Genomic DNA, 115,343 nt, shown 5'->3' on the forward strand with positions numbered 1-115,343 from the left:
GCCTGCTTGGATACAATCTTAGCAAACAGTCCTTTGACGGGGTACCGGCAGTCAGCGGTTTAACACCGCAAAACAGACCAAGATTTGGATACTGGGGAATTCAACGAGCAGAGACCGTGTTTAAGCAGCTAAATGCTCCAGTCGGAACATTTGGACTAGATACGCTGAAACTGTCGACGGACGCTTCCGTGAATGCCACCAACTCCACTGGAAAGCAACTCAACCAAGAGATTCAAAACCTCACAAACGTGCGTAATCGAGCTGCTTCCAAACTACAGGCGGACATCCTCTCCGCGTTCCAAGGACGCCCAGTGTCGTACCGGCAATTGGCTGCTGACACAGAGGCTGCGCAAAAGATTTTGAAGACGGTAGCGAAAGATACCCAGAGTCAATAGGCCGTCAAGTAACAACTGACCGCAAAACAGCCAAGCGGCAGCCATGTAACACATGGCTGCCGCTTCTCTTGGCTTCACATTCACGGTAGTCCACCGCTTCTACGAATGGAGCAGTTGATACGAAGCTCTCTTACTCTGTTCGTACGCCTTAATCGCTTCGTCATACTGAAGTGTGAGTCCGATGTCGTCCAAGCCTTTGAGCATCATACTGCGACGATGAGGATCAACCGTAAAAGACGAAACAAGCCCATCCTTATCTGTAATCTGCTCCTTCTCCAAATCCACCGTAAGCCCATATTTACCCTGAGCACTTTTTGCAAACAGAGAATTAACAATCTCCGCCGGCAACTGAATCGGTAAGATCCCATTCTTAAAACAGTTATTGTAAAAAATGTCCGCAAACGACGGCGCAATCACCACATGGAAACCGTAGTCCTGTATGGCCCAAGCTGCATGCTCCCGTGAAGATCCGCAACCGAAATTGTCTTTCGCCAGCAGAATCGTAGCCCCTTTGAATTGAGGCTGATTCAGTTCAAATTCCGGATTCTCGTTTCCTTTTTCGTCATAGCGCCAATCGTAAAACAGAAACTGACCAAATCCAGTGCGCTCAATGCGTTTTAGGAACTGCTTCGGAATAATCTGGTCTGTATCGACATTCACACGGTCAAATGCTGCGACCGTACCCTTATGCTGTGTGAACGGCTCCACGCGCGTCGCCTCCCTCAACTTCATTCAACCATGTACGTACATCTACAAAGTGACCAGCTACAGCCGCTGCTGCAGCCATTGCAGGGCTGACAAGATGTGTCCGCGAACCGCGACCTTGCCGGCCTTCAAAGTTCCGGTTGCTTGTGGAGGCACAGCGCTCACCCGCGGGAATCATATCTGGGTTCATGGCCAGACACATGCTGCAACCAGGTTCGCGCCACTCAAATCCTGCTTCCGTGAAAATTTTATCGAGGCCTTCCGCTTCCGCCTGTTCTTTGACCCGCTTCGATCCCGGTACAACCAAAGCCCGCACAGACGCTTTCACCTTGTGACCCGGCAGTACCTTTGCGGCCGCGCGCAGGTCCTCAATGCGGCCGTTTGTACACGACCCGATAAAGACATGCTGAATATCAATGTCCTCCATCTTCATACCGGGCTCAATGCCCATGTACGCATAAGCCTGCTGACCCGCCTTTTTGTCGGTTTCTGAAGCCAGACTTTCCAATGTCGGCACAGTACCCTTTACACCCGTACACATCCCAGGATTGGTTCCCCATGTAACTTGGGGTTCCAGCTCTGAAACATCGACTACAATGGTCTTGTCGTAGACTGCGTCCTCATCTGCGGCCAGAGCCCTCCAAGCCGCCACGCATTCCTCAAAGGCTTCTCCCTTTGGTGCATAGCGGCGGTCCCGAACGTATTCAAAAGTCGTCTCATCCGGCTGAACCAGTCCTGCTCTCGCTCCGCCTTCGATGGCCATGTTGCACATCGTCATACGTTGTTCCATCGTCATCTGCGCCACAGCTTCACCGGAGAACTCAACAGCGTAACCCGTGCCGAAGCCCACACCGTATGTACCAATTACGTGCAGAATTGCGTCTTTCGAACTCACCCCAAAAGGCAGACTCCCTCTAAACTCAACTTTCATGGTCTTTGGACGTTTCTGCCAAAGGCATTGTGTAGCCAGTACGTGCTCTACTTCGCTGGTCCCGATGCCAAATGCAATCGCACCGAACGCCCCATGTGTTGACGTGTGACTATCCCCGCAGACAATGGTTTTCCCGGGCAAAGTCAAGCCCAGTTCTGGACCAATGACGTGTACAATGCCCTGGTCTTCGCTGTCCAAATCCGCTAAGCGAATCCCGAATTCCTCACAGTTTTGCACCAGGGTTTCAATCTGCTTTTTAGCAATGGGATCGCGGACGTTTTTCGGATCCAATGTAGGCACATTGTGGTCCATTGTGGCAAAAGTCTGTTCCGGCTGCCTGACCGTGCGATGGGACAATCGAAGGCCCTCAAAGGCCTGCGGTGACGTGACTTCGTGTACCATTTGTAGGTCTATATAGATGAGTGATTGACCGTTTTGTTCAGCAACCACATGCTGTTCCCAAATCTTATCGAACAGTGTTTTTGCTCCCAATGGGCTCCCTCCTCTTCACATTGTTCTTGATTTGCTCGCTAATTTCTCGTGTGGACAGATAGCTTTCCCCAGGACCTGCCAAATCAGCCGTTCGCATGCCCTCTGTGATGACATCCGATACAGCCTGTTCTACTGCGTCAGCCGCTTCATCCATGCCAAAGGAATGCCGAAGCATCATAGCAGTGGACAAAAAAGTAGCCATTGGATTGGCCAGCCCCTTACCTGCAATGTCCGGCGCCGTTCCGTGCACGGGTTCATAGAGGCCTACTCCATTCGCTCCCAGGCTAGCCGACGGAAGCATCCCCAACGATCCCGTAACAACAGCCGACTCATCACTCAAAATGTCGCCAAACAGGTTTTCGGTCACCACTACGTCAAATTGCCCCGGTGACTTGACTATCTGCATGGCACAGTTGTCAACCAACAAGTGAGATAATTCAACATCGGCATACTCAGAGGACAGGCGCTGTGCAATCTCACGCCACATGCGGCTGCTTTCAAGGACGTTGGCCTTGTCAACGGACGTTAATCGTCCTCCCCGCTTCTGCGCTAACTCAAAACCGACCCGAAGAATCCGCTCAATCTCTTTCTCCGAATAACGCAGTGTGTCCACTACTTCAGGTCCATCGGGCCCGTTGCGGCGCTCTTTGGGTTCACCAAAGTACAGGCCGCCGGTCAATTCGCGGACAATGACGAAGTCTACGCCGTCAACAACTTCCGGCTTCAGCGGTGATGCTGCCGACAGCTCAGGAAAAACTTTGATGGGACGCAGATTGGCAAACACTTGAAGCGCTTTTCGAATTCCGAGCAATCCAGTTTCAGGACGGCGTTCCCTGGGCTCGTTGTCCCATTTGGGGCCGCCTACAGCCCCTAATAGCACCGCATCGCTGGCACGGCACAGTTCAACAGTTGCGTCCGGAAGGGGCGTTCCGTGTACGTCCACTGCGTTGCCGCCAATATCCCCGTAGTTGAACTCAAATTCGGCACCAAACTGTTTCCCAACTGTTTCAAGCAATTCCACTGCTTCAATTGTGATTTCCGCACCAATTCCGTCACCTGGCAGTACGGCAACCCTTTTATTCATGCAATTCCACTCCTATATTTCTATTTGAGGACAACTGGTCAATTTAGACTTCCTTATCTGCTTGACTTCCTAGACTTCCTTAACTGCTTGTTTGACGCCTCCCATAGGTTTCTTAATGAATGGCATCTTTTCACGCAACTGTCTTCCTACCACTTCAATTGAATGCTCATCGTGACGACGTTTGATAGCGTTAAACATCGGTCTGTCGACCTGATTTTCGAGCACCCAACCCTTAGCAAAACTGCCGTCTTGAATTTCGCTGAGAATCTTCTTCATTTCCTGCTTCGTTTCATCAGTGACAATCCTAGAACTGGCCATGTAACTGCCCCATTCTGCAGTGTCAGAAATGGAGTAACGCATGTTCTCCAAGCCACCTTCGTAAATCAAGTCGACGATGAGTTTCATTTCGTGCAAACATTCGAAATAGGCCACTTCAGGTTGGTACCCTGCAGCAGTCAGCGTTTCAAAACCTGCTTGAATCAGCCCGCTTAATCCGCCGCACAGCACGGCTTGCTCGCCAAACAAATCCGTCTCCGTTTCTTCCTGGAATGTCGTTTCCATCACAGCAGCCCGCGCCGCCCCAATCCCTTTCGCGTAAGCCATAGCGATTTCTCTGGCTTGACCGCTCGCATCCTGTTCTACGGCAAACAAGGAAGGCACTCCCCCGCCTTCCAGATACACCCGCCGTACCAAGTGTCCTGGACCTTTCGGGGCAACCATAAATACATCAATGCCTGCCGGCGCCTTGACTTGGCTGAAATGTACGTTGAACCCGTGACCAAATCCAATCGCTTTCCCCGGTGCCAAATTGGGCTCAATCTCATTGCGATAAACAGAAGGTTGCCGTTCGTCGGGCAGGAGAATCATAATGACGTCTGCAAGTGCAGTGGCTTCAGACACAGAGTAAACAGTGAATCCGTCTTCCTCTGCCTGGTTCCAGGAACGACCTTTCCGAAGACCAACCACAACCTTTATGCCTTCCTCGCGCAGATTCTGCGCATGCGCATGGCCCTGAGACCCGTATCCTATGACGGCCACCGTTTTCTCTTGCAATACATTCAAGGAAATATCGTTGTCATAATACATTTGCACCATCTAATATCCAACTCCTTTTAAGTCTGCCTAATTATGAAAAAGACGGGGAATGTTACTGCAGAGCCAGCCTTTAGGACAACGAAACATTAGTCTCCAGTCCTCGGCCATTCGCCTAAATAACAAGGGTTGAGTTTTTGGATACTCTTAGTCCCTCGCTGACGGAACTCTGGTCCCGTGTGAAAGCTGTAAGTCCCGTTCGTGCCAATTCCTGAATTCCGTATGGGCGCAGCAAAGCGATGAGTGCCTCAATCTTTTCCGATTTTCCGGTAGCTTCCACTGTAATGGACTCTCTCCCCACATCGATGATGGAGGCTCTAAAAGGATGAATTAAGTTATTCACCTCTGCCCTCTGGGCCGGCGGAACAAAAACCTTTATCAACACAAGCTCTCTTGCCACAATGGGCTGATCCGTAATGTCGTTCACCTTAATGACATCAATCTGCTTATGCAGTTGTTTTGTGACTTGTTCCATAACTCGAGAATCATCGGTTCCGATGACGAATGTCATACGCGACAGACCGTCAACCTCCGTCGTCCCGACGGTAATACTCTGGATGTTGAAGTTTTTTCGAAGAAACATACCGGTAATGCGATTTAAAACACCAGGATGATTGTTCACAATCGCACTGACAATGCGGCTCATGGTTTCACCCCCACCATCTCGTGCAGGCCTTTACCAGGCGCAATCATGGGGTACACATTCTCCATCGGTGCGATGCGACAGTCAATTAACACGGGGCCACCAATTTTCATGCTCTGCTGTAAAGCAGCTGCAGCATCCTCTTCAGAGTCCACTACAAACGCCGGAATGCCATAGGCCTCGGCCAGCTTAGAAAAGTCAGGCTGCTTGGGAATCAAGGAGTGCGAGTAGCGCTCTTTGTAAAACAGTTGCTGCCACTGACGGACCATTCCCAGTGCTGCATTGTTTAAAATGACAACCTTGACAGGCAGGTTGTGATCAACCAGTACCGACAGTTCCTGCATGGTCATCTGAAAGCCGCCGTCCCCTAATAGGGCAAACACAGGCTCATTCGGCAAACCAATTTGTGCACCCACGGCTGCCGGCAGTCCAAAGCCCATGGTTCCCAGACCGCCCGACGTGACCCATTTATGAGGATCCCGAAAAGGATGAAACTGTGCAGCCCACATCTGATGCTGTCCCACGTCCGTGACAACAACACCGTTCCCATTGGAAATGTCGTGAACCAGTTCGACAACGCGCTGGGGTTTCAGACCTGTGCCATCCTCCACATACCAGAAGGGGTAAGCTTCCTGCAAATTTTGCAGTTTTGTCCGCCAAACCGATATGTCGCCGATTTGTACCGATTCTTCCATGAGCATACTCAGGGATTCCTTGGCATCGCCGACAATTGGAATTTGCGTCGGAACATTCTTTCCAATCTCCGACGGATCAATATCGACGTGCGCAACCGTGGCTTGAGGTGCGAAGTGTTCTAGATTTCCAGTAAGTCTGTCATCAAACCTTGCACCGATATTGATGAGCAAATCAGCTTCGTACAACGCCGTATTGGCCGCATATGTGCCGTGCATTCCGCCCATGCCAAGCCACAGCGAGTGTCCTCCTGGAAACGCCCCGAGCCCAAGTAATGTGTTCACTACGGGGATGCCGTAAAACTCCGCAAACTGTAACAACTCTTCACTGGCTTTCGCATGAAGAACGCCAGCTCCAGCCAGTATCACAGGGCGCTGCGCTTGTCTGATAGCATTGCTCAATTTCCGGATTTGCAAGCGATGAGGAACGGTCGTAGGTTGGTACCCTCTTAGCTGCACAGGCTTATCGTAGTCAAACTTGCCCTCTGCAGCGGAAATGTCTTTTGGCAGGTCAATCAAGACTGGGCCAGGACGGCCGTGTGTGGCAATGTGAAATGCTTCCTTAATTGTTCGAGGGAGTTGTTCAACATCCCGGACTTGATAATTGTGTTTCGTAATCGGCATTGTGATTCCGACTACCGAAGCCTCCTGAAAAGCATCGGAGCCAATCACGGTAGTAGCCACCTGCGCAGTGAACACGACGAGGGGAAGGGAATCCATCATTGCATCCGCAAGTCCCGTCACCAGGTTAGTGGCCCCTGGTCCCGAGGTAGCAAGTACAACCCCTGGCTTCCCTGTGACTCTTGCATATCCCTCAGCTGCATGAATGGAGCCTTGTTCATGGCGGCTTAAAATGTGAGAAATTCCTCCATCGTACAGCGCATCATAAACATTTAACATTGCTCCTCCAGGATATCCAAAAACCACTTCGACACTTTCTCTTCGCAGTGATTCCAGCAGCATGTGAGAGCCGTCCAAAGTGGTCCTCTCGGACTTCTTCTCGCTGGTCCTCTCAGGCTGCTGAAGGCTTGTATTCATAAGAGATTCCCTCCTTCTCCTGATAGATTGATACGTCCTTTACGGTGACTGTTACACGCCGGCCTCTACCTCTCGCGACTCTGGATAAATCTCTGCACCGTCACGTTTTGCTGCCAGTCTGAACGCCTGTAACAGGCGGTGTGTATGGTACCCAGGAGTGCCATCACCGATAACGCGTCCATCGACCTTCACAACCGGAACGATTTCAGCAGCGGTCCCCGTGAGAAACACCTCATCTGCCGTGTACACATCGTGACGAGTAAACGGCTCCTGCCGAACTGTGTAACCAAAAGACTGTGCAATGTCGATAACTGCAGCTCTCGTAATGCCCTCAAGGGCGCCGATGTAACTCGGAGGGGTCAGAAGGTTCCCGTTCTTTACCAAGAAGACATTTTCACCCGATCCTTCTGCAACATAGCCCTCTGTGTTCAGGGTCAAAGCCTCGCTGACACCTGCGTTGTGAGCTTCTATTTTAATTAAAATATTGTTCAAGTAATTCAGAGATTTCACGGTAGGGCTGAGAATGTCCGGCCTGTTTCTCCTTGTAGCCACGGATACAATGTCAATTCCGCGCTCGTACAGTTCCTTTGGAAACATCGCAAGTTGTTCTGCCAGAACAATAACCTGGGGCGTTTGGCACGTAAACGGATTGAGACCCAAATCTCCTTTTCCGCGTGTTACGACCAGGCGAATATAGCTGGTTTCGAGTTCATTTTTGCGAAGGATTGTAAGAATAATCTCTTGCAATTCTTCCAGAGAGTATGGAATATCAATTAAGATTGCCTTGGCTGAATCGTATAGACGAACTAAGTGCTCACGCAGCTTAAAGACCACTCCGTCGTATGCGCGAATGCCTTCAAAAATCCCGTCTCCATACAATAGTCCGTGATCGTACACTGAAACCGTTGCGTTCTCTTTGGGCATGTACTCACCGTTGATAAAAGCCCATTGCGTCATGATAATCACTCTCCTGGAAAAATCAACTTAGTCCTCGTGTATTGCTAGGTGAAGACAGTCTTTCGGTTCTTAATTTTTCAGAATTTTACGACTAATATTTGTGTGGGAACACACATAAGACTTCTGCAAATCCTGTCAATCCCTGTGGTTACGGGACGTTGTAGGTTTGTCGGTCATTGTATTATCCGGTTTCGGCACTGTCAATAGGACGTTCGCAAAGAAGAGCAGAGGAAAACGCTTACCAACACAGGAAGTAAACGCTTACTATATTGCTATGACTGCAGATTTAGAATTTACAAAATTTTTTGTTTGAAACTAGGCGGGTACCCGGGAGGCAGGGGATGCTGCCACATATTTTTAATGAAACTGTCACACATTAAGAACCAAGTCAGATGGAGAAACCCTTTTGTGGGCGTTTGGGTTTTCTAAATTGATAATGCTGATGAGTACCAGTGACCGCTGGCTGACTCTCTGCAGAATCTTAAATTGGAGGCGCCGTTGATGGACGATAGGGTAGAAGACAACGAAGTAACGGAAAGCGATGTAGACACAACTGAGCAAAGTGCCTTTGATGAAGAAGTGGACCATCAAATCAGTCGAATGATGGGGGAAGGCGGCGTCGCGCCACCGGTGCAACCAAGACCCTGGAAAACCTGGAAGCAGGACAAGAAGCAACTGAAAGCTGATGATGACGAAGCACGTTTTCAGTAGAGTTTTGTAACGCACACATGCACTTGCCCCATCTGGCAAGTGCATGTTTTGCTAGCGTCAAATCCGTTTTCACAGGCGGGATCTGTACCACACAGCCGGCCTATTTCTCTGAAGGCAGTTTTGCCGTAAGACTGTGCCATGTGTTGGGCCCGACAATTCCATCGACGCCAATGTGCACGTTGCGCTGAAACCGTTTGACCGCGGCACCTGTTAAAGGACCGAAAATTCCATCGATAGCTCCCGGTTGGGTACCATAATAGCTCAGCAGGTACTGAAGGTCGGTGACTTGCTGGCCGCGGGACCCGTGCTGGAGCAGAGGACGACCTACAGCAGTCTGAGACAGCAAATGAGTCCAGGTAACCGGACCCACAATTCCGTCCATAGAGATTTTTTGCTGATGTTGAAAATCTCTAACAGCTTGAAGTGTATCCGGGCCGAAGATTCCGTCAATCCACCCCGGATGCAATCCCGCGCGGTACAACAGGATTTGAACATCCTTCACATGAATGCCGGTGTCACCGTACAGCAGCATCGGGTGTGATGCACTCGGGGAAGAGGAAGACTGTCCAGAGCCGCCGCTATGCCCGGGCTTTGCGGAATTACCGGGACCCCACACTTCCCGGAGTGCCGACACTGTGCCTTTGTAGACATCGAGATCGACCGGGCCCTTGATTCCGGCAACACTGCCTTTGTTGGAGTATTGCCAGAAAGTCCAGTCGCTCCACTGTTTTACATCTGCCGGACTTGAAACCTCCCAGTTTGCAATCCACAGGGGCGTTGACACTAACTTGTCCGGAAGATAGGTATTTGCAAAATAGGGCGAAACATAAATGAGCGGTGTGCGGTGAATCTGTGCCTCAAGTTCCTCGACCCAGGCGTCGACCCATGCCCCCAAGTCCTCTGGAGACAAACCGCCGTTATCTTCCAAATCAAGGACAGGCGGAAGGTCACCAGAGTCTGTCTGTTTCAAGAGGACAGACACAAAGTGGCTGACTTGCGCTTTGGCGTCAGATGCGCTTGGACGCGCAAAATGATATGCTCCTCGCAAGACACCTTCTGCTTTTGACTGCTCAAAGTTTACGGTAATATCCACATCGGTGTAATTTGTTGACTCTGTAGCTTTGATAAACGCAAAGACAATTCCAGACTTTTTCACCTGTCCCCAGTCGATGCTTCCCTGCCAATGAGAGACATCCATTCCTTTCGCACTGTCATTGTTCTTACCCTGCATTTTGGCACCCTCCTATCGCTGTACTTATATGACGGTGTAAACTTGACTGCAACGGACAAGCGCAGAGCATGGCGCGTATCCTCACATTTTCTTCACACCGCCAAAGAAACAAATGCTTCGACACGCATTTGAAGGGGACCCGTTTTTGCTATGGACTCCGTTTCTAGTATCTGCAAATTTCCAATTGGAAGTGTATGATAGAGGCAGATTGTTCACTTGTATGGGGGAAGGTCGAATGAAATACACCATCTCTGCACTGTTAACTACGGCTCTGTGCTCAACCTTAATGACAGGCTGCAACGCAACACAGCCTGTACCATCCACTGCTAATACAGCGACGAACACCACAGCAAATATTATGGCAAAAACAAACCTCCAGCCAACGGCTGTAGAAAAACGCACAGCCCCGGTTCGGCCTGCGCATCCCCCAAAACCTCCGTTGCCAAGCACAGTGTCAGGTCCTTTGCCTGACCCGTACTGGATTGCCGATCCGAAGAACTACGAAGTTGATGCGCATAAAACAGTCAACGAACACGTACCCGTACCGATTCTGGAATACCACGAAGTCAACTATTGGCCGGGGGACGCAGCCACTTTAAAACCAGGACAATTCAAACAGGAAATCAAGTGGTTACATCAAGAGGGATTTCACACGATTAACCTAGGACAGCTTTACGGAGCGATGTACTTCGGATACAAATTGCCAAAACGCCCGGTTGTTTTGAATTTTGACGACGGCTATGAAAGCACATATCTGAAGGCATTCCCGATTTTAAAAAATTACGGGTACCAGGGCACGGTCTTTATGGTCAGCGGATTCGTGTTGAACAAGCCCAACCGTGCTGTTAGATTCCCCAAATTAACGGCCAGTGAATTGCGAATCATGCAGCAAAGCGGCTTGATAGATATCGAATCGCACACAGTCCACCACACAAACTTGGACACCGTTTCGCTAACACGAGCCAAGGCAGAACTGACACAAAGCAGCCGTTCTCTGCAACGAGTCGTCCATCACCCGATGAAGTTCTTCTGCTATCCCTACGGTGGCTATACAAAAAGCGAATTGACAACAGTAAAACAGGCTGGTTACATCTTAGCGGTTACGGAACATGAGGGATATGCGAATGCGCGCCAAGGTGCAGTTACGCTCGACCGTATACCAGTGCTGGACTATACAACCATGCAACAGTTCAAAGCCAAACTTCAGCCCTCACTGAGGTGATATGATGTATAAGCGACAGACCATTTTGATTATGACAGTTGCAGGCGCCGCAGCGGGCCTGGTCGGTTTTCGAATGATTTCAAGGACTCATTTTAGGGAACAAAACAATACTCAGCAATCGAATCCAAGCTCTGAATCAAACGGGGTGTCACCTAGCAGGCTTCCCGGCAATTTAGCAGCCATGTTGTCACCGCTGCCAAAACAACCGCAGTCTGACACAGGCAATACTACAGAGAGAAATACTCAGGAACTTCAAAAGATACTTCATCAACGTGTGCGCATTCAATGGTCCCTCAACCAACAGTATCTCCTCGGAAAGAGTCTGTTTTTCCAGCACAAGTACGACTCTGCCATCAAAGCTGAGAACAAGGTCATTGAGCAGAGTCCGGAGTTTTACAAAGCCTACAACGTCAAGGGTATTGCACTGTGTTACAGCGGGAAGTATCAGGAAGGTATGAGCAGTATTGAGAAGGCCATTTCAATTGCTCCCAACTATGATTATGCCAGGTTCAACAAAGGACTGGCCCTCGAACTCTATGGACACTATGACCAAGCCCTAAAGGTTTACCATCAAACCATCCCGATTGCTTCGCACAATTGGAAGATGTGGAGCTATTACGGCATTGCAGCAATTTACGGTCGTCGGGGAGACGTAGCTGACACAGTAAAATACCTCCGTCAAGCAATTGCAATGGACCCAAAACACGTACGGTCAGTTGCTCGAACAGAAAGTGATTTTAACAAGGTGCGAAACAGCACGCAGTTTCAACAACTTGTGAAGCAGAGATGAAGGAACCGCCGGGACGACAAGCCGTGTCTCCTGCAACTGTTCCAAGTTTGCCGCTTTCACCATTCCCAAGCCTCCGCAACAGCATCAGGCTTCGCGAACAGATGTCTCTCTGCTGACGAAGCCTGATGTGTTTCAGCCTGTCACGGTTCTAAGCAAACTGTTCTTGTTCTGTCGATCCCGTTAGCGCTGTGGTAGACGACATCCCCCCCGCAATTGTCTGCGCCACATCGTCAAAGTACCCTGTGCCGACCTCTCTTTGGTGCTTCGTCGCAGTGTATCCATACTGTTCGCTGGCAAACTCCCGTTGCTGCAGTTCAGAATAGGCAGCCATCCCCTTGTCCTTGTAACTTCGGGCTAAGTCAAACATACTGTGATTTAGAGCATGGAATCCTGCCAAGGTTACAAATTGGAACTTGTACCCCATTTCGCCTAATTCATCCTGGAATGTGGCGATTTCAGCTTCACTCAATTTCTTCCTCCAATTAAAAGAAGGTGAGCAGTTATACGCCAAAGGTTTGCCGGGGAACTTCTCATGAATCGCTTCAGCAAACTTTCGCGCTTCGGCGATATTCGGTTCAGCTGTTTCACACCAAACTAAATCCGCGTAGGGGGCGTACGCGAGACCTCGGGCAATAGCTGCATCAATCCCCCCCCTAATCCGGTAAAACCCTTCTGTCGTGCGTTCTCCCGTCATGAACTCGTGGTCTGCCGGGTCAATGTTACTTGTTAAAAGAAAGGCGCCATTGGCATCCGTTCTGGCAACAATTACAGTGGGAACGTCCATGACGTCCGCAGCCAACCGCGCGGCAACCAAGTTTTTCACCGCTGTCGTTGTCGGCACCAGCACTTTGCCGCCCAGGTGTCCGCATTTTTTCTCAGAGGACAGTTGGTCCTCAAAATGCACCCCTGCAGCACCGGCTTCAATCATCTGTTTTGTCAGTTCAAACACGTTTAAGTGACCTCCGAAACCCGCTTCAGCATCAGCAACGATAGGAGCGTACCAGTAGGTGTCATGATTTCCTTCTATGGTCTGAATCTGATCGGCCCGCTGCAACGCCTGGTTGATACGCTTGACAACACTCGGAACGCTGTTGGAGGGATATAAACTCTGGTCAGGATACATGTTTCCTGACAAGTTGGCATCTGCAGCGACCTGCCACCCGCTCAGGTAAATCGCCTGCAACCCGGCTTTTACTTGTTGGACTGCCTGATTTCCCGTCAATGCGCCCAATGCCTTGATATGTGGCTCCGTATTGATGAGTTTCCACAGTCGCTTTGCGCCCATTCGTGCCAAAGTGTATTCAATTGTAATGCTGCCGCGGAGTCTCACGACGTCGTCGATGCTGTATGGACGAGTAATTCCGTCCCAGCGCGGATTTGTCTCCCAATCTTCTTTCAGTTCTATCTGTGCTAATTTGTTCATCTACGATTCCTCCTTGGTTTATTCATTGGCTAAAGCACAACTGCCCGCCTCGCTGTACACCATTTGCCGTGGCAGGTCCAAAATTCACGTAAGAAGTTCGTATCCCTTAAGCGTCAAAAACTCCTCCAGTTCATCGCTTTTTACTAGATTCCACAGCAGCATTGCCGCTTCTTCATAGCGACTCTCCTGGTATTTCTCGCCCATGCTTGCGGCTAACTTGGCTAACTCCGTGTCAATGACGGAGCGTACAAGCCCGAGCGTGACACTTTCACCGTCTGTCATTGTGACACCAGGAAAATGCGTCCACTGCCACAATTGGGCTCTTGATATTTCCGCAGTAGCTGCATCCTCCATGAGGTTATTGATGGGGACTGCTCCGAACCCCCGCAGCCATGCCTCTGTATATTCCAAGCCAACTCGCACATTCGTCTGTACACCTGACTCTGTAATTTCACCTTTTGGCGCAGTCAGCAAATCTGCTGCGGAAATGGACAGATTCTCTAATCCCTTGTTCAGTTGATTCGCTCCGGGCATCTGTTCATCAAATACTTCCATGGCCACAGGTACCAGCCCAGGGTGTGCTACCCATGTGCCGTCATGCCCATCCCGCGCCTCACGCTCCTTATCAGCACGCACTTTATCCAGCGCTTCCTGGTTCAAAACAGGATTCGACTTAATTGGAATTTGTGCAGCCATCCCGCCAATTGCGTGAGCGTTCCTGCGGTGGCAGGTCTTGATGGCCAGCAAAGAATAGTTGTGCATCATGTCCGTCGTCATGGTGACAAGACCTCTATCAGGCAAAAGGGATTCCGTTTTTCTTCTCTGCTTCTTGATATAACTGAAAATGTAATCCCATCTTCCGCAATTAAGCCCGGCAGCATGGGAACGCAGTTCATATAGAATCTCATCCATTTCAAACGCCGCTGGTATAGTCTCAATCAGGACAGTCGCACGAATGCTTCCGAACGGGATACCCAGGTTTGCTTCCGCATATGTGAAGACATCGTTCCAAAGACGTGCTTCCACATGGCTCTCCAGCTTAGGAAGGTAAAAGTATGGGCCTGACTGCCTGCGTAAAAGTTCTTTCGCATTGTGGTACAAATACAGACCAAAATCGAACAGACTGCCTGAAACAGGTTCTCCGTCCACTGTCACGTTTCGCTCGAGAAGATGCCATCCGCGTGGTCGCACAATCAACACTGCTGGGTCTTGTATGAGTACGTACTCTCTCCCGCTTTCGTTTACATACCGAATTGTCCGACGAACGGCGTCTCTAAGGTTTGTTTGCCCTTGCACTGAATTGTTCCATGTTGGCGAGTTTGCGTCTTCAAAGTCGGCCATGAATACGCGTGCGCCAGAATTCAGTGCGTTGATAACCATTTTCCTGTCGCTGGCCGGACCTGTAATCTCAACCCGCCGGTCACGAAGGTCCGCTGGCACCGTTGGAATCGTCCAGTCACTTTGACGAATGGCCTCCGTTTCGGTGAGAAAATCCAGTTGCTCCCCAGCATCCAGTCCATCTTGCCGCTCCTTCCTCTGCTGCAAGATGCTGTTCCTGCGCGCTTCAAAAGTCCGATGCAGTCTGGAAACAAAGGCCAGTGCATCCTGCGTAAGAATCTCCTCGAACTCAGGTGTCATCCTCCCATGAATCTCAATGTTCGCTAGTTCCGACGTCATCTCGGTACTCTGCAACTCTCTCCCTCCAAGCCGTCTACGATGGATTTGTGTTGTTTCGTGTCAGCAACTCGTGTTGTAATACACATGATTATATATGTATTCTGTTATATTACAATATGTCAAAAAGAAAATTTTTATTTTTCAGAAAAACACTTCACATTCCTTCTCCAACTGTTATATAATATATAAACAATATAAACATCTGTTATATAATAAAAATGAGGTGATGACGTGGAACGGACTGTCACAATGAATTTTGAAGAGAAGAATTTGACACGAGTCCAGCGGCTGATGCATCGCTGGCAAACATCTGAAAGACGACATGGAAGTCGGCAGCGAAGAATCAGAATGCAGTACCAGCAAGCACTGACGGACTGTACCTGTGTAGAATGCGGTTCAGAGTTCTCCGTTCAACGAGAAGGTGCCCAATACGTTTGTGACCGCTGTGCATCGGATAACGTGTAGGAGCATCGACCAAGACTCACCTCATTGATGTGATTGACCGAAATTTGTTTCACTCACCCTAATTTCCAGTCCAAGTGTGCAGCGAAAGGGCTGCACACTTGGATTCTTTGAGGACTAGTTCCCTCCATATGCACATTTACCCTGCGCAGATGTAATCACATAGAACAGGCGGCCCAAGCCAGTGTTGCAGAAATTGGGCAGCCTGTTTTTTTAAGTGTATTGTGGTTGCAAAATCACATCTATTCCCGTATTTTCTTGGTCCTGTTATGATACAGAAAATGTGTTTTGGAAATGGGGAAGAGTATGCAGCAGATTGTAAATCTTCACAACATATCGTGGAAAAAGGAAGGAAAGCAGATTCTTCAAGACGTCTCATGGACCGTCCAAAACGGCGAACACTGGGTCATCGTTGGTAATAATGGATCCGGTAAAACCAGTCTATTGAATTTACTCCATGGCTACGTCTGGCCTTCAACAGGAAGAGCAACAGTCCTGGGACATCACTTTGGACAAAGCAATATGCAAAATTTGCGGGAATCCTTAAGCTTAGTGAGCACATCCGTGTCTGAACGACAAAAATCAGGTCACCCAGAAGACAGCGCCTTGGAAGTGGTCATCAGCGGTTTATTTTCGTCGATTGGTGTTTACCGCGAAGTCGACCCGGAAGATATTGAAAAAGGCTATTCTGCCCTCGCTTTGTTCGGTGTACGACAGTTCTCGGACAGACTCTTTCAATCCTTGTCTCAAGGGGAGCAGCAGCGTGTTTTACTTGCCAGAGCGTGGATAAGACAGCCGCAATTGATGATTTTGGACGAGCCCTGCACGGGCCTCGACATAAAGACACGAGAAGACCTGCTCAGTGCCGTAGAGCAGTTGGGACGCCAGCAAAACGGCCCCAGTCTTCTCTATGTAACCCATCACATTGAAGAAATTATGCCAGCCTTTACGCACGTATTAGCCTTAAAAGACGGAAAAGTCATCGCATCGGGTGACAAGCACAGTGTGTTAAACGATGAGACTCTAAGTTCCCTGTTTGACCTTCCTGTTGCAGTCTCCTGGTCAGGGGATAGACCCTGGATTCAAGTAAAGTCCTGATGCTTCATCAGCATGGATAGTTAAGAACACCAATGCTAACAAGTTTTTCCGCCTTGCCTTTTGAACTATTTTTGATAGTCCGTTTGTGCTATCATAATTCTGTCGGGGATATCTTTCACATCCAAGGGTATTCCTTGCTTCAATTTGATTGTTCCTTGGAGGAGAGGCAACTTGATTAGAGATACGTTGGCTAGGTTAGAAAAGGCAATTGGTGAACTTGCAGAAATCAATTCTGCACTCGATGTAGCATCCATCGTAGCCATAACTGACGTCAGAGGAAATATAACATTTGCCAACTCCAAATTCTGTGAGATCTCTAAATACAGCATAGATGAACTGCTGGGACAAAACCATCGAATTATTAATTCCGGGTATCACTCCGAAGCATTTTTTAAAGATATGTGGAAAACCATTGCACATGGTGAGATATGGCGCGGAGAGATTAAAAATAAAGCTAAAGACGGTACCTTCTACTGGATGGACACGACTATCGTTCCACTATTAAAAGAAGACGGAAAACCATACCAGTACGTCTCTTTTCGAATAGATATTACCGAACGAAAGCAAACCGAAGAAACACTGGATACGCTCATTTCCACCATGCCGGACGTAGTCGTCTTTAAGGATGCAGAGGGACGATGGCTCAAAGCAAATCGGGCAGCCCTCGAATTATTGAACTTGGGTGAAGAGACTTACCAAGGGAAAACAGCTCTGGAACTGGCGGAACTGAGCACCGATTACAAAGGGACATTGCTGGAGCTTGAGGAAGCCGACAGTCCAGCGTGGCAGGCTGCGGAAACGATGGATTCGGAGCAGGAAATTGTTCACTCCAACGGTCGCGTTCAAATTTTCTCCATAACGCGAGTGCCGGTCTTTCAAAGTGACGGCAAACGCGGCGGTATGATTGTCATTGGCAAAGATGTCACAGAACAAAAGCAGACAGAGGAATTCTTGAGGCGCTCGGACAAGGTAGCTCTCGTCGGGCAGTTGGCCGCGGGTATTGCTCACGAAATTAGAAACCCTCTAGCAGCCATCAAATGGTCCATTCAGTTGTTACAAATGGACGGAACAGAAACCGAAGCCCAGAGTCACGAACAGTACGACATGATTATGTCTGAACTCGATCGGGTCGATGGAATTGTGGGTGAACTGCTCTTACTGGCGAAGCCACACGAAGTTCATTACGAGAATATGAAAGTGCATCAAATTACGAAAATGGTTGTCACCCTGATGCAGTCACAAGCACGCCGGAATCACGTCGAGTTGGAAATGCGTTTGGCAGAGAATCTGCCGGAGATTCGTTGTGAGCCAAACCAGTTAAAGCAGGTTTTGGTGAATTTGATTAAGAACGCGATTGAGGCTATGCCCACAGGCGGAAAGGTAGAAGTCACAGGTGATTTGCTGACCGATGACAGAATTCGCCTCAGAGTAAAAGATGAAGGCTGCGGGATTCCACAAGAAGAAGCCAATCGCCTTGGGGAACCCTTCTTCAGCACGAAAGACAAAGGAACCGGGCTGGGACTGATGGTTAGTCACCGTATTATTGAAGACCACCAAGGACGGCTCGATATCACCAGTGAAGTTGGAAAAGGGACCATCGTAGATGTCATTCTACCCACAGCTACGGCCTTCGAAACTGCGATTTGAATCGCTTTACCAAAAGAGCACACTCGGAACTGATAACTTGAGCTACCGGCAACTGCTCTGTCCGCGCCACATTGGTTAGCGCTTCATTGGGTGTCAAGCCTAGTATAAGTGTTCGAGAATTGAATAAAGTGCAACTTTCGCGGAAAGCTCGTGACGCAGTACTTCCATCCATCTCATGGCATCGGCATTTGATTCTGTGTCCGAGAAGGGTACCCAGTCACGGGCTTTCAAAGCGTCTGAATACAGATGATTCGGCGGCTCAATAAAAGGCGAAACAAACACGATGTCATTCTCGTCTAACGGTGCTCGCTTTAGCAGTTCTGTCGTCTCCAGGTGATGCGCACGGCTGCGCTGATCTCCTATACCTGCCATGACAATCGGACTGACACGCAAACCGGCCTCTTTTAAATAGGAAATGGCCGCCAATGCCTCCTCTGCCGTACCTGGTTTGTTTAGGAATTTTCTCATCTCGTCTTGCCCGCTCTCCAAGCCGACATAGACCATATCGAGACCCGCATCTCGCAGCGCAACCAGCTCTGCTTTTGATTTGCGTTGGATGTTAAAAGTGTCCATGAAGGTAGCAAACCGAACGGCCACAGACCCCAATTCGCGGTGTATCTGCTCAAACGCTCTCAACAGTCGTGCAAACGGCACCACCAAAGCATTGCCGTCCCCGAGAAACACTCCGCTTCTGTCCTGCAGACTCTCTGCAAAAAACGACCGGATTTTAGACAGGTGTTGCTGCAATTCACTCTCGTTCTTGATATGAAAAGGCCGATCGCGGTAAAAATCGCAAAACACGCACCGATTATATGAACAGCCCTCGGTGAGTTGCACAACAACAGACTGGTACTCTCCAGGAGGCAGGATGCTCACCGGCAAGTAGATGCTCCGAAATTGGGCTTGGTCTTGAGCAAGTCTCTCCGGATTCCAATTTTGTACCCGTTTCAGCCACTGAGCGGTCGTTGCGTCAAGACCAATCGATGACGACGGGTGCACTATCCGATACATGTCTTCCAAGAAACCTGTCTTTGTCCGCATGTCTAGTTCCTTATATGTCCGACTGTGGCTGTCTTCTCCACTGTCAGTAACTTCAACCATACGATGGTCAAGGCCGCGGCGAACCGTCCTGTGACGGCTGGACAGCATTTTAAACCGTCCCGTTCTATCAAAGTTCACGACTTGACCATTTGTGTAAACTTGAAGCGTTCTCTCGCGGACCTTGTATTGAACAGTGTGTGTATCCACCGCTGCACCCCCATGTTTCCACCTGACACAGACCTATTTTACTCGAATTACAGTTCTCCCGCGCACGGTTCCGTCCAGAATGGACGGCCCAACAGTAAGAACTTCAGTCAGAGAAATTTCCGATGTCAGCCGTTCCAGCACGGTTTGGGGCATTTCGTCATGTAGTCGTTTCCATGCTTCTTTACGTGTTTCAATTGGACACATGACGGAATCAATCCCCTGCAATCCAACGCCCCGAAGAATAAAAGGAAACACACTGGTTGGCAATGTGATGCCGCCGGCAAGTCCACAGGCAGCAACCGTTCCCCCGTATGTTGTACCTGCCAACAGTGCGGCCAAGGTGTCCCCTCCAACTGTATCAACCGCTCCGGCCCATCGCTCAGATTCCAGCGGACGCGTTGGGGCATCAAAGCGACCAATGACCTCGGCTGCGCCTAAAGCCTTTAGAAAATCTGACTCTTCCTGCCTTCCCGTAGACGCATATACCTCGTATCCATTGGCTGCCAGCAGAGCAACAGCGACACTGCCAACTCCGCCGGACGCACCTGTTACAACGACGGGCAACTCTTTTGCAATCCGCCTCTGTTCCAAAGCCATGACGGAAAGCATGGCTGTCAGCCCCGCCGTGCCATAAGCCATGGCATCACGGTGCGTCATGCCCCCTGGCAGCGGCACAAGCCACTGACTGCTGACGCGTGCCAGTTCACTGTAACCACCCCAGTGACGCTCTCCTACCCCCCATCCGGTCAAAATGACTTCATCGCCAGGATACCAGTTTGGAGACTGAGATTCTTCTACGGTGCCGGCAAAGTCTATTCCCGGAATCATCGGATACTTCCTTACCACCTTGTTCTTGCCCGTTAACGCCAAGCCATCTTTGTAATTTAAATCTGAATAGGCTATTGAGACGAGCACATCTCCTTTCGGCAAGTCCTCCGATGGAATCCGTTTCACATCGGCCGTCACCCGGCCGTTTTCTGACTGCGTCAAGAGCACAGCGCTGAAATCCGGTTGCATAGCCTTTCCTCCTTCTTCCGGTCATTTGGGTCCGTTCCACTTACCACATCTGTCTGGTAGATTCACCCTGACCGTCTTCAGTTTCTGAGGAGCCCTCAGAGCCGCCTTTCTCCTCTACTCTTTGGCTGCCGTTTGCCTTGATTTCGACATTTGCTCCCATCGCACTCTCTATCTTCGCCTTCCAAAATCTTTCGAAGCGGCGAATGTGTAGTTTATGCGCCATGCGAATCATTGGTCCGATGGCCATTTGCGCGCTGCCGAATACAAACAACCATGTTCCCAAGTAAGTCCAGTGTTTGTAAAAGAACATGACACTGCCAACCAAGAACCAGAGGGCCAAAAGCAAATCATTTAGTATGTGCAGGTTCTCATATCGGTCGTGAATAATGACCCTTTTCGCCTTGAAGTCAATTTGAATCGTTTCATCCCCGTTGTCAATCTCCATGTCTTGCTGCACAGAACGTCCCTCCTTTGCCATGGCAACCATATCTCTTCCAGCACAGTCTTAGGTGTATCCGTTAACGTTCATAGTAGCATTGCATACCTCATTCATTCCAGCTATTTCACCGTTTCTAAGTCTTCCAACCGAAAATGCAGTCCTATTCTCATAATAGTCAGAACGGACTAGTACATTCTCGCCTTATGAAAGACACCTGTTGGCCTTACCATAAAATCAAAAGATATATCATCAAAATAAGTATCTCAGCTAGGCAGTATTTGACCGAACCCACTGAACGAGAGGAGGCTGTACGATGGATGCTGATGCAGGAGTCCTGGAAACGGTATCTACAACGTGCAGTTTTTGCGGCACAGGATGCGGCTTGGAAGTCACTCATCAAGATAATGCCATCGTAACCGTTCGCGGCGATAAAAGTTCACCTGTGAACCATGGTGAAACGTGTGTAAAAGGATTGCAAGCCTGGAAATACGCTCAATCACCTAACCGTTTAAGATACCCTCTGGTACGAAAAGAGGGCGTACTTACGAGAGCAACATGGTCTGAAGCCATATCAACAATCGCAGCTTCCATTAAAAGAAATCTCAGCAGACACACAGCTGATGCGTTTGGTTGTCTCAGCTCGTCCAGAGCCACCAATGAGATGAACTACGTGGCCCAAAAGTTCATGAGACAAGTCATTGGCACCAACAATATCGACAGTTGTAATCGAACTTGACACGCTCCAAGTGTCGTCAGTTTGACGACTGTATTCGGTACTGGCGCAGACACCAGCTCTTATGTCGATTTCGAAAACACTGACCTCATTATTGCCTGGGGCAGTAATACCCAGGAAGCACATCCTATTATTTATAACTGGATGCGCAGAGGACTTAAAAACGGTGCTCAGTTAGTTTTGGTGGACCCTCGTAAAGTTACAATGGCCAGTCAGGCAACTCACTGGCTACCAGTGAAGCCTGGCACCGATATTGCGCTTGCAAATGCGATGGCTCATGTCATCATCGAAGAGAACCTGTACAACAGGGACTTCGTTAAAAAATCGACCAGAGACTTTGACGCGTACCGGCAACATGTTGCTGAGTATACACCGGAATCTGTCTCAGACCTAACTGGTGTTACAGCTGATGAGATTCGCACCGTGGCACGCCTCTACGCAAAGGCACCCCGTGCCGTCATTGCCTGGACGCTGGGCATTACAGAACATCATAATGGTTCTGATAACGTCTACTCGCTCATTAGTTTAGCTCTGTTGACTGGACACATCGGACGTCCGGGCACTGGTTTGATGCCCTTGAGAGGACAAAACAATGTTCAAGGGGGCGCCGACATGGGAGCTCTCCCTGACAAACTCCCAGGATACGGAAACGTAGAGGACCCTAAGGCGCGCCAGCGCTGTGAAGCAGAGTGGAATGTAACCTTACCAGGTAAAAAAGGACAGAACCTCTCTCAGATGTTTGAGTCTGTTCATTCAGGTGACATTAAATTTATGTACATTGTAGGTGAAAATCCAGTTCAATCTGATGCCAATTCGGCTGCTATTGAAGCAGCTTTAAAGAGTCTGGATACGCTGGTTGTCCAAGAAATGTTCCTGACGAAAACGGCTGAGTTGGCAGACGTCGTGTTGCCTGCAGCAGGTTGGTCAGAAGTAGACGGTACCTATACTAACAGCCAGCGCGGGGTGCAACGAGTCCGAAAAGTCGTCTCGCCCCCCGGAGAAGCAAAGGATGATATCGAAATTTTTCAGATGCTGGCTCAAGAACTGGGGTATAACTGGAATTATAGGTCTGCTGAAGATGTATGGAATGAACTGCGACGCGTGTCTCCGATGCATTACGGAATTACCTATAATAAATTGGAACGAAGACGGCAGGTACAGTGGCCGTGTCCGGATGTCGACGGAAAGGATACAAAACGTCTGCATACCGACTTGCACGACGCGTCAAGCGGGCGGCGGGTACCCTTTGTTCCCGTATCCTACGAACCGCCTGCTGAGCCGGTAGATATCAACTTCCCGTTTGTCTTAATTACTGGACGAAGGCTGGCTTTTTATAACACTGGTGTCACGACCAGTGATTACGGACCAACGGTCAAAGGTCAGGAGGAGTATCTGGAGATGAATTCAGACGATTTGGCGTCATTGAATCTGCAGAGCGGAGATACCGTGCACATCTCATCCAAGCGAGCTACATTAGCTGTACCTGTCCGGCCATCGAAGAAAATGCAGCCTGGTCATGTGTTCATGTCGTTTCACTTTCCCGACCAAGTGAACACAAACCTCTTGACCAACGATTTCACAGATAAGAATTCAGGTGTTGCTCCTTACAAGTACACGGCGGTTCGAATTGAGCCGATTGCTAAGTGATGTTACACATTGGCTAGTCTCCTCCTGGAGGCACGAAACGACTAGGACATTGTGAACGAACTCGGGCTCGCCCCTGGCAGCCCGAGTTTTCCTTTCATTTCATTAACGATCCCGTACGCTGAGCTGACAGCGACAACAAGTACGTGACCCGATAAACAGATGTTCTACGAACCTCGGCTTGTTTGCATTTCTTGAGACAGAAATCACTAGTCTTATGTTACTACCACAATCGGTAACAATAGAGGTTTTCGCTCCACTGACTCCAGTGTATCATCGACGTTAGTAAAGTCCATGAACAAAGATAAGCAGCCAAAATCCGGATGCCAGCAACTGGTGACGAGATAGGTTGAGAGGAGGGAAATACCGTGAACCCGAGCAAAAAGAAACCAAGCCTGTTCTCGATGACAATGATAACCGTTACTGTGTTGTTTGTTTCCGGGTATGTTGCCGGAGTCCATATTCCAGTCTCGCACGCCCAACCGCAAACATCCAAAGCCAGTGCGCACAGCGTAACCGTGACGTCTAAATCAACAGCTCCTCGTGTTAAAGAGAGTGTGTCTTTCCCTGCAATCATCGATAAGGCTCTACAAGAGGTTCACGCAAAAGGCGTTGCGACTGCCGACGCGCCAACAGTTCTTCCGACTTCTGTTTTGAGGAAAGGTCATCTGTTAACGAGGGTAACAGTCCAGACAAAAGCTCTAGATACTGCATACAATGTTCTCTTCACGACTGACAACCACCGCGTAGCGGATTTTTCCGAAAACAAATACAAAACCTCTATGGCAGCAAGAACAGGCACATTTCTTTCAAGTGGCAGTTTGCCAAAGGGAACCAAGAAAAGTTCGGTGAAAATAGGCTCCATAGAGGCAACGAGTATTACATATCAGCCGACAGGCAACCATAGTATCAATCAAGGCAGTCCCTTTGCCCTAGTACAGTGGACGCAAAACCGCTGGAGCATCACTGTTCGGGACGCAGGTACAAGTACGATTCCATTGCCGGAAGCGCAAAAGGTTGCTCACTTCGTCGTTACTCATGGACTGCCCGCGCCGAACACACAGGCGTCGCTCCTAGTCACGGTACAAACACCGACTTCTGGCATACCGGCGAATCTCGACGGTCGCAGTGTCAGTGCATATGCGGTGTGGCAGGATGGCAAACGAGTCTACGAAACAGATGCATATACAGCCTGTGAAGAGCCTGTTGAAACAGTATTCTCAATGGCTCGTTCCATGGAATCCTACCCCTAAGTGCTGCAAAGCAGTTGCTGCCAATGTTAAGCTGTAAACAACGGAGAAGAACGCTGATTGTGCATCTAGCGTCCATTGGTGGTCGCAGGACCTGCCACTTTGATGCAAATTCGAGCTTTTCTTGCTATAAATTGGGGAGCTCCGTCCGGAAGGCAGTTGATGACCTGTGCAGCGCTGGCAACTACTTGCAAACAAATCCCTCTGGGTTAAATTAACCGTTATTGTGGTATTTTGTTCGCTCCTTTCACTTATTTACCTCAATTCTAATCACCACGTCATTCAGGCATTGCAGGGCTTCGGTTGGGGCGGTATTGTCATCAGCATCTTCCTCATGACGATGCTTTGCTTAACTCCAATTCCGTCAGAAAGTCTTTTGTTCGTTCTGATGCGCGTATATGGAATCGCTTGGGGCGTATTTTACGGGTGGATCGGACTGGTCTTGAGCAGCATTATCATTTTCATTGTGATGAGAAAACTCGGATCGGAGTTTGTACAGTCCAAAACCTATCCTAAGTGGTTTCAAATGATTGATAGTGCCATCTCAACAACCGGTATTCGCGGACTCCTTATTTCTCGACTTTTGCCTATTCCAGCGTTTTTCTCAAGCCTCATTATTGCCATCATGCCGTCCGTAAGATTTCGGGACTATTTGTGGACAAGTGCCGTTTCTGTAATCCCCTATTACCTTGGCATCATGCTTATCTATAAAGGACTGACAGGGTCTGTGGCAGTCTGGCTGCCTCTGGGGGTCTTGGTACTTTTAGGGCTCTCACTGTTGAGTTCCCGCATCAAGAAACGCCAGAACTTTTGGTGAGAGCCCTAAAATCAATCGCATTATTCAAGCGGTACATGCTAGAACAAATGGAATATGGTTGTTACCGTCAACTTTACTCTGTCTCTGCACTATCCGCTAGTTCTTCAGCTTGATACCCCGAATACGATACCCGCTTGTCACGATTCTTAACGAATACCCAGATTGCGACGCCAATCCCAATCACCACTGAGACCAAAGCTGTGTACTGTGCTGCATCCCAGCCCAGAGCAAAACGCGGCGAATCTCCTCGCAGCATCTCCATAAAGAACCTCATCGCATTGTACGTAATGAGATAATAGGAAAAAGCTGTACCGGAAGGCCATTTCTTCTTGCGTTGGAACAAAATCAAAAGAACAGCAAACAGAATGATGTCTGCTTGAGCCTCCCATACCACTGACGGCCAGAGGGGCTGTCCAGGATACTGTTGTGCTGCCAATGTGCTCTTCGGAAACAGGACTCCAAAATTGTGGTGCGTAGGAGCTCCGTATGCACTGCCATTCATGAAGTCGGCATCACGTCCGATGCTCTGACCAATCAGGATGCCGGGTGCGGCTAAATCGGCAAAGTGAAAGAGGCTACGTTTCTTCCTCCACAGATACCAAACGCCGGCTGCAAAACCACCCACAATTCCCCCCTGAATGGACAGACCTCCGTTCCACACGGCAATAATCTGGCCTAAGTGATGCGCATAAAAAGACCAGTCAAAGAAAAACACCTGCCAAAATCTGGCGCCGATAATTCCGCCCAGCAGGCAGAGGGGACCCATGTTCCACCAGTGTTCGCTGTCGCCTGGTTCGCCGTACACTTTCGTGAAATAAAGTGTGACAGCAAGTCCAAGCAAAAAAGCCAGCGCAAAAATGGTGCTGTAGGAGCGAACTGGAAAGGAACCAATGTGAAACCAATACGAATGCATCTCTTGCACCTCAATCTTTGTCCAAAGTATTTATCAGGTACGTGTCTGTCCAAATTGAACTTCTTTATTGTAACGTACTCGTCCTGATTAGGCACACTCAATTAGAAAAACTCTGAATGCAGTCTGGTTTTAGCTATTTTCCCTAAGGACTGTAATTCCTTTAGGTGCATATCGAAGGTCTGCATTCCATAAGATTTGCCCGTCTGCATTGTAGAACGAATTTGATGAATCTTTTCAGTTCGAATTAAGTTCGCTACTGCAGCCGTGTTGATGAGTATCTCCATCACAGCCACCCGGCTTTTGCCGTCTGACGAGACCACTAGCTTTTGTGCCACCACACCCTGCAGAACCCCGGCCAATTGAACACGTATTTGCGCCTGTTGACCAGGCGGATAGACGTCAACAATTCGGTCTATTGTCTGCACCGCATCTCCCGTATGCATCGTAGCAAAGACCAGGTGTCCAGTTTCGGCCGCAGTAATAGCCGTGCTGATGGTCTCTAAATCGCGCATTTCTCCCACCAAAATGACATCGGGATCTTGGCGCAAAGACGCTCTCAAGGCAGGAGCAAACCCTTTCGTATCCAGGCCCACCTCACGTTGGTCAATGATGGACAAATCATGTTTGTGCAAGTATTCAATGGGATCTTCCAGCGTAATGATGTGTTTTCTGCTGTGGTGATTCAAATAGTCGATAAGGGCAGCGAGAGTGGTGGATTTGCCACTTCCAGTCGGACCTGTGACCAGCACAAGGCCGTGGGTCTTCTCTGTCAATTGCGTCAGACTGGCGGGCAGTGCCAGCTCCTCAACGGAAGGCACATGATTAGGGACCACCCGTACGGCAATACTTACACACCCGCGCTGTCTGTAGACATTCACTCGAAACCGTGACAGGCCCTGCACACTGTATGAAAAATCCAACTCGCCATTTTCACTGAAACGTATCCATTCGTCTTTTGACATCATATCCTTGGCCAAGCTTTCCGTATCATCTGGAGTTAAGGCGATGCCCTCGGTTATCAGCTCTCCATTAATCCGATAAGTTGGCGGCACATTCACCGAAATATGTAAATCCGACGCATGTTTCTCGACCGCTTGTTGTAGTATCTCCAGCAATGCTCTCTCTCCTCACAAGAACTTGCACACATTGTAGCGCAGGGCTCCTGTCAAAATTCTCCGGCGGCCCTTGAAAGTCAGAACGACCGGCAGCGCCCATACAGCCCCTGAGACTTCGGCATCCATATACAGGTATCCTGTCAAAAAAGCTGTATTTTCTAGTTTTCTTGGGAAAACCTACAGTACAGAATTAACCTGTGTCATGCAGAAAGTCAATCTTATTGCTGGAGTGATGTCAATGAAAATGCTAACGAGAGCAGCGGCCCTTGCGACCGTTGCGACGCTATCCTTATCAACAGTGTTTCCCACCACATCTTTTGCTCGCTCAACAGTCGGCCAAGGGCAATATGAGACACTCGATTTTCACGTCATAAACGCCAATCAGCAGAATATCTCAGGAGCCCGTGTCATCTGCATCGACCCAGATGGAAAAGTCCTCCGCTCTGGCATTACCAACAAAAAAGGTGACTGGACTTGCAGGATTCCGCTTCAACCAGACCCCAGATTCGATGAAGCCAGAGAAATGGGGATTATTACAGCAATGGCTGTGGCCAAAGGATACAACGAATCCGTCGTATTCGAAGTGCCTGTTGTGAACCAAGCACAGCAGCCCATTACAATGGAGCCGATTCGGCCAAATCGACGAAACGAGCCGACGTATGCACTGGGTAACTTGCATCGCCATGACATCCTAAAAATGGTAGATGATTATGCGAAGCAACTCAAGTTAAAAAAACAGCCTCCAGTAGCTGGCGAACAAGGCTATTCAGCGTGGGGACCTGATATTCAAAAATAATTGTAAAGAGAGGTGACACGCATGCCGGCGACAAGATTTGCTGTCGCGTTAACTGCGTGTGTCTTGAGTCTAAGTGTCTTGACTCCCCTTGAAGTCAATGCACAGCCCCTGCAGACGGTCTATAACACTAGACTGCCAAGGGTGATTCGGGTTGCGATACGCGCAAATAACAATCCGAGCGGAAAGATTCTATACGTACAAACCATCGGGTTCCAGGAGTACTGCGACGATGTCTTGCCGAATGAATGGCTTCCAACGTGGAATCTCGATGCGCTTAAAGCCGGCGCTGTGGCCATTAAGATGTTTGCTTGGTACCACACCTTACATCCGGTGACGCAAGGCGGCCTCACATACGATGTAGATAATACAACCAACTTTCAGCAGTTCAAGTATAAGACGGGTACACCGCTCACCAATAAGGCGGTCAGAGACACGTGGAAAATTGCCTATGTTCCGCAGAATGCCGAAGTAAAAGAACTCAATTACCGCGCAGGGATGCCTAACAATCCCAATTGGCCGTATGTTGGTTCCAATACAATGTCACAATGGGGATCAGAGTACTGGTGTTCAATTGGCAAGCTAAACTACCGAACCGTCTTAAACCTGTTTTACCCCAATCATCAAGTACGCTGGATATAACCCACCATTCATCTTGACCCACTTATTGACGCAGGGTCGACCTCATGGTGCACACAGAATCATATGACGAACCCATAAAAAAGGACCGAAGCAATTGTCCCCTTCGGTCCTACCGCAAAGTCAATTCACAATTCAACACTTGTCAGTTTCAGAAAACGTTGCATTTGTTCGCTGATATCTCTTGCGACTCTAGCACCCAGAGAGGCAATCGCGTTGTCATCCTGAGCCAGACAATGCCAGGCAAATGTCTTCCCGATGCTCTGCCATGTCTCATCTTTAGACTCTGTTCGCGCAGCATCAGTATAAGCATCCAAGCGCTTTTGCACCACATCCATGTTTAGTCCGGATTGATTCATTAGAGACCAAAAAGCTTCCATGACTGCGGTACGCTTGAAGTTGTCCTGGTAAATCAAGTATGTGTTCAGTTCGATTAGAAACATCGAAAGATACACTAATTCATTTTCCATGCGCTCCTGTTTTTGCGACGGTACGTCTTTGGACGGTGTAAGCTCCGTTTGAATCTGAGCCACCAAACCTGAGGCAATCTCACCGGGAGTCATAAATTCACCAACATTTCAGGTAATGTATTGACGCCGACCTTACATGACAATCGGCGTGTACCCGTCTTTCACGAAGGCAGCAATACTCGGATGGCCATTAATCTCATTTAAGCGGGGCAGTCCTGTTTGCAAAACTGGTTCCTCCACACCCATCATAGTGGAACAGAATTCACAAACACCTGCAACCAATCCCAAGTCTTTAACCTTAAGATAAAGCTGATGAGACGGCTTCTCTGTATTCGCAGCCAATGCTGCAAGGGATTTGACACCGGCACCGTCAAACACGATTTTTACTTCAATGCCTGCGTCGTGCAACTCGATGGCATACAATAACGCATGAGCAGCCTTTGCACCCTCATCTTCATTAGCATGAACAAATATCACAAACTTGGAATCCATGTATAATCTACCTCCATTTAAAAAATATGTTACTTCCCAAATACCCTGATGGGTACCTAATTATCATATCAGGCACTGTCAATAATATCTCCAGCAAGAGGCTTAAAAATCCCTTAACGGCAAGAATTACGGGCATTTTTCAAAGAAACTTCAAAGCAAACTTGTGGGGGAATTTCCAATTACGACCGAAAAAAGTAGAATAATTATCTATGAAAAGTGATATGATAGAAGTCAATTCGGAGTGTGCATATCACCTCACAACATTGGATTTCAGTGGTCAATTAATGCTAGAATCTGAAGAGCTTTAGTGAAAGGATTTGACCCAGGATAAAGTCACAGTGCATCAACCATCTGTACTGATCCATGAAAGGTGATTTCTCAATGCGATATCTGTATAGAGTGTTAATACTTCTGCTGACAACTGCCACAATGGGTACAATCTACATCTTCCAGGGTGGTCAGTTTCGTCAACACGGCCTGTCTGGCACAGTCACCTACCCCATGTTTCCGAATGACATTACACTGATTTGGGTAATGACGCTGCCTGTCGCCTTTTGCCTGTGGCTAGGATGGGTTTTCTTTCTTCAACACGTCCCTTGGCGCAACGCCAAGATTCCTTCTGAGATGGAAGGTAAGATCGTTATTCGTTATGTCACGCGCGGCATCAATAAGGAGGCTGTGTCGCTTTCCGTCACTACAGCCTACGAGGTGTTTGAAGCAGCCGGATTTAGTAACAGGCTGTCTATACAAGTTATCAGTGACAGGGATATTCCGCTTCCCTCTTACGCGGAAATCGTTCTGGTTCCGAGTGACTTCAAAACACCTGAGAATTCCTTGTATAAGGCACGTGCCTTGTACTACTGTCAACAAAAGAAGCCTCTGTCTTCTGACGAATGGGTATTGTACCTGGACGAAGAATCAAGATTGACGAAGTCGTCGGTCGAGGGGATTGTCACCTTTGTCAATCAACACCATCAAAAAGCAAAACCGCCTATTGGCCAAGGGCCCATTGTCTACACGGGCGGACGTTGGTTTTGGCGCGGAGCGGACGCCCTGCGGCTTGCCGATGACTTAGGCAGGTTTCAACTGCAATATACACTTGGTGTACCCGTATTTGGTGCACATGGGTCGTATTTACTGTTAAGAGGCGATGTTGATAAGGTCTTACCGTTTGACGTGGGTGAGCCCAATTCGTTGACCGAGGATACCGCGTGGGCTCTTACTGCATGGCAAAACGGGTACCGATTCGGTTGGGTTAACGGATTTATCCTTGAACAGCCTCCAGGCACTGTCAAAGACTTTCTCAAACAGAGGCAGCGTTGGCTGTCAGGTATGAAGTTGGTTGTGAAATGCCCCAAGATTCAGTGGCGGTATAAGATACCGATTGCAATCTACACATACCTGTGGCAAGTCTCGTTTCTCTCCATCATGCTGACGGTTCTTATTTTTGTCTGGGGTTTACATCCGCCGTTGGCAGTGCAGTTAATTACAGATTTTTCTACATCAGTGTATGTCGTTGCTTACTTGATTGGAAATATTGTTACAAGCTACATCACGAAGCGACCACTGATGATTTTAACCACCATGCTGTATCCAATTTACGGTGTGCTGGAGTCGACAGCATCCTTGCTTGCATTACGCAAGTTGAAGCATTTTTACGTAGTAAAAAAACCGCGGACAGAAAATCCGCTGTCTCCGGTGCCAGACTCCAATCACTAAACGCGCTTTCCCTGGTGTCCCGTAAAATGAGTGAGTAAAATCCCGATTTTAGACCCGCCTTCTAAACTGAAGGTGGGTTTTTCTCTGCTAACAGCCACCTTGACGGAACGAGCGCGCAACTCCGCCAACTTGCCCTGACCCCCCTCCACACTGGTACAGCGTTTTACATGCATAAAAATGTAAATCCAGATGCAAACTTTAGACACCCGACTAACATATGGAACATCAACTTTAACAGAATTCCCTGAAGAAATGTGCTGGTAGGGTTTTGTCTATTGTTCAGTACAGGAGGATTTTGCGGACATGAGCAACCTTTTTTTTGCTCGAACACAATTTGGCGTAACAACTGTATATCATTTCCTATACGTCCCCATGACCATTGGGCTGGCTTTTTTGTTGGCATTGATGGAGACGGTGTATTTTCGAACCGGGAACGAAACCTACAAGAAAATGACGCAGTTTTGGGGCAAACTGTTTCTTATTAACTTTGCTGTTGGAGTGGTAACGGGCATTATGCAGGAGTTCCAGTTTGGAATGAACTGGTCCGACTATTCTCGCTTTGTCGGCGATGTTTTCGGTGCCCCTCTCGCTGTTGAGGCACTTGCCGCATTTTTCTTGGAATCCACGTTTTTGGGTATATGGCTATTCGGGTGGGACAAGGTCTCAAAGGGTGTTCATCTTCTTTCCATCTGGCTCGTATTCATAGGAACGACACTGTCAGCATTTTGGATTCTCACCGCCAACTCCTTCATGCAGGAACCAACCGGTTACGCCATGCGCGGCGGCCACGCTGAAATGGCCAGTTTCGGTGCTCTGGTTACAAACATGCAGCAGTGGTTCGAGTTCCCACATGTACTTTTTGCCGCTCTTACCACCGGCGCTTTCTTTATCACAGGAGTCAGCGCTTATCAACTCATCAAGAAGCGGGCAGTCAACATTTTTCGCACCTCCTTTCAAGTCGCTGCCATAGTAGGGGTAGTCGCGAGCATCCTCACTGCTGTTCTAGGGCACGACCAGGCACAACACATTGTTCGGGCCCAACCGATGAAAATGGCTGCTTCGGAAGCACTTTGGAACACGAGTCCAGAACATGCACCATGGACATTATTTACCGTCATTGACACCAACAAGAAGCACAATACCGCGGCGATTAAAATCCCTTACGGGCTAAGCATTCTGGCATATAACCAGCCAACCGGTAAGGTTCAAGGTATGAATCAACTTCAAGCCCAGTATGAGAAGAAATATGGTCCTGGCAACTATATCCCTCCGGTCAAGACCACATTCTGGAGTTTTCGCATTATGGTCCTTGCCGGCGTCTTAATGATTCTCTTTTCGTTATATGGCCTGTACCTCTCCATTAAAGGAAAGCTGAAAGAACACCCATTCTTTCTTAAAATCATGATACTTTCCATCTCTCTCCCGTTTATCGCAAATACCACAGGTTGGCTGATGACAGAGATAGGGCGGCAGCCTTGGGCTGTTTTCGGACTTCTCAAAACGGCGAGCGGCGTCTCGCCAACTGTCACAGCCGGCATGGTATTAACGACACTGCTCGGCTTTGCACTGGTATATCTGCTCCTCATCATGACGGATATTTTCCTCTTCGTCAAAGTAATTAAGGACGGTCCAGATAAGGAAAATCCGGATTCCGATGCAGCAGATACAACCGTACCATCCCTTTAATTCACGGCTCACCTGGAGGTGGCAAGATGACTTTAAATGCTCTTTGGTTCATCATTATAGGACTGTTATTTACGGGGTTTTTCTTCCTGGAAGGTTTCGACTTCGGTGTCGGAATTCTCGTACCGCTGCTTGGCCGCAACGACACCGAGCGCAGGGTGCTTATCAACAGCATTGGACCGTTTTGGGATGCCAATGAAGTTTGGCTGATTGCCGCTGGAGCGTCCATGTTTGCGGCCTTTCCGAATTGGTATGCTACCCTCTTCAGCGGTTTCTACATTGCGTTATTTCTCATGTTATTAGCACTGATTGGCCGCGGTGTCGCTTTTGAATACCGCAGTAAAATTGAGCAGCCAAAGTGGCGCAAGTTTTGGGATTGGGTTATCTTCGCCGGAAGTCTCATTCCACCGTTGCTGTGGGGCGTTGCCTTGGCGGACCTGATGAAAGGTGTTCCAATTGACGGACATATGAATTACGTTGGTACATTCTTTGATCTTCTTAGTTGGTACTCGGTTCTCGGCGGCCTCAGTGTTGTCTTGCTGTTTGTGTTGCATGGCGCGCTGTTTATTACGCTGCGTACAGCGGAAGATATCCGGGACCGTGCACGAAATGTGGCCATGAAAACAGGTGGCCTTACCACGTTCATTCTGTTTGCCTTCGTTGTGGCTACATATATTGAGACGGACATTTTTACAAAGATTGGGGTCGATCCCGGTTCTATTCCAATTGTCGCCGGCCTCGCTCTGGTTTCTGTCCGCTTTTTGGTCCAAGCAAAGCACTATGCGTGGGCCTTCGCAATGACAGGTATCACAATTATTTTGTCCACGATGACCGTCTTTGTGGGACTCTATCCGCGGGTGATGATTAGTTCGTTAAACGCAAATTGGAGTTTGACGGTATTTAACGCTTCTTCCAACACCTATTCACTTCAAGTGATGACTGTCGTGGCACTGACAATAGTCCCGTTCGTAGTCGCATATCAAATCTGGAGTTATTGGGTGTTTCGCAAACGAGTGAAACTCGATCACCTCGATTATTGAAGAACATATGTAAGCGTTGTCTGCCAACTAAAACGGGTGAAATCGCAAACTGCCCGGCCACAAGCCTGAGTTTAGATAGAACGAGACTTGTCCATGCTAGTGTAGGAAGAAAAAATCCATCTGCATAAACCAGATGGATGTCATATTGACCAGTATACTATTTTGTAAAAGAAGGTGTAGTAGCAATGGTAACCCTTATTATTTTATCTCTCACGGTCACAGTTGTACTTGTCAACTGGAAATTGAAAGTCATGACAAAACGGCTCGAAGCCAAAATGCAAAGTCATCCTCACGGCAGGTCAATGACCATAAAATAACAGCCGCGTTCAGTCCGGAGGCTCAGTTGGGGTCTGCACAATGCGAGCACAGTCGCGTCTCACCAGGACATGCTCCCACATTGTCAGACCCCTTCAATGAGAAACAAGCAAATTCGAATGAATTTAATCAACACAACTGATTGGAAACAGAAGTATTGCATTCATTAAATCCATTTTCTTTTTCTAAATACGACCAACATCCAGACACTCAAGCCAAGCATCACTCCGGCAATTACGACGGTTACAATCCACGAATGTTGGTAAGGCAGCGGAACATTCATACCAAAAATCCCTGTGATGAAGGTCATTGTGGCAGTTAAAGTTGTAATAATCGTCAAAACGCGCATCGTTTCATTGGTCTTCGCCGTTCCCATTGAAGAGTAAGTATCTAGGGCACCTTGAACGAGATCGCGAAAGACATCCACTGAATCAGCAATTCTCTCGAGATGGTCTGAGAGGTCCATGTAATACGGCTTGTTCTCTGGGTGCATGGCGAACGTATAGGTTCCGGTATTCAGACTTGAGAAAATTTTTCGTTGCGGTTCAATCGCTTTACGAATAGTGACCAGCGTTCTCTTTAGAGCCAGAAACTCTTCGCTGATAGCCAAAGCCGGGTGTTCGTACATTTCATCCTCGAGATCGTCAATACGCCCGGAAAGTTCGTCGATAATCGGAAAATAGGTATCTGTGAGGCCGTCCACAATGGCATAGAACAAATAATCGGAGCCTCGCTCCAAATATGCGTTGTCGTGACGAGACCTGGCTGCAATTCTGCCGATAGACTGAATTGCACGCCGGTGCACCGTGACAATAAAATTGGCGCCCAGAAAAATATTCAGTTCTTCGATGGAGATTTCAGGCTCTGTATCTTCATCGTACTTAAGCGAATGGAGTTCGAAAAAGTCATATCCTTCATATCTGTCCACCTTTGTACGCGGTGATTCATAGACGCAGTCCTCCACAGCCAAAGGATGGAACCCAAAAATATCTGCAATTGCCTTAATTTCATACGGGTCTTCAGGAACCCAGTTGAAAATGTCAATCCAGAGCATGAGATTATCATTTTTTAACAAGTGTTTGAGTTCATGAAGATCGATGTCATGCATTAATTCCTCTTGCTCTCGGTCGTAAAGGTACGTTTTAATCATAAGCTTTTCTCCTTTCTGAAAAGCTAAAAATCCATGACCTAAGCGGGGCTGCCCGAAACTGCAGCCTTGGTCATTCACATTGTCATCCAGCCACAATATCATCCCATCTTGGTCAGTCTTTGTCCACCATGCTCCTTGCCTCGCCTGCTTCAAATCATCCGCACAACGGAGGCATCATCGTAAGCATGTCACCAACAAAACCGCTCCGTCGAGTGACCTTCGCCCCTTCGTTTCGCTTTATTAGGTGGCGTTAATTGTTGAGAATTATAACACCGAACATGAAAACCGACACACTTTTTTCAATTATGATGCTGATTTGCTACAATTGTGAAGGTGATTTGCTACAATGCAAGATATCCAATGATATCTGTCCGTTTGTCTGCCTAATTCCTATTTTGTACAAGCAGACAGGCACAGTAAACGTAATTTAGGCTGGGAGAGGAGTTTTACTATGAACGTTATCTGTATGGTTGGGAGTTTGAGAAAAGACTCATACAATATGCAGTTCGCCAAGACCCTGCAAGAGAGGTATACGGACAAGTTCCATCTCGATATTTTAGATATCGGGCAGCTGCCGTATTATAACGAAGACATTGAACAAAATCCTGGAGAAGTAGTGCAATCCTTCAAGCAACAGGTTGCTGCTGCAGATGCAGTGATTTTTGTCACCCCAGAGTACAACTGGTCCATTCCCGGTGTACTGAAGAATGCATTAGACTGGCTTTCAAGAGTAGACAAAGTCATGAATGGAAAACCCGTTTTGACGGCCGGCGTCTCAGCTGGATTTTTAGCAACCATTCGCGCACAACTGCATCTTCGTGAAATCCTGGCAAGCGCAGGCCTTAATGTAAAAATGTTTCCGCCTGGAGGAAATGAGATTTTGGTCGGAGCTGCGAAAGACAAGTTCGAGAACGGGCGCCTCTCGGACGCAGGAACACTGACCTTCATTGACAGTGTCATGGAGAAGTTTGTGCAATTCGTTTTATCAGCCAAGTAGGTTGTCTATCCACTAAAGACAAACGATTTGCACTAAGGCAGCCGGTTACTACAGCAAGAGAAGGATTGAGCCAATCACTGGAACGGTGACCATTGCGACCTTGAGAAACAAAGGCGAAGCAATCTTGGTCAACTTCGCGCCAAAAAAAGCTCCAAGTGTCGTTCCGAGTACGACTTCTGCAAGAAGCGTAAAGTTCAGATCACCAATGCTGTAGTACCCGGTACCGCCGGCAAGAGCTATGGGCAGAATCACAAGCATGGTTGTGCCGACTGCTTGGCGCAGCGTCAATCCAATCAGCGTTAAAAGACCAATTTGTATGAAAGGCGTGGACCCAATCCCGAACGTGCCTGAGAGCAGCCCCGTAACCAGACCAATCAGGACAGAAGAAGCCCAAAACTGAGGCCCCGACAAAAGTACAGGTCTGCTATGCTCTTCCCTCGCTGGGACTTTAGCATCTGAGTTATCGGCATTCTGCGGGGTGTGCTGCGGCTTTATGATAAACAAACGGACGCCGAGCAGCACTGCTGACAGAAACAAGGCAACTGAAGTCAGCCACTTTAAATCACTTACAGGCAACACATCTGCAATGCGTGTCCCTGCAAAGGCCCCGGCAGCCCCAACCAACCCAACGACAATACCGGCTTTCAGTACAATGTTGTCGTCTCGAAAATGACTGTACGCCCCTGATAAGGTCGTAAATACCATAGCCGCCAGTGAGGTGCCGAAAGCTGTCTGAATTGGTATCCCAAAAACCAACGTTAAGATGGAGATAATAAAACCGGAGCCTCCGGCTCCGATAAATCCCAGTAGCAGTCCTATGAAAATCATGAAGAGAAACACAAGCATGCTGTCCAATGACCCCTTTAGTCCCCGGCGCAGTCTGACCCGCGCACTCATTCTAATCCACAGTGTCAGACTTTATTATAGAACTTCATTGAAACGGGGTACAGAGACAGGAGAGCTGCTCAGCCGTCGACGCTGTCTAAAACAGCCCCTGTCACACTGACATTTGCATCATTGTTGGCAGCTGCGGCGGTGCTGCCGTTTGCCGCGTTTGTGCTGCCTTGTGATGTTTTATGGCCTCGTTGGTGGATTGTGTGATGCTTGTGAACATTGTACATTGCACCACCCGGTGTGTACTGCTGAGAATGTGGGTGCGGCACCCTGAATGCCGCCAGGCTCGAGATCACAAAGATGAAAGTCAGTGACGCACTCATCAGATGAAACAACAACAGGAAATACCTCATGCGTTTTCTTTGTGCATCGTAGCGAAAGAAAAAGTAGATCCCTGAAACAAACGTCACCACAAGAACCATGTAGCTGATGAGAACAAATACCTGTACCCCCGTTTGCGTGGATGTCAGGCGATGTACAAGCAGTATCGTAAAGAGGATAAACGTTGTAGACGCCGATGCCACGTGGGTGGCAACGAGAATCAGCGGGTACCTAATACTGATACGCAGTGTAAACCCTGAAAACAATACGAGTCCCACAATAGCTGTAAGAAACAAAAATGCAAAAGTCCAGTGCCAAAGTGTCATGAAGAGCGCCACCAATCCCCTGTTAAAATGAAACATAGTTACTAATGAACTATAGTTACTAATGAAATGTGGTTGCTATAGTGACACGTAAACTATATGACATTTTTGTGACTAAAGTCAAAGACAGCCAAATTAGCACTTGGAATCCAATTTAATGCCTGCAGCTTAACTAAGAGTCATTTAATATTGAAACGTTAACCCTGTATAATGGTTTTGAACAAAGATGAAATGGCGAGGTTAGAGACCATGGACACACGATTTTCCGCGTTCATCATGGATATTTCTGGATCGCGCGAGCTGTCGAAGGCCAATCGGTTAAAAATCAAACAGACATTAGAAGCCCTCGAAGAGACGATTCACGACTGGACGCATGGTGTAATTCCTTGTAAAACAGATTTAAGGATGGGCGATGAACTCCTGGTTGTTGCCGAACACTACCATGCAGCGTACATACTGGCCTACCACATTTATAGTATCTGGCGAGGCATTGCACACCCCCCTTATTTCGGAATCGCAGTTGGCAACACCGAGGAAACCTGGGGAGAAATTGGTGATATTCGCCTGTGGACACACCCTGTCATCGCTCAGGCGCGGGAAGCATCAGAAATTCTAAAATCCAGACGCCGGCACAAACCGGAGATGTATTTATACCACTCTGTAGACGATGTTTCGTATGAATTGAATTATCTGCTGGAAGTACAACATACCCTCATGAGTCAACAGTCTCAACAGCAAAGATGGGCCAGTCTGCTTTATACATACTTGCGAAGTCAACAAGAAGTCTCAGAAAGCCTTGACATTTCTGTCCCCGCTGTCAGCGGATTAATCAGCCGAGGAAACTACGATGTCACGGAAAAGACTTATGATATGATTGTGCGAAGGCTCGAGAAACTGGAGTGCTCGGACTCAGGAGATAAGTGCAACTTTGAAGCACAGCAATTGCAAAGGACGCGACTGGTAGACAACATCCAGACACACCGACGGCGCAAGATCCAAGGTGCGGAGGAATTTGTTGTGGAGACGTTATTAGATTTGCTGTAAGAACTTGGTCTGCAGAGAACCTCGTATAAGGAACCCAGTTCAAGAAGTCTCGCGTGTCCTCTTGACTCCCTCTCGTCGCATTTATTTATATTGGGAGGAGGTAAATAAAATTGGTCGTCCTTTTACTTATTTTCGCACACCTGTTATCTGATTTTGTCTTCCAGACATCGACGATGGCCGCTAAGAAGGGGTTGTTCAAGAGACACTTCTGGTTGCATATCGGTATTCATTTTGTTACCTACGAAGCGGCCCTGCTTGTTTTTTCTTATTTGCTGCACGCATTCTATCTGAAATTCTTGCTTGCTGGAATTTACTTGGCCGGACTTCATTTACTGATTGACTTTGCAAAGGAGAAGTCTCAAGACACCTTTCCAAAGTGGGACACAAAGGTGCGAAAGAGTCTGGTGTTCTTCGTTGATCAAGCCTTGCATCTCATCTCCTTACTCCTCATTTCGCGATTTACGCTGCAATACCAATACACCCGGCATCTACATCAGATTGCGGAGAAGGTGCTTCGACACCACGGATTTTCACTAAATTTAGAGCAGTCTGTCATTCTCATTCTCATCTTGATGGTCCTCTCAACAAGCTTCTCTGGGATTGTTGTAGAATTGATTGTATCCCCCGTTCCGCAAGAGGGCGAGCGGCTCATTGAAACAAAACACATTGCACGGGAAAGCAACACTCAAGGGACCCGTTCGTACGGCAGCCAAGACGCTGCCTCTGTAGAGAGAACTTATATCAGCGTTCCGCCTGCCACAGTATCACGGGGGAGACTAATCGGTTACTTAGAGCGCCTCATGACGATGCTCTTGATTGCCGCTGCAGGCTATTCTTCCATCGGCTTTATCATTGCAACGAAATCGCTGGTTCGATTCCGGCAACTCGATGACCGAGACTTTGCCGAGTACTTTCTCATCGGTACATTTTCATCAATTTTACTGGGAACAATCTGGGGTTTTGTGCTAAAAACATTTTTGACCTAAATATGTCAACCATAGGCTAAAGCCGTGGTCATCGGCTTCGCCTGCTTACTCTTGCCAAGCGGAGACAAGTGGTAAAGGGATTCGATTGTCCTCAACAAGCTGTAGTGGGTAAACGACTGGCCGTACTTTCCCGTTTTCACGCCCGCTCCGTAGAACACTGTTGCAACCCGATTGCCTAGACCATAGCCTTCATCAAAGGTAATAAACAGCAGGCTGTTATGCGACTTCGCCCAACTGGCATAGGCACCCAAATTGTTCTTCAGCCAAGCGTCACCTGCCGCTACACTGCCGCTGTGCATGTCGTTCTTGACGTTCGGAATGACAAAAGAGACTGTCGGTAGTTTCGTGAAGTTGTTTGAAAAGCTTGAAAAAGGTCGGTTCACATGCCTTGCCAGATTGGAAAAATCGACCCAAGGCGCGTGCTTTCTGGCATAGGTCCGGGTACTGCATCCTGTAAATCCAACGCTCGGGAGGCTTTCCGCGTATCCTGTGAAGCTAAGGTTACTTGCGGTCAGTTCGCTTCCAAGGTTGGCTTGGGTGAATGTATGAGGACAGGAATCGCTGTGTATGCCGAGAGTACTCCCAGCAAACAATGCCAAGTAATTGGGTTGGCTTGGGTGCGCCACAGCATGATAATTAGTAAATAAAGCGCCATTTCGAATCAGGCTGTTGATATAGGGCGCATGTTTGTTACCCACAATACGGTTATACCCGTGATTCTCTTCCACGACCACAACAATATGGTCTGGTCGAGTCGGTTTCGCCGGTCGTGCTGTATTTGTAGAAGAAGCGGTGCCAGTGCCAGACCTGCTGCTGTTTGATTGTCCTCCGACGGTCTTATTCTGGGTCGGCCCTGTCTGTGTCACCCGAGGATTGCTGCCTTTGTTTGCAGTCTCCACGGCACGGTTTGCGTTGCCGCACCCCGTTGTTATCACAACCGCGAAGGCCAGCGCACTAACCATTAGCGCGGGGTTTCTCATCCATTGTTCCTCCTCTGTTAGCTGTCTTCGAACCGCTTGTCCAATACTTAATGTTTTCAACACACTCTCAAATTACCCTCAAGATAGCGCATCAAAAGTCTACTGAAAATAGGTCCTTTATGTAGTACGCTTTAATAATCAGGCACACTATCTCACCAATCACTACATTTTAACCTACTGAAAAGGGGGCTGAATGATGAAAACCCAACTGACAGAGCTGCTAGGCATTCAATATCCAATCATTCAAGGAGGTCTGGCAAACCTGGCATATTCCGAGCTCGCTGCTGCCGTATCCAATGCCGGCGGTCTGGGACAGATAACAGCCACCTCGCTGCCGTCAGCGAATCACCTTCGCGAAGAAATTCAGCAAGTAAGGAAACTGACCAACAGACCCTTTTCCGTCAACATTGCGATCTCAGAGCACAAATCTATCATGCCATTTCTTGAAGTGGTTCAAGATGAACAAGTGCAGGCTGTCACATTGACCGGCGGAAATCCGGCTCCCATTCTACATCAGTTGGAATCCAGTTCAGTTAAAAAATTAATACTGGTTAGCAGCGTCCGCCAAGCAAAGAAGGCAGAGTCACTGGGTGCTGATGCAGTCATTGCGGTGGGACAGGAAGGCGGCGGTCATATCGGGAGAGCAGATACCGGAACCATCGTACTCGTGCCTCGCGTCGTCGACGCCGTCAAAATTCCTGTAGTTGCCAGCGGCGGTATTGCTGACGGTCGAGGGTTCTTGGCGGCCTTGGCTCTCGGAGCACAAGGTATTGAGATGGGAACCCGATTTATTGCAACACGGGAATGCATTGCTCACTCTGCGTACAAGAATGCAATTGTGGAACGCGATGAGTCACAGACACTGGTAATCAAAAGAAGTATCGGAGCCCCTGGCCGCGTGCTGAACTCTGACTGGGTCCAAAAAATTCTGGAGGAGGAAGAACGAGGCGCTACGGCCGAGCAACTCCATCCGTACCTTACCGGGGAGAGAAACCGCACCGCTATCCTTGAGGGGCACATGGATGCGGGCTTCGCATGGGCAGGTCAATCCATTGGCCTAATTGACAGCGTCCCGACTGTTGCACAACTCTTTCAGTTCCTTCTGTCCACTCTTGGTTCCATGAAGGATACAGTTAATGGGTATGTTTCTTGATGCATAATGCAGTGCTCAAACACTCATGATACAACTACTTCAGCACAGTACATCTGTGTTGGCTTTACAGTACTCGTGTTTAACGCAGCGCAAAGGAGGCTCATCGAGTTATGCCAAGCTGGTTCATACCTGTTTTTATAGCGCTGGCCCTGCTGTCATTCCTGATGACGCCTCCTACGTTCTTGACGGACAAATTCGTCTCAGTATTCGCGACGCATCCCAAGCTTCAGAACGAGGCTGTCATCTATGTCAATGGAGCGGAACTCACCAGGGAGAAAAAGGAAGAGTTCATCGAGCGTTGGAATGGAGCACGGTTCTTATATAGGGTCTACGACAACTTTGATGACAATAACGGCACACCAATACGCATATCGGTTCATTCATCCCGCAGGCACATGAGTTTCCTTTTATTTGGAGACGGCCGCTATATTGACGTGATAAAACAAATCTCCAAGAGAAAAGCCGTTTTTTATCGCGTAAAAGGTGAGAAACTTGAAGCGTTTATTCGATCATTACTTACCGAGTCGGAAAAAATTGCTCAGCCATAAGAATTTCGGAAAGAAGAACGCACACGCAGTATTCTTCGGCATGCCTGCAGTTGCCACAGCCCTATCCGTTGATAATTTCTCCGCCGTTGATGTGTAACACCTGTCCTGTCATAAACCCGGAGTCTTCAGACGCAAGGTAAATGTATGCAGGCGCCACTTCAAACGGCTGTCCAGCACGCTTCATCGGCGTATCGTTCCCAAACTCACTGACCTCACTCTCGGTAAACGACGCCGGGATTAACGGGGTCCATATTGGTCCTGGTGCAACAGCGTTTACACGAATGCCTGAATCCACGAGAGATAACGCCAACGATCGCGTGAATGTGACGATAGCCCCCTTTGTAGCAGAGTAATCGATGAGGGTCTTGTTCCCCTTGTACGCTGTAACTGACGCAGTATTAATGATACTGTCGCCTTTCTTTAAATGCGGTAAAGCAGCCTGACTCACGTAGAAATAGGAAAAGATGTTCGTTTGAAACGTCTCAAGTAACTGCTTCGGAGTGATGTCGAGAAGACTTTGCTGCGAATACTGTACTGCCGCATTATTCACTACGCAATCCAATCCACCGTACTCCCCCACAGTCTGTGTCACTGCATGTACAGCTTCACTCTGTTGTTTTAGGTCCGCCTTAACCAACAAACAGTGACCGCCGTAGGATTCCACAGCGTGTTTTGTGGCTTTTGCATCTAAGTCTTCAGTGTAATAGATAACACTGACGTTGGCACCTTCCTTTGCGAAGGCGATAGCTGCCGCACGCCCAATGCCGCTGTCGCCGCCTGTAATGACCACTGTTTTTCCCTTACACTTCCCACTGGCCTTGTAGTCAGGATTATCAGCAATCGGCAGCGGGTCCATCAGATGCTCGTGTCCAGGCATAGTAGATTGGTGCTGTGGGCGAAAGTTAAGCTTTACCTTCTCACTCTTTGGTTGTTCACCGTAAGGTTGGACTTCCGGATACATGGGAGGGACTCCTTTAAAAAATGGACTGTATTTTCCTTGCAAAAAGCGCATGCAGACATAAGCCACTACTTAATGTGGCAACGCATCCAAGGAATATGCATTTTTAAAGGTCTGATGGGGTTAGACTCCAGTTTGGAGGCTGGATGCGGGGTGGAACGTACGAACGTACGAAAACTGCTACCTACCGCCCGGTGACCGGCTTGCCTTCACGCAGCCACGCGTTCATCCCGCCTTTCAGGTGGGACACACTGGTAAAACCCGCCTTAAACAGCTCAATTGCAGCCGCTTGGCTGCGATGCCCCGTTTTGCAAATCAGGATAATACCTGTATCTCCGTCGTGGGCTGTGATAATACTGCGCTCATTTCCCAGGGGATAGTTCTTTGCGCCCGCAATGTGGCCCGATCTGAATTCGCCTCGCGTCCGAACATCAAAAATGAGAGGCATCCGGTTTTGGCGGAGTAGACTTTCTACCTCATCTGGGTTCAAATCCTTAAGCCCTGCCGGGTGACGAAATAAGTTAAATACGTTCATGACGAAACCTCCGTCTGCGTAGAACTCTTCCAAGTCTCAAATTATAGCAAATGCGTTGTTGCATAGCTATGTTTTTAAACAACCGAGTTTCTCTTTACATGAACCAGAGCTGAATTGTCTTCAACATTATGAGGAGGAGCATAAGACGAATTATAGAATCGTGACGTAATTCTATTATATATGAAGCTTGTGAGTTCAGTCTGCGCGAAAACTGGCAGAGCCACTAATGACTGTTGCCCTTTCACTGGCTTCACTTTGGCTATTTCATTGCGAAACTTCTCCATTAACAGTCCGTCAAAAGCGATGTAGGGCACAAATATCCGGGAAGATGGTGCCATGGAGTTTTTACTGAAGAAATCATAAGCGGATGTCCCAACTCCCGCTAGGATTGACGGTTTTACAGGAATTCCAATCCACTTTGATATTCTCTTTGCAACTTGGCGATATCTCTGAAATGTCTTAGAACTGCTGCTGGCACCACCGACTAAAACTACGCTCGTTGTTGTTTCGTCGAAATCCAGCAGCAGTCTATGAATGTATCCCGCTGTAAGGGATATCAGTTGACGCTCAGTCCCCCAGACTGGCATCCAACGCAAATGAAGATACGGTCGTCTCAATAGTAAAAACTTCGCTATCCAAACTGGGTTGTGAAGAACCGTATAACCAGTGGCGAATAAATACAGGGGCACACAGAGCCAGTCTTGCACACCTGATTCATCGACAAACCCGAGCACTGACTTCAAACTAGGCTCTTGGGCCTCCAAATGTGCCACCAGTACAGGGACTCTCCGCCCCATCCGGCGCTTGAGGTCCGCAACAAAATTTTGCGTCTGACGCTGTCCAGAAAGACTTCGCGTACCTCCGGAAATCAGCAAAATTCCCGTTGGTTTGTTCGTAATCTCACACACTGTTCGCACCCCGTTCTCTCTTTACACCTCTTATTTATCCGATTTTTCTAAAAATAATGGTCAAACGGTCTCTATTTCTCTTGATGTGAACAATCTTTACATCCACAGCATCAATAAGTGACTTCATTTGAGTGAAGGTGGGCGACTTTTCTGCAAAGTCGTCCCGCGACACCGTCAACGATTCAAATATACCATCGTATTGCACTCGTTCTCACCTCCACTGCCTCTTTTGACACTGCCGCCACTCTTTTGAGTATTACTATACCGTTGCCTAAGTAACCCTAACAAGAGTCTGCGTCACAAAACTTAACATATAGACAAATAACGCTATGTAATTTCCTCGATTGTGTCAGTTAATATGACACTGAAAAGAGAGACACGTGAAGCAACACGGCAAAGCACTGACTCTCCGGCTAGGATAATCAGTGCTTTGATGGGAGTTTTTATGAGAGCATTGGCGGCTAAAGAAACAGTGTCCCAGCATAGAGACTTCTATCTGGAGCTTAACTCTGCTTAATTTGCCCAGTACCTCTAATCATGTATTTGTAGGTTGTGATTTCGTCAAGGCCCATGGGTCCCCGCGCATGGAGTTTCTGAGTCGAGATGCCAATCTCGGCGCCAAAGCCGAATTCAAAACCGTCGGTAAACCGTGTGGATGCATTGTGGTAGACAGCGGCCGCATCAACAGCTCTTAAGAAGACCTCTGCAGTCTCAGGGTCATCCGTAACGATAGCTTCTGAGTGGGAGGTACCATACGTTTCGATATGCTGTATTGCTTCATCAAGCGTATCGACGACTTTTACCGACAATTCCAAGTCGAGGTATTCACGACCCCAGTCGTCGTCAGATGCACTTACGATCTTGCCTCGCTCTGCGTCCAATGAACTTAAGACCCTAAGCGACCGGTCGCACACGTGTAGTTTCACGCCAAGCTGACTTAACTCAAGGGCAACTTGCGGCAGCCAACTCCGCGCAATATCTTTGTGAACCAGCAGCGTTTCAGCTGCATTACAGACAGAAGGACGATTTGTCTTTGCATTTACGGTAATCTCTGTTGCCTTTGCGGGATTGGCATCCCTGTCCACATATACGTGGCAGTTCCCTACGCCCGTCTCAATGACCGGAACTCTGGCATTCTCAACAACTCTCTGAATCAAAGCTGCTCCGCCGCGGGGTATAGCGAGATCAACAAGTCCTTTGGCCCGAATTAAAACATCGACGGATTCTCTCTCCACCACATCGATGAACTGGACCGCCGCAGGTGGTATTTCACTTTTGTTCAGACCCGCATGTAGCGCCTGAACCAAGGCAGTGTTGGACTCCAGCGCGTCGCTTCCACCTCGCAAGACAACAGCATTACCCGTTTTAATACATAAGGCCGCTGCGTCGGCAGTGACATTAGGCCTCGCTTCGTAGACCATTGCTATCACACCCATTGGCACCCGAACTTTCTCTATAACCAACCCGTTTGGCCGATACATGGTTTCCATAACTTCCCCGATTTTGTCCGGCAGTGCTGTCACAGCCTTCATTCCGTCCATCATCTGTTGAATTCTTGTCTCAGTGAGCGCCAACCTGTCAATCCTCGATGCAGACTGTCCTGAACGTTGTGCGAGTTGTACATCCCTTGCATTCGCTTCGAGAATCGCCTCCCGATGGTCCCATAACGCACTCGCCATTTGCATCAAGGCATCGTTCCTTGTCTTCCCGGAAGCAGCAGCGAGACTCCGAGTCGACTTCTTCGCTTCTTTCAACTTCTGGTGTACGTACTGTTTGAACCCTTCATCCATCATGATTTTGACTCCCCTTCCATCAGAACCATGTCGTTGCGATGCACAACTTCCTGCAGCTTACGAAGCGTCTCTGCGCTTCGTCGACGTTCCAGCAACGCCTTCAGGTCTGCGCTGGAGAAATTGACAATGCCGTGTGCCAAAACACCGTTCTCCCCCATGATTTCTACCACTGCTCCAGCCTGGAACTCTCCTGATACCTCCCGAACACCAGGCATCAGCAGACTGCCCGACAGGACACAAATGGCGTCTGCGGCGCCAGCATCGATAGAGAGTCTCCCCTCAATTCTCGACCCGTGCAGCAACCACGCCTTCCTTTTTCTCAACCGGTTTTCTTTTGCGTGAAAGACAGTGCCTATCGGCTCCTGTTGTAAAACCCTTTGTAGAACGTCCGGTTCGGTTGCAGAAGCCACAACCACGTCGGTTCCAGACGCGGTTGCAATTCGCGCAGCGGCTATTTTTGTGCGCATTCCACCCGTCCCACCTGCAGTGCCTGCGCCACCTGCAAGTTTCACCACATCATCCGTAATATCCCAGATGTCTGTCAATCGTTTTGCCGCAGCATTCAGCTTCGGGTTCCCTGCGTACAGCCCGTCAATATCCGTCAGCAAAATCAGATACTTGGCTTCGCAAACCAGTGATACCAAAGCACCCAGTGTATCGTTGTCACCGAAGCGAATCTCATCAATAGCAACGGTATCATTCTCATTGACAATTGGAATAATGTCGTTTTCCATAAGTGTCATCATTGTGTTTCGAATATGCACAAATCGCTGGCGATCCTCTACGTCTTCCCTAGTTAGAAGAATCTGACCAATTGTCATTCCTTCGTTGTGAAACAAACTCGCATACATATCCATTAAAAGGCTTTGTCCAACAGCGGCTGCTGCCTGTTTTTCTGGCATGGTCATCCGCGACCTGGTCCAGCCCAGTCGGTTTAAACCAGCCGTGACCGCACCGGACGATACGAGCACAGGGCGCCAACGGCCGGAGCGCTGCAACTCGCCGAGTTGGGCAATAATGTTGCTCATCTTTTCAACAGCAAGTTCACCGTTGCCCGCTGTGATGGAACTTGTTCCAATCTTAACAACAATGGTTCGGGTCATGTTGGTCTTCCTTCCTCTAATCGTACTACGCGAGCAGAAATTGTATTGAAGCTTGAAGGAATCATTTCTAAAACATCCCCGTCAGAACATTTAACCTTTTACTCTACAATCGAATTAGAACAATTGCAAACACAATCCAAACGGGAGATTTCTTAAAATATGGTTTAGGAGCTAATAAGCTAATACCTTCGGGCTATTGACGACCTAAGTTGATTAGTGGTTAGGTAGTAACTATAGTGACAATTTCGCGAACTTTACTAATAAAACTGCACGAAGATAGATTGAAACAGGGGGACAATCATGAAAAAGCAGCTCTGGCGTAGTGAATGGGTCATTCCCATTGTGGTTCTACTTGTAGTCATTGGGATTTTATCTGTGGTGGAAGCCAATGCGGGAATTAATTTTAAACATACGACAGATCCGGGACACGCCACTTCGAATCAGGGTGTTCCAAGCAGCGGGGTTGCCGGTAATAGTACTCAAAGCCACCGGACGAAAAATGACGTCATTACAACGGGAGATCCGCTTCATGGAAAACCCGCACCGAATTTTACACTGACAGACCAGTTTGGAAAAAAGATTTCATTGAAGCAGTTTCGCGGAAAGACCGTGGTACTGGCATTTGTCGACAGCCGTTGCACCACTATCTGTCCCCTGACAACGGAAGACATGTTGAAGGCAGTGCAACTGCTCGGTCCAAAAGCAGCCCAACACGTGCAATTACTCGGTATCAATGCCAATCCTGTGGCCACTTCTGTTGCAGCCGTGAAACAGTATTCAGTGGAACACAACATGCTTCACTCATGGCATTTTCTCACTGCTCCCAAAACAGAGTTGCAAACCGTATGGAAGAACTATCATATCTATTCGGGAATCGTAAACGGGCAGATTGATCATACACCGGCCCTGTATATTATAGGTCCGAACGGTAAGGAAAAACTCTTATACATGACACCGAGCCAATATGCTTCAGTCAATGCAGAATCTCATGTGATGGCCAAACATATCGCACAGTACCTGCCGACGTCTATTCGTCCGCACATTAGCTTAGTTCCGTATCAAGGACCTAAAAAAGGACCGCAAAATCAAATTAAACTCCAGCCTCTCAGTGCAACTGGACTCACGCATCCTGTCATACTGGACCCTTCCAAGCCGCAACTCATTGTCTTCTTTGCGTCATTTGTTCCAAACATCAGGCAAAAGTTGTTGGAACTAAACCAGTTTGCCAGCCAACCTGGGCATCCGCAAGTCATTGCTATTGACGTCGGGACCATTGAACCTGGCATGGGAGACGTGAACAAGTTAATATCTGGACTGCCGAAACTTCACTTTCCAGTGGCCGTCGACAAAACCGGTCAGGTCGCGGATGCTTTTCACGCACAAGATTTAACCTGGTTTTCACTGACCAACGGATCTGGGCACATTGTCTGGCACCACGACGCTTGGCTGAAAATGACTTCACTTGGTCAGGACATTCGTAAGGCACTAAATAAGTCCAGTTAAGTAAGGAGGAAGTTCATTGGCTACAGCGGGGACATCTCAACAGGCCAAAACATGGCTGCCCGCAAGCAATCGTTTGTATCTGCAGCGCGGCCTCGGCATATTATGGTTGATTGCAGGATTGTTGCAAGCACAACCGCTGATGTTTACAACAGACTTTTATGCGTGGTACCCATCATCCATTATGGAAAGTCTTCTTCAAAATGCCGTTGACGGCGGACCACGATGGCTTGTTGCAATCGGACATGCTGGGTCCGCCGTGTGGAGCACTCATCCTATTCTGTTCAACGTTCTTGTAATTGTTATACAGATTCTTCTCGGCCTGTCTCTTTTAGTCATAAAGGCTAGAAAGAGCACTCGATTTATTTTATGGATATCGATAGTGTGGGCCATTCCGGTGTGGGTTTTTGGTGAGGGTATGGGCGGCTTCTTTACTGCTTCTTCATACTTTGAAGGCCTTCCCGGTGCTGCTTTTATGTACGCTGTCAGTGCAATCATACTGCTCTTGCCAGAGTATTTTTGGGAAGACGGTCAAGCAATCAGATGGATGTCTGTCAGCACAGGGATGTATTGGGGCGTCAGTGCTGTGTATCAGGTTGTACCTGCATTCGGATATTGGGGACACTACGGCTTAATGGAGTTGTTCGGAAATTCATCCTCATTGCCGCAACCAGCCATCTTATCACTGCCCATCCAGAGTGCGGCCTTGGCTATCAGTCATCATGCCGTCATCTGGAATGCGATTTTCTCAGCGATTTTAATTCTTTTGGCAATGGCATCGTTTAGGAATCGATGGACCCGTCTATCCATATGGTTGACGCTGCTGTGGTTGGCGTGGAGTTGGTGGTTTGGGGAAGATTTTGGCGGCATATTCTCAGGACTTGGCACGGACGTAAATACAATTCCTGTTGTCGGCTTGTGGATGGTGGTTCTATGGCGCAGCAGAAGCGCAAAACTCATAAAGTAAGACAAACTGCCCCTAGCCATATCTAAGCGGCTGCGGGGCAGTCCAACTGCCTTCTCAAAGATGTAGCAGAATCACTGAGTCGTAAAACGCAGTTACTCTGACATGCTCATTGCAGGAGAGGGCTTTGCCATCGGTTCGCCGACTGGAAGAACCACGCGGCCTGCGACCGAATTGATAACGCCGGCAGCCGAGGTGTACAATGCTGATAATCCACAGACGAGGCCAATCCATCCACCGAGTTGGCTCCCCATTACACCAAAATCACCCAGCGCGAGGAACAGGAATGCCAGCCACAGGGTTAAAAAGACAAAGAACAGTGCGCGATTTAAGTAGAAAGTCCCGAACCACAGATAGAAGGTCAAAACACCGAAGAACAATAAGTACACACCCATTCCTGCTGCGGGAGCTGAGTGGACAATGAAATAGAAAGATATCCAAAATGCGCCGTACGACGTAAACGCTGTGGCCCCGAACGTATTGCCCTTTCGGAATTCCCACATGCCAGCAATGAACTGAGCACCGCCGCCATAGGCAAGTGCCAGGCCAAGGACCACACCCAGTGCCTTCGCATCCGTCACACCAGCATTAATTAAGCTTAATATACAGGTCGTTATCCCAAATCCCGCAAGTCCCAGCGGACCTGGATCTGCAATCTTTGAAGCTTCAGCCATTTTTGTATCTCCCCTCTACTTCCATTTAATCAGAATCAGTCCACTAAATCTTTCGACAACATCAAACGCGTTACATGAACGCTTCTAGGAAACATTTCTTCATTTCTTCATTTCTTCAACCTACTGAATAAATTCAAAATGAAAACGCCATCATCCGGTTCAAAGCAACCAGTGCACTTCGTCCGAAATACCACCTCCTATGTAGAATAGACTATCTGCCATGGTCGTAAGCGATTACATCTTATAATATACATCGAATAGTCTAAATTTACAAATTGTTCCCTCACAATTTTAGAGATATTTTAAGTTACACTAAAAGATATAGTTACTGACTAGATGTTTACAGAAATCTTCCCACTCATTTCCTCGTATTCCATTGGCAATCCTACATAGTTCTCCGCCAGACTCTTGGATGCTGCCTCGGACGATGTGACATAGTCCAATTCAGCCAGTTGAATCTGCTGCTCAAAAGGCGATTGTTCTGCTTTACGATGCAGCATAGAAGTCATATACCAGGAAAAGCGCTCCGCTTTCCAGACTCTGCGCAGACAGGTGCTGGAGTAGCTTTGAAGAAGCGTATCGTCCCCGGTTTGATAGACATGGCTGAAGGCCCTCGCTAACACTTGGACGTCTGCAACAGCAAGATTGAGTCCCTTGGCACCTGTTGGCGGCACAATGTGGGCAGCGTCCCCGGCGAGGAACAGGCGTCCGTATTGAAGCGGATCGCATACAAAACTGCGCATGGAGACAATCCCCTTCTGAATAATGGGACCCTCAATCAACGTCCAGCCGTCTTCTGTTTCGGTTCTTGCATGAAGTTCTGTCCAGATTCTGTCGTCAGACCAATTGGCAATCTCGTCCTTGGGATCCACCTGGATGTACAGGCGTTGAATTTCGGCAGATCTCGTACTTACCAACGCAAACCCGCGCGGATGATTGGTATATATCAGTTCCGGCGCGGAGGGAGGTGCCTCAATCAAAATACCGAGCCATCCGTAGGGGAGCACCGTGTCGTATTCCTTTCGAACCGATGCAGGAATTGCGGGACGACTTGGACCGTGAAATCCATCGCATCCAGCAATGTAATCACACTCAATCTCCTGTACTTCCCCGTCTTTGTCAGGGCGAAATCGAATTTTCGGCGAATCTGTATCCACGTCGTGCAGTGACACATCCCCAACATTAAAAAGAATCTCGCCGCCCTGATTCAGCCTGGCTGCAACTAAGTCCTTAATGACTTCATGCTGTGCGTAGACTGTAACGTTCTTACCGCCTGTAAGTTCGTGCATGTTGATGCGGTGGCCCTTCCTGTTAAATCGCAGTTCAATCCCGTGATGGAAGTGACCCTCTCTCATCAGCCTGTCGCCGACACCTGTCTCGTTCATCAGATCCACCGTACCCTGCTCTAATACACCAGCTCGAATGGTTCCTTCAATTTCCTTTCGAGTTCTGGACTCCAGTACGATAGACTCAATTCCGCGGCGCTGCAATAAATGGGCAAGCATCAAACCTGCAGGACCGGCACCGATAATTCCTACTTGTGTTTTCCTCATTGTGTGCCCCTCCTTTTGTTCATCTAAATCTTGAGAAAGTCTGTGACATCTGACGAGTATGAGGACGCCGGCGGCCATGTTTTCAAGTCAAAAGGAAAGTCGGAACCAGGCAAGACCCTCTTTTCCCCCACCTGCGATACCAAATATGAAAGCGCCTTCTCATTCCACAGCACATTGTCATAATAGAATCTGGTCAGATAGTCTTCTGGGGGGCCCTGCAAATTGTTTTGAAGATTATCCCATACTTGATAACCTTGATTGTACCGGCCAATTTGATAGGGAAGAAAACCTCCGCCGTGTGCCAGAAGTACTTTTACCTTTGGAAACCTATCCAAATGACCCGTTAAAATTAGGTCCAGGGCACAAATAGTTGTCTCCCATGGCACCCCAATCAGGTTCGGCATCTTATTCTTCTTTAAACGAGGGTCTTCATTGAGAAGCGGATGAATAAACAGGATGGCTTCCTTTGCGTTGGCTTGCTGCCATAACGGTTCGAACCATGGGTCACTCAAAAGCCGGCCATTCAGACCAGGGCCGACAATCGCTCCCTTTAAACCCTGACCCAGTGCATCTACGAGAGCCTGTGCAGCAGCAGAAGGATTATTCAAGGGAACTGTCCCAAGGGCTGACAGACGTGCCGGGGAGTTTTTGACCCAAGTTGCCAGTCCTCGGTTGTAGACGGAAGCGGCTTCTGCTGTAACAGCGGGATCGAAATCATAGAGAAACAATTGCGGAATAGGAGAGACCAGGGAGTGAAGCACACCAGCGTCCGCTTGAGACTGAAGGAATAACTCCGAATCGTGAAACTCTCGTTTGAACTCAAACGACCACTTTCCGTTGACTGTGAGAAAGTCTTGCTTGTTCGGCACTTTCTTTTCCCAGACAGCGTTCAGTCGGTTGGACTGAACCGAAATCCAGTCAGTCATCTGCGGTGGTACAAAGTGCGTGTGAACGTCATACATGGCCCTCTCCTCCCACTCTGCGAGATTAAAACAGCCCTGCCTGCCCCAGTCTTTCCAGACCTCATCCCAGTCCTAGTCCCGGTTCTTCCGTCGTTCTGCCATGGACACGCCGCCCACTGCCCAGTGCTCTCTCGGCAATTCGTACAGGAGCACCCGAATCGACTCTGTGGGAGCATCGAGACTTCTGTGGACAGCATCCGTCACCTCAGCAATTAACTGCTCCTTCTTCTCCTTTGAGCGTCCTTCAATAATGTTGATTTGAATTAAAGGCATGTTCAGTTCCTCCTGCTCTAGCGGACATTCAATGTGATTTCACCCATGTTATCGAAGGCCGCGGTGACTGTATCGCCCTCGTAGACATGTACAGCCTCTGTGATACCGCCTGTCAGCACAATCATTCCAGGTTCAATGGCATCTCCTGTACGGGACAGCATGTGCGCCAATTCCACAACGGATTTGACCGGATGCCCTAAAACAGCCGCGCCCGATGCGGTTTGTACGACCTCCCCATTCTTCCTCATCACCACACCGACTTCGTCCAATCGGTACTGGTACGGAGAATAGGCTTGATTTGCGACGACAAACTTGGCGGAAGAAGCATTGTCAGCTACCACATCTACTAGTGTGAAAGAGAAGTTTTTGTATCGGCTGTCAATCACTTCGACAGCAGGCATAACACACTCCGTCGCCAGCCAAACGTCACGAGCTGTCACGTCTGTTCCCTCCAAGCGATGTTTAAACACAAACGCAATTTCCGGTTCCACACGCGGGTGAATCAAACCATCGAGACTCAGCTCTTCCCCTGTCATCTCCATAGAGCGAAGCAGTCTTCCGTAGATGGCCTCATCCACGCCGACAGATTGCTGTTTGGCCTTACTGGTCAAACCCATTTTCCAGCCCGTCATGACATCTCCTTGTTGAATGAGGCTGTCAATTCCCAGCCGCTGAATCTCGTATGCATCCTCCACAGCTAATCCGTCGTATCGAAGCGTGATTTTTTCAAGTTCCTCTGCTGCTTGCTGATGATGTGTGAGTTCTTGTGCAATTTCGTTTAAGTCCATCCTTCGAGTCACCTCATCCTGGTGTTGTCCTCTGCTGTGCTATTGCCGCTTTTGCCGCTTTCACTCTGCTTTCACTCTGCTTTCACTCTGCCTTTTGCGCCAATTCGTAAGCGACATCAACAATCATGTCTTCCTGCCCGCCTACTACTTTTCGTTGTCCTAGTTCCACCAGTACATCCCGCGGTTCCACGGCAAACTGCTCACCAGCCCGAAATGCATGGTGCAAGAAACTGGAATACACACCTGCATAGCCCAGTGTCAGGCTGAGCCTGTCTGTGGCAATCGGCTTCATCATTCGCGGCCGAACTTCATCTTCTGCAGCATCCATGGCATTGTACAGATGGATACCTGTCTCAATTCCGACCTTTTCACAGGCAGCAGCAAACACTTCGAGAGGTGTGTTGCCGGCACCAGCACCAAGGCCTGCCAAACTGGCGTCGATACGAACAGCTCCCTCCTCCACCGCGGCAATGGAATTTGCAATAGAGACACCCAGGTTGTTATGTGCATGGAACCCGACCTGCACATCGTTTGGCATCGCTCCGCGAATAGCAGATACCTTTTCCCGAACTTCATCCATCATCATGGCGCCGGCAGAATCAACGATGTAAACCGCATTGGCACCGTATGAGGCCATTTTCTTCGCTTCTTCTTGTAGAGTGGATGCAGGTGTCATATGCGACATCATCAGAAAACCCACGGTTTCAAGACCCATCTTTCTTGCTGCAGTAATGTGCTGCTCAGAAATATCAGCCTCTGTTGAGTGGGTCGCAACACGCACCGCGCCAATGCCGCACTCCACCGCAGCCCGAAGGTGCGTCAGTGTACCGATTCCCGGTAACAAGAGCGCTGCTACCTTTGTATGCTTAACAGCCCCGCAGACGGCTCTCAAATAATCTTCTTCACTTTCCTTTGCCAGACCGTACTGCAATGAACTGCCGCCCAGCCCGTCGCCATGGGTTGCTTCAATTAAAGTGACTCCCGTTTTATCCAGTGCTGCGGCTATGGCAGCTGCATCCTCTGTACTGAACTGATGCTTCACAGCGTGCATGCCGTCACGAAGGGTCACATCTGTGAGTTCGACTTTGTATTTTGCCACCGGCAGCCCCTCCTAGTTACTCTTAATCGACAGCTTGTGTTTTGCGTACTCTTCACCAAACTTTGTTGCGGCTGACGTCATGATGTCCAGGTTTCCAGCGTAGACAGGCAAATAGTCACCCAGTCCTTCCACTTCAATGGAGACGCTCACAACGTTATTCCTGTAGATGACCTCTCGGTTCAACCGATACCCTGGTACGTAGGTCTTCACATGCTCCACCATTTCCCGAATCGACTGCTCGATGCGGTCATACACATCCCGACCAGTATCCTCAATCTGACAGTAGATAGTATCTCGCATCAGAATCGGCGGATCGGCTGGATTTAAGATGATGATGGCCTTCCCGACTTTCGCACCGCCAATCTGTTCAATCCCTTTTGCCGTGGTCTCCGTAAACTCATCAATGTTTTGCCGGGTACCAGGTCCTGCACTCTTGCTGGAGATTGTCGCAACAATCTCCGCGTAAGAAACTCCGACAACTCGGCTGACCGCATGGACAATGGGGATTGTGGCCTGGCCGCCGCAAGTCACCATATTCACATTGATGGAGTCCAAGTGTTCATGAAGGTTGACGCCCGTAATCACATAGGGACCTCTTGCTGCAGGCGTCAGATCGATGGCCTGAATCCCCCGCTCGCGCAAAAGCTTTGCATGCCTGACATGAGCCTTGGCGCTGGTTGCATCAAACACCACATCCGGTTTCATACCTCGTTCCAGTTCAGCCTTGAGCCCCTCATGTGACACTTCGAGACCCCGTGCTCGGGCTCTCTTTAGACCGTCAGAATCCGGGTCGATACCAATCATCCAACGGGGTTCAATCCATTCACTCCGCTGCAGTTTTACCATCAAGTCTGTTCCAATATTGCCTGAGCCTACGATGGCTGCGGACAGTTTGGTCATCTTGTTGCCTCCTTCGATTACAACTTGGCAGTAAATTTGACTCAACCTCTTATTGCGCTCTCGCACCTGTTTTGGACTCGTTGTCAGCGCGTGTCGCACTGACCGTACCCAGTCGGCCGAAAGAGACCGAGACACTGTCTCCAGGATGAAACGTGACTGCGGCGCTGACAGCACCTGACAAGACCACATCTCCCGCCTTCAGCTTCGTGCCAAGGGAATTGAGCTTATTCGCCAACCAGGCCACAGAGACGGCTGGATGTCCGAGGACAGCAGCACCGGCTCCGGTTTGGACAACACTGCCATTCATCTTCATAACCCCACCAATGGTGCCTAGATTGACCTTGTCAATGCTCGTATAGAGGTCGCCGAGAACAAAACAGCCTGAGGACGCATTGTCGGCTACCGTATCAGGCAGCTTGATTTTCCAGTCCGCAACACGGCTGTCAATCACTTCAATGGCTGGCACCACATATTCTGTCGCCTGAAGCACATCCCGTACCGTAGTCTTCACACTGTCCAAGTCGTGCTTCAGAATGAACGCCAGTTCAGGCTCAACCTTTGGCTGGATCAACGGGTAGTCCACAACAGTACCCGATTCGTAATACATGGATTGAAACAGGTGTCCAAAATCCGGCTCAGGTACACCAAGCATGCGCTGCATCGGTTTGCTTGTCAGACCGACTTTGTGACCCACCACAGTGTCACCCCGGTCTGTCCTCCGTTCGACATTGCGCATCTGGACCTGGTAAGCCTGTTCCACTGACAATTCTGGAAACCGTTCAGTCAGAGGGCCGACGGGGACCAAACTCTGTTCCGACTTGTCAAGCAGATGGGCACATTCAGCAATCAAATCTGCTGTTTTTTCCATAGCAGGTCCCCCTTCCTAAAACTTCACGCAGACATTTTTCAATTCACTGAAAAACTCAAAGCTGTGGACGCCGCCTTCACGGCCAATCCCGCTTTCCTTCATCCCGCCAAAGGGTGTACGCAAATCGCGCAAGAACCAACTGTTAATCCAGATAATTCCTGCTTCCAGCTGACCCGCCACACGGTGAGCCTTCTTTAAGTCGGTAGTCCAAATCGTCCCGCTGAGGCCATACCGGGTATTGTTGGCGGCAGCAAGAACCTCTTCTTCCGTATCAAAGGGCTGGATTGTAATGACTGGTCCAAACACTTCCTGCTGCACAATCTCGCAGGATTCATTTACGTCTACAATGATGGTGGGTTCGAGGTAGCACCCTTTTCCCATATGAGCCGGACGTTTTCCTCCAGTCAAGATTCGACCGCCCTGTTCCACCGCGCGTTGCACAAATCCCTCCACGCGATGTAGATGTTCGCGGCTGATCAGGGCACCTACATTTGTGCTCTCATCCATCGGGTCTCCGACCTGCAACGCTTGAGCCCTCTCAACCAGGCGCTCGACAAACGTATCGTACAGGGGGCGCTCCACATAGATACGCGATCCACACAGACAAACCTCACCCTGGTTACTAAAACTGGAGCGAATGGTGGTTTCAATCACGTCATCGATATCAGCGTCGGCGAACACAATGTTGGGATTCTTACCGCCAAGCTCAAAGGACAGTTTTTTCAATGTGCTGGCGGCTGACTGCATAATCGCTTTGCCTGTGGTGGTTTCCCCTGTCAAGGAGATAAGGTCTACATCTGGGTGCTCCGTTAAATAAGCCCCTGCTGAATCTGGACCAAAGCCGTGAACAATGTTCAGTACGCCGTCCGGCAAACCCGCTTCCTTACAGATTTCTGCAAGCTTCGTCGCCGTTGTCGGGGTCAATTCGGCCGGTTTAATGACACATGTGTCACCCGCAGCCAGGCAAGGAGCTACTTTCCAGGTCAACAACAGCAGCGGCAGGTTCCATGGAGAAATCAGCGCGGCGACACCCGCCGGCCTGCGCAACGCATAATTGAGCGCGACCCCCTCCATTTCAAAGCACTCCGTGCTGAGTCCTTTCACAAAGTCTGCGAAGAAACGAAAGTTGTACGCCGCCCGTGGAATATCCAGATGCCTGGATAGACTGAAAGGTTTCCCCGTGTCTTTGGTTTCCAGCAGCGCTAATTCTTCCTGGCGTTCTTCAATCAGGTCGGCAATCCGGTTCATGACTTTTGCTCGCTCGGCCGGGGTAGTCTTCCCCCATGTGGAAAATGCTGTCTTGGCGGCTGTCACGGCATTGTGAACATCTTGTCTTCCGCCCTCACAAACCTCGCTGATGACTTCGTCTGTAGCCGGATTTATGTTTTCAAACGTCTTTCCGTCTACACTTGCAACGAACTCTCCGTTGATAAAATGCTGTATTTTCTCCATATTCTGAACCCTCTCATCGTTGTGTTAGATTAATGCACCGAAACGGATGCCGTTGGCAGGTATCTATGAAATGGTTGCCCCCACTGGTTGCATTGTCAGGACAGGATTGCCCGATCCCGACGACGGACCATACCCATGCAACCTACCTGCAAAGTTCCCTTGCAGGACGCCCAAAAGCATGGCAACATGCCGCCCCCCAGCTTCCACTCCTGCTGCACGCACATAGGATGGAAGCATTTCAGCCGCGGATTCCGTATCTCCTTTTACCAAATAAGAGCAAAATTCTCTGTCCAATGCTTGCTCTGTGATATTCGGCCAAAATTCTGGGCCGCGGCGCAAATTGTGTGCCAGTGCCCCGCTTGCAATGAAGACGACACGCAACTGTGTTTCTTGGAACACTTGTGCCATGACAGCACCCCACTTTGTGGTCTCTTCCAGAGATGCGGCCTGACAAACAGATAAATCGACAATAGGTATATCACCCTTGACTAAGTATCGCAGGGGAACAACCGTACCGTAGTCCCACATGTATGTTTCATCATTGATGCTCTCAACTTTGAGTCCAGCGGACTTTCCGGATTCTACCAGTTCCTGCGCAAGTTCCGGATGACCCTGAAAGTCGTAGTGAACATCCGTTATAATGTCCGGGCACTCCACCGCAGTCAGAACCCCTTTGTGCCTCGGTGTTGCATCCACATAGTGTGTAAAACTGGACTGCCAATGACACGAGACGAGGACAATCACATCAGGATGCAGACTTTCAATTAGGTCTGCCGTCTTTACCATCGCATCCACCAGCGGCTGCTGAAACGCTGCAACCTTATCCTTGTGACAAATACGCGGAGTATGGGGAGAAATCATTGCTAATTCCAGACTCACAACTTTTACCTCCCTTAAAACCTGGATTTAGACGAATTTAAGCTTTGCAAGCTTCCATTCTTGTTGACTTGACAACAGCTTGAAAGACTTCATGAAAGCGCTTTGTTATTCTGTATACTATCACCTATAATTAAGAGGAACTATATAAGCGTTCCTTCATGCGGAACATCAGACAGAGAATTTGTATTTTTCACAATGATTTGATTGAGGGGGTGAACGAGTGATTGAGGAAAAAAAGCAGTCTGAGCAAAGTACACTGTCCTCCCTCGAAAATGCCCTTCGCATCATTCAGAGTTTCACCGTCGATGCTCCTGAGAAAGGCGTCACTGAGATGGCCCGTTCTCTGCAAATCTCCAAAAGTACGGTACACCGTGTGTTCACCACTCTGGAGAAAGCCGGCTTTGTGCGAAAAGATGAGGATACACATAGATACCGGCTTGGACTTTCAGTGCTGAGTCTGGCCGGTGTGTTGATGTCAAACATGGAAATTTATCGAGAGGGGCAGCATCTGCTCGAGGATTTTGTAAACCGCTTTGATGAGTCCGTCCATTTAGCCGTTTTGGAAGGCTACAGCACCGTTTATGTCAGTAAGCTCGAATCCCAGCATCCCGTGAAAATCCTGACGCACCTTGGACGAAAAAACCCGCTTCACTGCACCAGTTCCGGAAAGGTCATTCTCGCCTATCAATCACAAGAGATGATTGAGGAAGTCATACAGATGGGCTTACATAAATTCACAAAAACAACCATAACAAAACCAAATGTCTTTCGGCGACATTTGGACGAGATTCGAGAGGCAGGGTACGCCATCAGCCACAGTGAGTTGCGGGATGGTGTGGCATCAATTGCTGTGCCTGTAAGGGATTATACCCGGAATGTCATTGGAGCCGTCACCGTAGTTGGGCCGGAACAACGTTTTACCCCCCGTAAAATGGATGAGTTGTCAAAACAGCTAATTCGCGTCGGGAAGGAGATTTCTACACGTCTAGGATACTATGAGCGGCGTCTATGAGAACCGCTCAGTTTATTCTCCAGCATACAAACTCAGATGGGTCGACCCATTCAAATTTCGGTCAAAACGGTTCCTGTACCGCCATGCATTTGAAGCACAACGGTACAGGCCTTTTCATCTCTTCATCAAGAGTTTTAAAACGGATACTGCCTCGGTTCGTACTGTACCGAAATCCATTTTGTCGTCGTGAATTCCTCCAAAGCCCAGGGGCCGTTGTAGCGCCCGACTCCAGAGCCTTTCTCACCGCCAAAAGCCACAAGCGGCTCATCGTTCACTGTTCCGTCATTCACATGAATCATACCGGTTTCAATTTGCTTCGCGACTTCGACACCTCTTTCCAAATTGCGTGTAAAGACAGCACCGCTGAGTCCGTAGTCACTGTTGTTTGCAACCCGGATTGCCTCTTCTTCTGATTCCACCGGCATAACGGCTATGACAGGACCAAACATTTCAACCTGTGCACAGGACATTGTCTCTGTCACGTCTGACAGGACAATTGGCTCTACCACATTTCCTTTAACCTCACCTTGATAAGCGATTTTTGCACCTTGCTTTACACTTTCCTCTACAAAACTCATCAATTTCTCTACTTGGTTGTGGTTAATCAACGGGCCAATGAGTGTGTCCTGTTCGCGCGGGTCACCGGATTTGAGAGACGACGCCTTGGCAACCAACAAGTCAAGGAATCGAGGATATACGTCCCTGTGTACAATCGCTCGGTTGGTACACATACAGATTTGACCCTGGTGCGTAAACCGGCTAAATGCCGTTGCATTGACAGCCAACTCCACGTCTGCGTCATCAAGGACAATTAATGCGCTGTTGCCGCCGAGTTCAAGTCCGACTCGTTTCAGATTCCGTGAAGCCACTTCACCAATATGGCGGCCCACCGGGGTCGATCCCGTAAATGAAATGACACTCGGAATGGGATGCTCGACAAACGCATCTCCAATCTCCTTGATATCGGCAATCACCACGTTAAAGAGGCCCTTCGGAAGTCCCGCCTCTTCAAAGACTTTCGCAAGAATGAGGCCTCCAGTCACACCCGCAGCTTCATGAGGTTTGAGCACAACACCGTTCCCTGCACCAAGTGCCGGTGCTACAGCCCGCGCTGACAACACCATAGGGAAATTAAACGGGCTGATGACGCCGACTACCCCGGCCGGCAGTTGGAATAGACGATTTTCCTTTCCTGGAATGGTAGCCGGAATAATTCTCCCTTCCATTCGAAGCGGATACGAGGCAGCCTCGCGAATGAAATTTTTCACTAGGGATACTTCCACCATTGCCTTGAGAAAGGTACCTCCAATTTCCTCAGCCATCAAGCGGGCAATATCCTCTGTGTAGGAGTCTAACACCTGTGCTGCCCGCTCCAGTACATCGCGCTTCTCAAAGGCATTTATCCTTGCCCATTCAACTTGCGCCTTCTTTGCAGATTGATATGCCTCGTCAATGTCAGCGACTGACGCCAATCGGATTTCTGCCACGGTTGACTCGTCAAACGGATTTTTGTCTGCATAAGTCGTGTCGCTGCTCCCGTCTCTCCATTCTCCTCCAATATACTGCTTGCCAAGTGACTTAAAATCTAACATGACAACCCCTCCGATTCTATTCATTCAAGTCTCCGCTGCGGTACACTCCAACTGATTCAAAAGCGGATTATTCTGAATCCATATTTCATTTTGTATCTATTTGTCAGTATTCTGCCGAGACGCACTGAGACGCTTGCTCGGTCTGCGCCGGCTTGAACTAGATGAAAGTAGTTAAATTGGGTAAATGAAGCACAGATTCATCCGGATAAACCGTTCTCTCTTTGATTCTCCATCCATTGCCGCGCTTTACAAGGACATCCCGCCTCGTACCAAACAACTGCTCGGCTGTTTTATCTCTCCGACTGCGGAGGAGCAGAAAGTAACTGACCGCCACCACCTCCTTCTCCCGTTCCTCTTCAATAAGTACATTCGTTATCATGTGCCTGGTCCTCGACGGCGGGTCTTCTGCCCAAGCCGATGTTGTATTCAACCGATTGACACGCGTCCTTATACTCCCCTTCGTCTCATCGAGAAAAGTCATACTCTCAACAATGTCCTCTCCAGAAGCCTTGTCGAGGGTCACCCGTAACGGCATTCGATACACGAGGTTGTCATCTAACAATTCGAGCCATTCATCCAACCGTCGATTATCCAGAAGGGCAGCTTCACGGTAGAAAAACTCCGCTACATCTTCCCGTATACCACTCATGGCCATCCTCCTTATAAGTTCTCTTTTCAGTCATTTCATGCCGTAATTGTTGCCCAGTCAGTCTATTAATAAGTCGACCCAGTGTTCATAGAACGATCTCGAAATTGCATCCAAATAGCATGTGGGATAGGCTGTACCCGGCCCGGGCCAGTCCTTATCCGGAGTCACCCTGTCCAGTCCCATCAAGTAGTTCAACACGTTGTTGTAGTGCACATCCTTATCCTGAGCCATAAATCCTTTGCTGGCATCCACCACTCGTGTCCAAATTTCCGTATCATCCTGCTCCAATGTTCCAGCTGGTCCGAATGAGCCAATGTAGCTCTTGTAGGACGCCTCCTTAAACACTTCTGGTGCATCTTTGTCCACCAAGCACCAGGACCACACCTCAATTTCATCTGGTCCCAGGGGGCGCCAGACTCGAAAATTCACAAAGCTGGTGAGCGGTTCATCCGGACCTCCCGTACCATGCATAGGGCTGACAAAAGACAGATTTGGAAAGCAACTGCCAACAATAACGACAGTTCTATAGAAAATATCCAGTTGGTCTTCGTTCAGATTCCGCGCAAACATGGGCCACATTTCTTCTGGTAAACCCTGGTACGGGTTTTGCGTGGTTCCATCCTTCGTCGTAATCATGTTGACACCGTGTCCGTTCTTCAAAACTATCTGGTGTCCGTAGCTGGCAAACAAAGGGTCCTTGGGGCTGATTCCAAGTTCCACCGTAGACCGATGGGTCATGGCAGTATGATACGGGTCACCGCCAAAATTGTCTGAACTTATTTTCCAATTGGTCGCAACCCGCCAACGATGAGGTACTCCCCTCACTTCCAATCCATTGTCACTGCGACCCAACATAATATCGAAATACCAGCGCATCTCGCCCAAAAAGTCCTCTAAGGGTTCCACGTCGGGATTCAAAGAAGCAAAAATCATCCCCTGGTAACTGTCCACTCTTGGAATCTTACGAAGGGACCACTCACTCCGGTCTAATTCCTCGCCATAGACCTGATTTCCAGCGACAATGCCAATCAGTTCTCCACTGAGGTTAAAGGTCCAGCCGTGGTACGGACACGTAAATGTCTTGTTGCTCCCAAAATCCGCACTGCAAAGCTGCGTACCGCGATGTGAACAGGAGTTCAGGTATGCTTGGATGCGGCCTTCACTGTCGCGTAGTAAAAGAACGGGATCGTGCACAATCCATCGGGTTATATAATCTCCCGGATTCTCAATCTCTGATTCATGTCCAATGAAGTTCCAAGTCTTCGCATAAATATGTGCTAGTTCCCTTTCATAGATATCTTCATTTGCAAAGGCCCACTGTGGTAAAACACCTCTTTGAATTTTCTCTTTAACTTCACGCAATACTTCTTGGTCGAGTACGCGTTTGACCAATGGCTTTAACCTCCCATTCCCGCAAAATCCACGCTTAAAAGCGCTTTCATAAATTTGATAATTCCAATAATTAAACCAATTTGTCATCAAGACTAGCACCATCGCAGTTGCTCGACTACTGCTTTGTTCCGGTATCTGGAACACACACAACAAAATAATTCAGTTGAAAAATGCAGGCTGTTCCGCATAGAGGGACAAAGCCATAGTACCCTTATACCAGCAATGATACCGTTTACATTAAATTATCTAAAAATTTGCACAGTAGGAGGCGTATTTATGTCTGACTACACCAAACCAAGTTGGCGTAGGTATGAGAATTTTATTGTCATTACGATGTTCTTCACGTACGGCTTTGTCATGATGGATCGTTTGAGCATTACCTATCTGTTTCCTTTTCTGGCCCCCGCTCTAAAGTTGAATGACACGCAAATTGGTCTGTCCGTCTCGATTCTGTCAATCTGTTGGGCTGTATCGAGTTGGATATTTTCCAGCGCCTCAGACTTATTGAGCAAAAAGAAGGCATTTCTCGTTGTTATTGTTCTCATCTTCTCCCTGGCATCTTTTTCAACCGGGTTGGCAGCTACCTTCACCGCTTTGATGCTGGCACGGGGGCTAATGGGCGCTGCCGAGGGACCTGTTGTCACATTAGCGCAGGCCGCTGTTATCGCCGACTCGTCCACGAAACGGCGGGGCTTCAATATGGGACTGGTGCAAAGTTCAACAGCATTACTCGGCGCTGTCGTTGCACCTTTGGTCGTCGTTGCCATTGCGCAGTCTATGACTTGGCGCTACTCTTTTTATATCCTCGCTATTCCCGGAATTGTTGTCGCTCTGATTCTGATGAAATTCATGAGAGAACCCAAAATGAGCAAAGAAGTATCCGAACACATTCACACCAAACCTAAACTTTCCGATTACAAAAAAGCATTTCAGCATCGAAACATCTGGCTCGGCATGGTCATGTCAATTGGATTCATGAGTTGGCTGTTTGCATTCACTACATTTGCGCCAACCTTCTTGGTAAAAATCGATAAGATCAGCCCGTCCTATGTTTCCCTGATTATGAGTGCAATGGGACTGGGAAGCTTTATCTGGGGACTTGTTCTTCCGTCACTGTCCGATAGATTCGGGCGCAAACCCATCATGACTATCTTCGGAGCCGTTGCTATCTTCGCTCCTATCATCCCGGCTGAATTTCATCTATCTGTCGGTCCATTAATAGCCGTCATGTTCTTCCTCGCCCTGGCACAGGGCTATGCACCCATATTCATGGCAATTATCCCGTCGGAATCTGTACCCAGAGAATTTGTCGCAACTTCGATGTCCATCATCGTGTTTGTGGGCGAGCTGTTCGGAGGTACTACCGTTCCCACTGTTGCAGGTATTTTGGCCGATCACTTTAGTCCTGTTGCACCATTGTGGATGGCTGCCGCAGGCTCGTTTGTGGTCTTTTTGGCTTCCTTTGGATTAAAAGAAACCTCACCCATGAAGCTCCGTCGTCTCGAGACTAAGAGACAGATGGACAGTTCATCCCTGCCCACTGTATGACAGTAACATGGGGAATCGTGCAAATGTACGATTCCCCATGGCTGTATCTTGTACTTCCCGTAGAATGCCAGACTTCGTGATAAAATTCGCTTAGGCCAAATCGGCCGCATTTTGATATAACATTCCTTCTTCGTCTTGCCAATCCATAGCGGCCGTTAGATTGTGAAATAACTGCATCGTCGTCACTGTGCCAACCCCTCCGGGTGTAGGCGAAAGTGCCCTCACCTTATCTGCCACCTCAGTATCCACATCTCCAACAATGTTTCCCTCGCTCTCGTTTATACCGGCGTCAATAATGACGTGTTGGGAATGAACCATGTCAGGTGTAATGAGACCTGCCTTTCCGACGGCTACGAAAATAATGTCAGCCGCCTTTGTATGCAGAGAGACATCCTTGGTTCCAGCATGACAGACTGTAACGGTTGCATTATTCCGCACCAGCAGGTGAAACAACGGCTGCCCAACTGTTTCACCAAAGCCGACAAGTGCCACATGTTTTCCTGACACCGAATAGCCAAAGTGATTGAGCAGCTTCACTGCAGCCACAGGAGTAGCTGGATAAAGACCCTTGTCACCTGTCATATTCGCAAATCGATTGATTTTCGTTAGGCCGTCAACATCCTTATAAGGTGAAATAGCTTGTGTCACACGCGACGTGTCGATGTGCGCCGGCAAGGGCAGTTCAACCATGATTCCGTGTACAGAACTGTCATGGTTTAACTGCTGAATCTTCTCTATTATGGTCCCAGTTGACGCGTCCCGGCCAAAGTGAAGAATCTCGTATTCAATCCCCAGTTTCGCAGCAGTCTTCCCTTTGGATTTTGCGTAGTACGCACACGCTGCATCCCCTTCAACAAGAACTGTTACAATTCTTGGCCGGATGCCGCTCTGCACATAGGCCTCCACTTTCAATTTAATAGAAGCCCTAATTTCCTCAGCGACTTGCTTGCCATACATTTCAATCGTCACAACTCTCCACTCCCCATGTGCTACTTCCCGGAGGGCCGTCTGTGAAACGCTGTCGTGGCTGACGCTAGGTCAGAGGCAGCGCAAATATGAGAAAGTTGCTAGCACAGAAAAGACCGCCCAGGTTGTCCATTTTGGTCACCCAGGCGGTCGGCTGTTAACGATTGTACTTCCTCGTGGTTATCCACGTATCCGCCAGTCATACAATCGATGATATTCAAGTGATAAGCAACTGCACAAAATTTCAATACCGCGTCCAAACTGTATTCTGCAACGGACTGAATTACGGAATCACTATAACAACTGAAGCGGACTTCGTCAACAAGGCGTGGGCATTTCCCGATTCCTGCTAGTTCCAGTTTTCGCTTGCGAGGTCTGCCGTGGGATGTGTAGCATTCTCAAGTTCGGCGGCACTTTCAACGACCGAAGGCTGTGTGTCGGAGACAGGAAGGGAAACCGAAAAGGTCGTCCCTGCGTTGACCTTACTGGTAACCTGAATTTGGCCCTTCATGAGTTGAATGAACCTGTATGATGTCATGAGTCCTAGTCCTGTCCCCTTGTGTTTTGTCGAATAGAAAGGCTTACCCAGCCGTTGAATCTGTTCGGATGTCATGCCGATTCCGGTATCGCTGACGGTGATACCAACTGCTCTTCGGCGTCGGCGTATTTGCACTGACAGCGTCCCTCCCTTTGGCATTGCCTCTATTCCATTCTTCATGATGTTCAGTACGCACTTTGAAAATCTCTCTCCGTCGATAGACATGTAAACATCCGTCTCCAAATTTTGAATCACACTGACATTGTGAAGTGTAGCGTATGGGGTGATCGATGCAAGCGACTGCTGAATCAATTGCGATACGTTCACCCGTTCCATGTTGTTTAGTTGTGGATGAGACAAGGAAAGGTATTCGTCAATGACAGAGGAAGCTTTGTCCAGTTCGCCTAGAACGATGTTCAAATAGTCTCTCCTTGTCTGCTCAGAATTGTTTTCCTGGAGAAGCTGCAAAAAACCACGGGACACAGTCAGTGGATTTCTTATCTCGTGGGCTATAGAAGCCGTCAACGAGTTGACCAGTTGCACTTTCTCAAGTTCTTGCAAGTGATGTCTCATCTCAACGTTGCTGCGTACGGTATCAATCAAAAAAACGACCATGACAGTCGTTGCGACTTCGACAATTCCCCATTCGCACAGGAACCACAGGTGCTTGGGTTCAATTGGATACCTGAGAATCACAACCATTATGTTCAGTACCACAGGAGCAGCATTGAGCAGGGCGGCCACTACAACTTTTTTTGCCTTGGAGTACCGGACAAAGCGCGGATTTATGTAAAAGGCCAAGACCAGGATGGGTGTAAAAGTGAGGAGCATTTGTAGAAATCCGCTTCCTCCAATAACATACCGATACACAAAAGATGTGGTCGTCACGGCCAAACCGGGACCAATTCCTCCATACAAAATGCTAAGAAGAATTACAACAAGTCTGAGGTCGTAGAGTTGACCGGGAAACAAAGTGAAGGGAAAGGTCATACATAGAACTACTGCTGTACTGGGCAGTAATAGCAATATCCAACGCACATATTTTTCATGAAACACATGTCTCGATGCAAACAACCCAAATATGCACAAGAATATAATAAACACATTCAGCAACAGATTATCAACGGGCAATTCTACCACGCTCCAAACAACGTTATTTACTGTTGATATCAGAACACGTAATCACAGACACCGTGGTCAACTGCTTGAGGATACGGGTAAAACAATTGAAACTGTGGTTCCTTTATCAACACGGCTTCGAATTTCGATTCTTCCGCCGTGGCTGCGTACAATCTGCTGTGTCACCATCATGCCCAGACCAGTCCCATCTTCCTTCGTGGTGAAAAAAGGCTCGCCAATCATGGCGATACTGTCTTCCGGGATGCCACATCCTTCGTCCGCAACACAAACAGTCACTTCATTCGAACCTGTTTGCTCCGTTTGAACTGTAATCGTCCCGCCAGTTGGCATAGCATCCAGCGCATTTCGAATAATGTTGATGAACACTTGCTTCATTTGGCTTTCATCACAGACAATGGGAGGAAGTATAGAAAAGTTCGTCTGGATTACCGTGTTGTTCATAATTGCTTCGCCTTTTAGAAACGCCAATGTTGTCTCAATGATATGTTTGAGGTCGTGAATTCGCATACTCTCTGAATGCGGTTTCGACAGGACAAGAAATTCACCCACAATTGTATTCATTCGTTGGAGCTCGGACGCCATGATGTCAAAATAGTCGTCCATGCCTGCTCGGCCAGATTGGATGAGTTGGACAAACCCCATGAGAGAAGTCAACGGATTTCTGATTTCGTGCGCGATACCCGCAGCTAATTGTCCGAGGACATGAAGCTTTTCCGAGCGTTCCAGCATGCCACGAGTCCTGATACGCTCCTCTTCTGCTCGTTTTTGTTCTGTAATGTCCACAGCCAAGCCAATAAGCCGCTTGAGGTCTCCGTCACTACCCCGAATCGGAATGACCCTGTCATGTATCCAGCGAACCTCTCCGTTGGGATGAATGACACGATAATCATCGATAAACTGGATTCCATCATGAACCCGATTCATTTGTTCTCGCACAGACTCAACATCATCCGGGTGGATATTTTCATAGCAACTTGACGGATCCCGTAAAATTCTTTCAACAGGGATTCCCCAAATTTTCTCGCTGCCAGGCGATACTTGAATAACGGTTTTAGACGGCCATATCTGTGCCCAGAGCGCTACATCAAGCGTGTCAAAAATCGTTTTAATCTGCTCTTTCGTATACTCCAATTCATGCTTTGTCAGTTGCTCATCTGTTGTATCTCGTGCAATCACATGCGAACCAATCACACGGTTGTCCAATTCAATTGGAACACGCTTCAGTTGAACATAAACTGAATGGCCGCTACTATGGGTTATGAGCCCTTCTCCATACACACAATCGTCCGCATACATATTTGCAGAAGGATGCCGGTGCCACTCCATCCTATTAAATACATCCGTTAAATCCATGGTTTTCAACGAATCAGAAGAATGCCCTGTTATCCGCTCACATGCGGGATTGGCAGAAGTAATCCGGCCCGTAACTGTGATTTCGAAGATGCCGTCGGGGTGCCCCTTTAATAAGCTGTCGTATTTAGCCTGTAGCTTGCCCTCTTGTGTTTCAAGTGGGGTTGTCAGAGCGTTACCGTATGCGTCGGTTCCGCAGTTCATTGATGCAGTTCCCACAAACAACACCCTTTTCATCTGAATTTTCGTAAATCCTTCTACAAAAATAACTCGATATCCTCTTCGTCATGCAGCTCATCAGAATAAATGCGAAACTGGCGGTAGAAATTTCACACTCGGGACAAGGTTTTTCAAGACACCCGCCGTTACAATGACTCCTTCTCACACGTATCGTGAACCATGAAACCGAGAGGGGGATATCGCTATGTACGGAGCATTTGGAGGCTATACGAGGTGGGCCGTGGTGTTCTTAATTATTTTTGTGTTGTTTATACTCCTCGTGCCATACTCAGTCACAACCTGTACTACAACACCCGTATACTAGAGTACACCGACAGAAGATGTATCACAACGGGGGCTGCAAGGCATATCGTGGTGGGAATCCAGTTGACAGCCCCCGAATCTGTCATCGTACACCATAAACTGCTTCACTGACACAGGTCTCATCAAATCTTTACGGTTGAAGTTCCCAGATTTTCAGTGCCTTAATGAGTGTCTTCCCTTTTCCAGAAAACACCTCCAGTCTGTCACTGGTTGGCATGGGATAAATCCGATTCGTCATGACCTTAACACCATGGTTTACGAATATCTCTATAGAACTGGTGTCGAGGAAGATTTGCAAATGCAGCAACTCGTCGCCACGGTCCACGGTGCAGGTTGACGATGTTGTATCTCCTGCGCCAGAATGGCTTCGATAGAATTCAAGTTCACTCTTCAAACGGTCAAACTTCAGTACGCTCTCTTCAGAACCATCCTCTGCGCACCGAAACTTCATACCAAAGCAGTCTGCATCTGTTTCGTCCAGGTCATATTCGATTTCAATTTCCAATTGAATGCCTCGAACAGCTTGCAGTGGATTGCGGCTGCGAGGTGTCAAAAGTACATTGCAGCGTGTCAGCAGTTCGTTACTCCTCAGTTTCATCATTTCGGCAACAGGCAAAGACAGCAATTGTCCGTTCGGATTAAGCTCGAGCCTGCGCGGCAGGGTAAGGGCTCCTGACCATCCATCTTGTTGACTTGGCATAGACGTTCCCCATGTATTCATCCATCCAAAGCCAATCGTCCGCCCACTGTCGTCCTGAAAACTTTGCGCGGCGTAGAAATCCTGCCCCTCATCCAATCGAGCTGTGTGCTCTGTTGTGAACTCACCTGTCTCATAATTCAGGTCTCCAACCATATACAGGTTTGAGCAGTTTTCCATTCCTTCTGGCGACACCAAAAATACACTCTTGCGACCAAATGGCAGGACGTCCGGACATTCCCAGTTGTACCCTTGTACACCATTACTTTGGTTGATTACTGAGACATAGTCCCAGTCCAATAGATTCTTTGATTGATACAGCACTGCACGGCCATGACCGTTCTTTCCGGTGCCAAGAACCATGTACCAATTGTCGTTATGCTTCCACACTTTAGGATCCCGAAAGTCTTCCGACGCCTCCGACGGCGGACTTGAAATAATGGGATTGAGAGGATGCTTCCGAAAGGAAACGCCGCCGTCATCGCTCGTCGCCATACACTGAACTTCTTTGGGGCTTTTGCTGTCCGAATGTCCGGTATAAAACAGATACAGCTTTCCAGCGTGCACAACGGCGCTTCCCGAGAAACACCCATTTTCGTCGTAGTCTTCACTTGGTGCCAAAGCGATGGGCAGTTCACTCCAATGGACTAAATCATCGCTAACCACGTGCCCCCAATGCATGGGTCCCTGGTATGGACTAAAGGGATGATACTGATAGAACACATGATACTTTCCTTGAAAATACACTAAGCCGTTCGGGTCGTTCATCCAATTTACACTGGGTGCGACATGATACTTCGGCCGATATCGGTCATTCACTGCACCTGCTGCCTGGTTTTTGTAAGCGTCAGCTCGTTTAATGAGGATTTGGTGTCTGTCATGCAAATTCATCGATTGCTCTCCTCGGACTTTTCCAAATAGTTGAAGCGCACCTGAACTAGTCGTAATGGGTGCTGTGTCCCACATGATACTGCTGCTATACTGCTCCATTGAATACTCCCCACGGTAAGCAGTGGCCTACTAAAAAATAGGTTGTCCTCAGCATAGGAATTTTCTCTGATTTGGAAGACACTATTCATGGAGGCAGTCAGCACACTACTCCTTATATCACAGCCATCCATCACACTCCAGTGGAAGTTTGCTCACTCCTCTGCATTCCGATTTACCGGCAATTATCTTAAGGTTTCTGAGGAGGTCGGACAAATGAGTTACTTTGGTGCCGTCGGGGAAGAACTGAAAAAAAGTTGGTGGAACGCAGTCGTCGTGATTGTCTTTACAATTTCCAGGATATTTTTCGGGTGGGGATTTTTTCACGCCGGTTGGGAGAAAATGACCAAGGAAAACTGGTTCGGTGACGGCAAGTTTGACGCAGGCGGACTGATTCATAAGATGGTTGGAAATATACAGCACTCACACGGCCCAGACCCGCTGCATTTAAACAATCTGTTGGTCTGGTTTGCCAATCACATCTTCATCCCCATGGCCGGATTTACAGATTTTCTGGTTGTTCTCTTTGAAATGTTAATTGGTATCTGTGTCTTCTTCGGAATCGGCATTGTCTGGACTATGCTCGTAGCACTGTTCTTAAACCTGCAGTTCGCGGCGGCCGGTTCTGCAAACAACTTCGGCTATTTGGTGACTGACATCGTTTGGTTCAAATGGCCCAAGTATGCTGGCCTGATTGGCTTTGACGGCTATGTGCGTTACAGAAAAGGTAAAAGCCTTCTGGGCGCATCGAGTCTGAACACCCCGCCAAGCGGCAAAGGGACTGCAATGTAAAGCCGCTGATAGACCGCTGTACGACATACAAAGCAGTGATTGTAACAGATTAAAGGCCAGAAGAGTCACCGAATATCACTTCGGTGACTCTTCTCAATATCTCGTTCCAACACTTCACTCTGCCCCAGGCTCCACGTAGGTCAGAGAGTCCAGAATTTCACGGAGGCTGAATTGTGCACATGCCATGGCTGTATCGGCCACGCCGTAATACAGTTTGACAACGTCATCTTCAACGACAGCACCGCACGAGAAAACAACATTTCCGAAGAAGCCTTCCGTTTCGTAAGGTTCCGTCGGAGTCAGTATAGGTTCATCGCTGCGCGCGATGACCTTTGCTGGATTATTCACATCCAGAAGCAGGGCGCCCATGCAGTAGCGGTCATTGTGATCGGCACCATGATAGATCTCCAGCCACCCTTTGTCTGTTTTGATAGGTACAGCCCCAGCTCCCATTCTTCGACTATCCCAGCGTCCCTCTCGCAGACCGATAAGATGCTGATGGTTCCCCCAATGCTCAAGATTGTCCGACTGTGCAATCCAAACTTCAGGCTGTCCTACGCCGCTTGGGACAGGTCGGTGAAGGGCGAAGAATTTGCCGTTGACTCTTTCAGGAAACAACACTACGTCTTTGTTTTCCGGAGGAAAAATCAGGCCGTGTCGCCGGACGGTAACAAAGTCTTCCGTCTCTGCAAGACCCACACCAACCCCTTCCGTTGACACGACGCTGTAGGTGATATAGAACCTGCCCTCAATTTGGGTAATTCTGGGGTCCTCTACACCGAATGCTTCATATCGGTTATTTGGAAACAACAGAGGTTCTTTGTCGACGATAAAGTGGCGTCCGTCTGTGCTTCTTGCAACTCGCAAGTACGATACAGAGGTTAAGTAAGACCACTGACTTTTGTTCTTGTAACGAATAACCCGTGAATCTCTGAAATCCAGCGCTTCATCGTTCAGGTTGAACTCTAGCGTGCGTAAGCCCTGTGCGTCAGGGTCATACCACACGGCTGAGACATGCTCATTGTCAGAACTGACAGGCCGTTCCGCTACACGCAGCAGCAGAATGGTTTCGTTACGCAGTTTGGCGGTGCCAGCATTAAAGGCTCCGATGACCTCACTCTGCTCAAGATGGGGTTCAATGTCTGAGGGTTGTACCAGAGGATTTTCGGCATATCTGACTACTTTCATGAACAAGATCACCTCGCAGGATTAGTAATCACTGTAGTTCGCAGTAAAAGTCGCTGCTCCAATTTTAGAGTCAGCCATTCCGTAATAAATGAAAGCTTGTCCATTGAGCTCGACCAAGCCCTCTATAAAGACGACATTATTGACTTGCCCCTCACGCTCAGCCCGAGCGTCTGGCGCAAAGAAAGGCTGCTCTGTACGTCCAAGGACTTTTGACGGGTCGTCGAGCGAAAGCAAAACCTGTCCTGCTGAGTAAACCAGCGTTCCGGCTCGGTTGTCCAGACTTTTCACGCGTTTAGCTGCATTGTAAATCAGCACGATGCCGTCCTTTGTTTTAAAAGGTTGAGGACCGGGTTCTATCAATTCACTGTCGAATGCATCTGGATTCTTTGAGGGTTCCATGACCGGCGTTGGATTCGGGAACCAATGCAACAAATCTGTGGACTCCGCCATCCAAATTGAAGTATCCCCGAAGAACATAATGTACCTGCCATTGATTGGTTCAGGAAGAATGGACCCTGACTTTGACCAGACTTTGTCCGACCCTTCAGACCAATTCGGAAACAGCACACCATGCTTCTCCCAGTGAAACAAGTCTGTCGATGTGGCCAAGCACATGCGAGCACTGCTGCCATCAAACCCGGTATATGTCATGTAGTAGACGTCTCCTACCTGACTAATTCGCGGGTCCTCGCATCCGCCGGGTAATTCGTATGCTTCAGTTGGGACCAGAACAGGCGTACTGTGTCGCGTGAACCGAATTCCGTCCACACTCTCAGCAATGCCAATTCTGGAAGTACCGTTCCAGTCCCCAACACCTTCATTATCTTCTGCACGGTAGAGCAAATAGACTTTTCCATCCTTCACTACTGCTGCCGGGTTAAAGACATCCTTTGATTCCCACCCGCTCCCCTGCGGGACCAAAATCGGGTTTTTGCTGCTCTTTTCAAAGGGTCCGACAGGAAATTTTGCGTTATCAAAAATGTTCATATATCATGCTCCAATCTAGTGCACTCACACCTGTTGACGATGCAGGCGTTGCTGCTGATTCTCACTTCTGTGTAGTCGGGCCAAAACGGCGCTGCCAATCATACCCGACATACCGCCCAGTTCGGCGGGCTTGATTTCGACAATCTCCCCTGACGTGGGAAAAGCCCGATTTCGTACAACTTGAGTCAATACGTCAAACATGGGCTTGCCAACTTTCGAAACACCGCCGCCAATCACGACAACGGACGGATTAAAAATGTGAATGATGTTTACGAGTCCGAGTCCCAAATAGCCAAACGATTCATCCAGAATGCGTTTTGCCAATTCATCTCCATTTTTCGCCATATCAGCCACCTCAGCAGCGTCGTGTTCTTCGCCAAACTGTTCCCTGGCAATTTTGGCAATGGACGTTCCCGAGGACAGTGCCTCCAGACAACCACGGTTCCCGCAAATGCATTGACGACCGTGCGCATCCACAATCATATGTCCGATTTCTCCGGCCGATCCCGTTTTTCCCCGCATCAACGAGCCATTCACGATGATGCCGGCGCCAATGCCCGTACTCACGGTGACATAGACTAGGTCCGTACTGTTGTTACCCGCACCAAAGTAGTTTTCTCCAATGGCTGCAGCGTTGGCGTCGTTCTCAAGCACAGTATGCAGTTGTGTTCTTTCTTCAACAATGGCTTTGAGCGGCACATTTTTCCACCCCGGCAGGTTAGGCGGAGACAAAACAACGCCCGTGTGAGAATCCAATGGTCCTGGAGAACCGATGCCGATACCCCCAATGTGACCACGTGCAACACCCGTTGTTACTTCCTTTACGGTCTCCACGATTCTCGCTACCACCGCATTCGGGCCTTCGTAGGCATTCGTGTCTCTGCGTACGTACTTTTCTATCCTTCCATCCTCATCAATGAGTCCTGTGAGGATTTTCGTCCCTCCCAAATCAACGCCCACATGGTACACATGAAATCCCCCATTCGTCTGTCGAAACATGCTGCATATAACGCTGAGCTTACCCCTTCGATCCCGTCAGAGTAATGCCTTGTACAAAATACCTCTGCGCGAAGAAGAAGATGATGATAATCGGCAGCATCACCACCACGGACGCAGCCATAATCAGATTCCATTGCGTATGAAACGTGCCTTGAAATAAATTCAGTCCAAGTTGCAGTGTGTATTTGCTCTGGTCGTTTAGATAGATGAGCGGTCCTAAAAATGAGTTCCAGGCTCCTTCAAAGGAAAAGATGGCCACCGCAGTCAAAGCCGGCTTGATGAGAGGAACCACGATTTGCAAAAAAATGCGCAAGGGGCCTGCGCCGTCAATCCTAGCTGCTTCCTCCAGTTCAATTGGAATCGTCATAAAGAACTGACGCAGTAGGAACACAAAGAATGCATTCCCAAAAAAGGCCGGTACCGTAAGTGGTAAAAATGTGTTAATCCAGTTCAGTTTGTGAAACAGAATGAACTGCGGAATGAGAAGTACTTCCGGCGGAATCATGAGAGTTGCCAACAAAATGCCAAACAGGATTTTTCGACCGGGAAACCGAAATCTGGCAAAGCCATAGGCAACAAAAGCACAGGATGCAACGTTCCCCACCATATTAAGTACGGCAATAATGATTGTATTGACGCCAAACCGCCCGAACGAGACTTCTGTCATAGCCTTCACAAAGTTGCCCCACTCAAAATGCTTTGGCAGCCACACAGGCGGAAATACAAAAATCTCATCGCTGCTCTTCAGAGCACTCAGAACCAACCAAACGAATGGAACCAAAAAGCTAATGGAAATACCAATTAACAACAGGTATACGATGAATTTTTGAGTCACTCTTTGCGGACGTCCTGATACCATTACTTTTCACTCCCATAATAAACCCATAGGGCTGATGACCGGAACACAAGCATCGTCAGCACGAAAACAATAAAGAACAGGACCCATGCCAATGCGGATGCATATCCCATGTGCAAGTTTGAAAAGCCTTGAATATAAACGTTGAGGGCATAAAACAGTCCGGCATTATTGACTCCAGCTCCCTGCCCGTAACTCGACCCCATGACATACGCCTGAGTAAAGTAACTGAACGCTCCAATAATCCCCATGACAAGATTGAAAAACAGAACGGGAGAAATCATAGGCAGCGTCACATATCTGAACTTTTGCCATGTTGATGCTCCGTCAATGACCACAGCTTCATACAAGGTCTGGGGTACGTCCTGGAGTCCTGCAAGCATGATGACCATGGCAGTCCCTACACTCCAAATACTCATGACAATAAAAGCTGGAACGGTCCACTGAGGAGTGACAAGCCACTGGGGTTTGGGAAGCCCAATGAATCCTAAAGCTCTATTCAAAAATCCGTAATCAGGATTCAAAATCCAGTTCCAGAGAACTGCGATTGCAACAGGAGGCAGAACCGCAGGCAAATAGAACAGTGTTCTAAACAACCTCATTAGCCTTACATTCTGATTCAGGAGAATCGCCAGCACTAAGGCGACAAGCAAATCCAGAGGTACAGATACAATTGCATAGTAAAACGTGACTTCAAGAGATTTCCAAAAATCCACACTAAATATCATATGGTGGTAGTTCCCAAAGCCAATGAACTTAGGCGGTCTCAGCAGGTTATATTTCGTGAAGCTTAAGTAGAGTGAAGCTGCCAACGGACCAAAGACAAAGACAATAAAGCCTATCAACCAGGGACTAATAAACAGATATCCGGTTAGAGCTTCTTTGCGTTTCATAGGAGACGAAGTACGTGTTTTTTTGTTCATCCAGCCAGCCCCCTTTACGGTAGTCCTCCTCGGGCTGTGTCATCAGGACCAAGGAGGACCGCCTGTCTTATTATTTCCCCTGAATTGCCTTATCTAGGGCTTTAGCAGCCTTTTGAGCAGCCTTTTGCGGCGTGGTGCTTCCAGAGAGAATCGGTTGATAAATGTCATTGCTTAAAATCGTATAGTAGTTAGTGGGAGTCAGCCTTGGTGCACGAGCATACTTCATGGATTGCAAAATGACTGGAATGCGGTCCTGAGGAGTGTGACCGCCTGGTGCGTCAGGTACAGAAATTTGCGACAAGTTCTTCGCGTACTGCTTCACAGGGGGAACAACTTTCCAGTGATTAATGGCCTTCAACAAAGCGGCATAAGCCTGGAACACCACATCTTTGTTCTTTTTCGTATGAGCATTGATAGCTAAATTCGCCAAATACAAGAATGTAGCATTTTGCGATCCTTTTGGCATCGGTGCTATTTTCGCGGTAAACCCTTGAGAATTATAGTTGCCGTCCGCTGCACCGCCGGCAAACATGGCAACCCGACCCTGCCGATACAAACTCTCAATATTCACATTTGCCAATTGTGCCAAGGGTGGAATGACCTGGTCCTTGCGCATCTGAGCCAGCAACTGAATCCCCTTTACTGCAGCGGGTTGACTCAAACTACTCTTTGTCAGCCCCTGATTGTAAAAATGTCCGCCTTGGCTCCATACATACATTTCAACAGGCGGCCATCCATTGCTCTGAAGAAAGCCGTAAATGTGTTTTTTAGCATTAGTCAGAACCTTCGCATCATGGAAGAACTGGGACCATGTCCACCCCGCCTTTGGCATCGGAAGATTGTGAGCCTGAAACATTTTCGGATTGTAGTACATCACAACAGGCTGTGCAATCCAAGGCAAAGAGTAGTAGTGGCCGTTGTACTTGGCGTTCAGGAGAGAACTTTTATAGTAGTTGCTTGGATTCGCTACAATGTATTTGCTCTTATACTTCGCTAAATACGAGTCCAAGTTCAACAGCGTTCCATTTTTCTCATATTTCGGAAGATTGTCATTATTCACATAAAAAATATCGGTCGCAGTGCCGGCAGCCAGTTCTGTGTTCAGCTTCTGACTGTATTTTGAAGGAACATTGATATCCTTTATCTGAAACTGACCTTGGTGCTGCTGATTAATCTTCTTGATGAGCCCCAGCAATTGCTTATTTTCCTGTGCACCGCCCCAGGACATAAACGTGACTGTAACCGGTTTCTTTGAAGCGCTGCTTGTACCATTGGAATTGTTATTGGCTCCGGCAGACCCGTTTCCACAAGCGGTAACCGCTACCATTGAAGAACTTATCACCACTGCTAAAGAAGCTTTCGACGCAAACTTCATGGTTTGACCTCCCTATTTTGTTTATTTGTCACTCTACCGCAAATGCCGCTTCTATCCTTCGATAAACATCCCCCCCTTGTCGAAAACAGTGTCATGGAAAGCCAGGCTTGCTGCACCCACGGCGGCCGAAAACTGTCCCAATGCGGCAGACTCAATCTGAAGATGATTAACAAAATCGCCTAAAACTTGAGATCGTGTCGCACTCTGTACAGCCTTGTAGTAAGTATCGTCCTCGGAAACAAATCTACCGCCGATGACAACCATCTCTGGGTTCAAAACGTTGCAAATACTTCCAATGGCAAACCCAAGGTACTTTCCAGAACGACTCACAACATCCTTGACAACAAGGTTCTCCGCCTTTGTTTCCTGAAGGATCTTGTCAATGTTCATGCGCTCACCGAGTTTCTTCTCCAGTTCCACTTCAATGGCGCCGATAGAAGCCATAGCTTCAAGACATCCCGTCTTTCCACAACGACACTCTGGACCGTCAATATCCATCAGGATGTGACCAATTTCGCCAGCTCCATTGCGTGCACCTCGATAAACCTGCCCATCCACAACAAGCCCGCCGCCGATACCGACATCAACGACGATATAAATAAGGTTTTGCAGTCCCTTACCCGCACCGTACTGAACTTCTCCATACGCTGCTGCGTTTGCGTCCTTCTCCAAATAGCATGGAATGCGAAACTCTCTTTCCATCATGCTTTGAAACGGTACATTTCGCCATGAAGGCATGTTTGGGGGAGAAATTATCGACGAACGGTCTGCACTAATCGGTCCTGGCGTCGCAACACCGATGCCATAGACGTCTTCATAGGTTTTGCCGAGACTAGACAACATTTCATCAATACGGTGCCTTAACTGAGCGATAGTGTCGTGCGGACCCGTAGTGGTGTCAAACGAGTCGTTGTATGACTTTACAACTTCCCCCTTGAAATTCATTACAACAATCACGATGTTCTCCACCTGAACGTCAATGCCAACAAAGTAAAAAGCGGATGCGTTAACGCCGTATTGCAGCGGTTTTCTACCGCCCTTGGAATCCGCGTATCCGTGATTACTTAAGACACCTTCCTCTTCGAGTTCATCAATGAGTGTGGATACGGTAGCAAAGGTCAACCCGGTGACACGCGCCACCTCTGGCTTCGTCATGACGTTTTCGCTATAAAACGTTTTCAATATGGTTAACTTATTCGCATTTTTCACAGACGAGAGATTCTTCACGGTTTCATTCACGGTTTGTCACATCGCTTACTGTAAATTTAGTCCGATTACACATTTAGTGCGATTACAAATTTGGTCCGTTGCACATTTCACCGGAGAAATAATGCCTGTGCAACATCCCAGAGTTATGTTGAATCTTATTATAATAAATATAATAAATAATGCAAGTATTGATTTTATTAAATTTGATGCTAAAAAAGGAACCCGGCAAAGAGCATACTAGCGCCTCAATCAACGAAATTCATTGCAATACTTGACTTATAATTTTAAGTATTATAATAATAGCCATAATATGAATGCCTAGAAATTATTTCAAGGAGGAATGTAAGTTATGCTGAATGGTAAGCGCTTTCTGGCGTTTGGAGTGACGTCCATACTGTCCATCTCATTAACGCTCACCCCGACAATCGCCCACGCATCAACGAACGGAAAGACGGTATCGAAAGAACTTCGTCAAGCCTCACCGTATGTCAACTTATCACACTTAAATTCCCTTCATACGACGGTACCCTATCCGTCATCGCCGCTCCCTCACCACTCTACGGTCAACCCAGGAACTCCGCTGGATGTATGGTGGGTGTATGCGAATTTGCAATCAAATGGAAAGTATAAAAGAGTGGGTGGCGGAACCTACAATTCCACAGCAAATACGTGGGGTCAAGGTGAGGCCGATATAGACGATATAGCCAGAATTTCAGTGGTGTATTTGCGTCACTACCAAATCTATCATGACCGATTCAGCCTTACTATGGCGCGTGCCGCTTTACGTACCATCATGTATATGCAAATCAATTCGGGGCCGCATGCGGGGAACTTTGTGAACTGGATTGAACCCAACGGACAGCCAAATCTCAATCCTGTACCTTCTGAAGACACCGGAAGCACTTTTGACTGGTGGGCTGCTCGAAGTCTGTGGGCCATGTCTGAGGGCTACCACGTGTTTAGAAGCGTTGACCCCTCTTTTGCAGATGCTCTTCGCACCAGAATGCAGTTAGCCATTCACAGTCTTGGAACTCAAGTATCATCGAAGTACGGGAAATACTATCTTATCCACGGCTACAAAATGCCTCAGTGGTTGATATCCGATGGGTCGGATGCCTCTTCAGTTGCGATGCTGGGATTAGTCCAGTACTACAAAGATACTCACAATTCCACGGCACGAAAAGTCTTGAATGAATTATCCACGGGAGTCATGAAGTCTCAGATTCGTTCTGCACAGAATCAGTGGCCGTATAACGCTCATATGCCATGGCAGAAATCAATTGATATGTGGGAAGCGTGGGGAAATCGTCAAATCATGGCACTGGCTGAGGCGGGAAAGATTTTAAGAAACCCTCAGTTTATTCAATCCGCAGAAAGAGCAGCCAACTCCCTGTATCCGCACATGATTATTTCTTTCGGACCAGACAATGGGTGGCTGCCGGCTCCTGACAACCAAACTCAGATTTCCTACGGTGCAGAATCCATGATTGACAGCCTGCTGACGTTGGGCAAGGTGACAGGCAACCCTACTTACGCCAAAGAAGCGGGAATTCTCGGCACATGGTACGAAGGGAACAATCGTGCTCACACCGTGATGTATCATCCGCGGACTGGGATCACCTTCGACGGAATCAACAACGATAAGACTGTTAATAAAAATTCTGGAGCAGAGTCGACGCTCACTGGTTTACTAGCGATGATGAACTTGGAGAGCAATCCAATCGCGCGGACGTACCTGCCCTACAACCGGGTCGTCTCCAAAACAAAGCCGCTCATCGTTGATGGCAGCTCCGGAACGCCTTCTAATGGGGCTTCCATTGCGTCGGCCCCTAATCAATGGTCTGGAGATTTTCTCTGGAGAACTGGCAGCTTCGGAGTACTGGTCCCAAAAAGTCAACTAGCCTATACTATAACTGTTGCTCACTCAGGGATGTACCTGATTCAGCTTTCTTACGACAAGCAGCAGCTTCCCGTCGGTAAACTGGGGGTCCGCGTATATGCCGACCACCGTGACATTGGAACAATCAATCAAGGCGGGGCCGGGGTGCAGGGGGGGTCTCCCACACCAGATTACTTGTGGATGCACATGCTTACAAAGCCCGTATTTTTTGCAAAGGGAACACATGTCATACGACTTGCTTACGCGGGGGCCAAGGGTCATGAAGCAAAAATAGACTCAATCATAGTTCAACCGATGATTGAGCGGGAAACACTGCAAAATTCTACGGGCAATTCTGTTACCATGTCCCATAATATGCTGAACGGTCGGCTCTCCTTTCATTCATGGTAGTAGTATTGAAGGCGGCTCGAGGTGTTGCACTCGAGCCGCCTTCAATAGAATGAAGCTACAGAATGAAGCTACAGAATGAAGCTACAGAATGAAGCTACTTTTCTCCAAAAAAGCGAAGCGGTGACCCTTTTGAATCAGACATATCCCGTTGGGACAACTCTATCAAACGGTTCCAAGCATCATCAATGGCTTTCGCCTCTTGCAGCAGCAAATCGACAGACACATCGCTGCCTTCCTTTAAAAGCTCCAAAAAACCCCTAATCACGGTCAGAGGGTTCAATGTCTTGTCCGCCAAGTGTCCAACGAGTTCTCTGAAAATCCCCCATTCCCGGTTCAGGTTCTGCAGTTCCTGAACAAATTTTTTCTCTGTTACTTCACGCAACATTCCTTGCACAATTTGGTGTCCGCCATATGCCACGGAGGTTGCCATGACTTCAACATCAATTTTTGTTTTATCAAGCTTGAATACTTGAAGCGATAATGGAGCCATCTCCAGACTCTGGTTTTGCAACTGTGCTATGATCTTCGCTACGACTTGCCGTTCTTCGCATGGTATAAATTCAAACAGGGAATGTGAAAGCAACTCGTTCTCATCTTTGACTCCAAACAGTTGGACGGCCGCAGGATTGGCGTAAATGAATTGCTCATGACAATGGAGTACAATGGCGTCAGGCGAATGCTCGACCAGACAGCGGTACATGTGATGAACCTCTCGTAAATGCTTATTAGAATAGAACACTTGGTCAGATAAATGATGCATGTAGTTCATCACCTCGCTCCGCATTTAGACAAATAGGGGTTTCAGTATCACGGATTCTTACTACGAAACCCGTATTGTAATAGTAACTTGAAACTTCAGTCTAATAGCCATAGGCAGTATTAATAATGAGTTCTTCTAGATATCTTCTAATCTGTAAAAAATAAAGATCGTCCCGTTGAGTGACCTGCGCTTCACAAATAGAAAGTATGAAGTCGCAGTACTCAAGGGACGATTAGACACTTTTGTCGTCACTGGTTATGCTGGTTAAATTCTAATGAAACCTGCTATTATCAACTGCAATTGCTGACGCAGCGTTCTTTTGGCCGGACTCATGTCCGCGAAGTCCACTGCACAACCTGCGCCGGAGTGACAGGAATTTCTGTGACCTCCACCTGAAAAGGGGCAAGGGCGTCAGAGACCGCATTTGCCAGTGCAGCAGGCGCAGCAATCAAAGAACCTTCGCCCATGCCTTTAAACCCGCCTTCTCCATCAGAAGGCGTCTGTATGTGTTCAATTTTCATCCGTGGAACCTCAGTACTGACTGGCAACAGGTAGTCCATCAAAGAGGTGTTGGTCAACTGCCCGTCTGCGTCATACCTCAGTTCCTCCAAAAATGCCGAGCCAATTCCCTGCGCAACGCCGCCGTGAATCTGCCCTTCAACAATTGTTGGATTTATCAATGTGCCGCAGTCGTTGACAGCGGCATAATCCAATACAGTTACAAGCCCTGTTCTTATGTCCACCTCAACAACGGCAACGTGGGTTCCGTTGGAATACGTTGCACTTCGCTGCGGACGGTATCGTGCTACCACTTCAAGACCGATTGGCATATCATCGGGCAACCTTGAAACGTCATTATAGGCCGTTCTGGCTAAGTCACGAATCGGAATTCCTCGTGATGGTACGCCTGCCACCTGTGCTTGCCCGGCTTCTAGTTCAACGTCCTCTTCCGCGGCTTCCAACAGATGAGCGGCTAGTTTCACCAAGCGCTTACGCATTTCCTGACCTGCTCGAATCGCTGCACCCCCGCCGATTGCACCGGAACGACTGCCTCCGGTACCGCCTCCAAAGGGTGCGCTGTCTGTGTCTCCGTGAAGTACAACCACATCTTTAACATCCACGCCGATTTGATCGGCGATAATTTGCGCCATGGTGGTTTCATGCCCTTGACCGGAAGGTCCGAGGCCCAACGCTGCCGTCACCGTACCGTTTGGTTCCATACGAATAGAAGCCGATTCATACGGCGTCGATCCCGCTTCCGAAGACACCCCTGCCGTCGGCTCCACAAATACGCACATTCCAATCCCGAGATACCTTCCCTGGTTTCGAAGCTCAGCTTGATTCTTACGAAATTCCTCGTAATTCACCAGTTTCAGGGCAGCTTCCATGGATTCCGAATATGAACCGGGATCATAGAGTTCTCCCGTAGGCGTTTCGTAAGGAAAGTCTTCCTGCTGGATCAAATTTACACGCCTGACATCAGCCGGGTCCATTTTCAGACGCCGAGCTACTGCGTCCACGACGGCTTCGTGAACCCAGGCACCAACCGGTCCGCCTACGCCTCGATAAGCTCCAACGGGGGTTTTATTGGAGAAAACACAGTCAATTGTAATAGATACGTGAGGGACCTTATAGGGACCTGTGAGCATGTCTGTCGCCCATCCTGCTTCACCCACAGCTCCTGGAAAACCTCGGAACGGGTAAGCGCCTGTGTTACCAATAACCCTGTCAACAATGGCAATAATGCGGCCGTCATTCTCATAAGCGACTTGTACCTCGTGAATGTTGTCACGGGCGTGCGCGTCACTTTGCATGCCCTCAGTTCTGTCGCTAATCCACTTGACGGGGCGTTTCAATTTTTGTGACGCGATGGCCGTCACAAAGTACTCTGGATAAAGCATTGCCTTAATTCCAAATGCGCCGCCAACCTCAGGCACCACCACCCGCACCTGGTTTTCTGCAAGTCCGAGCAGTTGAGTCAACTGCGTCCGCAGTTCATGTGGAGACTGGTGTGAGCAATAGAACGTCAGTCGTCCAGACAACGGGTCCGTCATGGCTGCACAAGCCCTTGTTTCCATGGCCACACCCGTTTGACGATTGGTTGTCAGGGTTTGCGAGAGATGGTTCGGCGCACTGCGAAAAGCTTCCTGAAACCCATCGGTTTCGTGCTCCTTGTGAAAAAATGTGTTGGGCCTGTGGGAAAAAACCCGCCGCGGCTCTTCGTTGAGCGCCTTGCGGCTGTCGATAACAGGAGCAAGCGGCTGATACTCTATATGCACAAGGTCAGCTGCATCTTCAGCCACGTAGCGGTTCTCGGCTATGACTGCAACAACAGGCTCGCCGACATAACGTACTTCTCCGTCCGCCAAAACCGGCTGACCCACATCATAAGACTTTGTGTATAAATTTACCGGACAATCCTTGGCAGTCAGGACAGCATGTACCCCTGACAGTTTCTGTGCCTGAGATAGATCAATAGAAGAAATTTTAGCGGCAGCTCTGTTGGAGCGAACAAATACCATCTCAAGCATACCCTGCACAGCAATGTCATCAAGATAATGACCCTGACCTGACAAAAGGCGGGCATCTTCCAGTCGCGTGACGCGGGCTCCGGTAAACTGAGGCTTCATCGGTGCACCCATTACTGTCCCTCCCTTTGTGTCGTGGACGACACCCTTCGATAGGCTTCGGCAGCTTCCAAAACCGCGTCGACGATAAACTGATAGCCCGTACAGCGACAGATGTTCCCAGACAGAGCCACACGCACTTCCTGCTCGGTTGGGTTGGGATTCATTTTTAATAAAGCCTCTGCAGTCAGCACCATCGCAGGCGTGCAAAACCCGCATTGTAAAGCGTGGTGTTTTTCAAACGCGGCCTGGAGTGGACTTAACCCCTCAACGGGAGTGGCAGCCTCAATCGTTCTTATCTCACTGCCCTGTGCTGAAACGGCGAACATGAGACAGCTGCGCTGTGGTTGTCCGTTAACCAGCACAGTACAAGCGCCGCACACACCCTGTTCACAGCCCACATGTGTTCCTGTCAGTCCCAATTCATGGCGCAGCACATCCGATAACAGCCATCGCGGCTCCACGTCAACCGTACGCTGTTCGTCATTAATACTGAGTTGAATCCGGGTCAGATTTTGCTGTGTTGTCATGGTTTAATCAAGCCTCCCTGCTGCATTCTGATAGGCATCCTCCGCAACTGTCACGGCCAAGCGCCGCTTATACTCTGGTTCATCAAGAGGGTCAAAGGTTTGTGTTAAATCAATGAACACAGCTTCGCGCTCCTGTCGGTTCTGAGGAAACCTTGTTTCTCGCCGTTCCGGTCCGCCGCTTACGCCGAACCAGGTTACGGCGCCCCGGTCAGTGCCATGGAGTTCCACAAAGGCTCCGGCTAAAGCAAAATCCCCGGGTCTGCGGGCAAATTCCGAAAACCCAAACTGGCTGGTATCAGAAACAGGAACCTCGATGCCCGTAACAAGTTCATTGGGTCCAAGGTCGGTTGTCAGAAAACCGAGAAAGAATTCTTCAGCTGGCACAGTCCGAGTGCCGTCACTGCTTGCGATTTCGATGTCTGCATGCAGTGCAACCATTGCAGCGGGCAACTCGGAAGCGGGATCGGCGTGGGTTAACGATCCACCGAGCGTACCCCGGTTTCGAATGGCCCAGTGCCCAATTTCTCCGGCAGCTTCCGCTAAGACAGGAAAGTGTTCGTGAACGAGTTTGCTCATATGCAAGTTTTGGTGACGGGTCAACGCACCAATTCTTAATCCTCTGTCTGTTCGTTCCACGTAATCCAGCTCCGTCAGACCTGTAATATCAAGCAGCGTCTCGGGCCGCATCAAACGAAAGTTCATCATAGGAATCAGACTTTGACCGCCTGCAAGAATCTTTGCTTGGGGTGATGACTGCAATACCTGTACGGCATCAGCCAAGTTCTCTGGACGGTAATAATCAAAGGCAACCGGCTTCATGTACTTTCTTCCCTTCGTCGGTATTTTGATATGACTTGTAGGTTAAGGCCAGGTTTGGCGATGACATCCTATCCTCTTAACAAGCCCAGTAAGGTTTTGGGGGAGTGACCTGATTCAATTCCATCCAAATACGGCATCGCCGCCAGTAAGGTTTTGGTGCGCGGGGAGAAGCCAGGTGTAGCCGCTAATGGATTGATCCAGAGAACCCGCGCACCCGTCTTGTGGATACGAGCAAATGCTGTTCCGGCCAGCTCCGGATTTCCTCTGTCCCAGCCATCACTAATCACCACCACCCTGCACGGGGGACGAAGCCAGAGCTCACCGTAAATATCAATCCAGCGGTTTACGACAACCCCAATTTTTGTACCTCCAGCAAAAAGCCCCTGTAACTCAGCCAGTCGATTCGCCGCATCTCGATGAGACCCTCGCAGTAATGCAGTCATGTCCTCCATTTTGGCTGCGAAAGCAAATACGCCAGTATTGGGACGCCGACCGACAAGACCATGAAGCCAAGGCAAATATAAATCGAAATAATCCGACATTGATGCGCTCACATCCCACAGGACGACCAGACGTCCTGGCATTCGATGAGACCTGCGAAACTGCGGTTTTATACCTTGGTTCCCCGCCTTTGCCAACGCTTTGATGGTTTTGGACCAGTCCAGGCGTTTTATTCCAGCAGTCAAGAAGGGTCTGCGGCTTGGTATGGACATGAAAGCAGATGACGTCCGTCCTGTGATATTGTCTGTCCAGCGCGGTGGTTTCTGAAAAAATCCTCTGTCTAACTGGCCTCCTTCGCGGGTACTGGCCCATGCACTCCCATACTCCGATAGACCGCTTAGATCCCGTTGCCTGTTTTCCACTTCATTGTTACTCACTTCATTGTTACTCACTTCATTGTTACCCACTTCATTCTCGTTGTGCGAAACTCCGGACTGAGATTCATCATCACTTCTTGCTTGGGAATCCATATCACGGGATGTCCCATTACCCGCATTCTCGGGTGTGGAATCGCCCGAATCGAATTCCCCAAGACCCTTTCAGACTCCGTCCAGAAGCTTCGACAAGCGCCCAAGCACCATCTCCCAATCAGAGACGTCCTTTATGACACAACCAAGGGTTGCTCCCATCCATTCTTCGGAAAAGTCCACTGGCTGGTTGTAAAAGTAGGCCTTAGCCCAATCAATAGATTCAGAGATACCGGGTAGTTTCATTAAATCCCAAGAGCGCAGTGTTTGAACCGCCTGGACAATCCGCTTGACTGCGTCTAGTGGTAAACCAGGGACATGTGAGGCTACAATGTCTGTTTCGCTGGACAAATTCGGCCAATCAAGAAACTGGTAGAGGCAGCGTCGGCGGAGAGCATCGCTTAACGGACGCACCCGGTTGGAAGTCAACACAACAACAGGCGCCACGTTTGTCGATACAGTCTTCCATTCAGGCACCGAGATTTGAAAATCAGCTAGAAACTCAAGCAAGAGTGACTCGAATGCCATATCTGTCCTGTCAACCTCGTCTATGAGCAACACGGCTCCCCTTTGTGAAAGCAACGCTTTCATCAATGGTCGAGGCAAAAGGTAGTCTGCGGTAAAAATATCTGCGTCCTCGTTGCGCCGCAACTCGACAAGTTGTCTGTGATAGTTCCAGTCGTAGAGGGCTTGCGTGTCATCAAGTCCTTCGTAGCACTGGAGCCGAATCAGCTCCCGATTCAAAACGGTTGCCATGGCTTGTGCCAATGCGGTTTTGCCCACGCCCGCAGGGCCCTCTAATAACAGGGGTCGACTCATGTCCAGTGCCAGTAACGTCATTTCAGACAACTTCTCATCTGCCAAATATCCAGTGTCTCGAAGCCTGCTTTGCAATTCAACACGACTCGTAAGGGTCTTCATACTACGCCTTGGATGCCTCATTAGCTGACTGTAAAACGTGGTTAAAAAACTGGTTGATAAGCATTCTTGCCACACCGGAGAGCATCCGCTGACCGACGCCTGCCACAGTGCCCCCGACTTTAGCTTCACCGTTATAGGAAAGAGTCGTGCCATTGTCCGCGGGGGCAAGAGTCATCTTGACGTCAGCGTCCATGAAACCAAGTTGCCCTTCACCATGTACAACCAATCGGTAACCCTTGCCGGGATGAACATCTTTCAGGTCGAGTTGCCCGTCGTACGCACCTTTAATACCGCCTACTCCAACCTCCATAGAAGCCTTAAAAGAGTGTTCTGTAATGCGCTCCAGTGACTTCATCCCCGGCATAGCCTTGACAATCACGTCAGGATTCGTGAGTAACTTGAACGTGTCTTCCGGGGATGTCGGAAAATCTTTCGTACCTGAGACGAGCATGGACTCCCTCCTACATTTTTGATAGGTCTCATATAGCTGTGAGAATATACACGTTCATTTTATCAGAGTTGTGAATTTAATTTGAAATTTTATGTGAAGATGAGTGTGGGACATCCCTTGGCTCGATTCTTGCCGGTCCATGTGCAACATCATGAAGGTCAAGGCGATACAAGAGAAACTCTTCTCCGCTGTGACTGATATGGGTTCTCTGAAGCTTCCAGCCAAATTTTTCGTAAAATGCACCAGCTCCATTCATACCTGCTGGCGCTGTCACCAAATCGATATAGCGCACGCCTCTCTCTATGGCCAACGATTGGTATGAAAGGATTAGGGACGTGCCCACACCGGCAGATTGTACGTCGCTGTTTACGAATAAGTGAGTGATATCACTGACCTTGGTAACAAGGGAAGTTGTAATGACGGCATCCGTCTTTGCATTTCTCTTTATACTCCGGAGAACCCCTTGGGTATAGCGTCTTATCCGGGTTCGTACAAGCTCTTTGGCCAGTTTCGCGTGAAGCAGAGCTTGAATGGAAATTAGAAACGCGAAATACACACCGTGACGGCGAGTCAAGTAACGATAGTGAAGGGACGGGTTTAACGTTCCAAGTAATGCGCCCAGTATCATATCTGTGTCCTCATCCACTGCAACCAGCGCCACTGCATGTTTGCTGTCTGCAAATGCACGATAGTAGCGTTTCAAGAAGCGGGGCCCAAATCGAACAATAAACTCTTCGCTTAACATCTCCTGATGGAGTTTGGCGACCACATCCAGGTCATTCCTATCCACCGCGCGCACGGCAATTCTGCTCATATGTACCTCCGTAGTATTGCTCGAATTTATCCTTAATCTGGACAGAACGGCAAATAATAATGCAAACAAATAAAAAAGAGTGAGAAGTCGCTAGAAACCCACTCATAACCGTGTTGCCATTCTCGAATCTGCGCGTTGAACCACTCACTGCACCAGCAATTGCCAACCTGCTATAATTAAAAAAATACGACTTCAAACGGATGCATTGAGACGAACTGACATCCACGTCTAGCAAGGAACAGTACATGATGGAGAAGGTGAACATGAGTATGACGGAGTCATTCAAGGGTGTTGCAGCATCCGCAGGAGTTGCCATTGGCATAGTGCACATTTATCGAACTCCAAGCCATAATGTCACCCCTACTATTGTCAGTGATTCGGAACGTGAAGCGGTTCGCTTTTTAAAGGCGATTGAGGATGCCGTGACAGAAATCGAAGAAATTAAAGAAAAAATTGCCGCCGACCCAACGATTGATGCAGAGCACGGTAAGATTATTGAAGCACATAGAATGATTTTGAAGGATCCAGCGTTTGCGGACAGCATCGCGGAGCAAATTCGGAGTACTTCTAAAAACGCAGAAGCTGTACTGCGGGATAAGACCGACGAACTTGTTGCCATGTTTGAAACCATGGACGACGAGTATATGCGGCAGCGAGCATCCGACATACAAGACATTTCGGGCCGCGTAATGGCCAAGTTGTTTGGTCTTTCTTACGGATTTAATGCAAGTGAATCGACAGATATCATTCTTGTTGCCGATGACTTACACCCGTCAGACACCATCGAACTCGACTTGACACGCGTGAGAGGATTTGCAACAGACGTCGGAGGTCGTACTTCTCACACTGCGATAATGGCTCGAACCAGGGGGATTCCCGCAGTTGTAGGAGCCCAAGCCCTTTCTGAAACAGCTGTTGACGGTATGGTTGCGATTGTTGACGGCGGCTCCGGTGAGGTGCATCTGAATCCAACTTCAGACGAGATATCATTCTACGAGGCCAAGGCGCGTACAGATGCAGATAAGCAGCGTCAGCTCCACCAATTACTCAATGAGCCCTCCACAACCACTGATGGATTCTGCGTCGAACTAGCTGCCAATATTGGAGTGCCCGAAGATGCAATCGCAGCAATGGAGAATGGTGCTGAAGGAGTAGGCCTATTCCGCTCGGAATTTTTGTTTATGAACCGCCACGAGCTTCCTTCTGAAGAGGAGCAATTTGAGGCATACCGCAGGGCCGTTTCTACAATGGACGGCAGACCAGTCATCATACGAACCATGGATATCGGCGGCGACAAATCGTTGGAGTATTTGAATCTTCCGCGCGAGCTCAATCCATTCTTGGGATACCGGGCCATCCGCATAAGCCTGGACCAGCAATCCCTGTTTCAAACACAGGTGCGAGCCATATTGCGGGCTAGTCACTATGGCAAAGTAAAAATTATGTATCCCATGATTGCTACACTGGAGGAAGTTCGACAAGCCAAAGCAGGGCTGGAGGCGGCTCAAGAGGAATTGCAAAGGGAAGGTATAGCTTTCGACGCCGGCTTGGAACAAGGCATCATGATTGAAGTTCCCGCTGCAGCCATTTCTGCGGAACAGTTGGCACCAGAAGTAGACTTCTTCTCAATTGGAACCAATGATTTAATACAGTACACAATGGCAGCGGATCGTATGAATGAAAAAGTTTCCTATTTATATCAACCCTATCATCCGGCCATTCTGCGGCTGATTAAGATGGTCATTGACGCAGCACACCATCACGGAAAATGGGCAGGGATGTGCGGTGAAATGGCAGGAGACATAAGAATTGTGCCGATACTCCTTGGTCTTGGCATGGATGAACTGAGCATGAGTCCGTCTTCTATTTTGGAAGTTCGAGAGTTGGTGCGAAACTCCAATCAGGGCAACCTGCGGACATTGGCCGAAGAACTGATACAACAACCTAGTTCAACTGCCGTGCAGGAATTATTGCAACGGTATCGATAGAAAAGGAGATAAGTTGCGCTGCGCAGTGCATCCGGAACCGTGGTCCATACCAATGTGGAGACAAGCGGATGAAGGAGAGACGGGACTTTCCCGCTTCTCCTCCAGTCACATTCAGACTCCAAGTTTTACAACGCCCCATTCGGATACTCGAACTTGTGCGAGCCAACGTCTTGCCTTCTCAGTCCCCATTCTAATTTTCACTTATAGCTTGATTCTCTACACTGTCTTTATGTCAAACGCATCGTGCAGCAAATTCCAATTCCCAGGAAACTTATTGGGCAAAACCCAATAGGTAACGCCGCGCAAATTGTATTCGTAAAGAAGATTTAACTTTGCTGCGATGCTCAGTGCATCTTCATACCAGACAGTATGTTTTTGCCCACCCTCAACATAATCGAATTTGGGCGATGCGGACTGGGGCTCAAATTCTATGGGCGACTCCTTCGCTATGGCAAGGTTTTGTGCCTTATTACAAGACATCCCCTTTGCCAGCGTTCCTTTTTGCCAAGGAATCTGCCAGTCATATCCGTACAACACGAGTCCCAACAGTATTTTCTTTGAGTCCATCACACTCGTCGCATAGTCGAGAACGGCCTTCACCTGATTGATGGGAGCGACGGCACGAGGGGGTCCTCCGACTACCAACTTACTACATAGCGCTATGCAGAGGCTTCTCAAAACGGTAATCAATACGTATTTGTTTACTACCCCCTGTGCCATCCAAAACAGTCACTTTTACTACAAATAGCTTCAAAATTTCACGTGTCAATCTGGCATCAGTAGTATCAACACTCAGGAAGTCCTTCATTGCCTGCCGTATCAGTCTCTCCGCGTCGAGTTCCTCTTTTTTGGCATCAATCTGGTGCATTAAGTGGTCGCGATTTCTTTGAAGGCTTTTCAATCGCGCCTGAATGGTCTTGTTCATTTGTAGATATTGTTCATCCAAGAGCAATCCATCAGTATATTTATCGAACAATTGTTGCGATCGATCAATTTCCAATGCAATTTTATCGCGAATTAATTTTAATTGTTGCTCATTTTCTTCTGTTGATGGTTGCGGAATCACAAGCCCTTCATACTGAATGGCTTCAAGAACTTCTGTTCTAATGCTCGATAGCACAGCCTGCTCCAAATCATGCGCACGAATATATCCGCTGTTGCAAGCTGCTTGCCCCGATTCACGCTTACGGATACAACGATAATAGGCTGTCCCTGCAGGATTGTAGTTAATCGTCATGGCACTGCCGCACCGACACATCAGCAGCCCCTTGGTCAACAAGTAGCCGTTATCAGTTGGTCCAGATGTTGGGCGTCGTTTGTTCATCGTCTCTTGCACTTTCTGAAACACGTCCCTTGACACGATACCTGGATGTGCATTTTCACATACAGTTAAGCGCTGAGGGTCATTCACCCACACGGCTCGCTTCTTTCGTGCTAAAGGATCGGATGCGTCAGGGAGTGCCATACGCTTTTCTCGTCGTCCGTATACCACATCACCAACATAGACAGGGTTTCGAAGAAGACGCGAGATGTTTCGCTGTGTCCACAGGTTCCCCCGCTTGGTGTAACGACCCTCATTGTTTAATACGTGGGTAATCTTACGAGCACCGTATCCGCCGAGATACATATTAAAGATGTCTCGAATCACTGGAGCAAACGTCTCGTCAATTTCAAGATGCTTTGTCTCGCGATTGAGAATAAACCCATCTGGGGCTTGCCCATTCCACTTGCCTAACTGTGCCTTTTGTGATGCCCCCACACGCACACGAATCGCCGTCTTCTCCGATTCTGCCTGTGCCAGGGCACTGTGAATCGTAAAGATAAATTCCGCATTATCATGTTGACTATCAAAATTCTCTTCCATGGAAACGACTCGTACGCCACATGCTGTCAACGTTCGCAGCATCAAGAGGGCATCAACTGTATCACGGGCAAATCGGGAAATCCCCTTAAAGAGTACCACTTCAAATTGATGCGCTCGGGCATCACGGATCAACCGTTGTACTGCAGCTCTCTTTATCATGCTCGTCCCTGTAATGCCTTCATCAACGTAAATGAACGCATCAGGTGTTAGCCAATGTGTCCCGTCGTCAAGGCTTCGACGTCGGGCGTTCTCTCTGCAGTAGCTGATTTGATGTTCAATGGAATCGCCTTTGAGTTGCGAATCATCCGATACACGAGCATAAATCGCACAAACAGTCATAAGTGTTTACCTCCGCTCACCGATTTGGTGTGCGAAGGATGGATAGGGTTAGATAAAGTGTATCGATTGAGGACAAGGAGTTCAATCATTTGCTGTGTCAATTGTTGGATGGGATGCTTTCCGTATGTAACTTCGGTCACGACAATCTTATTTGGTCTTCGCACAAGCATCACCCCTCAGGACATGCTTATGCAAAGACAGATTGTCCACTTGCAGAATAAAAAAAGATGTGTTTTCTACACATCTAAGAGCCGCTCTACCGCTTTAGTGCAAAATCAGGAACATATATAGTCATCTGATGAAAGTTACGGTCCTGCACCAGACTGTTCTTCAAGCGAAAATCAGTAGTGATTAAATTAGTACCCCAATCATTGGCACAAACCGCATGAAAGACATCTTTTGCTCCATATTTTTCAGATGCACCCCATAAATCGATTGCAGTATGAACGGATGTAGCATCAAGGTCCAGAAGATCTACCAACTTCGTATTAATAAGATCAACTATCTTATCAGCATAGTCCTTCCGTATTGTACTTGGAGTTGATATGTGATTTCGAGCTTTATAATTTTCTGTCATCCTATGTAGATACTCATTTATAACATCGTATGTAGTAAATAAACCAGGCGGCTCAACAGCGTTATTAATGACGTGCCTGTTGAAAAAATCCTCAACCGCGTCATGCCACACATCGTCAGAGTCAAAGTGTGCTATGAATATTCCTGCATCTACAAACAAGTTTACATCCGACAGGTCTAAGCTATCATTGTTAAAACAAACCATAGTCGCCCCCGACGGGCGACTAGTCGTATGTCCTCTAGTCACTATATTTATCGTTCCTCTTCCCGCTTACGCGTAATGTACTCTGATACTGATTCGTCGTCATCCCCATGAGGAACCTTTCCTTTAAGGCTTCCCGATGTCCTAATCCACGCCTTACGGGCTTCTTCAGTTATTTTGTGCTTAGGTGGTGTACGGCGTCCAAATGTTCGATCGGACTTTACGATTTCTTCTACTGGACTCATGTCGTTCACCTCATCCTCCTCATGTTTACATTCATTATAGTTGTCATTACCAGGTTTGTCCATAGATTCCCCCCCTTTAGTTACTTTTCTCTTACTTAGTATATTCCTACTTACCAGTTTTAATCCTTCAAAATGGCTCCCATGTTTTAGGATGGAGTTAAATCTATCTCAAATCCACCCTCGCACGAAACTCCTCGACTTTTCCGTCCTCATCCACAACAATCATCTCAATAAGAAAAACCAGGAACCGTCTCAGTGCTTGTCGGTCCCCTTTCAAGACATCGGCGTACAACCGATCCCATTCAAGATTGTTAACTTCAATTTGCTCTACAAATTGAAGTTTCGTATTCAACTGCTCAATCTGCCGTTCCCACTTGTTACAATCAGCGCGTTTCTCAAGGCGATAGTGCTGAAGGACAAACAACATCTTTTCTTTCTTTCCACGGTCGCGATAGAGATTTCGCATTTCAACATCCGCTTCATCCATGCGTTGTTTTGTTTCTTCAATCTGCTTCTGGAGTGCCTTGATGTCTCTTTTCATCATGTTGATATCATTCTTTAGACTGTCACGCACTTCGTTAAGAATCTCGTTGGTACCGCCTGGAACAAGCGAACGCCGATTGACTTCGTCAAGCAATGCCTGAATAATGTTGTCTTCAAAAGCATTAGCCTGAAATTTGCGGCAATGACAAGCATAGTATCGATCTCCATACCGTTTCCCCGTACTGCTTCTCGTCATTTGATTCAGAGTCTGAAATTCATGTCTGCAATCCTTACAAGCCACTAGCCCTTTTAACAAAAAATTCGAGTTGTATAATCTCGGCGGAATCAGTCCTTTTCTTCTCTGGTCAAACAAGTTCCAGCAACGTTCCCATTCCTCTTTCGTTATAACGGCAGGTATGATATCTAGTTTTTTACTCTCCACCCATTCGCTTCGATCAGAAATGGAACTATGAGACCCGCGTCTTCCTTTAAATGCTGTCAGATACCCTGCGTAAAAGGGGTTGGTAACAATCGCTTTTACTTTTTCCTTCTTCCACTTTCCACCTAAGGAATTTGCGATACGGTAGAAACCTTCTCCCTTAAGGTATCGATTGAAAATTTCACGAACGAAAATGATTTCATCTGCGACTTGTGAAATCTCCCCATCTTTGAATTTGTACCCGTACGGTGGTTTTCGCCCAACCCACTCACCCTGTTCTATTCTAGAAGCCATTGTGTCACGGGTACGAACACGGGTTTGTTCTACCTCATATTGACTTAAGCCATCTTGCATGAGCTCAATCACGAGATCGCCAGAATCGTACAAACTTCTCGTTGATGCGAGAACAATTGGAATACCTAACTCGTGCATCTCGTCTCTTATTACCTGATGTTCATAAGCATCTCTTGCGAGTCGATCGCGACTGTAAGTGACAACAAAGTCAAACTGGTCGGTATGCGCATCATCAAGAAGACGCTGGAGATGTTTTCGCTTTTTAAGCGGAACTCTGGTTGCCGACACTGCCTTGTCTGGATACTCTACAGGCAGAAAAACACCATTAAACTCCTCAACGATTTGTTTAGCAGCATGACGTTACATTTCCATTTCCTGTTTATCCGTCGAATGGCGTCCGTAAAACACACCACGTTTGCCACTCATCACATCACGTAGCGACATCTGTAACCACCTCCTTGGAGGTTACGTACGGATGTTTGAACGTTATATCAATACAACGAGAACCAACATCTATTCGTGAAACAATGTCACGAAAAAGCGTCCGCAGTTCGTCGGCAGTGCGAGCTGGAAGGGTATCAAGGAAGGCATCAATGTCGTCACTAAGTTGCTTAGGCGACTCCACCAAGGTTTTGACTTCCTCCAAGATGTCAACAAACGCATCATAATCCTGCTGTACTGCATCTGTCTCGTCGTAAATCGTCATAAGCTTATTTGAAAGTGACTCTTTTTTCGTGGTGTCTAATTCCCGCAAATACTGATCGGTACGTTTAACCATCGATGACTTGAGCCTCACTATCTCTTTGGAGAGCTCATCCATTTTGGATTCTAGTCGCTCCGTATTGGACTTTTCATAACGCTTCAAAAGGTCATCCATATTTGCCTTCACGAATGTACTAAACAAGACCTTGGCTCGTTGCAACACTAAATGTTCAATATGGTCCTTACGTACACGGCATCTATGGGACGAGTCTGTACATTCATACATGCCAACTTTCACACCGTCCCGCGTGCGAGTCTTGGTGCTTAACGACTGCCCACATGTTTCACAGAACAACAGTCCAGTGAGATGATAATCTATAGACGGACTCTCATTCTTTGCCCGTGTTGTTATCATCGATGGCAAAAGTTGCTGGACTTTTTCCCACTCGTCGAGTGAAACAATCGCGACGTTCTCATACGGTGCTTCGAATTCGCCTGCCCCTTCAAAAGAAATAATGTGTTTCCCCATATAGAGAGGGTGCGTTAAGATGTGCTCCAGATCCTGGACTTCCCATGAACGCGCCTTAATAACTTTTCCTTTTTTTACAACCGTGCGACTTCTCCCGATACTGTCAAAATATTTCTTGATTTCATTTAGAGTCTCGAATTTCTCACTGAGTACTAGGTCATAGATCTCTCTCGCAATTTCAATGTCTCCTGGTGTCTTTGCGATTCTTTCTTTGCCCTTTTTATCGACGTGATATCCAAATGGAACTTTTCCCGCATATTGTTTGTTTAAAAACTTCGATATCTTGGAATCCCGTATACGTTTTGCGATTTGTTCCCCTTCACGTTGGATAACACCTGCCATCAAGACTTCAAAGAACTCTCCAACAGCCGTATATGATAATGGATGTTCATTATCAGCTGTGAAAATGACGTTCACTTGGTGCTCTTTTAGCAAACGATAAATATACATGTACTCGTTAGCAGTTCGTGCTAGACGATCTCGTTTATACACCAATAAATTCTGAACCCGCCCCTTTTTTATATCCGAAATAAGACGCCATAATTCAGGGCGGTCTCTCATGTTGTTTTTCCTAGCTGACGTGGATGGATCAGGATATTGGTCATCAATAACCAAAAGCTTTTGCTGAGCCATCTTGAACGCCATGGTACGCTGCATATCAACTGAATGCTCCTGTAAATCCGTAGAGCTACGATAATAAGCGACTATCCTCATCACTGTCCCTCCCTGTATCGAGGGTATGACGTGCACATCGTTTATTTTCCACATTGCTTAAAACTGCTTCTTTAACAAGTTCGATATAAGCCTCGACCCATCTCTGGCATGCGTCAGGATCGTGAACGTAACTAATTGAACAAATTTGCGGTTTTTGTTGTGCCTTTTTCAAGTCTTCCTCCTGAGTCAGCTGTTATATTTGTAATGCTCCCAAGCTTTCATAATGAGCTTGATGTTGTTTTTAACGTGTGTGCTCTGAAACTTCATTCCTAATCTGTTTTCCATTATAACCTTCCTTATAAGGATATAAACATATCGTTATGTATAAAATAGACAAATTGAACTGCTCCAAGCCTTCCTAGATTTCTGTTAGCTCTTGTGAAAAGTCGGGTAATTCGTTGAAGGATATTCCCAGTTCCTGAATCAGATTATGATTGAGGGAGTAAGAAACCCACATTCCATGGCGCCTTTCACGTACAAGCCCCACCTGCTTAAGGCGAGCCAAATGCCGAGAAATTGCTGGCTGTGAAATGTCAAAAAGCGCTACAATCTCAGACACGTAACAATCACGGGTGTTCAGCAGCGAAATTATCTTTAGCCGCGTCGGGTCTCCTATTGCTTTGTACATGTTCGCTAAATCTACAAATTTCACTATGTATGCACCACCATTAACAGCTTGCTTTCATATATCACTATTGTTTCCCTTTTTTATTTGGTTAGTCCCCGTTACTCTGTTTACATATTCATCCTCAATCGCAATCGTCGAACAGATATAAGAGTGGATTAGAACACCTACAGACTACAAAAAGAGTTTACATGCAGTAATTTCTCTGTTGGCAAAACAAGATTATCGTGGTTTCATGTAAGAGGTCAATTTTCACAGAGAGAGGAGAGTATTATAATTCCAAAATTTTCAATTATCAGAAAAATAATGGGGTCACAAGGCTAGATAATTTGTCGATAAACCAGCTAATTCTGTAAATAGATGAACAGCATTAAGTGGTCTTACATCATGTATTGAATTGATATACATCTTCACAATTATGAACATAAAGATAAAACAGGTGTTTTATGAAACTCTGAACAATATTGATGAAAGCACCATAAGCATCTCCATCTCCCTATAAAATACTTTCTGAAAATTTAAATAAAATTATAGGGACGTTATGACTAAAAAAAGAAACGGAATTCGTGAAAATTAATCTGAAAAAATCTCAATAAAGGCGTAATGCTTTACTTTTTCTTCCACTCTACTGAAAAACGGCGCTACAACAGTTTTTTTAGTTCGTAGAACCATGGCTAAATTTTGAAGCTGTCGCTCATCTGAATATTGTGCAGTTAACATTCTTTCCAGTCCCTTTGATAATTCACCAAAAGAAGGCTGTATATCAATAAAGGTGGATAAAATCTGAGTTCGAACATCTGTGTCGTTCGAATTATTATACGTGAGAAACATTACGTTTCCAATTTCTAACATCAGGGAAAAGGACCAACCAACTTGGTGACTAATTCGAGTCATTTGCTCACAATAGTTGTCTACGAATTTTTTAATAAAATCCTGTTCAGCATGTTGTAACCAATACTCAAGTAGATTGAACGGGATATTTATTAGGGGTTGGAAATATGATAAATACGTACTACGCCCATAGTCATAGTTGCGGGTCTTCAGAAGTAGATCTCCTAAATCGAGAAGTTCCTTGTCACTTAATGTCCCATTTGCCTCAAAGGATGTCTTGATCTCTTCAATTGTCCCCTTAGTTCCTGTAGACATTCCGCGAATGGTACCTACAATCCTTCGTACTTCCAAAACGCTGTTGGGGCGCTTCATTGGTTCTCTCTTCATGCATTCATTAACCACAAACCGAATTCCCGTCATTGGTTTAACGAAGCGCGGATCTTGTCCTTGTGTGAAGATAAATGAAATCAAGGCACCGAGTGAATAGATGTCTGACCGTACACTTGCGTCCTTTATAGAGAAGAGCTGCTCTGGTGCCGTAAACGCAGCTTGACCTAAGCGATTATCGGCTGTCTTAGAAAGAGGCGCTGAGCCTGTAGAAAAGTTTCTTCCGAGCCCAAAATCACTAACTTTCACATCCAGTTCTCGACTAGCGTCCTCAAAAATCAAAATATTGCTTGGGGCGAGATCTCGATGCAAAATCTCTCTTTCGTGTGCATCTTCTAAAGCATCCATCACGGATTCAATAATTCGATACATTTCTTCTTCATGAGATTCAAATACCAATTTCTCTACGTATTCGTGTAACGTTGCTGTTGCTTTAGGCATTGTATACCAGGGGAAATCTGATTCCTTGGAGTACTCTAGAATATCAACAACGTGAGGATTGTCTTTAAGCTCCAATAGGATATCAATTTCGCGAAGAAAACGTCTCCTATCTCTTTCATCTTCACTGGGGAGATATCGTTTTAATACAATCTCGGAGCTTGTTTGCCCATTATACAATTCGTATACGGTACCATATGCGCCGCTACCGATTTCACGAAAGGTATCGTATTTGCTGCAAATTTGTTCATGTTGTCCAAGCAATTTTTCTAGTGAGTTCATTACTTGCTAGTCCACTCCAAATCTTTGTTTACCTAATAAGTTGTATGAGTCTCAGCCCATATAAGTGGGCAGAGCCTCTTTCTTATATTTCATAACTAATAAACATTATTACTTCGTAAGTTAATCATCGGCTCAGGTTCTTTGTAATTAAGTCTACCTTCATCAAGGTTACAAAACATCTCAAGAAGATCTTGTGGAACAGCTATCTCCTGAATCAACTGCAATTCATTCTTAATATTCTTGTCTAACATAGTTAGAATACTCTTCTTTAGAACAACGGGTTCCTGCAAGGGATACACATCATCCAGAGGTTCCTTGACCCGCATCTTCTTCATCGACATCTGCTTAACTAAAGAAGTGTATCTGCTATCATCAATAATGCCTAAATTCAAACATCTGTATAGCATTGCTGCGATGGACACATGCCAATATTTTTTTAATTCTACAAAGTGTAGTAACGTCGTTGATGTAACTGTCTTAGCAAATGCCTCTTTTGGAAGCAAGAATGAAGATGCGAATAGATTTGCTTGGCTTTCCATTCTTTTGAACTCTACTCGGCTAAGAATATCTTGATTATCAATTGCCTTGTGCATTAATACATGCCCCAATTCATGTGCACCGTCAAATTGCCGTCTAAAGGCAGACTGTTTATCATTCCCGAGAAAAACGAAGGGGCGACCTGTTCTTTGTTGGCAAAAGGCGTCTACCTTTCGACTATCCGTATCGACAGAATATACAATGATCCCATTTCGCTCCATAAGATGGACGATGTTGGTGATTGGCTGCTCTCCGATACCCCAGTATCTACGTAGGTCTCTAGCAAGCGTCTCAATCGAGGTCTCATCCCACTCAGTATCAGAATAGCGGATGGTATCTGGCAAGTTTAATTCAGGGAACTCAATAAAATTAGAGAGATATGAATAGATATAACCAGCTACTAAGGATTTGTTGAATTGTATTTCTTTACTCTTTTTTGTAGCAGTGGCATTAGCACGAAAAAACGTATTTCCTACATATTGCTGCTTAAATTCTCGGTAGAAAAAGTCTTTTGGGAATTTTAGGATGTTCATGATCGCCATAATGGTTTCTGATTTTGGTGTATACTCACCTAATTCAAATTGAGATACTGCTTGTTTGGAGACGCCGATCTGGTGTGCTAGTTCACTAATACTGAGCCCCCTAACTAGCCGTGCTTCCTTTAAACGTCGAGGATTAAATTGCTGCTCATTCTTTATTTTCATTGTTGATTGCCCCTAATCTTTAAGTTGACTCTAAGATGAAGACGTATCGTCCTTTAGCTTCACTACAATATCGCTATCTGAAACAGAAGACTTTAACGGTGTTTCAATATCCGATACTTGGTAGCTTGGCAAACGTACAATTTCCTCGGTGTTTGAAACGATAGAATCCGTGATTTCATCTTTGTAAATCCAGTCTGACTGATCTGGGTATAGTGCACCCTCATAGACTGTATCACTATCACCATCGTAACTTACAATAACACCAAACGGTTGGTATACGGTCCCAAGTGGCAATGAACTCTGGATTGTTGTATCCTCAAATTGATCAAAGGATGCGCCCATTCCCATTAAGCGGCTAATATTTGAAGAGGCAAAATCTCCACGATATCCACTGGGTTCATAAATATATTTACTTTTAGGTAATTTTGATACCAGTATGAAAATATTACGAACCATGTCTTGAATCACAAGATAGGGATGAAACCCCGCTCTTCGTTTGAAAATCTTCAGTTGCAAATGCGAGTTACGTTGAACTTCGTTTTCCACATGGGTATTGACGCAATCGTACTGCATACGTGGAGCGAACGTTCTCGTTGTGAATTCTGGCAACAAATCCCTGATGCTCTGAAACTGTTCCTTTCCCTTCTTAATTCCCAGTAGAATTACATTGCGCTGTTCATTGAGTAGCTTGCAATCTTCCACGTATGACTGCACGAATAGACCTCCTCTACCAATAGTTGCAAGGCTATTGTTTACCTTTTTATATCATTTGTCAAGTCCCACTGAAAATAAATCCGAATTTCAAAAGTCGTAGTTGTCTTAATAATTAGGAGTGTTAGAGGACAGTCTTCAACGTAGGCGAAACATCACATGACTCCGCGCGTGCCTGTTTGTTGTGAATGATTATGAATTTTAAATCTAGCGGTCAAAACCAATTGGCTACAACTGTTTTCACTGAATTTAAATGCGGATCTCTCAAATCCCGAAGACGCTATAAGGAAAAATGCGCATTCCGCAGCTATACACTTTGTTGATGGGCGACAGGAGGACTTTCGAACGACCAATACCAGGAATTGTATGAAGGATGCAACGAAGCATGTTAAACATTTGCTGGATGGTAGACAATCTCACATACTGAGCAACAGGTTGATTGTCGAAGTGGCTAATATAACCTGATTAAAAATAAATATTGTCTAAAATGACCGAACGAGATCTCGCGCGCGGTCATTTTGATTTTCCGTTATAAGACATGAGGCATATAACTGCGTCCTTGGCACTTTTCAATTAACGCTCAGAATCTGATGTTCCTGAACCCGTGTATGTCCCCTTTTTCATCCCCAAGTATTGTGTGAAGTCAGAGTCAGAGTCCGTTTCCTCAAACGTTTTTGTGAATGTTTCTGTACCGAGCGCACGAGGTATGGAGCGTTGGTCATCATCATCGGTGGGTTCAGCCGTTTCAGTGAGCGTCTTAGTGCCCATCGAGGTGATTGACACAGCAGCTTCACCTGAATCAATCATTACATTCAATTGCCGCTCATAATTGTATCGATAATGCATGGATTCAGTCGATTCCATGGTAAAAACTTCAGGTGATAACTCCATTAATAATGGTAGCGAATTATCGGTGGTCTTCATTATTTTACCCCCCGTAAGAGAAATTCTGTAATCGCGCAAGCAATAAACCAAATTATGGTCCAACTAAAAGAACGTATGGTGTGTTCCACAAGTGCTCCTTTGAAATTATCTACTGTCTCATTATACAACCAACCGTAAGTGAAATCTTTAATCAGTTCTACGGTTGACTCTCTCCCAAGTGTAAGAAACTCTTCATTGGGCTTCGAATACGTGTACATTGTCATCGTCTTAAACAAAAAGTACAGAGTTGAGAACATTGAATAGAAGAACAATAATGCCAAGACGATCTGGAGTATGTCCAACTCGCAAGCAAATTTATGTCCAGCAATCATATGAAATGGGATCTGAATGAATAGAAACGTAAGCAAAGTAAAGGATATTGAAAGTACCCCAAACATCCTCGTAACTTTGCCTTCAATAGTCTGCCCACGAGTAATTTGTTTGTCATAGAGATATTTCACCTGCTCAAGCATCCATTTTGGGTCAAAGTCATTCAAGTCATTTATATGAGCTACAATCGCATTGTATTTTTCAATTGCCTTCTTCTTAGAATCTTCAAAGTAATCCTTTTCAGCAGTACGAATCCCCCACGGGAATTTATTTTGCATAGCTGCCCTCCAACGTTCGATAGAGTGCTTCACGCATAGGTAAATCGAGTTCTTGTTCCATCCATGCCCATTGTCCTGTTGGATTAATCTCTAAGAAGTAATAGTTACCCTCAGTGTCCAGAATCAAATCGATAGCGCCATATTGCAAGTCTAAACTTTTAACTAAATTAATGCATTTATCTACTATATGTTGAGGTAAGTCAAAGACGGTCTCTTTTAAATCTTCTTGTTTGCGGCGCCAATCAAGCTTTGTATCCTCTTGCTCTTGGGAATGAATCGCAACGCAAAAGACGGTATGACCGAAGACTGTTACTCTTAAATCATACTGTTTGTCAATCCTCTTCTGAATGTAAGCAGGGGTTACTTTCAATGAGTCCTGGTGTCTCTCAAGTTGATTCTGGCTCAACTCCGTAGTATAAAATAAAGTCACTGTCGAATCTTTAATTAGTCTCCCTCTTCGAAGCGGTTTGGTAATGCTGCGAACGTAAGTATCCAGAAATTCTTTTCCTTGACTATAATCTGATGTCAGTAGGGTGTCAGGCACTTGAAAACCGCATCGAAGAGCCTCTTGGAGCTGGACCAACTTATATTCGGCGTGATAAATTGCCTTGGGATGACTTACAAAATTTGCTGGTAAACATCGTAGCACCCCTTCAAGTGCTGCCTCGACCTCAATTTCAACGTAGCTATTCATTTCGGGATTATCAAAAATTGTGCGTTTGAATACAGGCTTTCGGTACCAAACGCTCGTTACTTCTGACAACGGTACAACCCCTGCCTGACCCGTAATGGACCCATGGATCTCGCACTTACGGACTCCGAATGAGATATCAAATGAAGATGGGTATTGATCCGTGTTTATACGAAGAAAGGGTATATGACGTGCTTCCAGGTAAAGAATGAAATAGTCTACGGTAAAGTCTTGGGAATTTGAATAAATCAAAATCATGTTAGTCACCTTCGCTTGTCAAATGCGTCCTTCCTTCACTAGTCTCCAATACTGGTATCCAATTGCGGTCAACCTACAGCCTGTGGAATTTATTGCCGCCCAGTACATGTGCTCTTCATCCACAGGTTTTACTAATCCAACGGACTCGTATTTTTGCAAGTCCTTAAAAACTGCTGTATGTTCTTCAATCGCTCCGCCTGTGGTGTATTCATAGCTCGGGTCAAGACGAAATACTTCTGCGGGGACTGCGAAATGGTGGGTAATACGGCGCAACACCTCCACGGGAATGGGAGGCGTAACCTTACGAAGTTCAGTAAAGCGACTAACGTTTGTCTTGAATATAGGACGTTGGTCCCACGCACCGAGTGCCTCGTCCACATACGCGTACAATGAACCAGGAGTAATAGAACCCCTCAAATCAGAAGCACCACCTTGAAGCGCATCCACTAAGAGTGAGGTAAACACGCCCTCACCTTCTTGCTCTACAGCGGATTCATCCCCACGAGAGGCAGTGAGTACGGTTACTCCTTCCGCAATTTGGGCGATTTTCCCTTCGGTAATAGTGGGTGAGCCGAAAGCCCCCGAGTAGCAACAGTCCAGTATGATGATCTTATCAGTAGCATTAGACTGATTCGCCATATTTAAGATTTCATCCATGGAAATTCCCTCGTCCCCTCTCATAAAGTCAGGTGTCACGAGGTACCCTCCTAGTGCATTAATAAATCCATGCCCTGAAAAATACAAAAGTGCAGTCTCAACGCGATCCGCGAATAAACGTCGAATCGATGTCTTCAACGATCCACGGGTTATTTGAGTCTCGTCACTGGTAAGGCGCTTCACCTGAAAATTAGGAGATCCGTCTCCGTGCTTTTCTAAGACAATTTCCATCTGCGTTGCATCGCTGATACATCCATGTAACGGTGCTTGGGGGTAATCATTAATTCCTACAACCAATGCACGCCTCATATCGCGACACCTACCTTGATAAATCTCTAATTGCGGAAATAATGGAGTTCGTATTCCATTTAACTATCCGATCCGCTGAATTCTTTACTACGGTTGACGTACGCTCTGCTCCCCAAGGCTGAATAGCTAAAATAGGTTTTGAATTGGTAAATCCGTGCTTTGCAATATCTATCTCTTTGTTAATCCATTTACTGTAACTACTGTAGACACCCGCTAATATGATTACAACATGACCGTAACTTACTTGAGCCTTAATAGCGTTGTATAGCTGCCTGTCGTTCTTTGCATTATGTACGGGATCATCTTTAGGAACTGAGTAATTGCGATACTCAAATCTATTCGCAGTGTCAAGTAACCTAACTAGTCCATTGTATTGTTCCCCATATGCCCACGAGTGACTGATGAAAAGATTGTAACGTTTACTCATAATTTCCCTCCCATATTGAATACATTGCCCAGAAAGGATCTATCCTCCAACATTTTACCACAATCATCCATTAAATAAATACTAGACTTAAAATTCTTACAATTGGTGCTATAGAAGGAAAGCGGTTCATGTTACGGATGGTGGAAAGAAACCGCCTTATTTCCAAACACGAGTTAGCGCCTCCCGTTTCTCATTCGTTGCAAATTTTCTCCTTTCAATAGGAGCGAACATTCGTTCTTCAACTGTGCTATAACGAATTCGGCAGTTGACTTTCTAATTTGCATCGGACGCGAGCCCCGATTTGCCACCAAATGTTGGCGAAGAACATCAATTCGATAACCTTCTCTAGACAAATGCGGCACAATGTCGGGTAATTTAGAGTCCGAGTGTTGTGGCTGAAAACTCAACTTATCATCTGCTTTCAGCGTGAACCGCCTTCTTCGTTTATAGGGATGGTCATGAGCGCATAATTTATAGTGCTCATTGTATGCATATTCGGAGTCCACAATAGAATCCGTCATTCTAATGTGATTCGAATCTTCCCAGTAAAGTTTCTCCTTAACGATAAATACGAGGTCACAAAACAATGCGGTGAAGTCAGGAAAACCACTTTGTTCACCATCCAAAGCGCCAGACACCCATAAAATAATATCACCGATTTGCGGGGACATCTGTGCCATGTGACATGTCGTATGTAGAAAATGTTCATTCCACACATAAGGGTCTTGATTCCCAGATAGTGAATCATGGTAGACTAATATATTTCCAAAAGCTGAAGTTTTACGGGTTGGATGATAGACAAGCCATGCTCCTAGATGCTGCTTTTTCATTGCATCACTTCCTTTATTAGGCACGTTACTGCAATGCCAAAGTAGGTCAAACACTATAGTTCAAATCACACTCAGAAGTTTCAATGCCCTTTCTGAACGTTGTCATTTTTCTTTGATTTTAATCCTGGAGGGCGCCCTCTCTTTTTAGGCTTGGTCAGCTCAGCAAGTTGTTGTCGAAGAGTATCGTTTTCTTCTTCTAGCAGACGAATGCGCTCATACATATCGAACCGTGTGGTTCTCCTATCTTCGATGAATTTATCCAGCTCTTTTTCTTCAATTCGATAACCAATTTGTGGCTTGTTTTTTTCGAATGGAATTGCATTTAGCTTACCTTGTCGAATCCACTTGGTTACCTGCTGGCGAGAACTTGTAATCCCGTGCTCTTGTAATATCTCAAGCGCCTGTTGGGTTGTATACAACATTACGGTCACCTCGTTATGAATAAATACGCCTTCATAACATGCTTACGTTCGAAATGACTACTATATACTTACCATCAATTGATTGTTGTACCGTAGTGAACGCGTGATTGTCTTAGGAGATGATATGCTTACCTGAGGGTAATGACACATGTAAATTCCGTTAATTACATGCTGTGGGCTAAGCCACCATGTGGAATGACTAATGAAATTACATACATTAGGTTAAGAGAAGATTAGCACTGGGTAAGGTCTTGCATAGTACGGTGTTGAACCGAACGGGGCACGATAATTCAACGGAATTTTAGAAGATGCCACAAATAATAAATGCTTGCCCGCAGCCCTGAGGTCCATGTTGACTGCGGACAAGCCCCTATCCATCCAGCACACCAAAAAACCGAGATTGTATTGTATACTTCAACCTAAAAACCGAGACCTTTCCTGGACAAGCCCGAACAAGCACAGACAAGCTAGTCTAAAAACCCTGATTTGGCGGTATGCTTGTCCATTTCCAAGCCTGGCGTACTCGGGCGTTAGGTAGGAGTGGGATCCCACACCCTACCCAAAAGTCGAGAGATTTCTGAAAAAACCACCTAAAAACCGAGAAATCCGAATTCCCATGACGTTCCATGACCTCCAGAAATCCGTTGATACAGTGTAGTAAGTTGGTGGTCATCGGTGGTCCTCCTACCCATCCCCACTCGTAGGTCATTAGCATCAAGTAATCGACCGCAGCACCCAGTGCTTTGTAGTCAAAGGCACCCATCCACGCTGCACCAGGTTCATCCTTGGTTTTCGGGCCCATGGCAATTGAAACAGTGAGGTTTTCCTTGTGAAGTTTTTCTCCAAGGGAACGAATGAAATCGTTATAGAGAGGTCTGTCATCTGGATGCATGTGTTCAAAGTCCACATTTGCTCCCTTGAAACCGTTGGATTTTGCCTTATCAACAATGTTTGTTTCCAGTTTATTGCGAAGCGATGTGTTGCTCAGCAGTGTATGAGCCAGGGATGTATTAAACTTATTGCCGTCAAAATTGGTCACTGTCATTAGGGACGCAATATTGGCTTGGCTGGCTGCTTGCCGCGCTTTTTCATCAGGCAAGTCTTTCAGTGTACCGTCTGCCTGAGACTGGTAGCTGAATAGACTGAGATACGTCATGGGAGAGGTTTCTTTGACATCGACAGCGTCTTTCTGTGCACCACTGGGCAACAAGTAGGTATTGGCCTCAATTTGACGCTTTCTGCGAAGCAACTTGGGTATATAAATCGTCCGTCCTGTTGTAAGCCGGGGCTTATTGACGTCCACTCCGAGCCAATAGGAAAGTTCTGTTTTGGTTACACCAGATTTCCGTGCAATCTTCTCAAGGGAATCGCCGGAACTCACCGTATGTGGCTCCGCAATATATGTTCTGCCGGGAATCAGCAGGTGAAGCCCGGGTACGAGTGTGTCAGATGCAGGCAAACCGTTTAAGCGCCTTAGTTCCGGTGTCAAAGTCTTAAACTTTTTTGCAATGCTAGAGATACTGTCGCCTTGGCGAACGGTATAAATGAACATACATTTCCCACCTTTCTTCATGTCATGCTGCCCTAGAATATGCTTGAAGAAAGGCAAATGTCCCGATTGGCTGAACTCAAAGCTTTACAAGATGATAATCAGTGCTCATGGGCCAGTTCTTCCGTACAGCAGAGTTCCGAATCGTCATGGGGGTGTGCTGTATCTTCTGCTTGGATAGTGACGTGCCCAATCCCCATATGCACCAAGCGATGTTCCATATCGCGCAAGACATTTTGGCTCTCGTGAATTGTCATGTCACCATTTATGACCACGTGACAAGACAGTGCGTTTTTACCGCTTGTGATACTCCAGATATGGACATCGTGTACGTCCTGAACTCCGGGGATTGACTTCATCTCGCTGACAACCTTATCAAAGTCGATGCCTTTTGGGGTACCTTCCATTAATATAGCGACAGTTTGCTTGACGATCCTCCAGGCCCCCATGGCAATCAGAATTGATATTAGGACACTGAGAACGGGATCGATAACGAACCAATTTGTAAAGGCAATGATGATGCCGCCAACAATCACTGCCGCGGACGCCGACGCATCTCCGAGCATATGTAAGACGGCACTTCTCACATTCAGGTCTTCGTCATGACGCATTCCGAGTCCTAGATAAAGATTTACCAATAGACCGACACCGGCACTGATAAACATCCACAACGGTGCGACGTGCTCTGGGTTTCTAAATCGACCGTAGGCTTCCCAAAGAATCCAAATCGTGATAAGTATCAACAGCATGCCGTTGAACAGTGCTGCCAAAATGCCTGATCGATAATACCCGTAAGTCATTCTCGTATTCGAAGGCTTTTCCGATTGTCTTAAAGCAAACCACGAGAGCCCAATTGAAATGATGTCGGTCAATACGTGTCCGGCATCAGATAAAAGTGCAAGGCTGTGGGAAATCAGACCGCCTGCAAACTCAACGACAAGGATAACGGCGGTTAAGAAAAAGGCGGTCTTCATCTTGCCTGCCGGGGCATGTGAATGGAAGACACCCTCGTGATTGTGGTTGTGCCCTTGCTGGTGCGAGTGATTCAAGTTGTCTTTGTGTCGATGCTGTTGGTCTTCATCCATGAAAATTCTCCTTGACTATTCAATGTGTTTAATATGGTCTATGCCCAACTGCAGTAAGCCGGTAATATGTGCGTCGTCACATGTATAGTAAACAGTATTGCCTTCTCTCCGGTTTTTGACGATGCGCATCATGCGCAGTGTCCGCAGCTGGTGAGAAACGGCAGACTGTGTCATTCCAAGAATCTCAGCCAAATCACAAACACAGAGTTCCCGTCGAATTAAGTTACTTAAAATCCGAATGCGGGTGGGGTCTGCCAGAGCCTTAAACGATTGCGACAGCGACAAGACTTCTGTATCGTGAAGTTGGTCGTCCAAGCAGTCCGAAACAGCATCTTCATGAATACTTGTCTTCCGGCACTTATCTAAATTGACAGCCATGAGGACTACCTCCCTATATGAACAGTAACTCATATACTCACACTAGCGTAACACTGAGCTGCTCTGTTTTTCAACTCCTCCCCGGACGCACATTGCAGCCGTATGCAGTAGATTCGTTTACGGTGTGCGACTGACAGGGGTGACCTATCGACGAACCACGTGAATGACGGCGTCAATCAGTATCCATAGACCGAGCAGTGCAAGGACAACACCCGTCAGTTTCTCTGACCATTCACCAAAGAAAGGCCTAAGCTTTGCTCCGACTGTGATTCCAACGAATGTGAAGAGGAGGGCTTGAAGCGCAATTAAGGCGATTGTCAGAGCCACGGGAACTCCGATAATTCCGATGGAGAACCCCACAGCCAACTCATCGACGCTAATACTCAGCGCTGTGAGAACTAAAGTCCACCCAGCAAGGCTGTGCTCTAACTTTTCTTGATGGGCGTCGTCTTCAAAGAAGATGACCCACCCAGCCAAGGCCAAAAGCGCGAATCCACCGACAATGGCTGCCCACGCACCAATGATTTGACCGGCAGCTTGGCCGATTAGTAAGCCAAACAGGGGCATGAACGCTTCGGCACAAGCAAACGTCACTGCAATTTTCAGTTTTCCTTTCGCCTGTACAACTCCCACGCCAATCGACATCAGAAGCGTATCCATGCCCAGAGACAAAATAAGTACAATCACTTTTACGGCCGCCAAGTAAGCTCCTCTCCCCCGATTGCTGGCTCGATTACTCGCGCTGCGCCGCCAACACTGACTGAGCCGGCTAAATTGGGCCACATATTCATCGTTGGCTACAAGTCATTGGCTAAAATAGAAGCGAGTCCCACCTGCCTTTAGCTGGAACTCTTTTGTTTCTTCACCAAAATCTCAGCGTTGGAACCTGTGTACACTATCTTCCAGTTGGGTTCATTGCTCAGGTATGTAATCAGTTGATTGCCTGACGGGAACACAACAGCCCCAATTTTGTACTTCTGCAGGAGTTGGGGCGCATTCCACCACAGATTCTGCAACGCAAGGTAATTAGAAAAGAGATTTTTGTGCAAAAAGATGCCTGTTCGTCCGTCAACAAACGTCGGAATCCCCCGATAAATGAAATAGCCGCCGAAATTGTAGGCATTGAGGAGGTGGTACTGCGGGTGAGAGAGCAGATAATTCGCGGCACCAACAGGGTATGCAGAAGTACTCATGTGTTTGTTAAAGCTTCCCCCAAGTCTGGGTACCTGAGTGACGAACAGTCCCAGTGCTGCTGCAATGATCACTGCGTTTGAGACCATCATCCAGCGTCTCAAGCTGTTCAAGGAACGAATCCAATCTGACATCACGTATGCCAGCAAAGGAACCGTAGTAATAGTCAGGTAAGGAAGAAATCTCTGATAGACCAGCGTGACTGCAAAAGATCCGCCGAAAAATAACACTTCCCGCATGGGAATGGGACGTTTTGAAGCCAATACGATTAAAAAGACGGCTATCAAGAACGGAAGTACACCGTATTTGAAGTCAAACGAGTGAAAGTTGGGCGAGTGCCACTCCATGATGTTATTGACCAACGTTTGGTTTGTTCCAAGAAGTGCATAAGTGTATGCTTTGATGCCGTTTGGATTAACAAGTCCAAGCAGAGCACCAGCCAGTGGTGCGACAACGAGCCGCCAACGTGCCCCTCTTGGCAATGGAACCCGCCGAAACCTTCCGAAGGAAGGAATAAAGCTAACCAAAACTTCCAATAGACACACGAAAATGCCAATTGTTGAACTGCCGTGGGTATTGGCCCACAGCATGATGAGCGGCGGTACAGCCCAGAGAACAAGAAACTGTCCTTCCCTGACTTTTTGCAAAATCAAGAGAAACACAGCAAACATCAAGTAAGAGAAGATTTGCGGGCGAAGTGTCCAGAAATCAAGTGCCGCCAGTGTGCCTCCGCCAGCGACCACCGCCGAAATGACACGGTTGTTATCCGACACGTGCACCGCCAGCCTGTACAGCACGATGATTGTGAGTGTATGCAGCCCCGCATACAAAAGCCATGCGCCGAAGTACTTAAAGTGTAAAACAAGCCATGCAAATACAACTTCAAACATCCACTCCTGTGTGACCCACGGCGTTCCTCTCATAGACCATGAGAAGACATCGTGTGTCGGAACATAATGGTGAAATAGAATGTATCTGCCTGTGGCCAGGTGCCATGGTGTATCGGGATCGGAGATGGGGTTCATCGCGTAATAGGCAAAGGCCAAGATCCAGATGGTAAGTATCATCCATTCAATACTTGCTATTCTGCTGATGATGCGCTTCATGGCCGCTTCCTCCTCGGCTGCATTCGAGTCTTTCGTTGTTTCCGCGTCAATTGCCGAACACGAGTATGTTCTGCTAAAGCGGCGATGAGTTCCAGCTTATACTGTAGTTCCAAATTCACGGTTTCCAACTCTTGCCCATTTTTATCCACCGCAGCAGCCTGTTTCTCAGCAAGCAGTTTTTCCCATGCCGCTGCTGCTAATTCCAGTTTCTTCTCACGAGTCATGCTCCGCTGTCTCTTGTCAAAAGCAGCCAAGAAGTCCTCCCAAGATGGTGACAGACTTTTCTTCACAGCCAGTGCAACCGGAACAGCGTACACGGTTACGATTTCTTGCTGGGTGTCCTCGTCCACGTTTTCAGCTTTGACGTTAGCGCCCAAATCGTCAAATTGGGTTACATCAGTTGGCTTCAGGCTCCCATAGACACTGTCCAAGTCTTCAAGGGAACGCAGTACAGCACCGGACTTTGCCGATGCCGTCACAACCATGGTACCGCCAATGAGATCGCCAATGCGTCTTTCATTTTTATTCGCTATCATAACAATGACACCGAGCAAATAGGCACTCGGAAGGATATCAATCAACCGAAACAGATTGCGAAGCAATACGGATAAGAAGCCGGGAGGGCGACCATCTCGACGAACCACGCGGATGTGCAATAAACGCTTTCCTGGAGTTTGACCCGACATATAGTACTCAAATAGGATAAAATATCCCCAGAAGGTAAAAAAGGATATGAGAATGGCTCCGCCGATAATGTAGGACGTGGCGCCGCCAAGAATGTGCAGTACGAGCCAAAGGATTAAAGCGACGATAATTACAGTGTACACAGCTGCTAAAATGAGAAGGTCCAGGAGCTGAGCCAATCCGCGGGAA

111 protein-coding genes, 1 pseudogene and 1 riboswitch (2 of these 113 running past the window's edge) are annotated in these 115,343 nt (G+C 47.6%); of the genes and pseudogenes, 29 read left to right on the forward strand and 83 right to left on the reverse strand.

Features of this window, described 5'->3' with window-relative positions; genetic code table 11:
• Window positions 1–395, forward strand: the 3' end of a protein-coding gene (locus tag GI364_RS17100) for an alkaline phosphatase family protein (RefSeq protein WP_198850441.1). It extends 1,408 nt beyond the left edge of the window; 395 of the gene's 1,803 nt are visible here — the last part of the coding sequence; the start codon falls outside the window, past its left edge; its stop codon occupies window positions 393–395.
• Between the two features lie 99 nt (window positions 396–494).
• On the opposite strand, the gene leuD is transcribed toward GI364_RS17100, so the two are convergent.
• The 7 genes from leuD to ilvE all read right to left on the reverse strand — a co-directional run bounded on the left by leuD (window position 495) and on the right by ilvE (window position 8,032).
• The gene (gene leuD / locus GI364_RS17105; protein ID WP_198850442.1) at window positions 495–1,103 is read right to left on the reverse strand and encodes a 3-isopropylmalate dehydratase small subunit; all 609 of its coding nucleotides are present in this window, start codon (window positions 1,101–1,103) and stop codon (window positions 495–497) included.
• On the reverse strand, window positions 1,081–2,523 hold the full coding sequence (gene leuC / locus GI364_RS17110) for a 3-isopropylmalate dehydratase large subunit (RefSeq protein ID WP_198850443.1): 1,443 nt from the start codon (window positions 2,521–2,523) through the stop codon (window positions 1,081–1,083). The genes leuD and leuC overlap by 23 nt, the downstream gene beginning before the upstream one ends.
• On the reverse strand, window positions 2,498–3,607 hold the full coding sequence (gene leuB, locus GI364_RS17115; RefSeq protein WP_198850444.1) for a 3-isopropylmalate dehydrogenase: 1,110 nt from the start codon (window positions 3,605–3,607) through the stop codon (window positions 2,498–2,500). Before leuB ends, leuC begins: the two co-directional genes overlap by 26 nt.
• 69 nt (window positions 3,608–3,676) lie before the next feature.
• Window positions 3,677–4,702, reverse strand: coding sequence for a ketol-acid reductoisomerase (gene ilvC / locus GI364_RS17120; protein WP_198850445.1), 1,026 nt, complete (start codon window positions 4,700–4,702; stop codon window positions 3,677–3,679).
• A 112-nt stretch (window positions 4,703–4,814) separates the two neighbouring features.
• Window positions 4,815–5,345, reverse strand: a complete 531-nt coding sequence (ilvN, locus tag GI364_RS17125) for an acetolactate synthase small subunit (RefSeq protein ID WP_198850446.1) — start codon at window positions 5,343–5,345, stop codon at window positions 4,815–4,817.
• Complete coding sequence (gene ilvB, locus GI364_RS17130) at window positions 5,342–7,072, reverse strand: acetolactate synthase large subunit (protein ID WP_198850447.1); 1,731 nt, start codon at window positions 7,070–7,072, stop codon at window positions 5,342–5,344. Before ilvB ends, ilvN begins: the two co-directional genes overlap by 4 nt.
• Before the next feature lie 51 nt (window positions 7,073–7,123).
• Window positions 7,124–8,032 (reverse strand): branched-chain-amino-acid transaminase, encoded by a 909-nt coding sequence (gene ilvE / locus GI364_RS17135; RefSeq protein ID WP_198854082.1) that lies wholly within the window; start codon window positions 8,030–8,032, stop codon window positions 7,124–7,126.
• Window positions 8,033–8,530: 498 nt separating this feature from the next.
• Between ilvE and GI364_RS17140 the strand changes: the two genes are divergently transcribed.
• On the forward strand, window positions 8,531–8,740 hold the full coding sequence (locus tag GI364_RS17140; protein WP_198850448.1) for a hypothetical protein: 210 nt from the start codon (window positions 8,531–8,533) through the stop codon (window positions 8,738–8,740).
• Window positions 8,741–8,840: 100 nt separating this feature from the next.
• Here GI364_RS17140 and GI364_RS17145 read toward each other — a convergent pair whose 3' ends face one another.
• Window positions 8,841–9,971, reverse strand: a complete 1,131-nt coding sequence (locus GI364_RS17145) for a GH25 family lysozyme (protein WP_198850449.1) — start codon at window positions 9,969–9,971, stop codon at window positions 8,841–8,843.
• Between the two features lie 235 nt (window positions 9,972–10,206).
• Here GI364_RS17145 and GI364_RS17150 point away from each other — a divergent pair, with 235 nt between their 5' ends.
• Window positions 10,207–11,193: a polysaccharide deacetylase family protein gene (locus tag GI364_RS17150; protein WP_198850450.1), complete on the forward strand. Its 987-nt coding sequence runs from the start codon at window positions 10,207–10,209 to the stop codon at window positions 11,191–11,193.
• Window position 11,194: 1 nt separating this feature from the next.
• On the forward strand, window positions 11,195–11,983 hold the full coding sequence (locus GI364_RS17155) for a tetratricopeptide repeat protein (protein ID WP_198850451.1): 789 nt from the start codon (window positions 11,195–11,197) through the stop codon (window positions 11,981–11,983).
• A gap of 148 nt (window positions 11,984–12,131) precedes the next feature.
• Here the strand turns inward: GI364_RS17155 and aceA are convergent, their stop codons facing one another.
• Window positions 12,132–13,406 (reverse strand): isocitrate lyase, encoded by a 1,275-nt coding sequence (aceA, locus tag GI364_RS17160; RefSeq protein ID WP_198850452.1) that lies wholly within the window; start codon window positions 13,404–13,406, stop codon window positions 12,132–12,134.
• 84 nt (window positions 13,407–13,490) lie between these two features.
• Window positions 13,491–15,083 (reverse strand): malate synthase A, encoded by a 1,593-nt coding sequence (gene aceB / locus GI364_RS17165; protein WP_198854083.1) that lies wholly within the window; start codon window positions 15,081–15,083, stop codon window positions 13,491–13,493.
• 231 nt (window positions 15,084–15,314) lie between these two features.
• Here aceB and GI364_RS17170 point away from each other — a divergent pair, with 231 nt between their 5' ends.
• The 3 genes from GI364_RS17170 to GI364_RS17180 all read left to right on the forward strand — a co-directional run bounded on the left by GI364_RS17170 (window position 15,315) and on the right by GI364_RS17180 (window position 18,290).
• A complete protein-coding gene (locus GI364_RS17170; RefSeq protein ID WP_198850453.1) occupies window positions 15,315–15,548 on the forward strand; it encodes a hypothetical protein in 234 nt (77 codons plus the stop codon).
• A gap of 303 nt (window positions 15,549–15,851) precedes the next feature.
• Window positions 15,852–16,643 carry an ABC transporter ATP-binding protein gene (locus GI364_RS17175; RefSeq protein ID WP_198850454.1) on the forward strand — a complete coding sequence of 264 codons (792 nt, stop codon included), beginning with the start codon at window positions 15,852–15,854 and terminating at the stop codon, window positions 16,641–16,643.
• A 171-nt stretch (window positions 16,644–16,814) separates the two neighbouring features.
• Complete coding sequence (locus GI364_RS17180; protein ID WP_198850455.1) at window positions 16,815–18,290, forward strand: PAS domain S-box protein; 1,476 nt, start codon at window positions 16,815–16,817, stop codon at window positions 18,288–18,290.
• A 99-nt stretch (window positions 18,291–18,389) separates the two neighbouring features.
• Here the strand turns inward: GI364_RS17180 and GI364_RS17185 are convergent, their stop codons facing one another.
• From GI364_RS17185 to GI364_RS17195, 3 genes are read right to left on the reverse strand one after another with little or no spacing between them, the layout of a single operon-like run.
• Window positions 18,390–19,538: a radical SAM protein gene (locus GI364_RS17185; RefSeq protein WP_198850456.1), complete on the reverse strand. Its 1,149-nt coding sequence runs from the start codon at window positions 19,536–19,538 to the stop codon at window positions 18,390–18,392.
• A gap of 33 nt (window positions 19,539–19,571) precedes the next feature.
• Window positions 19,572–20,555, reverse strand: coding sequence for an MDR family oxidoreductase (locus GI364_RS17190; RefSeq protein ID WP_198850457.1), 984 nt, complete (start codon window positions 20,553–20,555; stop codon window positions 19,572–19,574).
• Window positions 20,556–20,595: 40 nt separating this feature from the next.
• Window positions 20,596–21,012, reverse strand: a complete 417-nt coding sequence (locus GI364_RS17195; protein ID WP_233095840.1) for a YrhK family protein — start codon at window positions 21,010–21,012, stop codon at window positions 20,596–20,598.
• A gap of 295 nt (window positions 21,013–21,307) precedes the next feature.
• Between GI364_RS17195 and GI364_RS25475 the strand changes: the two are divergent.
• The 4 genes and pseudogenes from GI364_RS25475 to GI364_RS17215 form a co-directional block, all read left to right on the forward strand.
• Window positions 21,308–21,478, forward strand: a pseudogene (locus GI364_RS25475) (hypothetical protein); the annotation flags it as partial.
• The gene (fdhF, locus tag GI364_RS25480; RefSeq protein ID WP_370541866.1) at window positions 21,467–23,374 is read left to right on the forward strand and encodes a formate dehydrogenase subunit alpha; all 1,908 of its coding nucleotides are present in this window, start codon (window positions 21,467–21,469) and stop codon (window positions 23,372–23,374) included. The pseudogene GI364_RS25475 and the gene fdhF, both read left to right, overlap by 12 nt.
• A 365-nt stretch (window positions 23,375–23,739) precedes the next feature.
• Window positions 23,740–24,624, forward strand: a complete 885-nt coding sequence (locus tag GI364_RS17210; RefSeq protein WP_198850460.1) for a hypothetical protein — start codon at window positions 23,740–23,742, stop codon at window positions 24,622–24,624.
• 166 nt (window positions 24,625–24,790) lie between these two features.
• Entirely contained in the window at window positions 24,791–25,438 is a 648-nt protein-coding gene (locus GI364_RS17215) for a TVP38/TMEM64 family protein (RefSeq protein ID WP_198850461.1), read from the forward strand.
• Window positions 25,439–25,511: 73 nt separating this feature from the next.
• On the opposite strand, the gene lgt is transcribed toward GI364_RS17215, so the two are convergent.
• Window positions 25,512–26,351 (reverse strand): prolipoprotein diacylglyceryl transferase, encoded by an 840-nt coding sequence (gene lgt, locus GI364_RS17220; RefSeq protein WP_198850462.1) that lies wholly within the window; start codon window positions 26,349–26,351, stop codon window positions 25,512–25,514.
• Between the two features lie 101 nt (window positions 26,352–26,452).
• Window positions 26,453–27,466 carry a type IV pilus twitching motility protein PilT gene (locus tag GI364_RS17225; protein WP_198850463.1) on the reverse strand — a complete coding sequence of 338 codons (1,014 nt, stop codon included), beginning with the start codon at window positions 27,464–27,466 and terminating at the stop codon, window positions 26,453–26,455.
• A gap of 238 nt (window positions 27,467–27,704) precedes the next feature.
• Between GI364_RS17225 and GI364_RS17230 the strand changes: the two genes are divergently transcribed.
• Both GI364_RS17230 and GI364_RS17235 read left to right on the forward strand, forming a co-directional pair.
• Complete coding sequence (locus tag GI364_RS17230) at window positions 27,705–28,262, forward strand: hypothetical protein (RefSeq protein ID WP_198850464.1); 558 nt, start codon at window positions 27,705–27,707, stop codon at window positions 28,260–28,262.
• Between the two features lie 21 nt (window positions 28,263–28,283).
• A complete protein-coding gene (locus GI364_RS17235) occupies window positions 28,284–28,901 on the forward strand; it encodes a SpoIID/LytB domain-containing protein (RefSeq protein ID WP_198850465.1) in 618 nt (205 codons plus the stop codon).
• Between the two features lie 125 nt (window positions 28,902–29,026).
• On the opposite strand, the gene GI364_RS17240 is transcribed toward GI364_RS17235, so the two are convergent.
• Together GI364_RS17240 and GI364_RS17245 are read right to left on the reverse strand one after the other, a co-directional pair.
• Complete coding sequence (locus GI364_RS17240) at window positions 29,027–29,461, reverse strand: hypothetical protein (RefSeq protein ID WP_198850466.1); 435 nt, start codon at window positions 29,459–29,461, stop codon at window positions 29,027–29,029.
• Between the two features lie 39 nt (window positions 29,462–29,500).
• Window positions 29,501–29,860 (reverse strand): DsrE family protein, encoded by a 360-nt coding sequence (locus tag GI364_RS17245; protein WP_198850467.1) that lies wholly within the window; start codon window positions 29,858–29,860, stop codon window positions 29,501–29,503.
• A gap of 381 nt (window positions 29,861–30,241) precedes the next feature.
• Here GI364_RS17245 and GI364_RS17250 point away from each other — a divergent pair, with 381 nt between their 5' ends.
• From GI364_RS17250 to GI364_RS25150, 4 genes are all read left to right on the forward strand, one after another.
• On the forward strand, window positions 30,242–31,579 hold the full coding sequence (locus tag GI364_RS17250; protein WP_198850468.1) for a glycosyltransferase family 2 protein: 1,338 nt from the start codon (window positions 30,242–30,244) through the stop codon (window positions 31,577–31,579).
• 303 nt (window positions 31,580–31,882) lie between these two features.
• Window positions 31,883–33,265 carry a cytochrome ubiquinol oxidase subunit I gene (locus GI364_RS17255; RefSeq protein WP_198850469.1) on the forward strand — a complete coding sequence of 461 codons (1,383 nt, stop codon included), beginning with the start codon at window positions 31,883–31,885 and terminating at the stop codon, window positions 33,263–33,265.
• Window positions 33,266–33,291: 26 nt separating this feature from the next.
• On the forward strand, window positions 33,292–34,302 hold the full coding sequence (gene cydB, locus GI364_RS17260; protein ID WP_198850470.1) for a cytochrome d ubiquinol oxidase subunit II: 1,011 nt from the start codon (window positions 33,292–33,294) through the stop codon (window positions 34,300–34,302).
• A gap of 185 nt (window positions 34,303–34,487) precedes the next feature.
• Window positions 34,488–34,619 (forward strand): hypothetical protein, encoded by a 132-nt coding sequence (locus tag GI364_RS25150; RefSeq protein ID WP_255524470.1) that lies wholly within the window; start codon window positions 34,488–34,490, stop codon window positions 34,617–34,619.
• A gap of 164 nt (window positions 34,620–34,783) precedes the next feature.
• On the opposite strand, the gene GI364_RS17265 is transcribed toward GI364_RS25150, so the two are convergent.
• Entirely contained in the window at window positions 34,784–35,767 is a 984-nt protein-coding gene (locus tag GI364_RS17265; RefSeq protein ID WP_198850471.1) for a magnesium transporter CorA family protein, read from the reverse strand.
• 451 nt (window positions 35,768–36,218) lie between these two features.
• Between GI364_RS17265 and GI364_RS17270 the strand changes: the two genes are divergently transcribed.
• Complete coding sequence (locus GI364_RS17270) at window positions 36,219–36,764, forward strand: NADPH-dependent FMN reductase (RefSeq protein ID WP_198850472.1); 546 nt, start codon at window positions 36,219–36,221, stop codon at window positions 36,762–36,764.
• A gap of 48 nt (window positions 36,765–36,812) precedes the next feature.
• Here the strand turns inward: GI364_RS17270 and GI364_RS17275 are convergent, their stop codons facing one another.
• Window positions 36,813–37,610 carry a sulfite exporter TauE/SafE family protein gene (locus GI364_RS17275; protein ID WP_198850473.1) on the reverse strand — a complete coding sequence of 266 codons (798 nt, stop codon included), beginning with the start codon at window positions 37,608–37,610 and terminating at the stop codon, window positions 36,813–36,815.
• A gap of 119 nt (window positions 37,611–37,729) precedes the next feature.
• Entirely contained in the window at window positions 37,730–38,305 is a 576-nt protein-coding gene (locus GI364_RS17280; protein ID WP_198850474.1) for a hypothetical protein, read from the reverse strand.
• Between the two features lie 246 nt (window positions 38,306–38,551).
• Between GI364_RS17280 and GI364_RS17285 the strand changes: the two genes are divergently transcribed.
• Both GI364_RS17285 and GI364_RS17290 read left to right on the forward strand, forming a co-directional pair.
• Window positions 38,552–39,346 carry a hypothetical protein gene (locus GI364_RS17285; RefSeq protein WP_198850475.1) on the forward strand — a complete coding sequence of 265 codons (795 nt, stop codon included), beginning with the start codon at window positions 38,552–38,554 and terminating at the stop codon, window positions 39,344–39,346.
• Between the two features lie 110 nt (window positions 39,347–39,456).
• Entirely contained in the window at window positions 39,457–40,332 is an 876-nt protein-coding gene (locus GI364_RS17290) for a DUF3307 domain-containing protein (protein WP_198850476.1), read from the forward strand.
• Window positions 40,333–40,337: 5 nt separating this feature from the next.
• Here GI364_RS17290 and GI364_RS17295 read toward each other — a convergent pair whose 3' ends face one another.
• The gene (locus tag GI364_RS17295; RefSeq protein ID WP_198850477.1) at window positions 40,338–41,312 is read right to left on the reverse strand and encodes an alkaline phosphatase family protein; all 975 of its coding nucleotides are present in this window, start codon (window positions 41,310–41,312) and stop codon (window positions 40,338–40,340) included.
• Window positions 41,313–41,505: 193 nt separating this feature from the next.
• On the opposite strand from GI364_RS17295, the gene GI364_RS17300 reads away from it, so the two are divergent.
• Window positions 41,506–42,465, forward strand: coding sequence for an NAD(P)H-dependent flavin oxidoreductase (locus tag GI364_RS17300; RefSeq protein ID WP_370541791.1), 960 nt, complete (start codon window positions 41,506–41,508; stop codon window positions 42,463–42,465).
• Between the two features lie 110 nt (window positions 42,466–42,575).
• Window positions 42,576–43,013 (forward strand): YfmQ family protein, encoded by a 438-nt coding sequence (locus GI364_RS17305; protein ID WP_198850478.1) that lies wholly within the window; start codon window positions 42,576–42,578, stop codon window positions 43,011–43,013.
• Window positions 43,014–43,074: 61 nt separating this feature from the next.
• Here GI364_RS17305 and GI364_RS17310 read toward each other — a convergent pair whose 3' ends face one another.
• The 6 genes from GI364_RS17310 to proB form a co-directional block, all read right to left on the reverse strand.
• Window positions 43,075–43,974, reverse strand: coding sequence for an SDR family oxidoreductase (locus GI364_RS17310; RefSeq protein ID WP_198850479.1), 900 nt, complete (start codon window positions 43,972–43,974; stop codon window positions 43,075–43,077).
• A 181-nt stretch (window positions 43,975–44,155) separates the two neighbouring features.
• A complete protein-coding gene (locus GI364_RS17315; protein WP_198850480.1) occupies window positions 44,156–44,506 on the reverse strand; it encodes a rhodanese-like domain-containing protein in 351 nt (116 codons plus the stop codon).
• A gap of 74 nt (window positions 44,507–44,580) precedes the next feature.
• Complete coding sequence (locus GI364_RS17320) at window positions 44,581–45,414, reverse strand: sirohydrochlorin chelatase (RefSeq protein ID WP_198850481.1); 834 nt, start codon at window positions 45,412–45,414, stop codon at window positions 44,581–44,583.
• Between the two features lie 34 nt (window positions 45,415–45,448).
• On the reverse strand, window positions 45,449–45,619 hold the full coding sequence (locus GI364_RS17325) for a hypothetical protein (protein WP_198850482.1): 171 nt from the start codon (window positions 45,617–45,619) through the stop codon (window positions 45,449–45,451).
• A 298-nt stretch (window positions 45,620–45,917) separates the two neighbouring features.
• Window positions 45,918–47,207 (reverse strand): glutamate-5-semialdehyde dehydrogenase, encoded by a 1,290-nt coding sequence (locus GI364_RS17330; RefSeq protein ID WP_198850483.1) that lies wholly within the window; start codon window positions 47,205–47,207, stop codon window positions 45,918–45,920.
• Entirely contained in the window at window positions 47,204–48,310 is a 1,107-nt protein-coding gene (gene proB, locus GI364_RS17335) for a glutamate 5-kinase (protein WP_198850484.1), read from the reverse strand. Before proB ends, GI364_RS17330 begins: the two co-directional genes overlap by 4 nt.
• A gap of 300 nt (window positions 48,311–48,610) precedes the next feature.
• On the opposite strand from proB, the gene GI364_RS17340 reads away from it, so the two are divergent.
• Both GI364_RS17340 and GI364_RS17345 read left to right on the forward strand, forming a co-directional pair.
• Window positions 48,611–49,813: an SCO family protein gene (locus GI364_RS17340; protein ID WP_198850485.1), complete on the forward strand. Its 1,203-nt coding sequence runs from the start codon at window positions 48,611–48,613 to the stop codon at window positions 49,811–49,813.
• A 16-nt stretch (window positions 49,814–49,829) separates the two neighbouring features.
• Window positions 49,830–50,777: a hypothetical protein gene (locus GI364_RS17345; RefSeq protein WP_198850486.1), complete on the forward strand. Its 948-nt coding sequence runs from the start codon at window positions 49,830–49,832 to the stop codon at window positions 50,775–50,777.
• A 92-nt stretch (window positions 50,778–50,869) separates the two neighbouring features.
• On the opposite strand, the gene GI364_RS17350 is transcribed toward GI364_RS17345, so the two are convergent.
• From GI364_RS17350 to GI364_RS17395, 10 genes are all read right to left on the reverse strand, one after another.
• A complete protein-coding gene (locus GI364_RS17350; RefSeq protein ID WP_198850487.1) occupies window positions 50,870–51,448 on the reverse strand; it encodes an acetate uptake transporter in 579 nt (192 codons plus the stop codon).
• Window positions 51,449–51,780: 332 nt separating this feature from the next.
• Window positions 51,781–53,001: a 4-hydroxybenzoate 3-monooxygenase gene (gene pobA / locus GI364_RS17355; protein ID WP_198850488.1), complete on the reverse strand. Its 1,221-nt coding sequence runs from the start codon at window positions 52,999–53,001 to the stop codon at window positions 51,781–51,783.
• 23 nt (window positions 53,002–53,024) lie between these two features.
• Complete coding sequence (locus GI364_RS17360) at window positions 53,025–53,963, reverse strand: amidohydrolase family protein (protein WP_198850489.1); 939 nt, start codon at window positions 53,961–53,963, stop codon at window positions 53,025–53,027.
• A 72-nt stretch (window positions 53,964–54,035) separates the two neighbouring features.
• Window positions 54,036–54,236 (reverse strand): 2-hydroxymuconate tautomerase, encoded by a 201-nt coding sequence (locus GI364_RS17365; RefSeq protein ID WP_198850490.1) that lies wholly within the window; start codon window positions 54,234–54,236, stop codon window positions 54,036–54,038.
• A gap of 17 nt (window positions 54,237–54,253) precedes the next feature.
• The gene (locus GI364_RS17370; RefSeq protein ID WP_198850491.1) at window positions 54,254–55,024 is read right to left on the reverse strand and encodes a 2-keto-4-pentenoate hydratase; all 771 of its coding nucleotides are present in this window, start codon (window positions 55,022–55,024) and stop codon (window positions 54,254–54,256) included.
• A gap of 82 nt (window positions 55,025–55,106) precedes the next feature.
• A complete protein-coding gene (dmpG, locus tag GI364_RS17375) occupies window positions 55,107–56,123 on the reverse strand; it encodes a 4-hydroxy-2-oxovalerate aldolase (RefSeq protein ID WP_198850492.1) in 1,017 nt (338 codons plus the stop codon).
• A 12-nt stretch (window positions 56,124–56,135) separates the two neighbouring features.
• Window positions 56,136–57,023, reverse strand: coding sequence for an acetaldehyde dehydrogenase (acetylating) (locus GI364_RS17380; RefSeq protein WP_198850493.1), 888 nt, complete (start codon window positions 57,021–57,023; stop codon window positions 56,136–56,138).
• Window positions 57,024–57,072: 49 nt separating this feature from the next.
• Entirely contained in the window at window positions 57,073–57,891 is an 819-nt protein-coding gene (locus GI364_RS17385; RefSeq protein WP_198850494.1) for a 2-keto-4-pentenoate hydratase, read from the reverse strand.
• Between the two features lie 15 nt (window positions 57,892–57,906).
• The gene (locus GI364_RS17390; RefSeq protein WP_198850495.1) at window positions 57,907–59,343 is read right to left on the reverse strand and encodes an aldehyde dehydrogenase; all 1,437 of its coding nucleotides are present in this window, start codon (window positions 59,341–59,343) and stop codon (window positions 57,907–57,909) included.
• 63 nt (window positions 59,344–59,406) lie between these two features.
• Complete coding sequence (locus tag GI364_RS17395; RefSeq protein ID WP_198850496.1) at window positions 59,407–60,222, reverse strand: DODA-type extradiol aromatic ring-opening family dioxygenase; 816 nt, start codon at window positions 60,220–60,222, stop codon at window positions 59,407–59,409.
• A gap of 220 nt (window positions 60,223–60,442) precedes the next feature.
• On the opposite strand from GI364_RS17395, the gene GI364_RS17400 reads away from it, so the two are divergent.
• Window positions 60,443–61,234, forward strand: coding sequence for an IclR family transcriptional regulator (locus tag GI364_RS17400; protein WP_198850497.1), 792 nt, complete (start codon window positions 60,443–60,445; stop codon window positions 61,232–61,234).
• 134 nt (window positions 61,235–61,368) lie between these two features.
• On the opposite strand, the gene GI364_RS17405 is transcribed toward GI364_RS17400, so the two are convergent.
• The 3 genes from GI364_RS17405 to GI364_RS17415 all read right to left on the reverse strand — a co-directional run bounded on the left by GI364_RS17405 (window position 61,369) and on the right by GI364_RS17415 (window position 64,867).
• Window positions 61,369–62,826 (reverse strand): aldehyde dehydrogenase family protein, encoded by a 1,458-nt coding sequence (locus GI364_RS17405; protein WP_198850498.1) that lies wholly within the window; start codon window positions 62,824–62,826, stop codon window positions 61,369–61,371.
• Between the two features lie 157 nt (window positions 62,827–62,983).
• On the reverse strand, window positions 62,984–63,475 hold the full coding sequence (locus tag GI364_RS17410) for an aromatic-ring-hydroxylating dioxygenase subunit beta (RefSeq protein WP_198850499.1): 492 nt from the start codon (window positions 63,473–63,475) through the stop codon (window positions 62,984–62,986).
• 57 nt (window positions 63,476–63,532) lie between these two features.
• Complete coding sequence (locus GI364_RS17415; protein WP_198850500.1) at window positions 63,533–64,867, reverse strand: aromatic ring-hydroxylating oxygenase subunit alpha; 1,335 nt, start codon at window positions 64,865–64,867, stop codon at window positions 63,533–63,535.
• A 276-nt stretch (window positions 64,868–65,143) separates the two neighbouring features.
• Here GI364_RS17415 and GI364_RS17420 point away from each other — a divergent pair, with 276 nt between their 5' ends.
• Window positions 65,144–66,415, forward strand: a complete 1,272-nt coding sequence (locus tag GI364_RS17420) for an MFS transporter (RefSeq protein ID WP_233095841.1) — start codon at window positions 65,144–65,146, stop codon at window positions 66,413–66,415.
• A gap of 90 nt (window positions 66,416–66,505) precedes the next feature.
• Here GI364_RS17420 and GI364_RS17425 read toward each other — a convergent pair whose 3' ends face one another.
• From GI364_RS17425 to GI364_RS17440, 4 genes are all read right to left on the reverse strand, one after another.
• The gene (locus GI364_RS17425) at window positions 66,506–67,384 is read right to left on the reverse strand and encodes a bifunctional 5,10-methylenetetrahydrofolate dehydrogenase/5,10-methenyltetrahydrofolate cyclohydrolase (protein ID WP_233095842.1); all 879 of its coding nucleotides are present in this window, start codon (window positions 67,382–67,384) and stop codon (window positions 66,506–66,508) included.
• A 130-nt stretch (window positions 67,385–67,514) separates the two neighbouring features.
• A riboswitch (ZMP/ZTP riboswitch) is annotated at window positions 67,515–67,594 on the reverse strand.
• A 136-nt stretch (window positions 67,595–67,730) separates the two neighbouring features.
• Window positions 67,731–69,059 carry an ATP-binding protein gene (locus tag GI364_RS17430; protein WP_370541792.1) on the reverse strand — a complete coding sequence of 443 codons (1,329 nt, stop codon included), beginning with the start codon at window positions 69,057–69,059 and terminating at the stop codon, window positions 67,731–67,733.
• Window positions 69,060–69,116: 57 nt separating this feature from the next.
• Window positions 69,117–70,628 (reverse strand): ATP-binding protein, encoded by a 1,512-nt coding sequence (locus GI364_RS17435; protein ID WP_198850502.1) that lies wholly within the window; start codon window positions 70,626–70,628, stop codon window positions 69,117–69,119.
• 454 nt (window positions 70,629–71,082) lie between these two features.
• A complete protein-coding gene (locus GI364_RS17440) occupies window positions 71,083–72,639 on the reverse strand; it encodes a glycoside hydrolase family 32 protein (RefSeq protein ID WP_198850503.1) in 1,557 nt (518 codons plus the stop codon).
• 213 nt (window positions 72,640–72,852) lie between these two features.
• Here GI364_RS17440 and GI364_RS17445 point away from each other — a divergent pair, with 213 nt between their 5' ends.
• Window positions 72,853–73,428: a DoxX family membrane protein gene (locus GI364_RS17445; RefSeq protein ID WP_198850504.1), complete on the forward strand. Its 576-nt coding sequence runs from the start codon at window positions 72,853–72,855 to the stop codon at window positions 73,426–73,428.
• A 114-nt stretch (window positions 73,429–73,542) separates the two neighbouring features.
• Here the strand turns inward: GI364_RS17445 and GI364_RS17450 are convergent, their stop codons facing one another.
• The 7 genes from GI364_RS17450 to GI364_RS17480 form a co-directional block, all read right to left on the reverse strand.
• A complete protein-coding gene (locus tag GI364_RS17450) occupies window positions 73,543–74,616 on the reverse strand; it encodes a BtaManbiosPhlase (protein WP_198850505.1) in 1,074 nt (357 codons plus the stop codon).
• Between the two features lie 21 nt (window positions 74,617–74,637).
• The gene (locus GI364_RS17455) at window positions 74,638–75,603 is read right to left on the reverse strand and encodes a glycoside hydrolase family 130 protein (protein ID WP_198850506.1); all 966 of its coding nucleotides are present in this window, start codon (window positions 75,601–75,603) and stop codon (window positions 74,638–74,640) included.
• A 24-nt stretch (window positions 75,604–75,627) separates the two neighbouring features.
• A complete protein-coding gene (locus tag GI364_RS17460) occupies window positions 75,628–76,572 on the reverse strand; it encodes an ROK family protein (RefSeq protein ID WP_198850507.1) in 945 nt (314 codons plus the stop codon).
• Window positions 76,573–76,621: 49 nt separating this feature from the next.
• Window positions 76,622–77,461 carry a carbohydrate ABC transporter permease gene (locus tag GI364_RS17465; RefSeq protein WP_198850508.1) on the reverse strand — a complete coding sequence of 280 codons (840 nt, stop codon included), beginning with the start codon at window positions 77,459–77,461 and terminating at the stop codon, window positions 76,622–76,624.
• Window positions 77,461–78,381 carry a carbohydrate ABC transporter permease gene (locus GI364_RS17470; RefSeq protein ID WP_233095844.1) on the reverse strand — a complete coding sequence of 307 codons (921 nt, stop codon included), beginning with the start codon at window positions 78,379–78,381 and terminating at the stop codon, window positions 77,461–77,463. Before GI364_RS17470 ends, GI364_RS17465 begins: the two co-directional genes overlap by 1 nt.
• 70 nt (window positions 78,382–78,451) lie before the next feature.
• Window positions 78,452–79,756: an ABC transporter substrate-binding protein gene (locus tag GI364_RS17475; protein WP_198850509.1), complete on the reverse strand. Its 1,305-nt coding sequence runs from the start codon at window positions 79,754–79,756 to the stop codon at window positions 78,452–78,454.
• Between the two features lie 51 nt (window positions 79,757–79,807).
• Window positions 79,808–80,995, reverse strand: coding sequence for an ROK family transcriptional regulator (locus tag GI364_RS17480; protein WP_198850510.1), 1,188 nt, complete (start codon window positions 80,993–80,995; stop codon window positions 79,808–79,810).
• Between the two features lie 319 nt (window positions 80,996–81,314).
• On the opposite strand from GI364_RS17480, the gene GI364_RS17485 reads away from it, so the two are divergent.
• Entirely contained in the window at window positions 81,315–83,255 is a 1,941-nt protein-coding gene (locus GI364_RS17485) for a hypothetical protein (protein WP_198850511.1), read from the forward strand.
• Window positions 83,256–83,349: 94 nt separating this feature from the next.
• Here GI364_RS17485 and GI364_RS17490 read toward each other — a convergent pair whose 3' ends face one another.
• From GI364_RS17490 to GI364_RS17525, 8 genes are all read right to left on the reverse strand, one after another.
• A complete protein-coding gene (locus GI364_RS17490) occupies window positions 83,350–84,015 on the reverse strand; it encodes a PAS domain S-box protein (protein ID WP_198850512.1) in 666 nt (221 codons plus the stop codon).
• A 329-nt stretch (window positions 84,016–84,344) separates the two neighbouring features.
• A complete protein-coding gene (locus GI364_RS17495) occupies window positions 84,345–86,657 on the reverse strand; it encodes a xanthine dehydrogenase family protein molybdopterin-binding subunit (RefSeq protein ID WP_198850513.1) in 2,313 nt (770 codons plus the stop codon).
• Window positions 86,657–87,172, reverse strand: a complete 516-nt coding sequence (locus GI364_RS17500) for a (2Fe-2S)-binding protein (RefSeq protein WP_198850514.1) — start codon at window positions 87,170–87,172, stop codon at window positions 86,657–86,659. The genes GI364_RS17495 and GI364_RS17500 overlap by 1 nt, the downstream gene beginning before the upstream one ends.
• Before the next feature lie 3 nt (window positions 87,173–87,175).
• Window positions 87,176–87,991, reverse strand: coding sequence for an FAD binding domain-containing protein (locus GI364_RS17505; protein WP_198850515.1), 816 nt, complete (start codon window positions 87,989–87,991; stop codon window positions 87,176–87,178).
• Window positions 87,992–88,059: 68 nt separating this feature from the next.
• Entirely contained in the window at window positions 88,060–88,962 is a 903-nt protein-coding gene (locus GI364_RS17510) for a VWA domain-containing protein (RefSeq protein ID WP_198850516.1), read from the reverse strand.
• Window positions 88,963–89,031: 69 nt separating this feature from the next.
• Window positions 89,032–89,880 (reverse strand): AAA family ATPase, encoded by an 849-nt coding sequence (locus GI364_RS17515; RefSeq protein WP_198850517.1) that lies wholly within the window; start codon window positions 89,878–89,880, stop codon window positions 89,032–89,034.
• Between the two features lies 1 nt (window position 89,881).
• Entirely contained in the window at window positions 89,882–90,331 is a 450-nt protein-coding gene (locus GI364_RS17520) for an SRPBCC family protein (RefSeq protein WP_198850518.1), read from the reverse strand.
• 76 nt (window positions 90,332–90,407) lie between these two features.
• Window positions 90,408–91,145, reverse strand: coding sequence for a GNAT family N-acetyltransferase (locus GI364_RS17525; RefSeq protein WP_198850519.1), 738 nt, complete (start codon window positions 91,143–91,145; stop codon window positions 90,408–90,410).
• Between the two features lie 263 nt (window positions 91,146–91,408).
• On the opposite strand from GI364_RS17525, the gene ptsP reads away from it, so the two are divergent.
• Window positions 91,409–93,133, forward strand: a complete 1,725-nt coding sequence (gene ptsP / locus GI364_RS17530) for a phosphoenolpyruvate--protein phosphotransferase (protein ID WP_370541793.1) — start codon at window positions 91,409–91,411, stop codon at window positions 93,131–93,133.
• Between the two features lie 216 nt (window positions 93,134–93,349).
• Here the strand turns inward: ptsP and GI364_RS17535 are convergent, their stop codons facing one another.
• The 24 genes from GI364_RS17535 to GI364_RS17650 form a co-directional block, all read right to left on the reverse strand.
• Window positions 93,350–93,853: a glycosyl hydrolase family 18 protein gene (locus GI364_RS17535; protein ID WP_233095845.1), complete on the reverse strand. Its 504-nt coding sequence runs from the start codon at window positions 93,851–93,853 to the stop codon at window positions 93,350–93,352.
• Window positions 93,783–95,336, reverse strand: a complete 1,554-nt coding sequence (locus GI364_RS17540) for a recombinase family protein (RefSeq protein ID WP_198850521.1) — start codon at window positions 95,334–95,336, stop codon at window positions 93,783–93,785. Before GI364_RS17540 ends, GI364_RS17535 begins: the two co-directional genes overlap by 71 nt.
• On the reverse strand, window positions 95,333–95,500 hold the full coding sequence (locus GI364_RS17545) for a hypothetical protein (protein WP_198850522.1): 168 nt from the start codon (window positions 95,498–95,500) through the stop codon (window positions 95,333–95,335). The genes GI364_RS17540 and GI364_RS17545 overlap by 4 nt, the downstream gene beginning before the upstream one ends.
• 92 nt (window positions 95,501–95,592) lie before the next feature.
• Window positions 95,593–96,072: a PIN domain-containing protein gene (locus tag GI364_RS17550; protein ID WP_198850523.1), complete on the reverse strand. Its 480-nt coding sequence runs from the start codon at window positions 96,070–96,072 to the stop codon at window positions 95,593–95,595.
• A gap of 92 nt (window positions 96,073–96,164) precedes the next feature.
• Window positions 96,165–96,422 (reverse strand): hypothetical protein, encoded by a 258-nt coding sequence (locus GI364_RS17555; RefSeq protein ID WP_198850524.1) that lies wholly within the window; start codon window positions 96,420–96,422, stop codon window positions 96,165–96,167.
• A gap of 100 nt (window positions 96,423–96,522) precedes the next feature.
• Window positions 96,523–97,917: a recombinase family protein gene (locus GI364_RS17560; RefSeq protein WP_370541867.1), complete on the reverse strand. Its 1,395-nt coding sequence runs from the start codon at window positions 97,915–97,917 to the stop codon at window positions 96,523–96,525.
• 88 nt (window positions 97,918–98,005) lie between these two features.
• On the reverse strand, window positions 98,006–99,520 hold the full coding sequence (locus tag GI364_RS17565) for a recombinase family protein (protein WP_198850526.1): 1,515 nt from the start codon (window positions 99,518–99,520) through the stop codon (window positions 98,006–98,008).
• Window positions 99,521–99,878: 358 nt separating this feature from the next.
• A complete protein-coding gene (locus GI364_RS17570) occupies window positions 99,879–100,172 on the reverse strand; it encodes an ArsR/SmtB family transcription factor (RefSeq protein ID WP_198850527.1) in 294 nt (97 codons plus the stop codon).
• A 546-nt stretch (window positions 100,173–100,718) separates the two neighbouring features.
• Window positions 100,719–102,083 (reverse strand): serine/threonine-protein kinase, encoded by a 1,365-nt coding sequence (locus GI364_RS17575; RefSeq protein WP_198850528.1) that lies wholly within the window; start codon window positions 102,081–102,083, stop codon window positions 100,719–100,721.
• A 95-nt stretch (window positions 102,084–102,178) separates the two neighbouring features.
• Window positions 102,179–103,324, reverse strand: a complete 1,146-nt coding sequence (locus tag GI364_RS17580; RefSeq protein ID WP_198850529.1) for a helix-turn-helix domain-containing protein — start codon at window positions 103,322–103,324, stop codon at window positions 102,179–102,181.
• A 30-nt stretch (window positions 103,325–103,354) separates the two neighbouring features.
• Complete coding sequence (locus GI364_RS17585; protein ID WP_198850530.1) at window positions 103,355–104,038, reverse strand: hypothetical protein; 684 nt, start codon at window positions 104,036–104,038, stop codon at window positions 103,355–103,357.
• A 570-nt stretch (window positions 104,039–104,608) separates the two neighbouring features.
• Window positions 104,609–104,959, reverse strand: a complete 351-nt coding sequence (locus tag GI364_RS17590; RefSeq protein WP_198850531.1) for a hypothetical protein — start codon at window positions 104,957–104,959, stop codon at window positions 104,609–104,611.
• Window positions 104,959–105,567 (reverse strand): hypothetical protein, encoded by a 609-nt coding sequence (locus GI364_RS17595; RefSeq protein WP_198850532.1) that lies wholly within the window; start codon window positions 105,565–105,567, stop codon window positions 104,959–104,961. The genes GI364_RS17590 and GI364_RS17595 overlap by 1 nt, the downstream gene beginning before the upstream one ends.
• Window positions 105,557–106,516 (reverse strand): MvdC/MvdD family ATP grasp protein, encoded by a 960-nt coding sequence (locus GI364_RS17600; RefSeq protein ID WP_370541794.1) that lies wholly within the window; start codon window positions 106,514–106,516, stop codon window positions 105,557–105,559. The genes GI364_RS17595 and GI364_RS17600 overlap by 11 nt, the downstream gene beginning before the upstream one ends.
• An 18-nt stretch (window positions 106,517–106,534) precedes the next feature.
• Window positions 106,535–107,482, reverse strand: a complete 948-nt coding sequence (locus tag GI364_RS17605; protein ID WP_198850534.1) for a caspase family protein — start codon at window positions 107,480–107,482, stop codon at window positions 106,535–106,537.
• A gap of 10 nt (window positions 107,483–107,492) precedes the next feature.
• Window positions 107,493–107,909: a TIR domain-containing protein gene (locus GI364_RS17610; protein WP_198850535.1), complete on the reverse strand. Its 417-nt coding sequence runs from the start codon at window positions 107,907–107,909 to the stop codon at window positions 107,493–107,495.
• A gap of 173 nt (window positions 107,910–108,082) precedes the next feature.
• Entirely contained in the window at window positions 108,083–108,739 is a 657-nt protein-coding gene (locus tag GI364_RS17615) for a hypothetical protein (protein ID WP_198850536.1), read from the reverse strand.
• A gap of 80 nt (window positions 108,740–108,819) precedes the next feature.
• The gene (locus tag GI364_RS17620; protein WP_198850537.1) at window positions 108,820–109,161 is read right to left on the reverse strand and encodes a helix-turn-helix domain-containing protein; all 342 of its coding nucleotides are present in this window, start codon (window positions 109,159–109,161) and stop codon (window positions 108,820–108,822) included.
• A 472-nt stretch (window positions 109,162–109,633) separates the two neighbouring features.
• Entirely contained in the window at window positions 109,634–110,713 is a 1,080-nt protein-coding gene (locus tag GI364_RS17625) for a LysM peptidoglycan-binding domain-containing protein (RefSeq protein WP_198850538.1), read from the reverse strand.
• A gap of 98 nt (window positions 110,714–110,811) precedes the next feature.
• Window positions 110,812–111,795: a cation diffusion facilitator family transporter gene (locus tag GI364_RS17630; RefSeq protein WP_233095846.1), complete on the reverse strand. Its 984-nt coding sequence runs from the start codon at window positions 111,793–111,795 to the stop codon at window positions 110,812–110,814.
• Window positions 111,796–111,810: 15 nt separating this feature from the next.
• Window positions 111,811–112,173: an ArsR/SmtB family transcription factor gene (locus tag GI364_RS17635; RefSeq protein ID WP_198850539.1), complete on the reverse strand. Its 363-nt coding sequence runs from the start codon at window positions 112,171–112,173 to the stop codon at window positions 111,811–111,813.
• 144 nt (window positions 112,174–112,317) lie between these two features.
• Window positions 112,318–112,875: a manganese efflux pump MntP gene (locus GI364_RS17640; RefSeq protein WP_198850540.1), complete on the reverse strand. Its 558-nt coding sequence runs from the start codon at window positions 112,873–112,875 to the stop codon at window positions 112,318–112,320.
• Window positions 112,876–113,012: 137 nt separating this feature from the next.
• Entirely contained in the window at window positions 113,013–114,470 is a 1,458-nt protein-coding gene (locus GI364_RS17645; RefSeq protein WP_233095847.1) for a hypothetical protein, read from the reverse strand.
• Window positions 114,467–115,343 carry the 3' portion of an RDD family protein gene (locus GI364_RS17650; protein ID WP_198850541.1) on the reverse strand. Its footprint extends 71 nt past the window's final position, so 877 of the gene's 948 nt are visible here — the last part of the coding sequence; its start codon lies off the right edge, out of view — the gene reads right to left on this strand; it ends in the stop codon at window positions 114,467–114,469. Before GI364_RS17650 ends, GI364_RS17645 begins: the two co-directional genes overlap by 4 nt.

The organism is Alicyclobacillus sp. SO9 (assembly GCF_016406125.1).
GTDB lineage: Bacteria > Bacillota > Bacilli > Alicyclobacillales > Alicyclobacillaceae > SO9.

Excerpts from the sequence above, each read along its gene's own strand:
- GI364_RS17245 (WP_198850467.1), bottom strand. The coding sequence starts at position 29,860 with ATGGATTCCAAGTTTGTGATATTTGTTCATGCTAATGAAGATGAGGGT.
- cydB (WP_198850470.1), top strand. The coding sequence starts at position 33,292 with ATGACTTTAAATGCTCTTTGGTTCATCATTATAGGACTGTTATTTACG.
- GI364_RS17405 (WP_198850498.1), bottom strand. The coding sequence starts at position 62,826 with ATGTTAGATTTTAAGTCACTTGGCAAGCAGTATATTGGAGGAGAATGG.
- GI364_RS17555 (WP_198850524.1), bottom strand. The coding sequence starts at position 96,422 with ATGGACAAACCTGGTAATGACAACTATAATGAATGTAAACATGAGGAG.
- GI364_RS17305 (WP_198850478.1), top strand. The coding sequence starts at position 42,576 with ATGCCAAGCTGGTTCATACCTGTTTTTATAGCGCTGGCCCTGCTGTCA.
- GI364_RS17605 (WP_198850534.1), bottom strand. The coding sequence starts at position 107,482 with ATGAGGCGTGCATTGGTTGTAGGAATTAATGATTACCCCCAAGCACCG.
- leuB (WP_198850444.1), bottom strand. The coding sequence starts at position 3,607 with ATGAATAAAAGGGTTGCCGTACTGCCAGGTGACGGAATTGGTGCGGAA.
- pobA (WP_198850488.1), bottom strand. The coding sequence starts at position 53,001 with ATGAGGAAAACACAAGTAGGAATTATCGGTGCCGGTCCTGCAGGTTTG.
- GI364_RS17485 (WP_198850511.1), top strand. The coding sequence starts at position 81,315 with ATGCTGAATGGTAAGCGCTTTCTGGCGTTTGGAGTGACGTCCATACTG.
- aceA (WP_198850452.1), bottom strand. The coding sequence starts at position 13,406 with ATGAACAAATTAGCACAGATAGAACTGAAAGAAGATTGGGAGACAAAT.
- GI364_RS17175 (WP_198850454.1), top strand. The coding sequence starts at position 15,852 with ATGCAGCAGATTGTAAATCTTCACAACATATCGTGGAAAAAGGAAGGA.
- GI364_RS17610 (WP_198850535.1), bottom strand. The coding sequence starts at position 107,909 with ATGAGTAAACGTTACAATCTTTTCATCAGTCACTCGTGGGCATATGGG.
- GI364_RS17280 (WP_198850474.1), bottom strand. The coding sequence starts at position 38,305 with ATGACACTTTGGCACTGGACTTTTGCATTTTTGTTTCTTACAGCTATT.
- GI364_RS17535 (WP_233095845.1), bottom strand. The coding sequence starts at position 93,853 with ATGGCACAGGGGGTAGTAAACAAATACGTATTGATTACCGTTTTGAGA.
- GI364_RS17240 (WP_198850466.1), bottom strand. The coding sequence starts at position 29,461 with ATGACTCCCGGTGAGATTGCCTCAGGTTTGGTGGCTCAGATTCAAACG.
- GI364_RS17495 (WP_198850513.1), bottom strand. The coding sequence starts at position 86,657 with ATGGGTGCACCGATGAAGCCTCAGTTTACCGGAGCCCGCGTCACGCGA.
- GI364_RS17470 (WP_233095844.1), bottom strand. The coding sequence starts at position 78,381 with ATGAACAAAAAAACACGTACTTCGTCTCCTATGAAACGCAAAGAAGCT.
- GI364_RS17595 (WP_198850532.1), bottom strand. The coding sequence starts at position 105,567 with ATGCAAAATAAATTCCCGTGGGGGATTCGTACTGCTGAAAAGGATTAC.
- GI364_RS17255 (WP_198850469.1), top strand. The coding sequence starts at position 31,883 with ATGAGCAACCTTTTTTTTGCTCGAACACAATTTGGCGTAACAACTGTA.
- GI364_RS17145 (WP_198850449.1), bottom strand. The coding sequence starts at position 9,971 with ATGCAGGGTAAGAACAATGACAGTGCGAAAGGAATGGATGTCTCTCAT.
- GI364_RS17445 (WP_198850504.1), top strand. The coding sequence starts at position 72,853 with ATGAGTTACTTTGGTGCCGTCGGGGAAGAACTGAAAAAAAGTTGGTGG.
- GI364_RS17230 (WP_198850464.1), top strand. The coding sequence starts at position 27,705 with ATGAAAATGCTAACGAGAGCAGCGGCCCTTGCGACCGTTGCGACGCTA.
- GI364_RS17580 (WP_198850529.1), bottom strand. The coding sequence starts at position 103,324 with ATGAAAATAAAGAATGAGCAGCAATTTAATCCTCGACGTTTAAAGGAA.
- GI364_RS17330 (WP_198850483.1), bottom strand. The coding sequence starts at position 47,207 with ATGATGGATGAAGGGTTCAAACAGTACGTACACCAGAAGTTGAAAGAA.
- GI364_RS17630 (WP_233095846.1), bottom strand. The coding sequence starts at position 111,795 with ATGGATGAAGACCAACAGCATCGACACAAAGACAACTTGAATCACTCG.
- GI364_RS17450 (WP_198850505.1), bottom strand. The coding sequence starts at position 74,616 with ATGAAAGTAGTCAGATATGCCGAAAATCCTCTGGTACAACCCTCAGAC.
- GI364_RS17520 (WP_198850518.1), bottom strand. The coding sequence starts at position 90,331 with ATGCTCGTCTCAGGTACGAAAGATTTTCCGACATCCCCGGAAGACACG.
- GI364_RS17635 (WP_198850539.1), bottom strand. The coding sequence starts at position 112,173 with ATGGCTGTCAATTTAGATAAGTGCCGGAAGACAAGTATTCATGAAGAT.
- GI364_RS17600 (WP_370541794.1), bottom strand. The coding sequence starts at position 106,516 with ATGATTTTGATTTATTCAAATTCCCAAGACTTTACCGTAGACTATTTC.
- GI364_RS17390 (WP_198850495.1), bottom strand. The coding sequence starts at position 59,343 with ATGGAGAAAATACAGCATTTTATCAACGGAGAGTTCGTTGCAAGTGTA.
- GI364_RS17365 (WP_198850490.1), bottom strand. The coding sequence starts at position 54,236 with ATGCCTTTAATTCAAATCAACATTATTGAAGGACGCTCAAAGGAGAAG.
- GI364_RS17310 (WP_198850479.1), bottom strand. The coding sequence starts at position 43,974 with ATGTATCCGGAAGTCCAACCTTACGGTGAACAACCAAAGAGTGAGAAG.
- GI364_RS17265 (WP_198850471.1), bottom strand. The coding sequence starts at position 35,767 with ATGATTAAAACGTACCTTTACGACCGAGAGCAAGAGGAATTAATGCAT.
- GI364_RS17380 (WP_198850493.1), bottom strand. The coding sequence starts at position 57,023 with ATGACCAAACTGTCCGCAGCCATCGTAGGCTCAGGCAATATTGGAACA.
- GI364_RS17490 (WP_198850512.1), bottom strand. The coding sequence starts at position 84,015 with ATGCATCATTTATCTGACCAAGTGTTCTATTCTAATAAGCATTTACGA.
- GI364_RS25150 (WP_255524470.1), top strand. The coding sequence starts at position 34,488 with ATGGTAACCCTTATTATTTTATCTCTCACGGTCACAGTTGTACTTGTC.
- GI364_RS17455 (WP_198850506.1), bottom strand. The coding sequence starts at position 75,603 with ATGAACATTTTTGATAACGCAAAATTTCCTGTCGGACCCTTTGAAAAG.
- aceB (WP_198854083.1), bottom strand. The coding sequence starts at position 15,083 with ATGACGTCGGAACTAGCGAACATTGAGATTCATGGGAGGATGACACCT.
- GI364_RS17615 (WP_198850536.1), bottom strand. The coding sequence starts at position 108,739 with ATGAAAAAGCAGCATCTAGGAGCATGGCTTGTCTATCATCCAACCCGT.
- GI364_RS17155 (WP_198850451.1), top strand. The coding sequence starts at position 11,195 with ATGATGTATAAGCGACAGACCATTTTGATTATGACAGTTGCAGGCGCC.
- GI364_RS17275 (WP_198850473.1), bottom strand. The coding sequence starts at position 37,610 with ATGCTTGTGTTTCTCTTCATGATTTTCATAGGACTGCTACTGGGATTT.
- GI364_RS17270 (WP_198850472.1), top strand. The coding sequence starts at position 36,219 with ATGAACGTTATCTGTATGGTTGGGAGTTTGAGAAAAGACTCATACAAT.
- GI364_RS17510 (WP_198850516.1), bottom strand. The coding sequence starts at position 88,962 with ATGGATTCCCAAGCAAGAAGTGATGATGAATCTCAGTCCGGAGTTTCG.
- GI364_RS17140 (WP_198850448.1), top strand. The coding sequence starts at position 8,531 with ATGGACGATAGGGTAGAAGACAACGAAGTAACGGAAAGCGATGTAGAC.
- lgt (WP_198850462.1), bottom strand. The coding sequence starts at position 26,351 with ATGCATTCGTATTGGTTTCACATTGGTTCCTTTCCAGTTCGCTCCTAC.
- ilvC (WP_198850445.1), bottom strand. The coding sequence starts at position 4,702 with ATGGTGCAAATGTATTATGACAACGATATTTCCTTGAATGTATTGCAA.
- GI364_RS17645 (WP_233095847.1), bottom strand. The coding sequence starts at position 114,470 with ATGAAGCGCATCATCAGCAGAATAGCAAGTATTGAATGGATGATACTT.
- GI364_RS17525 (WP_198850519.1), bottom strand. The coding sequence starts at position 91,145 with ATGAGCAGAATTGCCGTGCGCGCGGTGGATAGGAATGACCTGGATGTG.
- GI364_RS17385 (WP_198850494.1), bottom strand. The coding sequence starts at position 57,891 with ATGGAAAAAACAGCAGATTTGATTGCTGAATGTGCCCATCTGCTTGAC.
- GI364_RS17250 (WP_198850468.1), top strand. The coding sequence starts at position 30,242 with ATGCGATATCTGTATAGAGTGTTAATACTTCTGCTGACAACTGCCACA.
- GI364_RS17575 (WP_198850528.1), bottom strand. The coding sequence starts at position 102,083 with ATGAACTCACTAGAAAAATTGCTTGGACAACATGAACAAATTTGCAGC.
- GI364_RS17420 (WP_233095841.1), top strand. The coding sequence starts at position 65,144 with ATGTCTGACTACACCAAACCAAGTTGGCGTAGGTATGAGAATTTTATT.
- GI364_RS17625 (WP_198850538.1), bottom strand. The coding sequence starts at position 110,713 with ATGTTCATTTATACCGTTCGCCAAGGCGACAGTATCTCTAGCATTGCA.
- GI364_RS17410 (WP_198850499.1), bottom strand. The coding sequence starts at position 63,475 with ATGAGTGGTATACGGGAAGATGTAGCGGAGTTTTTCTACCGTGAAGCT.
- GI364_RS17150 (WP_198850450.1), top strand. The coding sequence starts at position 10,207 with ATGAAATACACCATCTCTGCACTGTTAACTACGGCTCTGTGCTCAACC.
- GI364_RS17500 (WP_198850514.1), bottom strand. The coding sequence starts at position 87,172 with ATGACAACACAGCAAAATCTGACCCGGATTCAACTCAGTATTAATGAC.
- GI364_RS17295 (WP_198850477.1), bottom strand. The coding sequence starts at position 41,312 with ATGAGAAACCCCGCGCTAATGGTTAGTGCGCTGGCCTTCGCGGTTGTG.
- GI364_RS17360 (WP_198850489.1), bottom strand. The coding sequence starts at position 53,963 with ATGTATGACGTTCACACGCACTTTGTACCACCGCAGATGACTGACTGG.
- ptsP (WP_370541793.1), top strand. The coding sequence starts at position 91,409 with ATGAGTATGACGGAGTCATTCAAGGGTGTTGCAGCATCCGCAGGAGTT.
- GI364_RS17190 (WP_198850457.1), bottom strand. The coding sequence starts at position 20,555 with ATGCAACCGGATTTCAGCGCTGTGCTCTTGACGCAGTCAGAAAACGGC.
- GI364_RS17465 (WP_198850508.1), bottom strand. The coding sequence starts at position 77,461 with ATGGTATCAGGACGTCCGCAAAGAGTGACTCAAAAATTCATCGTATAC.
- GI364_RS17540 (WP_198850521.1), bottom strand. The coding sequence starts at position 95,336 with ATGACTGTTTGTGCGATTTATGCTCGTGTATCGGATGATTCGCAACTC.
- GI364_RS17350 (WP_198850487.1), bottom strand. The coding sequence starts at position 51,448 with ATGGCTGAAGCTTCAAAGATTGCAGATCCAGGTCCGCTGGGACTTGCG.
- proB (WP_198850484.1), bottom strand. The coding sequence starts at position 48,310 with ATGACCCGAACCATTGTTGTTAAGATTGGAACAAGTTCCATCACAGCG.
- GI364_RS17620 (WP_198850537.1), bottom strand. The coding sequence starts at position 109,161 with ATGTTGTATACAACCCAACAGGCGCTTGAGATATTACAAGAGCACGGG.
- GI364_RS17340 (WP_198850485.1), top strand. The coding sequence starts at position 48,611 with ATGAAAAAGCAGCTCTGGCGTAGTGAATGGGTCATTCCCATTGTGGTT.
- GI364_RS17235 (WP_198850465.1), top strand. The coding sequence starts at position 28,284 with ATGCCGGCGACAAGATTTGCTGTCGCGTTAACTGCGTGTGTCTTGAGT.
- GI364_RS17440 (WP_198850503.1), bottom strand. The coding sequence starts at position 72,639 with ATGGAGCAGTATAGCAGCAGTATCATGTGGGACACAGCACCCATTACG.
- GI364_RS17565 (WP_198850526.1), bottom strand. The coding sequence starts at position 99,520 with ATGAGGATAGTCGCTTATTATCGTAGCTCTACGGATTTACAGGAGCAT.
- GI364_RS17475 (WP_198850509.1), bottom strand. The coding sequence starts at position 79,756 with ATGAAGTTTGCGTCGAAAGCTTCTTTAGCAGTGGTGATAAGTTCTTCA.
- GI364_RS17370 (WP_198850491.1), bottom strand. The coding sequence starts at position 55,024 with ATGGACTTAAACGAAATTGCACAAGAACTCACACATCATCAGCAAGCA.
- ilvN (WP_198850446.1), bottom strand. The coding sequence starts at position 5,345 with ATGAGCCGCATTGTCAGTGCGATTGTGAACAATCATCCTGGTGTTTTA.
- ilvB (WP_198850447.1), bottom strand. The coding sequence starts at position 7,072 with ATGAATACAAGCCTTCAGCAGCCTGAGAGGACCAGCGAGAAGAAGTCC.
- GI364_RS17300 (WP_370541791.1), top strand. The coding sequence starts at position 41,506 with ATGATGAAAACCCAACTGACAGAGCTGCTAGGCATTCAATATCCAATC.
- GI364_RS17590 (WP_198850531.1), bottom strand. The coding sequence starts at position 104,959 with ATGAAGACCACCGATAATTCGCTACCATTATTAATGGAGTTATCACCT.
- GI364_RS17515 (WP_198850517.1), bottom strand. The coding sequence starts at position 89,880 with ATGAAGACCCTTACGAGTCGTGTTGAATTGCAAAGCAGGCTTCGAGAC.
- GI364_RS17285 (WP_198850475.1), top strand. The coding sequence starts at position 38,552 with ATGGACACACGATTTTCCGCGTTCATCATGGATATTTCTGGATCGCGC.
- GI364_RS17315 (WP_198850480.1), bottom strand. The coding sequence starts at position 44,506 with ATGAACGTATTTAACTTATTTCGTCACCCGGCAGGGCTTAAGGATTTG.
- GI364_RS17505 (WP_198850515.1), bottom strand. The coding sequence starts at position 87,991 with ATGAAGCCGGTTGCCTTTGATTATTACCGTCCAGAGAACTTGGCTGAT.